Raw genomic sequence first — 86,378 nt, forward strand, 5'->3', positions numbered from 1 at the left:
CGGCGCGGGTGGCGAATAATACGCTTTCCCGCTGTGAAGTCAACTGTTTATTTTCAGAAGTCTTCACCTGACAGGCCTGTGTGTTTGCCGTTGTGCCGTGTCAGTGGAGGCGCATTATAGGGAGTTAATTTCCGCTGACAAGTATAAATTTAAAAAAAGTTTTCGTTCGCTTAATTTTCAGTCGCAACGGCCGCTAATCGGTCGATTTGCATTTTAATTGAGCGATTTCGCGGGCAAAACTCGCTACATGCTGCCAGTCGGTATAGACAACTTCTCGGGTGGGATCGGTTTCGCCGCCGGTCATCTTCATAATCAGTTGAATCATCAAGCGGTCATACCAACGATAATGTGGGTAACGCAGTGCACCGGCAAATACCGCGCACTGATCTGGCTGCCACGGTGAAGAGAGTAAAAATTTGCGCGTGTAGCTATTGGTTTGCGGAGAACTTTTCTCAGGCTTACGCGCAACAAGGTTAACGGAGTAGAACGCGCTCGGTAGCGCATTCAACTGCTGCAGGTGCTTTTTCACAAAGCTCGCCAGCGCCGGATGGAAATGGCCGTAACGGATAGACGCACCAATCACCACACGCTCATAGTTATCCCATTCTATATCTGGCGTACGGTTCAGGTTCACCACATCGGCATAGACACCAAGCTCTTTCAGCTCGGACGCCAGGTAAGCGGCGATTTCCCGAGTTTGCCCATCTCTGGTTGAAAATAGAATCAATGTTTTCACGTCACGCTCCCTTATTCGCGCCAGAAGGTTGGGGTAAACAGAACCAACAATGTGAAGACTTCAAGACGACCAAACAGCATATTCGCGATGAGGATCCACTTCGCCACCGGATTCATACTCGCGAAGTTATCAGCAACCACGCCCAGCCCTGGCCCCAGGTTATTCAGCGTGGCGACAACCGAAGCGAAAGCAGAAAAGTCATCCACGCCCGTGGCGATAATCGCCAGCATGCTGACAATAAACACCAGCGCATAGGCAGAGAAGAACCCCCACACCGCTTCAAGAATACGTTCCGGCAATGCGCGATTCCCAAGCTTAATGCTGTAAACCGCGTTCGGGTGCACCAGACGTTTCAGCTCGCGGTTCCCCTGTTTGAACAGCAGCAATATGCGGATCACTTTCAAACCACCACCGGTAGAACCCGCACAGCCACCAATAAACGCCGAGCACAATAGCAACACCGGCAAGAACAGCGGCCAGCGCGCAATACTGTCAGTGGTAAACCCGGCAGTTGTCGCCATCGACACCACCTGAAAGAAAGCCTGGTTCACCGTCGTCACCGCGGAGCTGTAAACATCGTGGAACCACAGCACCACGGTGCAGATCATCACCAGCGTCAGTTGCACACCGATAAACATTCTGAATTCAGGATCGCGCCAGTAAACTTTCAGGCTGCGCCCGCTCAGTAAAGAGAAATGCAGGCCGTAGTTACAACCAGAGATCAATAAGAAGATAGCAATGATAGTGTTGATGGTTGGGCTATTGAAGTAACCCACGCTGGCATCATGTGTCGAAAAGCCGCCAATGGCGATGGTCGAGAAGCTATGGCCGATAGCGTCAAAAACGGGCATCCCGGCAAACCACAGCGCCAACGCACAAGCCACGGTCAGCAGCACATAAATAAGCCACAGCGTTTTCGCCGTTTCGGCAATACGCGGGCGCATTTTGTTATCTTTCAGCGGCCCGGGCATCTCCGCGCGGTAAAGCTGCATCCCACCCACGCCCAGAATCGGCAGTATCGCAACCGCCAACACGATGATCCCCATCCCGCCAAACCATTGCAGCATCTGGCGGTAGAAAAGGATGGCATGCGGCAACGAGTCCAACCCTACCAGCGTAGTCGCCCCTGTTGTCGTCAGGCCAGAGAACGATTCAAAAAAAGCGTCAGTCACCGTCAGGTTCGGGCTTTCCGAGAAAATAAACGGCAGCGCACCCACACTCCCCAGCACGGTCCAGAACAGCACGACGATCAAAAAGCCTTCGCGGGATTTCAGTTCCTTTTTCTCCCGACGGTTCGGCCACCACAGCATGGAGCCAATCACCAGCGCAGCGAAAAAGGTCTGGGTAAATGCACGACCCGCACCATCGCGGTAAATAAGGGCAACCAGTCCGGGTAAGATCATCGTTCCGGAAAAGAGGATAACCAGCAGTCCAACGATTCGGGTTATGGCGCGAAATTGCATCTCTGCCGCTTCCTTAGGTGTTCAGAAAATCAGGTGGGGGATTATTCTTCAGTTTTTAACAATTGCAATGCGCCACGACTAAAATCAGCAAGCCTTGCTGAAAATGCGTCCAGTCTGCTGTGAGGAAGCGCCACTCGCAGATGCACGGAAGCCTGATACTCGCTTGCGACAATTTTCCCCTCAAATTGCCCAAGCAACGTTTCAACTCCGGCGAGCTGTGCGTAATCGCACCACAAAGTATATTCGGTTAATGGCATCTTGCGGACGGTGGTTAAAAGGCTTAACGCCTGCTGCACACCGCCACCGTAAGCTTTCACCAGCCCACCGGTTCCCAGCAGCACGCCGCCATAATATCGCACCACGACGGCGGTAATTTCTCCGATACCGCTGCCCATCAACTGCGCGAGTATCGGTTTACCCGCCGTGCCCGCCGGTTCACCATCGTCAGAAAAGCCTAACTGCTGCGAATCATCCGGCGCGCCTGCGACCCACGCCATACAGTGGTGACGCGCGTCCGGGTGTTCTGCCCGAACGGCGTCGACAAACGCTTTTGCTGCGTCGACACCATCCGTATGCGCCAGCAGGGTAATAAAACGGCTCTTCTTGATCTCCTCACTAAAGGTGACCGGTGCCGCCGGGATCAGCCAGCTCTCCATTACGCCAGCTTCTGGTCCCGCGTCATGTTTTCAATGCTGTTTTCGTGGATAACCACGTTATCTTCAATACGAATGCCGCCAAACGGTTTCAGCGCATCAATCTTCTGCCAGTTGAAGTGCTTGCTGAACGGGCCATCGCGCCAAGGCACCAACAGCGACTCAATAAAGTAGATACCCGGCTCGATGGTCAGCACCATGCGCGGTTCCATCACGCGTGTGCAGCGCAGATACGGGTATTTCGATGGCGCAGCCAGATGCGTACCGCTGTCATCTTGCATAAAACCGGCGACATCATGCACCTGCAAACCAAGCGGGTGGCCAATACCGTGCGGCATAAACGGCCCGGTAATGTCCTCCTCAACCATGGCTTCTTCGCTGATATCCGTAATGATTTGGTGGCGACGCAGCAATTTCGCGATACGCTGATGGAACTGCACATGGTACTCCACGTAATTGACACCCGCTTTCATGGTGGCAATCAGCGCCAGTTGTTCATCGTTGACGTCTTTCACCAGTTGCGCGTAATCGGTGTCGCTGTTCGCCGCCCAGGTACGCGTCAGGTCAGCGGCATAGCCGTTGTACTCCGCACCAGCATCCAGCAAGAAACTGCGCATTTCCGCCGGTGCGCGGTGGTCGAGCTTCGTGTAATGCAGGACAGCGGCGTGTTCGTTCAGCGCCACAATGTTGCCATAAGGCACGTCAGTATCGCGATGGCCGGTGGCGGTCAGATAGGCGAGGTTGATGTCGAACTCGCTCATGCCAGACTGGAACGCTTCATGCGCTGCGCGATGACCAATCACCGCCGTCTTCTGCGCTTCACGCATGCACGCCAGTTCATAATCGGTTTTATACGCACGGTAATAATGCAGGTAATCGATCACCCCTTTCGGGTTGATATTGCTTGCGGCGATATCAAGATTTAAGGCGCGTTCTGCAACCGGCCCAATATAGGCAATGTTGCCGCGCGCGGCTGGCAGTTGGCTGCCAATACTGTCCGCTTTCGGCAGCGCAATAACGTCAATTTCTTCGGTCCAGAAACTGGTCGGCAACGGTTCCACGTTGTGCCAGTAATCCACCGGCAAGTAAAACCACAGCTTCGGTTTATTCACACCATCAACCAGCAGCCAGCAATTCGGTACCTGCGTTACCGGCACCCAGGCTTTAAATTGCGGGTTCACTTTAAACGGGTAAGGGTGGTCATCAAGAAAGACATTAAACAACTCGCCGGAGTGAATAAGTAACGCGTCGAGTTTAAACCGCGCCAGCACATCACGTGTGCGTTCCTGCAAAGTAACAATATGATTTTTATAAAGTTCAGCCAGTGAGTCCATCGTTTTTCCTTCTGTTTCTTGTGACCTCAAGTTTTCGCATCTTAGCACACCTGTCCACAACTGAGTGATTTCCGCCGAGCGTGATCGGCGCTGCATTTTTTTAATGAGTTGTTTGCATTTTATTAACATAAAAACCACACTCCGCTTCATCTGGTACGACCAGATCACCGCTGGATTCAGGAGACTGACATGCTCTACAAAGGCAACAACCTGTACCTCGACTGGCTGGAAGATGGCATCGCCGAACTGGTGTTTGATGCGCCTGGCTCAGTTAACAAGCTTGATACCGCCACCGTCGCCAGCCTTGGCGAAGCGTTGGGCGTGCTGGAAAAGCAATCAGATTTAAAAGGGCTGCTGCTGCGCTCAGAAAAAGCGGCCTTTATTGTCGGTGCCGATATCACCGAATTCCTCTCCCTGTTCCTGGTCCCGGAAGAACAGTTGAGCCAATGGCTGCACTTTGCTAACAGCGTCTTTAATCGCCTGGAAGATCTGCCCGTTCCGACAATCTCCGCCGTGAATGGCTATGCCCTCGGCGGTGGCTGCGAATGTGTACTGGCAACAGACTACCGCTTAGCCACACCGGATCTGCGCATTGGCCTGCCGGAAACCAAACTCGGCATCATGCCAGGCTTTGGCGGATCGGTGCGTATGCCGCGTCTGTTGGGTGCCGATAGTGCACTGGAGATCATCGCCGCCGGGAAAGATGTCGGCGCGGAACAAGCACTGAAAATCGGCCTGGTTGATGGCATCGTCAAACCGGAGAAATTACGTGATGGCGCGGTGGCAATTCTGCGTCAGGCGATTAATGGCGATCTCGACTGGAAAGCCAAACGCCAGCCGAAGCTGGAGCCATTGAAGCTGAGTAAAATTGAAGCCGCCATGAGCTTTACCATCGCCAAAGGCATGGTGATGCAAACAGCCGGGAAACACTACCCGGCACCGATCACTGCGGTTAAAACCATTGAAGCCGCCGCCAGATTTGGCCGCGAAGAAGCACTGAAACTGGAAAACCAGAGCTTTGTTCCACTCGCGCATACCAATGAAGCCCGCGCGCTGGTCGGCATTTTTCTCAATGACCAGTATGTGAAAGGCAAAGCGAAAAAACTCACCAAAGATATTGAAACCCCCAAACATGCTGCGGTGCTTGGCGCAGGCATCATGGGCGGCGGTATCGCTTACCAGTCGGCCTGGAAAGGCGTGCCGGTATTGATGAAGGATATCAACGAGAAATCCCTCGCGCTTGGCATCAATGAGGCGGGCAAGCTGCTGAATAAGCAGCTTGAACGCGGCAAGATCGATGGCCTGAAGCTGGCCAACGTGATTGCCACTATTCAGCCGACGCTGGAATACGCCGGTTTTGAGCGTGTCGATGTGGTGGTGGAAGCGGTGGTAGAAAACCCGAAAGTGAAAAAAGCGGTGCTGGCGGAAACAGAAGACAAGGTTCGCCCGGATACCGTTTTGGCCTCCAACACCTCGACCATTCCGATCGGCGAACTGGCGAGCGTACTGAAGCGGCCGGAAAATTTCTGCGGCATGCACTTCTTCAACCCGGTGCACCGTATGCCGCTGGTTGAGGTCATTCGCGGCGAGAAAACTTCTGATGACACCATCGCGAAAGTGGTGGCCTGGGCGAGCAAGATGGGCAAAACGCCGATTGTGGTCAACGATTGCCCTGGCTTCTTTGTTAACCGCGTGCTGTTCCCCTACTTTGCCGGGTTCAGCCAGTTGCTGCGCGACGGCGCGGATTTCCGCAAAATCGACAAAGTGATGGAAAAACAGTTCGGCTGGCCGATGGGCCCGGCTTATCTGCTGGATGTCGTCGGCATTGACACCGCGCATCACGCGCAGGCAGTGATGGCGGCTGGGTTCCCACAACGGATGCAGAAAGATTATCGCGATGCGATTGACGCGCTGTTCGACGCCAACCGTTTTGGGCAGAAAAATGGCCTCGGTTTCTGGCGCTATAAAGAAGACAGCAAAGGCAAACCGAAGAAAGAAGAAGACAGCGCCGTGGACAGCATGCTGGCGGAAATCAGCAAAGGCAAACACGATTTCAGCGATGACGAAATTATCGCGCGCATGATGATCCCAATGATCAACGAAGTGGTGCGCTGCCTTGAAGAAGGCATTATCGCCAGCCCCGCAGAAGCAGATATGGCGCTGGTTTACGGCCTGGGCTTCCCTCCGTTCCACGGCGGCGCGTTCCGCTGGCTGGATACGCTCGGCAGCGCGAAATACCTCGATATGACGCAGCATTATCAGCACCTTGGCCCGCTGTATGAAGTTCCGGCGGGGCTGCGTGAAAAAGCGCGTCACAACGAACCTTACTATCCTGCGGTTGAACCTGCGCGCCCGGTGGGCGATTTGAAAACGGCTTAAGGAGTCACAATGGAACACGTTGTCATTGTCGATGCGATTCGCACCCCGATGGGCCGTTCAAAAGGCGGCGCATTTCGCAATGTCCGGGCGGAAGACCTTTCCGCTCACCTGATGCGTAGTTTGCTGGCGCGGAACCCGGCGCTAGACGCAACTGCTATCGACGATATTTACTGGGGTTGCGTACAGCAGACGCTGGAACAGGGCTTCAACATTGCCCGTAACGCCGCGCTGCTGGCTGAAATTCCACATTCTGTACCCGCCGTAACAGTTAACCGTCTGTGCGGCTCCTCAATGCAGGCATTACACGACGCTGCACGCATGATCATGACCGGTGATGCGCAGGTTTGTATGGTCGGCGGCGTGGAACATATGGGCCATGTGCCGATGAGTCACGGCGTTGATTTTCATCCGGGCATGAGCCGTAACGTCGCAAAAGCGGCGGGGATGATGGGGCTGACCGCTGAAATGTTATCGCGCATGCACGGTATCAGCCGCGAAATGCAGGATGCCTTTGCCGCTCGCTCCCATGCTCGCGCCTGGGCCGCGACGCAATCCGGTGCGTTCAAAAATGAATTGATCCCGACCGGCGGCCACGATGCAGACGGTGTACTGAAACAGTTTACCTATGACGAAGTGATCCGCCCGGAAACCACGGTCGAAGCACTGTCGACTCTGCGACCAGCCTTTGATCCGGTAAGCGGCACCGTTACCGCTGGCACCTCTTCGGCGCTGTCAGACGGTGCATCAGCAATGCTGGTGATGAGCGAGAGCCGCGCTCGTGAGCTGGGTTTGAAGCCGCGCGCGCGTATTCGCTCAATGGCGGTTGTTGGCTGCGATCCGTCGATCATGGGCTATGGCCCGGTTCCGGCTTCTCAACTGGCGCTGAAAAAAGCCGGATTGAACGCCAGCGATATCGACCTGTTTGAGATGAATGAAGCGTTTGCCGCACAGATCCTGCCGTGTATTAAAGATCTGGGCCTTATGGAGCAGATCGATGAAAAGATCAACCTCAACGGTGGCGCGATTGCGCTTGGTCACCCGCTGGGCTGCTCCGGAACACGTATCAGCACCACACTGCTGAACCTGATGGAACGTAAAGACGCACAATTTGGTCTGGCGACCATGTGCATCGGTTTAGGCCAGGGGATCGCCACGGTGTTTGAACGCGTTTAACGCTTCAGGCAGGAAAAGGATCTGTCTCGAAACCATTGATGCCAGAGCAAGGCGGCAACGGAGTGAATCCCAGGGAACATAGACAACTATGTGACCAGGGTGAGCGAAGGCAGCCACAACAAGGGTAAAGAGAAAGGTCAATCAAGCCATTGGCACCAGAGCAAAGCAGCAACTGAGTGAATCCCCGGGAGCATCCTGAATTGTGTGACCGGGGTGAGCGAAAGTAGCCAACACCGCGATGGTGACAAGGGTAGAGAGAAGGTTTAGTTGCCGTTCTTCCCGCCTGTCAGGGGCGGGTTTTTTATTTCTGTTATCCGGCAGTCAACCACCGCAGCGATGGTGAAGAGAAAAGCGATATCGAAGCCGTTGGTACCAGAACAAGGTGGCAAAGAATCAATCCCCGGCAGCATCGTGAACTATGTGACCGGGGAGAACGACAGCAGCCAACGCGGCTAGAGTGACAAAGGCGAAGACAGGCTTAGATAAACGCAAACGCATCGCCAAACAGACGATCTTCACGCGCACCGCGCTCATTACAGAACAGATCGCGGGCGATTTTCGCCATCTCGAAACGACCTGCAATATAAATATCGTGCTCGGCCAGCGAACCGAAATCCTGCAACACCGCAGCCAGTACGGTGCCAGAGCGGCCACGCCAGCCTGCTTCCGGCTGCTCAACGACAGGCACAACACGCAGATTCGGATGATCCACCGACAACGCTTCCAGCTCGCTTAAATCGTAGAGATGTTTCTCTTCGCGCCCGCCCCAGTAAATGGTGATTTCACGATTCGGGTTTTGCGCCAGCGAGGTCAGCAAAATAGAGCGGACATACGAGAAACCGGTACCACCGGCAATCAGCACCATCGGACGCTCTTCATCGTCACGCAGCCAGGCATCGCCGTGCGGAATATCGATAACGATTTCCCGGTCTTTCAGAATGCGATCCATCACCGCCATGGCGTAGAGATTCAGCTCAGACGCGCCAATATGCAGCTCGATAAAATCATGCTGATCCGGCGTTGAGGCCATAGAGAACGGGCGTTTGTCTCGCTCATCCATCACCACCATCAGATACTGGCCCGCGCGGAACGAAAAAGCCGCCTCCGGCACTAAACGGACACGATATACGGTATCAGTGATGGCCTCTACCGAGGTCACTTTACAGCTTAAGGTTGTCATGCGCTCTCTCTGTCGGGTCTATTTTCGTCGTTCAGTATGGCCAACTCATCCCAGATAGCGTCGATTCTTGCCGTTACTTCCGGGTCTTTCTTGATGGGGCGGCCCCATTCGCGCTGGGTCTCGCCCGGCCATTTATTGGTGGCATCCAGTCCCATTTTGGAGCCCAGGCCGGAAACCGGTGAGGCAAAATCCAGATAATCAATCGGCGTGTTTTCCACCAGAACCGTATCCCTTGCAGGATCCATTCGGGTGGTAATCGCCCAAATAACATCATTCCAGTCGCGGGCGTTCACATCGTCATCGCACACGATCACAAACTTGGTGTACATAAACTGACGCAGGAAAGACCAGACGCCCATCATTACGCGCTTGGCGTGACCGGGATACTGTTTCTTCATGGTGACTACCGCCAGGCGATAGGAGCACCCTTCCGGCGGCAGGTAAAAATCAACGATTTCCGGGAACTGCTTTTGCAGAATCGGCACGAACACTTCGTTTAGCGCCACGCCCAGCACTGCCGGCTCATCTGGCGGACGGCCAGTATAAGTAGAGTGGTAAATCGCATCTTCGCGCTGCGTAATATGGGTAACCGTAAATACCGGGAAATTATCGACTTCATTGTAATAACCGGTGTGATCGCCATACGGCCCTTCCGGCGCCATCTCACCCGGCTCAATATAGCCTTCCAGCACAATTTCTGCACTGGCGGGAACTTCAAGATCGTTTGATACGCACTTCACCACTTCGGTTTTTGTGCCGCGCAGTAAGCCAGCGAAGGCATATTCAGAGAGTGTGTCCGGCACCGGCGTCACCGCGCCAAGGATGGTGGCCGGGTCAGCACCCAGCGCCACCGCAACCGGGAAACGCTCGCCAGGATGCGCTGCCTGCCACTCCTGGAAATCGAGCGCACCACCGCGATGGGAAAGCCAGCGCATGATTAATTTGTTTTTACCGATCAACTGTTGGCGATAAATACCCAGATTCTGCCGTTCTTTGTGTGGGCCACGCGTCACGGTTAGCCCCCAAGTGATCAGCGGCGCGGCATCTTCCGGCCAGCACTGCATAATCGGGATGTTGCGCAGATCAACGTCATCGCCCTGCACCACTTTTTGCTGACAAGGGGCACCGCGCAGACGTTTTGTCGGCATATTCAGCACTTGCTTAAACTGCGGCAGTTTATCAAAGAGATCGCGAAAACCTTTTGGCGGCTCCGGTTCTTTGAGAAACGCCAGCAGTTTGCCCACTTCCCGCAAAGCACCGACATCCTCTTGCCCCATGCCTAACGCCACGCGGCGCGGCGTGCCAAATAAGTTGCACAGCACCGGCATGGTGTAGCCTTTGGGATTTTCAAATAACAACGCCGGGCCACCCGCACGCAGTGTGCGATCGGCTATTTCCGTCATTTCCAGATAAGGGTCAACCGGAAGAGTGATGCGTTTCAGCTCGCCCTGCTGCTCAAGCAGCGTCAGGAAGTCACGTAGGTCGTTGTATTTCATGCGGTCTATTATCGCCTCCAGGTAAGGGGCTTATTATACGGTGTTCGCCCGGCGGTTGCTGTATTTTTGTTAAATCTGCGTGAATTACAACGACACCTTTAGGCGCAGGTTATAATCAACTTAGCCATCATGCCGCGGTTTTGATATTCTTGCGCCCGAACTTACGGAAAAGAGTCATTATGCGATCCTGGTATCTACTTTACTGCAAACGTGGCCAGCTCCAGCGCGCCCAGGAACATTTAGAACGCCAGGCGGTCAGCTGTCTGACGCCTATGATTGCACTGGAAAAAATGGTGCGCGGCAAACGCACAACAGTAAACGAACCTCTTTTCCCGAACTATTTGTTTGTGGAATTTGATCCTGAAGTGATTCATACCACCACGATTAACGCTACGCGCGGCGTCAGCCATTTCGTCCGCTTTGGTATGCATCCGGCAACCGTTCCGCAATCCGTTATTCAGCAGCTTTCGCTCTATCAACCAGAAGGGATTACCGATCCTGACACGCCTTATCCAGGCGATGATGTGGTGATCACAGAGGGCGCTCTTGAAGGGTTACAGGCGATCTTTAAAGAACCGGATGGCGAAGCGCGCTCCATGCTCTTACTCCACCTGCTTAACAAGCAGGTACTGCAAAGCGTCAAGAATACCGATTTTCGCAAGGTGTGAGAGTCGCGTTAAAAATCCACGCCAAATAACCGCCGCACATTCTGATCCGTTACCGAACTCAACTGCTGAGCATCTTCACCGCGCAGCTCAGAAATAACGGCAAGAATATGCCCTAAAAGAGCCGGTTCATTACGCCGCGACGCAGGCTTTGGTTTGAGATCGCGCGGCAGCAAGTATGGCGCATCGGTTTCAATCAATAGCCGCCCGGCGGGGATCAGCGGAACCACTTCACGTAATTCCAGCCCGCGGCGCTCATCGCACACCCAGCCGGTAATGCCTAAGTAGATACCGCGATCGAGACAATCTCGCGCTTCCTGCGCCGAACCGGTGAAACAATGCAGCACCGCACCAGGCAACTTATCCAGCCACGGATCCAGCAACGCCAGAAAGCGCTCATGCGCATCTCGGCAGTGCAGAAACACCGGCATTTTTAGCTCGACGGCCAGTGACAGTTGCGCGTCGAAAGCGTACTCCTGCTCCTGCGGCGTCGAAAAATTACGGTCGAAATCCAGCCCACATTCACCCACGGCAATGACTTCCGCTGTAGCCGCCAGCGTGCGGATCGCCTCTGCGGTTTCATCGGTCCAGCAACTGCTGTCATGGGGATGCACGCCAGCAGTGGACCAGCAATGACGATAGCGTTGAGCGAGTTGTTGTGCCTGCTGGCTTTCATGCAAGTTGGTTCCTGTAATGAGCATACCCGTCACACCTGCCGCTTGCGCCCGCGCCACGGTGCCATCCCGATCTTTGGCAAACTGACTACTGGTTAAATTCACACCGATATCAAACATGCTTTTTCCCATACAACAACCGCCCTGACGGGCGGCTGGTAATTACTCTTCGCTGGATTCTGTTTCGTTCTCTTCATCCGGAATGCGGCGCTTGCCGACGTAGAAGCGAGCAAAAAAGACGCCGACTTCGAACAGGCAATACATCGGTATTGCCAGTAACGTCTGCGAGAAGACATCCGGTGGCGTCAGCAACATACCGACAACGAACGCGCCAACCAAAACGTACGGACGTTTTTGCCGCAGATCGGCAGGTGTGGTCACGCCCATCCAGCACAGCAGCACAATGGCAACCGGCACTTCAAATGAAACGCCGAAGGCCATAAACAGCGCCATCACAAAGCTAAGATAACTGGCGATATCGGTGGAAACCTGTACGCCTTCCGGCGCGGTGTGTGTCAGGAAACCGAAAGCCAGCGGGAACACCACGAAATAGGCAAACGCCATACCGATGTAAAACAGCAGCGAACTGGAAACCAGCAGCGGCACCACCAGGCGACGTTCATGCTTGTATAACGCCGGAGCAACAAACGCCCAGACCTGATACAAAATGACCGGCGCGGAAAGGATCAGTGACACCATAAAGGTCAGCTTGATCGGCGTAAAAAATGGTGAGGCCACGTCGGTAGCGATCATCGTCGCGCCCAATGGCATCTGCTTGATGAGCGGTGCGGAAACCAGTTGGTAGATATCATTCGCGAAGTAAACCAGCGCGAGGAAAATCACGATAACGGCGATAATGCAGTTCAGCAGACGCTTACGCAGCTCAATAAGGTGCGCGATCAGCGGTTGGGTATCGTCTACAGCCATGTTCAGGATTTATCACTTGAAGAAGGTATGGAGTCGGAAACCGACACGGCCTCTTTCACCACAGGAGTAACCTGCGGCGCTTTTTTCGTCTCTGCAGCGTCAGGGACCTGCTGTGGCGAACTGGCCTGGTTTTCAGCGGCAGCAGGCGTAACGCCTTCATGCTGCGCTTCGTTATCTTTCACCACCGGATTATGGATGGTATGTGCCTCATCGCTCGCTTTTTCGGCATCGTTAGCGCTATAGGAGCGTTTCATCGATTCCGCCGCCTGGCGCAGTTCATCCATCGACTGCTTTAACTCTGGCGTCAGGTTTTCCAGGCTCGCTTTTTCCACCTTTTTCAGGCTGTCCTGGAACTCCTGCAGCTTCAGTTCCTGCGTCAGTTCATTCTGCACCGTCGTCGCCAGCGAGCGCAGCGCGCGAACCCAGCCCGCGACCGTGCGCACAGCCACAGGCAGCCGTTGCGGCCCTAATACCACGAGGCCAATGATGAAAACGAGTAACAGTTCGCCAAAACCTATATCGAACACGAATTACACCTGCTCTTTGTCGTGACGTTTTTCGTCTTTTTTAGCGTCGTCGGATGTCTTGCTGTCGGAGAGAGACTTTGCCGTAAAATCCGCATCTTGTGCCGATTTATCCTGCTTTTCCTCTTTATCGTCATCGCCCATGGCCTTTTTGAAGCCTTTAATGGATGCGCCAAGGTCGGAACCAATAGAACCGAGCTTTTTAGTGCCAAACAGCAGCACAACGATGACCGCAATAATCAACAACTGCCAAATGCTGATACCACCCATACATAGTCCTCTGTAACAGATGATGTTAAAAACAGGCCCCAGTATACACTTTATCCATTAAGCTGCCTCTTTGTTGGCAGCTTCTGTGCACCAGACCCACCCTGGCGGCGTTTCGCTTAACGTGTTTTATACCAACCCACAAACCAGGCCAGAACACCGCCTACCATTAACCATGCAGGTGTTAAACCCCACTCTGGTCGATTAATCAGTAACAATGTGCCGCTCAATAATAAGGTCGCGCCGATACCAAACAGATAACGAGATTGCCCCTGCCGAACATGGTTTACCTGTAATTCGCTGGCAATCTTATCCACGCTTTGCTGCAAGTGCTTGCCTTGCTGCAACCCGTTGTAGATCAGTTCAGGAATTTCCGGCATTTTCTCGATCCAGAATGGGCCTTTCTCTTTCAGCGCTCTGACCAGCGCTGGAATACCCACCTGATCTTTGATCCACGTTTCAAGGAAAGGTTTCGCGGTTTTCCATAAATCCAGTTGCGGATAGAGCTGGCGGCCTACGCCTTCGATATAGAGCAACGTTTTCTGCAACAGCACTAACTGCGGCTGCACTTCCATATTAAAGCGACGCGCCGTATTAAAGAGGTTGAGCAGCACATGACCAAAGGAGATTTCCGCCAGCGGCTTTTCAAAAATCGGCTCACAAACGGTGCGAATGGCAAACTCGAACTCTTCAACATTGGTATCCGGCGGAACCCAGCCTGAATCCACATGCAGCTCCGCCACTTTGCGATAGTCGCGGTTAAAGAAGGCAATAAAGTTCTCTGCCAGGTAGCGCTTATCTTCTTTGTTCAGCGAACCGACAATACCGCAGTCAATACCGATATATTGCGGATCTTCCGGATGATCGTAGCTAACAAAAATATTACCCGGGTGCATATCTGCATGAAAAAAGCTGTCGCGGAAAACCTGGGTGAAAAAGACCTGAACACCACGTTCAGCAAGCAGTTTCATATTGGTGCCGTTCTTCTCCAGCGCCGTAATATCGGAAACCGGAATACCGTAAATACGCTCCATTACCAGCATGTCTTGGCTGCAATAATCCGAGTAGATCTCTGGCACATAAAGCATCGGGCTGTTTTCGAAATTGCGACGCAGTTGGATCGCGTTAGCGGCTTCGCGCAGCAGATCCAGTTCATCAATCAGCGTCTTCTCATACTCGCGCACCACTTCACGCGGGCGCAGGCGGCGACCATCTGGCAACAAACGGGGAACCCAGCCCGCCAGGCGGTAGATCAGTTTCAGATCCGCTTTGATCACTGGCAGGATGTCCGGGCGGATGACCTTAATCACCACCTCTTTGCCACTCTCTTTCAACCGGGCTGTATGCACCTGCGCAATGGACGCAGAGGCCAGCGGTTCAATGGCGAAGTCATCAAACCAGGCTTCCACCGGAAGATCACCCATCGCTTTTTCAATCTGCTTTTTGGCGAGACGGCCATCGAAAGGCGCAACGCGGTCCTGCAACATCGCCAGTTGATCGGCAATCAGCGGTGGGAACAAATCACGGCGAGTAGACAACATTTGCCCAAATTTAATCCACACCGGACCCAGCTCCTGCAAAGCAAGACGCAGGCGTTCTCCAAGCAATTTTTCTTTGTGCCGGTTTGGCATCCAGAACAGCATCCGCCGCCATATCCGCAACGGCAGGGTGATGCGCATTTTGGGAATGAGCTCATCAAGCCCGTAACTTAAAAAGGTTTGGATGATGAAATAGAGGCGCCGTAATTCTCCAGGCGTCATTTGCCCTCCAGTTTATCCAGGCGTTTGGCTAAGGCATCCGCTGCCCTTTCCACGGCAGCCGTTTCTTCGGCAAACCAGGCAACTTCTAGTGCACCCGGCGCAAGGCGCCACTCTTCCGTTAACACTTCAGCGACATAGCGTTGCTGGCGTTGAAAACCGTGTTGCAGAAAGCGTGCACCGCCGCGCAGGAATTTACTGATCCCCTCGGCGGCGATATCCCCTGTCCAGGGGGCGAGAATCTCGGCAGGATCGAATTCCGCTAAATCCATCAGCGAGACCAGGTTTTGCACCACCTGGATATCGCCCTGCACCTCAAGCTCTCCGCTGCGAATAAGCGCAGTCAGCTGCTGGCGGTCACGCAGCTTCGGCAGTACCCGCAGTTGGGTAATTACGGAACAGTCTGCCTCCCCTTCCCACTCACCTAATACATCAATCTGGCGCTCACTGAACACCAGCACAAAGGGGGAAGAGAACTCTTGCAGCACCACGCGCAACACCTTGCCGTGCAAACGCTGGCGCGCAGGTTTCAGCGCGCCTTCACGGTATAAGAACGTATTCAATACGCGTTCAATTCCGGCGGCAACCATCGGCTTAAAAGGCATACGCACTCCTGTCAGAATTTGTAGCCACGGTGCAGAGCAACGATACCTGCCGTCATGTTGTAGTAATCGACGTTTTCGAAACCGGCGTCCTGCATCATCGCTTTCAGGGTGTCCTGATCGGGGTGCATACGGATGGATTCAGCAAGATAGCGATAGCTTTCCGCGTCGTTTGCCACCAGTTGACCAATACGCGGCAGGACATGGAAAGAGTAAGCATCATAAGCTTTGCTCAGCGGTTCAATAATTGGCTTGGAAAATTCGAGCACCAGCAGGCGGCCGCCCGGTTTCAAAACGCGGAACATGGAGCGCAGCGCTTTCTCTTTTTCCGTCACGTTACGCAGACCAAACGAAATGGTAATGCAGTCGAAGGTATTGTCCGGGAACGGCAGGGCTTCAGCATTCGCCTGCACATACTCTACGTTACCGATCACACCGAGGTTGCGCAGTTTTTCGCGCCCCATTTTCAGCATCGAATCGTTAATATCTGCCAGCACGACCTGGCCGGTTTCACCCACCAGACGGGAGAACTTCGCCGTCAGATCGCCCGTACCACCGGCCAGATCGAGAACTTTCTGCCCGCGACGCACGCCGCTGCAATCAATGGTAAAGCGCTTCCATAAACGGTGAATGCCCATCGACATCAGATCGTTCATCACGTCATATTTTGACGCGACTGAATGGAAGACATGCGCCACCATGTCGGCTTTGTTTTCTTTGGCGACGGTCTGAAAACCAAAGTGTGTTGTCTCTTTTGAATCTTCCGCCATCTTAGTGCCTGCTATTCAAGAATTTGTTTGTGAAGTGTATCAGATTGGAGGCGATTGCCCTACGATTCAACCACCCGAAGAAGCCTTCGATTCAGGCTCATCGCCCGCTGCCATGCTATCTAACGCGTTGTCTTCAAAGCAATCAAGGGAATCGTTTTGCCCGGAACGCAAACGGAACTCTTCGTCCTGTTCCTGTGCTTGCGCCGCCAATTCCGGATTAATCTCGCGTTTGATTTCGACGCCGAGCCCGCGAAACGCTTCCGCTTGGGCCAGCAAATTGCCGCGCCCGGAACTCAGTTTTTTCATCGCCTGACGGTAATTTTCCTGCGCTTTATCCAGACCCAGTCCAATGGACGACATGTCGTCAACGAACAGGCGCATTTTGTCATACAGGCGGCTCGCCCGCTCCGCGATCTGCTGCGCATTACGGCTTTGATGTTCATAACGCCACAGATTGGCGATGGTGCGTAGCGCCACCAGCAGTGTCGTCGGGCTGACCAGCATTATGTTATTTTTCAGCGCTTCGGTGATCAGTTCGGGCTGCCTGTCCAGTGCAATCAAAAAGGCGGGTTCCACCGGAATAAACATCAACACATAATCCAGACTACGCAGCCCCGGTAGTTGCTGATAATCCTTACGACCAAGCAGGCGAATATGATTACGTACAGAAGCGATATGCTCCTGTAAGGCGCTTTCACGAATAAAATCGTCATCGGCATTGAAGTAACGTTCGTAGGCCACCAGCGTCATTTTGGCGTCGATCACCACATCTTTGCCCTGCGGCAGACGCACGATCACATCCGGCTGCATCCGCGCACGGTGGTCATTTTCAATACTGACCTGGGTTTCGTATTCATAGCCTTCACGTAAACCAGAGGCTTCCAGCACACGGGTCAGCACCACTTCGCCCCAGTTACCCTGGGTTTTGTTATCGCCTTTCAGCGCACGCGTCAGGTTTATCGCTTCCTGCGCCATCTGGGCATTCAGCTGTTGCAGGTTGCGAATTTCATGTGCCAGCGTGTGGCGTTCACGTGCTTCCTGACCAAAGCTCTCCTGCACCTGACGGCGAAAACCATCAAGCTGCTCGCGCAGCGGCGTTAGCAGCCCGTTCAGACTTTGCCGGTTTTGCTCATCAACGCGGCGATTGCTTTGCTCAAAGATACGATTAGCAAGGTTTTCAAACTGTTCACTCAGCCGCTGCTCGCTGCTGTGCATCTGTCGCAGCTTCTCTTCGGCATGTAACTGGGTAGATTCCAGCCGGGTGGTGACTTCACGCAGATCCGCTTCCAGCGAACTATTGATATGTTGCAGGCTACGCAGCTCGTTATTGAGCAACTCGCACTCTTCACGCCAGTGTTCGTTTTGGGTTATCTGTTGCCGGGCTGCGCTCAGTTCGCTAAAGACATCTCGCTGCTCAGCGAGCAGTTCCGCCTGCTGCTGCGCCCCGCGCCAGCTTGCTGCCAGCCAGCCGACCAGTAAACCCGCCAGCGCAACGGCTGCCATGACGATGATTGAAGTGTCCACCACGTCCCCTTAGTGATAACCCATATAGCGGAGGATTGTGCTGTATAAACGTCCAGTTTGGAAGGGGTTTTCCTGCGAAGCAGTACGCAAAAAGAAAAGGCCGAACGCGTCGGCCTTTGCAAACGGGAAGGCGAATTACAGAAGACGACGCGCAGCTTCCACCACGATTTTCACCGCGTGGCTTTCGGTCTGCTTCATGGTTTCCGCATTCGGGATCTCTTGCTGGGTGCGGTTTACAATCACACCAGCAACCATGCCGGCACGCAGTCCCTGGCTTGCACACATGGTCAGCAGCGTGGCGGATTCCATTTCATAGTTCATCACGCCCATGGACTGCCACTCTTCCATGGAACCTTTAAAGCGGCTCACCACGCGACCAGAGAAGGTGTCGTAACGCTCCTGGCCTGGATAGAAGGTGTCAGAAGAGGCGGTAACGCCGATGTGTTTCGTCGCGCCAATCGCATCCGCTGCGGCAACCAGCGCGGTAGTGCACTCAAAATCCGCCACCGCCGGGTACTCCATCGGTGCAAAGTGCAGGCTCGCGCCGTCAAGGCGCACGGACGCAGTGGTGATCAGCACGTCGCCAACATTAATGTGCGGCTGAATCGCACCGGTGGTGCCCACGCGCAGGAAAGTGCGGATGCCAAGCTGCGCCAGTTCTTCTACGGCGATAGAGGTTGACGGGCCGCCGATGCCGGTGGAACAAACGATAACCGGTTTGCCATCCAGCTCTGCGCGCCAGCTGGTAAATTCGCGGTGGGAGGCCAGTTTGACCGGCTTATCCATCAGCGCGGCGATCTTTTCCACACGCTCCGGATCGCCAGGGACGATGGCCAGCGTAGCCCCTTGTAAATCGTTTTTGGTGAGGCCGAGATGAAAAACATCAGACTTGGACATAACAGACTCCTCTGTGGTCGGTTTTATCAGTAGAGGCAAAAAGATACTTTACAGAAGGCACGGACATAATTTCGTGACTGACATCACCATGAATGAAACTGATTGCATTTCATTTCCATAAATTAGTGACTTACATCACACTAACACGACGCATCCCACAACTCAGCAGCAAAGATAGTCTACGGCACGGTGATTTGCGCGCGCGGCAACTCTTCCCGACTATAGTTATTGAAGCGCTAAAAAAGGTATGGAGAATGCCATGACAACCAACAACACACCAGGCTTTGCACCTGCGGCTTCACCTCTTGCTTCAACTATTGTTCACACGCCGGAAGACGCCTTAATCGCGGGCGAAACGTCTATTCCAACGCAGGGCGAGAACATGCCCGCTTTTCACGCCCGACCGAAAAATGCCGAAGGCCCACTGCCGATTGTCATTGTGATACAAGAAATTTTCGGCGTGCATGAGCATATTCGCGATCTGTGCCGCCGGCTGGCACTGGAAGGCTATCTCGCCATCGCACCGGAGCTCTATTTTCGCCAGGGCGATCCCAATGATTTCGCCGACATTCAAACTCTGCTGAGCGGCCTGGTAAGCAAAGTACCGGATGCGCAAGTGCTTGCCGATTTGGATCACGTCGCCAGTTGGGCGGCGCGTAACGGCGGGAACGCGCATCAGTTATTGGTGACCGGTTTTTGCTGGGGCGGGCGCATCGCCTGGCTGTATGCTGCGCACAATCCGCAGTTGAAAGCCGCTGTCGCCTGGTATGGCAAACTGGTCGGGGAGAAATCGCTCAATTCTCCGCATCACCCGGTGGATATTGCCACTGAACTTACCGCGCCGGTGCTTGGTTTATATGGCGCTCAGGATACCGGCATTCCGCTGGAGAGTGTGGAAACCATGCGCCAGGCGCTCAGAGCCGCCAACGCCAAAGCGGAAATCATCGTCTACCCCGAAGCAGGTCACGCGTTTAATGCGGACTATCGTCCAAGCTATCACGCAGAATCCGCCGCCGATGGCTGGCAACGGATGCTGGCATGGTTTGCGCAGTACAGTAAAAAGTGACGTTTTGCGCCGGGGTAAATGCCCGGCGCACTTCACGCTGCGCCCAGACGCCAGCCCTGCATCAAACGTACCGCAACTGCCTGTTTGCGTTGCAGCGGTGCATGATGAAACGCACTCAGCGTTTGCCCATCACGCAGGCGTAAATCAAGCAAATAGCGCTCGCCCTGATAAATGCAGCTTTGCACCTCAGCGCTCAGACCATCACGCGTTACCTGCACATGCTCGGGGCGAACCAGCACCGGCTGGTGGGAAGCTGCGCCAGTATGCGCCAACCCAGCATGCATTTGCGCGCCATCCAGTTGCTGTACCCCGGCGGGCGTCGCCAGCATCAGCACACTCCCCTTACCAATAAAACGCGCCACCCAACCATTCTTCGGCTGCTGATACAGCGCTTGCGGTGCGCCCCACTGCATCAGTTCACCCTGGTGCATTACCGCGATATGGCTGGCGAGCGCCATCGCTTCCGCCTGGTCATGGGTGACATAGACAAACGTCGCGCCAGTGCGGCGGTGAAAATCACGGAATGTCTGTTCCATGGTGGCGCGCAGATGGCGGTCGAGGTTTGCCAGCGGTTCATCGAGCAGCACCACTTGTGGTTCTGCGACCAGACAGCGCGCCAGCGCCACGCGCTGCCGCTGACCGCCGCTTAATGCTTGCGGCGAACGTGCGGCGTAAGCACCCAGTTCGACCACCTCCAGCGCGTCCATCACTTGTTTATGACGGGCCGCGCCGTTCACGTTGCGCAGCTTTAACGGGTAGCCAACGTTCTCGGCAACCGTCATATGCGGCCACAGCGCGTAAGACTGAAAGACCATCCCCATATCGCGCTGCTCCGGCGGCGTATGCAACGTGTTATCTGCAAGAAGGCGGTTACCCAGCCATAAGCGCCCTTCGCTCAATGTCTCAAGCCCGGCAAGAATTCGCAGCGTGGTGGTTTTGCCGCAGCCACTTGGCCCCAACAGGGCGGTAAACGCCCCCTGCGGAATGGTCAGATTGAGATCCCGCACCACCATCTGATCGGCAAACGCTTTGCTTAGATGTTCCAGTCTCAGCTCTGCCAAGGGATCACTCCTTTCGGTAAATAGCGGCCAAGCGCGCTGAGCAGCAGCATCACCAGCGCCACCAGTGCGACAACCAGCACGGAAAGCGCCGAAGCCAGCACCTTGTCACCGCTCTCATCAAGGTTAAAAATCACCACGCCCAGCGTCTCTTTGCCGGCGCTCCACAGCAGCGCCGAGACGGTCAGTTCATTCACCGCCGTAAGAAATACCAGCAACGCCCCGGCAAACGCCGCAGGTGCCAGTAATGGCAGCACAATATGACGCAGCCGCTGGGAAAAATTCGCCCCGGCCAGGCTGGCGGCTTCTTCCATTGCGGGATCCAGTTGCAGCATGCTGCTGTGCACTGGCTTCAGGCAAACCGTGAGAAAACGAGCGAGGTAGGCGAAAAAGATAATGCTCAGCGTGCCGCTAAAGCTGACATCTATCAGCGGCAATGGTCGGGCAAACAGCAGAATGCAGGCAATCGCCAGTACCACGCCGGGCAAGGTATAGGGAATGTCGATAATTAAATACAGCCAGCGCAACGGCCGACTCGGGTAACGCACCAGCAGCCACGCCAGCGGCAGGCTCAGCAACATCAACACCACGGCCGCTGAGATCGATAAAAACAGGCTGTTACTGAGCGCGCGTAATGTCGCGCTTTGTGCATCAAAGATGCCGTGCCAGGCGGCAAAAGTAAGGGTTTCACTGTTCAGCGATACGCCAAGCGTCGGCACCAACGAGGTGGTAATCAGCGCCAGCAGCGGCGCAAGCAGGATGGCACACAGCACCGCCCCCAATAACAACTCTACCGCCAGCCGCCATTTACCGAGCGTAAAACCCAGCGCGCGCCCCGCCATTCCAATCAGTGGTAGCGCATAACGCCGCTGCATGTGGCCTTGCAGCGTGACAATACCAATCGCCAGCATCCCCATCAGCACCGACAGCGCGGCCACGTCGTTCAGCATCGCCGGGCCAAAGCTGGAAAGCGTCTGATAGATATACACAGGCAGTACAAAATAGGAAATCGGGATGCCCAACATCGCCGGAATACCGAAGTTTCCCAGCGCCGAAACAAACGCGATCGCCGCACCAGCCCACAGCGCGGTGCGACACAGCGGCAGCACAATATCGAAGAACACTCGCCACAGCGATGCGCCGTGCAGCCGGGCGGCTTCAATATGCTCTTTTGGCAAACACTGTAGCTGCGTGCGCAGCGCCAGAAACACCAGCGGTGCATGCTGAATACCGAGTAACAACGCAATGCCTTCCGCCGAATAGAGCGGGTTGCTACTGCCAAACCCTGGCGCAAGGCCAATGCTATTGAGCAGAATGCTGCCTGGCCCGAAAAGTTGCAGCCAGCTTAGCGCGGTAACCTGCGGCGGGATCATCATCGGCAGCATGAACAGAAACACCCAAACCTGTTTGAGGCGGATGTTGGTCAGCGCCAGGCAAAAAGCAAACAGGCTGCCCAGCAGCAGTGGCAATAACGTGCCCAGCCCACTGGTATACAGGCTGTGCCACAGCGCAAGCCAGGTGGAAGGGTTGCTCATCACGCGCCACAAACTGCTGTCGCTGCCGTGGCGCCCATCCACCAGCGCAGAGAACAGCAACCGCAGGCTGGGCAGCAGGCTCAGTAGCGCAACGAGAAACAATAACAGCCAGAGCAGCCCTTTTGCCGGGCCGCCGCTGGCGTGCTGGCGCAGCGTCATACTGCTCATCGGTTAGCGGTTTCCGAACAGGTCAGCAAAGCGCTTTTTATTGGCTTCCGTCTCGGCCAACGCTTTTGCTGCATCAAACGGCATCAGCTTGATACTGTCACGCGGCGGGAATCCGGCCGGAACCGGCAAACTGGCATCGGCGGGCAGATAGCCCTGCTGGAGCACCAGTTTTTGCCCCTCATCCGAGAGCACAAAGTCGATAAACACTTTCGCCGCCTGCGGGTTCTTCGCGTTCTTCATCATCGCTACCGGTTCGGTAACAATGCTGACGCCCTCTTTCGGAAACACAAACTCAATCGGTGCGCCTTTGGCTTTTTCACGAATCGCCATGTAATCCACCAGCACGCCGTAGGCTTTGCTGCCAGAGGCAATCGCGCTCATCACCGCGCCGTTACCGCTTTGCGGCATCGCACCATTCTCTTTCAATTTCTCGTAATAGTGCCAGCCGAGCGCCGGATCGTTCATCAGCGTCGCCTGGTGGATCTGTGCGGCACCGGAGTAGAGCGGGCTGGGCAGCGTGGTCATGTTTTTCAGCTCCGGTTTGAGCAGATCCTGCCAGGAGGTCGGTTTGACCGGGGCTTTGCTGTGATAAGCAATACCGGTGGTGATCAGTTTGGTGCCGTAGTAGTAGCCGTCTTTGTCATATAACTGTGCATCGAAGCGCGCGGCTTGCGGTGATTTATACGGTGCCAGCAAATTTTGCTGTTTCAGGGATTCCATAGTCACGCTGTCGGCAATCAGCAGCACGTCCGGGGCAGCACCACCGGCGGCTAACTCTGCCTGCAAGCGCGCGGTCAGCTTGGTGGTTCCGTCGCGGATCCATTTCACTTCAATGTCCGGGTGCGCTTTTTCAAAGGCGCTAACGGTCATCTGCGCATCGTCATTGGGCTGGCTGGTATAGAGCGTCAGTGTGGATTTGGCGAAAGCCGACGTACTGATGATGGTCAGCAATACTGCCGCCAGCGCACTTTTTTTACTCATGGTTCAGTCCCCTGTATTTTCGTTGCGACGATTAAAACAAGGGAGTTTGACAAAAATGTTACCGAAGCGATGTTGGCTTGTTACAGAGGGATGATGCGCCGCCGGTTTCACACCGGGCGGCGCGGTAAGATTTACTGTTGGCGCAGGTTCTGCGCGGCTTTCACCATGTTCGCCAGCGCGCTACGGGTTTCCGGCCAGCCGCGGGTTTTCAGGCCGCAGTCCGGGTTCACCCACAGGCGTTGCGCCGGGATACGCTGCGCCGCTTTCTGCAACAGCGCTTCAATCCACTCAACACTCGGGACATTCGGCGAGTGAATGTCGTACACGCCAGGGCCAATTTCGTTCGGGTACTCAAACTCTTCGAATGACTCCAGCAGTTCCATATCCGAACGCGAGGTTTCAATGGTGATCACATCGGCATCCAGCGCAGCGATAGAATCCATGATGTCGTTGAACTCGCAGTAACACATATGGGTGTGGATCTGCGTGTCATCTTTCGCCACCGCCGCGTTGATGCGGAACGCTTCCACGCCCCATGCAAGATAAGCATCCCAGTCGCTGCGACGCAGCGGTAAGCCTTCGCGCAGTGCCGGTTCATCAATCTGGATAATGCCAATCCCTGCCGCTTCCAGATCCGCCACTTCATCACGCAATGCCAGCGCAATTTGTTTGGCGATGGTTTCGCGGCTCACATCTTCGCGCGGGAAAGACCAGCAAAGAATAGTGACCGGGCCGGTCAACATGCCTTTCACTGGTTTATCGGTCAGCGACTGCGCGTACTTCGCCCACTCCACGGTAATCGCTTCCGGGCGGCTGACGTCGCCGATAACTACCGGCGGTTTCACGCAGCGGGAACCATAACTCTGCACCCAGCCATTTTGTGTAAAGACGAAGCCGTCGAGGTTTTCACCGAAATACTCCACCATGTCATTACGCTCGGCTTCGCCATGCACCAGCACGTCCAGACCCAGCCGCTCCTGCTCGACAATCGCCTGTTTGATATGTTCGGCGATACCGGTGCGGTAGTTGCTCGCGTCGAGATTGCCTTTTTTGAAGTCCAGGCGCAGGCCACGGATTTCAGTGGTCTGCGGGAATGACCCAATGGTGGTGGTTGGCCAGGCGGGCAGGTTAAAACGCGCACGCTGGGCTTTCGCTCGCTCGGCGTACGGGCTGTTGCGCTGGCTGTCCTGGGCGGTGATCGCCGCCAAACGCTGCGCCACCGCCGTGTTGTGGACGCGAGTAGAGTGGCGACGTGCCTGAATCGGCGCGCTCCATTCCACCAGTTTTTCCGTTTTACCGCTGTTCAGCGCATCGCGCAGCAGCGCCAGCTCCTGGCATTTTTGCAGGGCGAAGGCGAACCAGCTTTTCACTTCCGCATCCAGACGCGTTTCAACACTCAGATCGATCGGGCTGTGCAGCAAAGAACAAGAAGAGGCGACCCACAGCGGACGTTTACCGACCACTTCGTTGATTTGCGCATATTTCTCGGTCAGATCGGCACGCCAGACGTTACGACCATTCACCAGACCGGCAGAAAGCAGCCAGTCAGCAGGCAGACGCGAGTGCAGTTCGGCAACGTTATCCTTGCCGTGTACGAAATCAACATGCAGCCCTTGAACCGGCAGCGCGGCAATTACATCAAGGTTCGGCGTCACGCCTTCAAAATAGGTGGTCAGCAGCAGTTTCACCTGGCCGGAAAGCGCGTCGTAAGCCGGTTTAAACGCATCCCGCCAGGCTTGCGGCAGTTCCAGCACCAGCGCCGGTTCGTCGATTTGTACCCATTCGATATCGCGTTTTGCCAGCTCAGCGAGCACCTGCTGATAAACCGGCAGGATGTCATTCAGCAGGCTTAAACGATCGAACTGTTCGCCTTTCACTTTGCCCAGCCACAGGTAAGTGACCGGTCCGAGCAGGACAGGTTTCACCTTGTGGCCCAGCGCCAGCGCTTCGTCCACTTCGTCAAGCAGTTGCGTCCAGGTAAGTTTGAATTGCTGGCCTTTGCTGAACTCCGGCACCATGTAGTGGTAGTTGGTGTTGAACCATTTGGTCATTTCCGCCGCTGCCGCGGGTTCGCCGGTTGGCGCACGACCGCGACCAATGCGGAACAGGGTGTCGATATCCACCGAGCCGTCTTTGTTCTGATGACGAGCCGGCACATTGCCCAGCAGCAGGCTGGTGGTCAGAACATGGTCGTACCAGGCGAAATCGCCCACCGGCAGCAGATCAATACCGGCCTCTTTTTGCTGCTCCCAGTGACGGGCGCGCAGCTCGCGCCCCACCGCCAGCAACTCTTCACGGGTGGAATTGCCCGCCCAGTAACTCTCTTGCGCTTTTTTCAACTCGCGACGCAGGCCAACGCGAGGGAAACCGAGGGTGTGGTTAAGAATTGTCATTTTTAGCCTCTTCAATTGGGTTAATCCAAAGGATTTCGGATTAAGGGAAGGCGGCAAGTTCATGAATCCCCAGGAGCTTACTGAAGTAAGTGACTGGGGTGCATGAGCGCAGCCAACGCACCATTAATTCGAAAGACGCAGGATTTTTAGACGTCCAGATGTTTACACATCTATAATTCGCAAGTACTGTATATTCCTCAAGCGCAAAATGTTCATGCCGGAGTGAAGGACTTTCATGATCGAAATTAAACACCTGAAAACGCTGCAAGCGTTACGAAACAGCGGGTCGCTGGCGGCAGCGGCGGCAACGCTGCATCAAACGCAGTCCGCGCTTTCCCACCAGTTCAGCGATCTGGAACAGCGCCTTGGCTTTCGTCTGTTTGTGCGTAAAAGCCAACCGCTGCGCTTTACGCCGCAGGGTGAGATTTTGCTGCAACTGGCGAATCAGGTGCTGCCGCAGATTAGCCGCGCATTGCAGGCCTGCAATGAGCCGCAGCAAGCCACGCTGCGCATCGCCATTGAATGCCATAGCTGTATTCAGTGGCTGACACCCGCGCTGGAGAACTTTCGCCAAAATTGGCCGCAAGTGGAGATGGATTTCAAATCCGGCGTCACGTTTGATCCGCAACCCGCGCTGCAACAGGGCGAGCTGGATCTGGTGATGACTTCCGACATTCTGCCGCGCAGCGGCCTGCACTATTCGCCGATGTTTGATTTTGAGGTGCGGCTGGTGCTGGCGCCTGATCATCCGCTGGCGGCGAAAGCGCGCATCACGCCGGACGATATCGCCAGCGAAACGCTGCTGATCTACCCGGTGCAGCGCAGCCGCCTGGATATCTGGCGTCACTTCCTGCAACCGGCGGGCGTGAGCCCGTCGCTGAAAAGCGTCGATAACACGCTGCTGCTGATTCAGATGGTTGCCGCGCGTATGGGCATTGCGGCGCTGCCGCACTGGGTGGTGGAGAGTTTTGAACGCCAGGGTCTGGTCGTGACCAAAACCCTGGGCGAAGGATTGTGGAGCCGGCTGTATGCCGCCGTGCGCGACGGCGAGCAGCGTCAGCCAGTAACGGAAGCGTTTATTCGCTCAGCGCGGAACCACGCTTGCGACCATCTGCCGTTTGTGCGGAGCGCGGAGCGACCCAACGGCGATGTACCCACAACGAGGCCATTATCACCGAACCACCAATAATAAAGCTCGGCCAGTGCGGTTGTTCCTGCCAGATAGCGAGGTTAACCAGTAACCCGGCGGGAACATGCACATTGTTCATGATACCGAGTGTTCCGGCGTCCACCTGTGTTGCGCCGTAGTTCCACATAAAGTAACCCAGCCCGGATGCCACCACGCCAAGCCATACCAGCACGCTCCATTGCAGCGTTGTGGTCGGCAGTTTCTGCGGGTTGCCCATCACAAACCACGCCACCATGGCGACCACGAATGCGCCAAGATAAAACCAGGCAAACGCGTTGTGCTGCGGCATTGGCCGCGTCTCCATCAGGCGTTTATAGCCAACCATACCGATGGCAAAGCTAATATTCGCCAGCTGTACCAGAATCAGGCCAATCCAGAAGTGATCGCTCACTTTGTCGTAGCGAATAATCGCCGCACCAATCACCGCCAGCCCGGCGCTCAGCGCATAGCTCCAGCGCAGCCCGCGCTTGCTGAGCAGATCGTAAATCAGGGTGACATACAGCGGTGTGAAGACAGTAAATAGCAGGAATTCAGACACCGTCAGATAGAGATAAGCCTGGAAGCTGAACAGGTACATAATGCCCAATTGCAGCGCACCCACCAGCATGTACAGGCCAATGGTTTTCAGGTTATGCCCGCGCGTGCGCAGGAACGGTAAAAAGACCAGCGCCGCCAGCCCCACGCGCATCAGCACGGAGAAGTAGCTGTCGACATGGCCAGCAAGGTATTCGCCAATCAGGCTAAAAGAGAAAGCCCACAAAATAGTGGTGATGATGAGTAACGCCACAATGATTGTCTCTCCGATGAGTGGACAGGCATTGTAGCGAACTCAGTTGCGCAAAGTTTGAGTATTTAGTTGACGAGTGGTTATTTTAAAGCCACTTGTCAATCTTATTCGAGAAACAGCTTACGCAGGTAATTCGGCACCGCGTTCTCGGCATTGGTACCGATCACTTCCAGTTCCGGGTGCAGCTCTTTCAGGCGCTGGTGGGCGTTGCCCATAATGCAACCTTTGCCCGCCATCGACAGCATTTCCGCATCGTTCATACCGTCACCAAAGGCAATGCACTCTTTCAGGCTATAGCCCAGCGCGCCCGCGACCGCTTCCAGCGCATGGCCTTTCGACACGCCGCCCGCCATCACTTCCAGGCAAGTTAAGGTAGAGAAACTGACGTTCACGCGATCGCCCCAGCGAGCGTTAATGGCCTGCTCCAGCGGCAGCAGTTTCTCATGGCTTTCGCAGGAGAAAAAAACTTTGCTGATCCCTTCTGGCTCAAGCAAACCCGGCTCATACAGCGAATACTGGAACACTGCTTCCTTGAAGAAACGCATCTCGTCCGGGCGGTGGCGGTTCATAAACCACTCATCATTGCGGTAGACGTTGGTAATGATATCCGGCTCGTTATGCACCACACCGAAAAGATCGGTAGCGATATCGCGATCGAGGTTGTGGGTGAACACCAGATTGCCGTCGGTGTCGTGTACCCGCGCACCGTTGGAGGTGATCATGTAGGCTTTGATGCCCAGATTGTCGCGGATTTGCCCGACATCAACATGGTGACGGCCGGTGGCGAAGACGAAATTGACGCCGCGCGCGGTAAGCAGTTTTAACGTTTCTTTGGCGAAAGGCGACAGAGTGTGATCGGGGGAGAGCAATGTGCCATCTAAATCAGACGCAACAACCTGGTACATAAGAAAATTTAACCTCAATAATTCATCAGTTATGCCGGTCGAAGAATTCGACGATGGCGTTGAGCGCGACCGAGCGCATGGCGTCCTTTTCAAAAAGGATCTCATGGTACGCGCCTTGTATAACCAGCGGTTTCCCCCCTTCACAAGGGTGGCCCGCTGCGGCGCGACGTTCACAGAAGCGTTGGTGCATGCGGTTATCCACCACGTGCTCCTCTTCTGCCTGAATAATCAATGTCGGCGTGGCATCTTTTTCCGCCCCCGCCAGCGCGTGTTCACCGGCAAGGATCCCTTCGCGTACCCAGTGCCAGGTGGGTCCGCCAACGCGAAGCTGGGGTTCATCGGCATAAAAACGCAAATTACGGCGATAGCGCTCGCGGCTATGAGTTAACACGTTGATCGCGAACGGCAGCGGACGCCAGCTTCCGGTCCCAATGGCGTAACCTTCGCGAAGGCTCGGATAGCTTTCGGCCCAGTTCAGTAACGGGCGCACCATCCAATCCGGCAGGCGAATGATAATGCCGAACATGGGCGCGCACAGAGCAATCGCGTCGCAAGCATGCGGATGACGCTGCAAGAATAAGGTGGAAATTGCGCCACCCATCGAATGAGCAAGAATATAGCGTTTGCGCCACGGCCCGCAGGCCACTTCCTGATCCCAGAACGCCGCCAGGTCGTCGACATAATCACTGAAATTCACCACATGACCGCGATGCGTATCCGGCAACATGCGCCCGGAACGCCCCTGACCGCGATGATCGATAATCAACACGTCATAACCGAGGTGGAACAGGTCATACGCAAGCTCTGCGTATTTTACGTAGCTTTCGATACGGCCGGGACAAATTACAATGACGCGATCGTTACTTTGCGCGCGAAAACGGACAAAGCTAACCGGCACATTGTCCACGCCGGTAAATACCGCTTCTTCCCGCGAACGCCAGAAATCCATCAGAGGTCCCATGGTAAAAGCCGCGAACGCTTTTTCTCTGGTTTCCCATGCCGTTTTTTGCCGAAACATTGGGATTTAGCCCCTTTTAGCCATGTAAAATCGTTTTTTTGTGACCAATAGCAAATTCCACTGACAATAGCGTATTGTGGCATAAAAACAGACATCCAGGGAGTTTCTCATGACCTACGAATGGTGGTTCGCTTACCTGCTGACATCCTTAATTCTGAGCCTTTCCCCCGGTTCTGGCGCAATTAACACCATGACCACTTCCATCAGCCACGGTTATCGCGGCGCGGCGGCATCGATTGCCGGGCTACAGGCTGGTTTAGGCATTCATATCGTGCTGGTCGGTGTCGGTTTGGGGACGTTATTTTCGCGCTCGGTACTGGCCTTTGAAGTGCTGAAATGGGCGGGTGCTGCTTACCTGATTTGGCTTGGCATCCAGCAGTGGCGCTCCGCTGGCGCTATCGATCTCAACACACTGGCGAAGACCCAATCACGCGGGCGTTTGTTTAAGCGCGCCGTATTCGTGAATCTGACCAACCCGAAGAGCATTGTTTTTCTCGCCGCCCTGTTCCCACAGTTTATTGTCCCGCATCAACCGCAAGTGATGCAGTACGTAGTACTCGGCGTGACCACCATTGTGGTGGATATCATTGTGATGATTGGCTACGCAACGCTTGCGCAGCGTATTGCGGCATGGATTAAAGGCCCGCATCAGATGAAAGCGCTGAACAAGGTGTTCGGTTCATTGTTTATGCTGGTTGGCGCGCTGCTGGCATCGGCAAGGCATGCCTGAGAAGAGAGCCGGATAACTGCTATCCGGCTTGTGCTGCTTAGCGGGAAATAATCAGGTGGATACCAAAACCGGCAAACAGTGCACCCGCAAAACCATCAATCCACTTCGCCAGACGCTGATAACCCCGACGAATTTTCGGTAAGGCGAACAAGCTGGCCACCACGGTAAACCAGGCGAACGTTTCCACCGCAATCAGCATAAAAATACCCCAGCGCGCGCCAGCGCCCACGCTATCACCGACGAACAGTGAAAACACCGAGCCAAAGTAAATGATCGCTTTCGGGTTGGCGAGATTGGTCAGTAACCCTTTGATAAAGCTGCGCCCGCTGGCGGCCAGCTCAACCTGAGGCGCGTCGCTGCTTTGCGGATCTTTTTTCAACGCGCCGCGCAACATCTGGTAGCCCATCCAGCATAAATACAGGCCACCGCCGACCATAATGATGTTATGCAGCCACGCCATTTTTGCGAGGATCAAATTCAGGCCGAGCAGCGCCACGCCCGCCCAAATCATCACACCGGCGGTAATGCCAAGCACGCCCATCATCGCTTCTTTGCGCGAGCGGCTCACGGCGGTTTGTGACACGAAGAAGAAGTCGGGGCCGGGGCTCATCAGCGCAACAATATGCACCAGCGCCACGGTGAGAAATAGCATCAACATAGATAACTCGCGGGAAATAGTTCAGTGGGTCACTATCCTCCCACTTTTTTCGCAGACTGACTACTCTTCTTCGCCGTCCACATGGGCGCGGATCAATGCCATAAACTCCTGGCCGAAACGCTCGAGTTTGCGCGTTCCCACACCGTTGACGCTGAGCATTTCACCCGGCGATAGCGGCATCTGTTCGGCCATTTCAATCAGCGTCGCATCGTTAAATACCACGTAAGGCGGAATGTTCTCTTCATCGGCAATCGCTTTACGCAACTTGCGCAGCTTGGCGAACAGCTTGCGGTCATAGTTGCCGACCGCCGCTTTCTGCATCACTTTCGGTTTCAGCGCCACCATACGCGGTACCGCCAGCATCAGCGGCACTTCACCACGCAGCAGCGGGCGCGCCGCTTCAGTAAGCTGCAACGCAGAATGCTGGGCAATGTTTTGCGTGGCGAAGCCCAGGTGAATGAGCTGGCGGATCACGCTCACCCAATGTTCGTGGCTTTGCTCACGGCCGATACCGTAGACCGGTAATTTGTCATGACCAAACTCGCGGATGCGCTGGTTATTCGCCCCGCGCAGCACTTCCACCACATAACCCATGCCGAAACGCTGATTCACGCGGTAAATAGCCGACAGCGCTTTTTGCGCGTCCTGTAAGCCGTCGTACTGGCGCGGCGGATCGAGGCAAATATCGCAGTTACCGCAGGGTTCCTGGCGACCCTCACCAAAGTAATTAAGCAGCACCAGACGGCGGCAGGTTTGCGCTTCGGCAAATGCGCCCATCGCATTGAGCTTGTGCCGCTCGATATCCTGCAACGGCCCGGCGGGTTTCTCTTCCAGGCAGCGGCGCAGCCACGCCATATCCGCCGGATCGTAAAACAGCATCGCTTCCGCAGGCAGGCCATCACGCCCGGCGCGACCGGTTTCCTGATAATAGGATTCGATATTGCGCGGAATGTCGAAATGCACCACGAAACGCACGTTAGGCTTGTTGATGCCCATCCCAAACGCGACTGTCGCCACGACAATCTGCAAATCGTCGCGCTGGAACTGTTCCTGCACGCGCGCCCGCACCTCATTTTCCAGCCCGGCATGATAGGCCGCTGCGCTAAAACCGCGACTTTGCAAACGGGCGGCGGTGTCTTCAACTTTCGCCCGGCTGTTGCAATAAACGATGCCGCACTTGCCGCGCTGCTCCTGCACATAACGCAGCAGCTGATCGAGCGGCTTAAATTTTTCCATCAGCATATAGCGAATGTTCGGGCGGTCGAAGCTACTGACCTGAATCAGCGGATCGTTAAGCCCCAGCAAACGCTCAATGTCGCGGCGGGTTGTGTCATCGGCGGTGGCGGTCAGCGCCATAAACGGCACAGAAGGCAGCATCTGGCGCAACTGGCCCAGCGCGGCGTATTCCGGGCGGAAATCGTGCCCCCACTGGGAAATACAGTGCGCTTCGTCAACGGCCAACAGCACCGGGTTCCACTGGCGCAGTTGATCGAGGAAGTTGTCGAGCATCAGGCGCTCGGGGGCGATATAGAGCAGGCGAATCTGGCCGTTGCGACAGCCGTTGATAACGTCAAATTGCTGTTCACGGCTCTGGGAAGAGTTCAGGCACGCCGCCGCAACACCGTTTGCCAGCAGCTGATCGACCTGATCTTTCATCAGCGAGATGAGCGGTGAAACCACTACCGTCAGGCCATTTAGCACCAGCGCCGGGATTTGGTAGCACAGGGACTTCCCACCGCCGGTTGGCATCACCACGAGGCAGTCGCGGCCGCTCAGTACGGTGTCGATAATATCCTGCTGGCCCGGGCGGAATTGCTGGTAGCCGAAGGTCTCTTGCAAAACCTGTTTCGCCAGCGACTCCTGATTCAATACTTCCGCCTGTGCCACTCTGACCCCGTTTACCTGAAATAAAAACAGGCGCTATTTTCAGCGCCTGAGAGAGAAACTGCAATGCTTAAAACAGATCGTTAAGCATCACGCCCACGCCGACACGTGTCTGATTGAAATTGTAGTCAATCAACGATTCGCCGTACCCGCTGTAGACCTGCGTATAAAGGCGCACGTGTTTGGTAACAGGATAGCTTAGCCCGATTTCCGCGCCGCCGTAGCCGGTATTCCAGTTATATTGGCCTTTTGCGCTGAGGATCGCATCGCCCAGTTGATAACCAATTTTCAGTTGGTAATAGCCCATATATTTGGTGATATCCGGGTTGTCATCAACCGATCCCACCACATACCAGGGTTTCACTTCCACCAGCCAGTTGCCGCTTTGCGCCATCAAGCGCGTATAGACGCGGTTCCAGCTGCGTGAAGTCGGGTCGGAACGCCCGTTCGAATCGTGGTTAAAGCCAAACTCCACGTCGCGCAGCGTCCAGCCAGCAAACTCGTAATCCGTAGCGAAACCGAGAAACAGTTGCGGTTCGTAGTTGGTTTCACGGAATGGAGAAGACTCTCCGCTGTTTGACAACTGCCACCAGGATTTTTGCGTGTAGGAACCACCGAACACCGAGTTTGGCCCCAAAATCCCGCGCCAGAGAGGGAACGCCAGGCTGAGCTGGAACTTCACTTCATCTTTGCGCGCATTATCTGCCCAGTTATAGGAGCGAATCGCTTCTTTGTTTATATCGCTGGTATCGGTGTAGATAACGTAGTTGGATTCATAAGGATAGAGCGTGAACGGATTGTCGTGCTCCTGTAATAAATTGGCGATGATGCTACCGCGCACGGCTGGTGCATCATGAACTTCTTTTACCGTCGCTTCTTGTGCGTAAGCCATAAACGGCAGTGCAAGCACTGCGAAAAACCAACCCAGAGAGGTCCGCATCGGTTTGCTGCTCCAAATCATATTGTTGAATTGACGAATTTCCCCGCAAGTATTCTACATATTTATTGAGTCACTGCTCATGTATCGGTTCCGAAAGTGGAAATCAACAAACGATAAGCATAATATCAACATTTCATTAACTCATCGGATCAGATAGCCATGTCAGTTGTTCTCACAGCGGAAGAAGTCCTGAAAACGGTCGGCGACATATTCGTTTATCACATGCCATTTAATCGTGCGTTAGGGCTGGAGCTGGAGCGCTATGAAAAAGAGTATGCGCAGTTGAGTTTCAATAACCAACCTATGATGGTCGGCAACTGGGCGCAAAGCATTTTACACGGCGGCGTGATTGCCTCCGCGCTGGATGTTGCTGCTGGTCTGGTTTGCGTGGGCAGCACGTTAACCCGCCATGAAACCATTAGCGAAGAGGAGCTGCGTCAGCGTTTAGCACGGATGGGTACGATCGATTTACGCGTCGATTATCTGCGACCAGGTCGCGGCACGCGCTTTACCGCCAGCAGCAGCTTGCTGCGCGCGGGTAATAAAGTTGCCGTCGCGCGCGTAGAGTTGCACAACGAAGAGCAGCTCTATATCGCCAGCGCGACCGCCACCTACATGGTGGGGTGAGCCCGCCATCAAAATCGGGTACCATGAGAATTCATTTCAGCTAAGAGTTATCCCGATGGATGCAAAACAGACGCGGCTGGGCGTGCTTCTCGCCCTGGCCGCTTATTTTATTTGGGGCATTGCCCCGGCTTATTTCAAAGTGATCTGGTTCGTTCCGGCCGACGAAATTCTTACGCATCGCGTGATCTGGTCTTTCTTCTTTATGCTGGCGTTGATTAGCGTGAGCCGTCAGTGGCGCAGCGTGAAAGCCCTGCTGCAAACGCCGAAAAAGATCCTGCTGCTGGCGCTCTCTGCCGTGCTGGTGGGGGGAAACTGGTTACTGTTTATCTGGGCGGTAAACCATAACCATATGCTGGAAGCCAGCCTGGGCTACTTTATTAACCCGCTGGTGAATATTCTGCTGGGGATGCTGTTTTTGGGCGAGCGTTTCCGTCGCATGCAGTGGCTGGCGGTGCTGCTGGCAGCTATCGGTGTGCTGGTTCAACTGTGGACATTTGGCTCGCTGCCGGTCATCGCACTTGGCCTGGCCTTTAGCTTTGCTTTTTACGGCCTGCTGCGCAAAAAAATTGCGGTGGAAGCACAAACCGGCATGTTGATAGAAACGTTATGGCTACTGCCGGTGGCGGCGATTTGGTTGTTCGGCATTACCGACAGCCCGACCAGCCATATGGGGCAAAACAGCCTGTCGCTTAATCTGCTCTTAATGGCTGCGGGTATCGTAACCACGGTGCCGCTGCTTTGCTTTACCGGTGCGGCAACGCGTCTGCGCCTGTCAACGCTCGGCTTCTTCCAGTACATTGGCCCGACGTTGATGTTCGTGCTGGCGGTGCTTTTTTACGGCGAACATCCCGGCGCGGATAAAATGGTGACCTTCGGCTTTATCTGGGTTGCGCTGGCTATCTTTGTACTCGACGCGGTTTATACGCAGCGCGGTTTACGCAAAAAAGTCTGATGACACTTATGGGCGGAATATCCGCCCCAATACCTACAAAAATTTAGAGGTAAGGTTTTACTCAATCGCGTAATGGGCAATGGAATGCTATGTTTGCCCCTTCGTCATTATGTTATTCAGGATGAATCAACAATGATCCGCAGGATTTTTTTGCCGTCGGGCAAAACGTGCCTCGCGCGTGGGCCATATATCCTTATCTTTTTACTTCTGCATATTCTCTTTTTAATTGTCGCCTTTAATGTGGCCGAACTGCCTATTCTGCCGCTGGTGTGCTTCCTGCTTTACACCTATTTAAAGCTAAATATTAACGCGCAACGCTGCCGAGATAGCGGCGCAAAAGGCCGCTATGTGGTCATTCTTTCACTGCTGGTCTACCTGGCATCGCTGGCGGTTGCCGCCACCGGTGTTGTCAGTGATGTAGAGTGCGTGAGCTTAGGTATCAGAATCTATTTCGGCTACGACGTGCTGGTCTTTTTCGTCTTTATGCTCGCACCGACGCAGCTAAAACAAATTCATTCGACGGACCAAGTGTCTATTTCAGGAGGGGAAAATGAGTAACATCAACACTTATGATTATAAAAGCGACCCGTCATTAAGCGACAAATGGAAGTATCGTTTCGCATTCTATGAGAAGAATGGCTACCCCTCTTTTTGGGGGATGAGCCCGGCATGGAAAAACGCCTATAAAGAAATGACCTTTGGGCAGAAGATAAAAGTCTCTTTCAATTTCTTCGCCTGGTTTTTTTCTATTATCTATTTGCTGATCCTTGGCTTGTGGAAGAAAGCCCTGTTAGTTTTAGTTATCAACGTTGTCGTTATCGTGGTTGCGCTTATTTTTAACCTTGGCTTCCTGGGTTATATGGTCAACGCTGTCATCGCCTGTCGTGCCAATATTTGGTATTACGATCTAAAAGTGAAGGGCAAACAGGACTGGAGCCTGTAATAAAAAAGGTTCAGCGCAATGCTGAACCTTTTTGTTTTATAGCCAGTTACGTCGCTTGAAGTAGAGATAAGGCGCGAGCCCCGCGAGGATCATAAAGATGATTGCGCCAGGGTAGCCAAAGCTCCAGTGCAGTTCGGGCATAAACTCAAAGTTCATGCCGTAGCTGGAAGCCACCAGCGTCGGCGGCAGAAACACGACCGATACCACCGAGAAGATCTTGATGATGCGGTTCTGCTCGATATTGATAAAACCCATCGCCGCCTGCATCAGAAAGTTCACTTTCTGGAACAGGGATTCGTTGTGCGGCAACAGGGATTCGATATCGCGCAGGATCTCGCGCGCCTGCTCAAGCTGGCCCGCAGGTAAACGTGCCTTACGCACCAGGAAGTTCAACGCGCGCTGGGTATCCATCAGACACAGGCGCACCTTCCAGCCGATATCTTCCTGTTCCGCCAGCGTCGAAAGCGCGTCGTCGTACTCGTCGCCCTGCTGGCCTTCCATAATGACGCGGCTCAGCTTTTCCAGATCGCTGTAAATGTTTTCGATTTCATCCGCCAACTGCTCAATTTTGGTTTCGAACAGATCCAGCAGCAGTTCATAAGCGTTGCCGTCGACCATCTCCTGGCTACGGGCGCGCATACGATACAGGCGAAACGCCGGCAGTTCGCGTTCACGCAGGGTGAACAGGCGACCTTCGCGGATGGTGAATGCTACGGTTGAGTTTCCTGCGTGATCCTCTGCATCTTCAAAAAAGAAGAAGGAGTGAATGTGCAGGCCGTCTTCGTCTTCAAAAAAACGCGCCGACGCTTCGATGTCTTCCAGTTCAGGTCGGGTGGCCAGGTTCTGGCCCAATTCCGTTTGCACGCGGGTACGTTCTTCATCGTCCGGCTCGACCAAATCAACCCAAACAGAGCTGGCGAGGTGCTTGATTTCGTCAGCCTCAAGGCGGGTTAAACGATTGTTTTCCAGTTGAAATGCGCTCAGCATAGCCGGGACTCCCAATGCAAAAAATATCGGACAGTTCGGTGGGCACACAAAGAAACAAATTGGGTTTCAGACCATTAAACAGCCTGACTCAGCGCGACGGGGATACAGCGGGTCGCTGACAACCTCTAAGGCCATCAGCATGAGGAGATAGCCTTAGGAGTTGTTCCTGAAAACCAGGAAATTGAGCCAGTATCTACTGGGTGTGTCCAAGGCGAATGTCCTCTTAGCGTGATCGTGCGCGCATGTTACGCCAGCACTCAGAAGGCGTCAACACGCAACGAAACGCTAAAGAGCAATATTTGCCCTTCAGCGTATAAGGCTAGCAGAATATTACAAAATAATGATACTTTTCTGAAAGTTACACAGTTTCGAGCTTGGCGTAAGCCGCCACCAACCATTTAATACCCTGCCCCTGGAAAGCTACCTGTAAACGGCTGTGCTCGCCGCTGCCCTCCATATTTACCACCGTGCCTTCGCCAAATTTGGCGTGGCGGACGCGCTGACCAAGTTTAAAGCCAGTGTCGCTCTGCGCAACCGGCGTACCCATGCGCTGATGACTAACCGGTCGGCTGATGCTGGCACGCAGACGCACCTCTTCCACACACTCTTCCGGCAGCTCGCCAATAAAGCGCGACGGGCGGTGATACACCTCTTTGCCATACAGGCGGCGCGTTTCCGCATAGGTTAAGGTCAGTTTTTGCATGGCGCGCGTCACACCGACATATGCCAGACGGCGCTCCTCTTCCAGCCGCCCGCCTTCATCCAGTGACATTTGGCTGGGGAACATGCCCTCTTCCATGCCGACAATAAACACCTGCGGGAACTCCAGACCTTTCGCCGAGTGCAGCGTCATTAACTGCACGGCATCTTGCCAGGTATCTGCTTGCCCTTCACCCGCTTCGAGTGCGGCGTGGGAGAGAAATGCCTGCAGCGGCATCAAATCTTCGTCTTCTTCGTTGTAGCTGAACTGGCGCGTGGCGGTAACCAGTTCCTCTAAGTTCTCAATACGCGTCTGGCCCTTTTCGCCTTTTTCCTGCTCGTACATCATGCGCAGGCCGGAATCGCTGATCACCCGGTCGGTTTGCACATGCAGCGGCATATCCGCCGTTTCCTGTGCCAGCGCGTCAATCAGTTCGAGGAAACGTTGCAGCGCGCTCGCCGCACGGCCCGCCAGCGCTTTCTCTTGTAATAACTCGCGCGTCGCTTGCCATAACGTCAACTGGCGATCGCGCGAGGTTTGGCGCACCACGTCCAGCGTACGGTCGCCGATGCCGCGCGTTGGCGTATTGACCACGCGCTCAAAGGCGGCGTCATCATTGCGGTTGGCGATCAGGCGCAGGTAGGAGAGCGCATCTTTAATTTCCTGACGTTCGAAGAAGCGCATACCGCCATAAATCCGGTACGGCATGCTGGCTTGCAGCAGCGCCTCTTCCAGCACGCGCGACTGGGCGTTGCTGCGATAAAGAATGGCGCATTGCGTCAGTTGCCCGCCGTTATCCTGCCAGGCTTTAATGCGATTGACGACATAACGCGCTTCATCCAGCTCGTTAAAGGCGCAGTAGAGTGAAATCAACTCACCGTCGACGCCATCGGTCCACAGCTTTTTACCCAGACGCCCGTTGTTGTTCTCAATCAGGGCGTTCGCCGCGCTCAGGATATTGCTGGTCGAACGGTAGTTCTGTTCCAGACGAATCGTCTGCGCGCCGGGAAAGTCCTTCAGGAAGCGCTGGATATTTTCCACCTGCGCACCGCGCCAGCCGTAAATGGACTGGTCATCGTCACCAACGATCATCACTTTGCCGGTATCGCCCGCCAGCAGGCGGATCCACGCGTATTGAATGTTGTTGGTATCCTGGAATTCGTCCACCAGGATATTGGTAAAACGTTCGCGGTAGTGCTGCAAAATATGCGGCTTGTTGAGCCACAACTCATGGGCGCGCAGCAGCAGCTCGGCGAAATCCACCAGCCCGGCGCGATCGCAGGCTTCCTGGTAGGCCTGGTAAACCTTCTGCCAGGTTTGTTCCACCGGGTTACCGAAACTTTGAATATGGTGCGGACGAATGCCTTCGTCTTTCTGGCCGTTGATGTACCACATCGCCTGGCGAGGCGGCCATTGCTTCTCGTCAAGGTTCATCGCTTTGATCAGGCGTTTGAGCAAACGCAGCTGATCTTCACTATCCAGAATCTGGAAATCCTGCGGAAGATTGGCGTCCATATGGTGCGCGCGCAGCAAACGGTGCGCGAGGCCGTGGAACGTGCCAACCCACATCCCGCCCTGCGAAGTGCCCATCAACTGGCCGATGCGATGACGCATTTCCGCCGCCGCTTTGTTGGTGAAAGTCACCGCCATAATCGAGTATGGCGAGCAGTTTTCCACGGTCATCAGCCAGGCGATACGGTGTACCAGAACGCGCGTCTTACCGCTCCCCGCCCCTGCCAGCACCAGCATATTGCTGCGCTCGGCGGCTACGGCGTCGCGCTGTTTGTCATTGAGGCTGTCGAGCAGATAAGAAACGTCCATTGGCACCGCCGCGAAATATTACTGGGAATTTATACAGAACAGCTGGTGATTATATCAGCGTAGTGAGGGATGCCAACCGCGAAATTTCCACATGCGGCAGTAACCGGCTGTCGCTGGCTTGCAGCAGATCTGCGCCTTCCGGCTTGATCCAACAGGCCTGCATGCCGCAGCGAACCGCCCCGGCAACGTCAGTGGTCAGATCATCGCCCACATGCAAGATATCGCCAATCGCCACGCCGAGACGCTCAGCCGCCAGGTGATACATATCGCTAAACGGTTTTGAGCGACCATCCGGCCCGGCACGCAACACGAATTCAAAGTAGTCGCCCAGGCCGAACAACTCCGGCTGCGCGTTACCGTTGGTGATCGCCACCAGCGGCCATTTTTTGGCGAGCTTCGTCAGTGTGTCGTGGGTTTCCTCCGGCACATCAATGCGGCTGCGCCATTTGGCAAAATTGACCATCGCGGCATTCGCACCGGCAGCCGCTTCTTCTGCTGTCAGACCAGCATCCAGCATCGCGCGTTCAACGGCGCGCCGCCGCCACTCGGTGACATCGTGGTAAATATCTGGTTCGGTTTCCCGCAGCGACTGGCGCAGACGATGGAATTCTTTGTTTTCCAGGTTGTTTAACGCCGGGTGATAACGCTGCACAAACGCCAGCGCTTCCTGTTCTGTTCGCTGGATAACCAGCCGGTTGTCGTAAAGGGTGTCGTCCAGGTCGAAGGTGATCGCGGAGATCTGACCTAATGGGCGGTAAAAACGCATTATTTCCCCCGTTTGGCGCGCGGGTGCGCCGCATCGTATACCGAAGCAAGATGTTGAAAATCAAGATGAGTATATATCTGAGTGGTGGACAAATTGGCATGACCGAGCAGTTCCTGTACGCCGCGCAGATCGCCGCTCGACTCGAGCATATGGGTGGCGAAAGAGTGGCGCAGCTTATGTGGATGCACGTGGCTGTTCAACCCTTGCTTAATACCCCATTCAGCGAAGCGCTTTTGCACATTGCGCGCCGAGATGCGTTTGCCAAGCTTCGACAGAAACAGCGCATCGTCTTGTGCGCCAAACAAACCGCGTAAATCAAGCCAGTGCTCAATCCAGGCAACCGCGTTGCGGCCAATCGGCAAACGGCGTTCTTTGCTGCCTTTACCCAGCACCCACACTTCGCCACTTTCCAGATCCAGATGCTTAATATCCAGATTCACCAGTTCAGACAAACGCAGACCCGCGCCATACATCACTTCAAGCATCGCGCGATCGCGCACGGCGAGCGGATCATTAAGATCGATATCCAGCAGCCGATTAACATCATCAACGTCGATGTTTTTCGGCAAATGTCGTGGCGCTTTTGGCGTGGAAATGCCTTTCGCCGGGTTAGCGGGCAACTCACCCTGGCTGACCATCCAGTCAAAGAAACTGCGCAGCGCCGAAAGCCGTAGCGCCAGACTCGCGGCGCCCAGCCCTTTGCGTCGGCTGCGCACGGCAATGGTACGCACCATCGCAGCGTCACATTGTTGCCAGCTTTTCAGACCGGTTTCTTCGGTCAAAGCAATAATGGCATCAAGCTGACGCTGATAATTTAAAAGTGTGATAGGGCTGAGCTGGCGTTCAACGCTAAGGTAGCGCAGAAAACGGGTGACGAACGAAAACAGCGGAGAATCGGTCATACGCGCTCAATCCAGCGCTCCAGCAGATCCGGCAACATCTGCGCGATCTCTTCCAGCAACTGGGTGCCTTGTCCCTGTTGATAATGATGAACATCACGGCTGCTGAATAACACAACGCCCAGTGAACCATCCTGCCCCATGAGCGACATCGCGACGGAACCTATCGCTTTTGCTTCTGGCAACAGCAGCAGCAACTCCGGCCCGTTGAGCGGCCCAAGATAGTGATGCTGCTGGCCAAGACGCTGAATGCGCAGCGGTTCAAACGCCTGCCGGGAGAGCGCCAGATGGGTAAACTTCGACGGCGCGCCAAGGCGCCAGCGATCGGGAAACAGGCGGATAGTGGCGCCAGCCAGCCCTAAGTCACGCGCCCAGCGATGGAAACGGTTGAGCAACTCGTCGAGGCTCGGCGCTGATGCGAGCCGCCCCTGCAAACGCAGCAGGCGATAGAACAGACCTTCGTTAACGCTGGCCTGCTCCATCAACAGCGTCATGTTCTCTTCCAGCGCATTGATGTGATTGCGCGAACGCGCCATGTGCCATTCCACCAGCGAAACCGTGTCGCGCACCGCATGCGGTACGCGCATCTGTTCCACCAGCCGCGCATTGCGGATAAAGAAATCAGGGTTACGCAGCAGATAATCAATGACCTCGCGGTCATCCAGCTGTGTAAATGTGTCCTGTAGTTCTTCCCCTGGCTGCTTCATAACTGAATAAACCCGTCGTAGACATGTGTCGCCGGGCCAGTCATATACAGTGGTTGGCCCGGGCCTTTCCATGCGATATCAAGTCGACCGCCTGGTAACTCCACGCGAACATTTTCCGCCAGCAGCCCCTGCGAAATACCAACAGCGACAGCCGCGCAAGCACCGCTGCCGCAGGCCTGGGTTTCCCCGGCACCGCGCTCATAAACGCGCAGGCGAATGTTGTCCGGTTTAACGACTTGCATAAAGCCGATGTTCGCACGTTCAGGAAAACGTTCGTGGCTTTCCAGAACCGGCCCCAGCGTTTCAACGGGGGCGGTATTAACGTCATCCACCTGAATCACGCAGTGCGGGTTGCCCATCGAGACAACGCCGCACAATATTGTTTGCTCTGCCACGCGCATAATATAGGTCTTTTCCGTTTTGTTCGCGCGAAACGGCACCTGCGATGGTTCGAAGTTCGGCTCGCCCATGTTCACGCGCACTAACTCATCTTCCGTTACGCTCAATACCATACGACCGTTCGCCGTACTGACGCGGATATCACGTTTATTGGTCAACCCTTTCAGGCGAACAAAACGGGCGAAGCAGCGCGCGCCATTGCCGCACTGCGACACTTCGCTGCCATCGGCGTTAAAGATCCGATAGTGAAAATCAAGTTCAGGATCGTAGGGAGGCTCAACCACCAGCAACTGGTCGAACCCTACGCCAAGATGGCGATCCGCCAGACGACGGATCAGCTCCGGGGAAAAAAAGACATTCTGCGTTACCGCGTCGACGACCATAAAATCGTTGCCAAGGCCATGCATTTTTGAGAACTGCATCATCTACTCCATTTGCGCGGATACAGAACGGTAACGTCAGTAATTCACCTGCGTCGGCGAGCCATCATCGCCACGATCGTTTTTATCCGGCGTGGTCGGCTGAATCGTGCTGGTTTGCGTTTTGGTTGGCGGCGGCGCGCTTTTATCTGCGGGCGGGAAATAGAGTGGGCCTTTCAGACCACAGCCCGTCAGGCTAAACAGAGTCAGCAGTACGGCCAGCGTGCGAAACACATCTTTCATTATAAGTTGCCTGTAAGTTCGTTCTTTCTGCTTTCTATCATCGCAGGAGAAGACACAAAAGCAAGAGTTTGCGCGTTTAGGGCATCGGGAAATGTTTCGCGTTATACTGCTGCCATCATAAAAAACGGGATAAGAGAATGAACGACAGTGAATTTCATCGCCTCGCCGACGGCCTGTGGCTGACCATCGAAGAACGCCTGGATGACTGGGACGGCGACAGTGATATCGACTGCGAAATCAACGGCGGCGTGCTGACCATCAGCTTTGAAAACGGCAGCAAAATCATTATTAACCGTCAGGAACCGCTACACCAGGTCTGGCTGGCAACCAAGCAAGGCGGCTACCATTTTGACCTGAAAGATGACGAATGGATATGCGATCGCAGCGGTGAAACGTTCTGGGATCTGCTGGAACAGGCGGCGAGCCATCAGGCGGGAGAAACAGTCAGTTTCCGCTGAAATTTATTGCCCGGAGAAACGCCGGGCAAACTGCTTAGGAGAAGTACTGCTGCAGCAACGGCGCGTCGTTATCCTGATTTGCCGGTGTCGCGGTGCTGATTGCCTGATTACGGAACGGAATCACCTGCGCACGCCCTTCAACATTCACAATCTGGTAGAACTGCGGCAAGTTAAAGTTGATAAAGCTCGAACCGTAAGTAAAGCGATCGTGAGATGAAGAATAGAAACGGCTGACATCGCGCACCAGCTCTTCTTTGCTGCCTTCGCAGTGGTGATAGACTTCCGCGCGATTGCTCTCATCCAGAATATAGATGTTAAAGCCCTCTTCGCCGGTCTCTTCAAAGAAGAATTGAATAATCCCTTCGCTGGCAAAACCATCCACTACAGCAGGTAATTCAACGTGATTGGTTTCCACCTGCACCGAAAGGCCATGCAGCTTGTTGTGAGAAATCGCGCCGTAAAACTCAATCGCGTTTTCCAGCTTCTGCACAGAGACATTCAGACGTTCAAAGAACAGCCCCCAGGTTTGACCGGCAACACGCAACGCTTTGAAACGCCCGGTTTCCTGGCGCGTACTGGAGAGGCGTAGTTCAATACATTCTGACACCAGCTGTTGTACACGCGTGCGAATAAGGCCGCGTAAATGCTGGCTATAGCAGAACACTTCGACGCTATCCGGCGGCGCGGCATCCTGATGCATTTTACCCAGGATGGTTTTCAGCGCTTCGATCATCGCCTGCTCGCCGTTGAAATGCAGAGTTCTGACTTCATTCCACGAGTTGCGATAGAGCAAATCTACGCTACCGACGAGGCAATTTTGCTGCTCGCCAAAGCTGAACACATCGAGTTTGCGGAAATCAAAATGCACCACCTGGTTACGGAACGCCGCAGTTGGGTCGTACTCCAGGTTAACGATGATCGCCAGGTGACGGATTTCGCAAGGACTGTAGAGCGCTTTTGGCGTCGGCGCAGGCAGCCGCAGCGGGAAGTGATGGGAAACATCCGCCACCATCTCCTGCAACTTCGGCAGATCAACAATGCCGTTACCTTTAATAAACAGGTGCGTACGCGACGTCAGCAGACCGTTAAACCACGCCCAGGCAACCAGCTTATTAAGGTAGCGGTTATATTCCAGCGGCTGGTGGCTAACGATCGAATCCATATTTGGCGCGCGGTTGTAAAGATACCAGCCCGTACGGTTGGCGCGGCCCGGCGGCACATGGATAAAGGTTAAATTCGGTTCGGAGAGATCCGGTGAAATTTGCGGGTTCACCAGCGTCACTTTACCCGGCAGCGCTTCAAACGCCGCGTACAGCTTACGGGTTAATACGCCGATATCTTGCGGGCTGGCAGAAACGCTCAGATTGTTACGGCGCGCAAAGCGAATCAGGTTGCGGTAACTCTGCATCATCGCGTCGAGCAGTTCGTTGTGCGCTTCGCGAACCTGATCGATTTTCCAGTTCGCGCGGTTATCCAGCATTGCTACACGCGCATCATCCCAGCCCCACTCTTTCACCAGTTGCGAAATCACTTCACGACGCCAGCCAACGCAGGCGCGCTCGCGACTCAGTTTCTCGCACACTTTTAAATAGAAACATCGACGAGCAAGATCGAGACGCGCGGTGTCTTCAATCGCAACCAGATACTCCGTTACACGTTCCAGCATCATGCAGTAGTGATCGAGACCAAACGAGACAATTTCGCCATCGTGCAGACGCTGTTTGATATCTTTCGCCAACAGACGCGTGTTGGGATACTCCCAGGAATAGGCTTCCAGTAGCAGCGTTTTCAACACCGCTTTGTACGGGGAGTCGATGCTTTTATATAGCTGCCACAGACTGGCACCGAAATACTCTTCCGCCGAAAGGGAGCTTAGGCCTCCCAGATCCAGCCATTCGTTTGGCGTTAAAACACCTTGTGCATAGAGCGTCATGACGTAATCGTCGTAATGCTCTTCTTCGTCTCCCGGCACCATATTCCATAGAATACGTTTACCGGCCAGGCGTACGGCGGTGCGGTAAAATTCGTCAAGCAACAGGATATGCTGCGTAGAACCGCAGTCTTCACCGCCGAGGCTGCCACTTTCATTGTGGCGGAAACGGTTTTCATCAATCAGGAAGAAGCTCACTTCAACGCCGAGCGAGGCCGCCCAACTTTCCAGCAGGCTGCATTTACGCTGCAACAGCTGGCGCTCTTCATTATCAAGCCAGGATTGATGACAGACCCAAATATCGAGATCCGAGGAACAGCTTTGCCCAACCGATGAGGTACTGCCCATAGAATAGACGCCGGTGATCGGCAGCTCGCCTTTTGGCGAAACCTGCGACGGCATGCCACGGTGCAGTTCGAGTTCGTTCAGGTAGTGAAGTTGGTTTTCATCAGGCGTGTAAAAGCAAATGCCCTGGGGAACGTTACCTTCAAGGTAGCCCGGCATCAGCGGATGGTGGTAATGCAACAATGTAGGCAGCAGACTGTAAACCTGCTGGAAAGCAGGCCCCATGGCAGCAAGCGCGCGATCCACACGCAATTGATTGATGGCATCCAGTCTCTGTTTCAGAGTCTCAATATAGAGGTACAAGACATATCGCCTGATGTTTACAGAAAATCCAAAATAGCCGTCACCTTTTTCCGTCCTTATCTTTATAGGGGTAGCGACGAAAAAATGGTCTAAAACGTGATCAATTTAACACCTTGCTCATTGACCGTAAAGAAAGATGCGCTACAAACCAGTGTAGCAGCAAACACTCTCTGTAAAGTCCGAATTACAGCCCGATTGCGCCTGCATTGCAGAGGTATTGCCTTCTCGCACCCATGCAATCTACCGCGAGCACTGACACCCTAATGCAACAATGTTAGGATGGTCAACGGACGATAACGACGGTAACAAGCATGTTAGACAATGTTTTAAGAATTGCCACACGGCAAAGCCCTCTTGCGCTCTGGCAGGCACAATACGTTAAGGAACGCCTTGAAGCGAGCCACCCGGGGCTTACGGTTGAACTGGTGCCGATGGTCACTCGCGGAGATGTGATCCTCGATACACCATTGGCAAAAGTGGGCGGTAAAGGCCTGTTTGTCAAAGAACTCGAACTGGCTCTGCTTGAAAACCGTGCCGACATCGCCGTGCATTCAATGAAGGATGTACCGGTCGATTTCCCACAAGGGCTTGGTCTGGTGACCATCTGTGAGCGCGACGATCCACGCGACGCTTTTGTATCAAATCGCTATAACTCGCTCGACGAATTGCCCGCTGGCAGCATTGTCGGCACATCCAGCTTGCGCCGCCAGTGTCAGTTGGCTGAGCATCGCCCGGACCTGGTTATCCGCTCCCTGCGCGGGAACGTCGGTACACGTCTTAGCAAGCTGGATAACGGTGAATATGACGCGATTATTCTCGCCGTTGCCGGTCTTAACCGCCTTGGACTAGGTTCTCGTGTGCGCACCGCGCTACCGCCGGAAACCTCGCTACCTGCTGTTGGCCAAGGTGCGGTGGGTGTCGAATGTCGCCTGGACGATACGCGTACTCGCGCCCTGCTCGCGCCGCTAAACCACAACGACACCGCCGTTCGCGTGAAAGCTGAACGCGCCATGAATACGCGTCTTGAAGGCGGCTGCCAGGTGCCAATTGGCAGCTATGCTGAACTGATTGATGGCGGAATCTGGCTGCGTGGGTTGGTTGGCGCGCCAGACGGTTCCATTATGGTTCGCGGCGAACGTCGTGGCCGCCTGGAGGATGCCGAGCAGCTTGGTATCTCGCTGGCGGAAGAGTTACTGGATAATGGCGCACGCGCCATTCTGGCCGAAATTTATAACGGAGACGCCCCCGCATGAGCATTCTGGTCACCCGCCCGTCCCCCGCAGGGGAAGAATTAGTGAGCCGACTGCGCACACTGGGGCTGGAGGCCTGGAGCTTTCCGTTGATCGAATTTACACCGGGCCGTGAGTTGAGTTCGCTCCCCGCCCGGCTTGCCGCCTTAACCGCAGACGACATGGTGTTTGCGCTGTCGCAACATGCCGTTTCATTCGCTCACGCGCACCTGCAACAACACGGCCTGGGCTTTCCGAACGAACCACATTATTTCGCGATTGGTCGCACCACCGCGCTGGCACTGCACACCGTCAGCGGGATTGACGTGCGCTATCCCTTTGATCGGGAAATCAGTGAAGTGTTGCTACAATTACCTGAATTGCAAAGTGTTCAGGGCAAGCATGCACTAATCTTACGGGGTAACGGCGGGCGAGAAGTGCTGGCGGAAACGCTGGCGGCGCGCGGTGCTGAAGTGGAGTTTTGCGAGTGCTATCAACGCAGCGCGAAATTTTATGATGGCGCGGAAGAGGCGATGCGCTGGCATACACGCGGTGTGACCACGCTTGTGGTCACCAGCGGCGAAATGATGCAACAACTGTATTCACTTATTCCTCCCTGGTATCGGGAGAACTGGTTACTTCGCTGCCACCTGGTCGTGGTAAGCGAACGTCTGGCGCACCTCGCCCGGGATCTGGGCTGGCAGGATATTCAGGTCGCTGACAATGCCGACAACGATGCGCTGCTTCGCGCATTACAATAACTCTCATAATGGGAAGCCATAATGACGGAACAACAACACTCCTCCGCCGAGGTTGAAGAGACCAAAGCGGCTGACGGCGCAACGCCGCCGCCGGAGAAAGCAGAGAAAAACGCACGCGCTAACAGGACCAGCCTTGCACTCAGCGCGATCGCCATCGCGATTGCACTGGCATCTGGCGCAGGGCTTTATGGCTGGGTAAAACAGCAGACGGCAACCCTAAACACCAACAATGGCGAACTCGCCGACCAGATTATTGCGTTACAACAGTCGCAGGATAAGCACCGTGCGGAGCTGGAAGGCGTAATCAAGCAGCAATCCAGCGAGCTTGCAGCGGCCAAACACCAGAACGACGTGCTGGCAAAAGAACTGAATGAAGTGCAGCAGAAAGTGGCAACCATTTCCGGTTCTGACGCCAAAACCTGGCAACTGGCTCAGGCTGATTTTCTTGTGAAACTGGCCGGTCGCAAACTGTGGAGCGATCAGGACGTCACCACCGCGGCGGCACTGCTGAAAAGCGCCGATGCCAGCCTGGCGGATATGAACGATCCGAGTCTTATTACCGCCCGCCGCGCGATTACTGACGATATCGCCAGCCTTTCCGCTATCACCCAGGTGGACTACGACGGCGCCATTCTGAAGTTAAATCAGCTTTCCAACCAGATTGATAACCTGCGTCTGGCGGATAATAACGATGATGATACCCCGATGGATGCGGACAGCAGCGAGCTGTCCGGCTCCATCAGCGAATGGCGGGTAAACCTGCAAAAAAGCTGGCAGAACTTTATGGACAGCTTTATTACCATTCGTCGCCGTGATGAAACAGCCGTGCCGCTGCTCGCGCCGAATCAGGATATCTATCTGCGTGAGAATATCCGTTCGCGCCTGCTGGTTGCCGCGCAAGCCGTTCCGCGTCACCAGGAAGAGACGTACAAACAAGCGCTGGATAACGTCTCCACTTGGGTGCGGGCCTACTACGATACCGATGATGCCGCGACCAAAGCGTTTCTCGAGGAAGTGGACAAGCTGAGCCAGCAAACCATTGCCATGGATTTGCCGGAATCACTGCAAAGCCAGCCAATTCTTGAAAAGCTGATGCAGACACGTGTACGCAATCTGATGGCCCAGCCAGCCGTAGCGTCTGAACAGGCACCTGCCGCCGCCGACGCAGCACAAGGAGAGTAACCATGTTAAAAGTGTTATTGCTCTTTGCACTGCTGATCGCCGGGATCGTGCTTGGCCCTATGCTCGCCGGGCATCAGGGATACGTGCTGATCCAGACCGATAACTACAACGTTGAAACCAGCGTCACCGGGCTGGTCATTATTCTGGTGCTGGCGTTAGTGGTTATCTTCGCTCTTGAATGGGTGCTGCGCCGCATTTTCCGTACCGGTTCGCATACCCGCGGCTGGTTCGTTGGCCGCAAACGCCGTCGCGCCCGTAAACAGACAGAGCAGGCGCTACTGAAACTGGCGGAAGGCGATTATCAGCAGGTTGAAAAGCTGATGTCGAAGAATGCCGACCACGCGGAGCAACCCGTAGTTAACTATCTGCTGGCGGCGGAAGCGGCGCAGCAACGTGGCGATGAAGTCCGCGCGAATCAGCATCTGGAACGCGCCGCAGAGTTGGCGGAAAAAGATCCGATTCCGGTGGAAATCACGCGCGTACGTCTGCAACTGGCGCGAAACGAAAACCACGCCGCACGTCATGGCGTGGACAAGTTACTGGAAATCACGCCTCGCCATCCTGAGGTATTGCGTCTGGCAGAGCAGGCTTATATCCGTACCGGCGCGTGGACGTCGCTGGTAGATATCATCCCGTCGATGGCGAAAGCCAACGTTGGCGACGATGAACATCGCGATCTTCTGCAGCAACAGGCGTGGATCGGCATGATGGATCAAGCGCGTGCCGATCAAGGCAGCGAGGGGCTGAAAACCTGGTGGAAAAACCAGAGCCGCAAAACCCGCCAGCAAGTGGTATTGCAGGTGGCCATGGCCGAACACTTAATTGAGTGCGACGATCACGATACCGCACAGGAGATCGTTCTTGATGGCCTGAAGCGCCAATACGACGATCGCCTGGTATTGGTCATCCCTCGTCTGAAAACCAATAATCCGGAGCAGATCGAAAAAGTCCTGCGCCAGCAAATCAAAACGCAGGGCGATCGCCCACTGCTATGGAGTACGCTGGGGCAATCGTTGATGAAGCACGGTGAATGGCAGGAAGCTTGCCTTGCGTTTCGTGCGGCGTTGAAACAGCGCGCCGACGCGTTTGACTATGCCTGGCTCGCCGACTGTCTCGATCGCCTGCATCAACCGGATGAAGCCGCCACCATGCGCCGTGACGGTTTGTTATTGACGCTGCAAAATAACCCGCCTCACTAACACACTTGATTCGAGTTGCAGGAAAGCTAAAGCACCTGCAACTCGAAGCATAGAGTGTTACGACATAAAAAAACGCCTGCCAGAATATTCAGGCAGGCGTTAAAACAGGTCTTTGACAACTAAATGGGTGCTTCACTCAACGTTATGTCCATGGTGTTTGATGAGGCCGAAGCGACATCTGTCTGTGGACGATAAGCACCGTAAACGGCTCTGCATCATTCCTGAGTTTATGAGGCCTGTAGGCGAACATAAGAGATGGAATGAGCATCTACGCGTGGATTATTGCACATATCGTGCCATAACTGCATTAACTAATGTTACAGAGCGCAACCTTTTAAAATATCAGCAAATTCAGCATTTCTTGCCCCGACACCACGCCTTAGCTGCCTTTCCCAAAATCCAATGTGTCGCCGCATAGCGACAAATAGCAGGCTAATTACTATAGTCATTTAAAATCAGCAAGTTGCATGTCACCGTTAAACGACACAGCAGATGCATATTGTCGTTCAGGAGCAACACAGGCAAAAAAGAGAATGGAAAGGCGCGAAATGTAGAAGAAGTGGCAGGAAAGACAAAAACAAAAAACCCCGCTTACGCGGGGTTCAAAATTGGTCGGCGAGAGAGGATTCGAACCTCCGACCCACTGGTCCCAAACCAGTTGCGCTACCAAGCTGCGCTACTCGCCGTTTTACTGCTTTTTGAATTTTTCGTTCAATCTAAGTTGTGGTGCGAGGGGGGGGACTCGAACCCCCACATCCTAAGGACACTAACACCTGAAGCTAGCGCGTCTACCAATTCCGCCACCTTCGCATTCCACGAAACTTGTACTGCAAAATAATGGGGTGGCTAATGGGACTCGAACCCACGACAACTGGAATCACAATCCAGGGCTCTACCAACTGAGCTATAGCCACCACTGTAAATCTGTTCACGCGGTATCGTGGTATTTCACGAACCACCGCAGCTCAAGCGCCGGGTTTAAATGGCGCGCCCGACAGGATTCGAACCTGAGACCTCTGCCTCCGGAGGGCAGCGCTCTATCCAGCTGAGCTACGGGCGCGTAGCGCCGTTGCGGGGGTGGATAGTACGGACTTCGGGCGCGGCTGTCTAGTGCTTTTTTGAAGAAAATGCGCGTTTGGTTATGCTTTGCGCATTTTGCCTCTTATTCACCCACCCGTTGCGTAACAGCCTGCCGATGGAAGCCAAATACCTTATATGCCACCGTGACCGCAGCAAGGAAGATAATGCCGACAAACAGCGACATACGCGTGTCGTCGTTGAAGCCCATGCCTACCAGCACACAAATAAGAAATGCCATGGTTAACCAGTTTGCCCACGGAAACAGCATCGAGCGGAACGGATGGCTGGCAATCGCCTCTTTATGTGCCTTACGGAAACGCAACTGGCTAATCAAAATCACGAACCACGGCACCATGCCTGGCAATACGCTGGCGCTATAGACGTAAACAAACACCCGCTGAGGGTTCGGAATAACATAGTTCAGGCAGGAGCCGACCAGCAGAATAATGATGGAAATTGTCACACCCATTGCCGGAACGCCGCTTTTGGACACTTTAGCCACCGCCGCCGGCAGTTGGCGGTTCTTCGCCAACGCGTAAAGCATACGCCCGCAGCTGTACATCCCGCTGTTACAGCCGGACAGCGCCGCCGTAAGCACGACAAAGTTAATGATGCCTGCCGCCGCCGTGATACCGATTTTGGCAAAGGTCAGTACAAACGGGCTGCCGTTGGTGCCAATTTCATTCCACGGGAAAATAGTGACGATGACAAAAATGGCGCCCACATAGAAAATCAGAATGCGCCACAGCACCTTGCTGACCGCGCTACGCAGCGTCACTTGCGGGTTTTTCGCTTCACCTGCGGTGATACCAATTAACTCGACACCCTGGTAAGAGGCCACAACGATACAGAGCGCTGTTAAGAAGCCTTTCCAGCCGCCAGCAAAAAAACCGCCATGCTCGGTCAGGTTGCCAAAACCAATCGAGTGACCGCCGTTACCAAAGCCGAAGAAAATTACGCCCAGGCCGACGACAATCATCACAATAATGGTGGTGACTTTGATCATCGCAAACCAGAATTCAATTTCACCATACAAACGTACCGCTGCCAGGTTGGCCAATGCGACCAGCCCCACCGCGATCAGCGCGGGTATCCACTGTGCAAGATCCGGGAACCAGAACTGGACATACACGCCAATCGCGGTGATTTCCGAGATGCCGACCGCCATCCACATAAACCAGTAGGACCAGGCCGTGAGATAGCCAAAGAACGGGCTCATATAGCGATGCGCATAAACCGCAAAGGAACCAGCAACCGGCTCCAGAAACAGCATCTCGCCCATGGAACGCATAATAAAGAAGACGAAAACACCGGCGATAATATACGCCAGCAATACCGACGGACCTGCCCATTTCAGCGTACTGGCGGCCCCCATAAACAGGCCTACGCCTATGGTGCCCCCGAGGGCAATTAATTCGATGTGACGAGACTCCAGACCACGCTGAAGCTCTGGTTTGTTTTCGGCCATAAATCCTCTGTTGTGTTTGCTTCTTTCTTTGCCCGCTCTGCGGGTTATTGTTATGAGTATTTCCTCAGCTCATAACAGGCCATGCTGCACCGACCCGGAGATGGCTGGCGCAAAAAACACCACGGCACTGCAATGAGTGAGCGAATGGTTTCTTAAAATGAGGGAAATGGCAAACGATGTATAAAAAAAACAGGCGTAATGCACAATAAAACAACAAACGGAAGGGAAAAGGCAGCGCATTACGCCGCCGGGAGAGTGTTAGAGTTTTCCGCTGTAGTGCCAGCGCAGATAACGCAGCAAGCGTAACTGGCGTTTCAGCCGCGTCGGTTGCGACAATAAGCGATACAGCCACTCCAGCCCTAATTTCTGCCAGAGTTTCGGCGCGCGCTTCACGTGTCCGGTAAAAACATCGTAAGTACCGCCCACGCCCATATACAGCGCATCAGGCCAGACAGCACGGCAGTCGCGCATAAAAATCTCCTGTTTCGGCGAGCCCATTGCGACGGTGACGATTTTCGCGCCGCTATCGCGGATCCGCTCAAACAGTGCTTGTCGCTGCGCCGGGCTAAAGTAGCCATCCTGGCTTCCCACCACATTCACCTGCCATTGCGTGCGCAGTTTCTGCTCTGTTTGCGCCAGCACTTCGGGTTTTCCACCCACCAGAAACACCGGTGTGCCCGTTTTCCCTGCCCGCGCCATCAGTTTTTCCCAGAGATCGGCCCCCGCAACGCGAGAAACCTGCGCCTGCGGGAATTTCTTGCGCAACGATCGTACGACGCTGATGCCATCGGCGTACTTATATTCCGCCGCCTCGATCAACGCGCGCACTTGCGCGTCATCTTCCAGCGTCAGGATTTTCTCTGCGTTAATCGCTACCAGCGTACCCTGTTTAATTTTCCCGTCGGCACAGAGAAAATCCAGCGCGTGTTGCATATCGCGCCAGCCAACCAGTTTCAGACCGCGCAGGTCATACAGCGGCGCTGCCGTCTTATCCGTCATGTTAAATCCTTTTCACACCTGGGAGAGGGGTTTCACCACACGCGTGTCGCGATGATGTATGAGCCCTGCACTGTCAAACAGCCAGTACAACAGTTTCGCCATCAACAGGCAGAAGCCGAAAATGGCAAGGAAGAACACAACCCGCGAGGCAAACGCATCCAGCCCTTCGCGCGTCAGCACAATCATGTTGAAAATAGCGCCAAAGCAGAAGCTATGAAGAATCGCGGCTTTATAACGGTTCGTTTCCCGGTTTCCTAAAGTATATAACCAGTCGAACCATTTAATGATCAGGCCCACGACCACCGCGCCTGGCGGGATAAACCACGCGCCGCCCATCACCACTAACGAACCAATCAGCGTGGGTGAAATCGCCAGCCCGGAGTGGTTGTTGAGCACTTCCCAGGTAAAGTAGTTCGCCGTGTTGAGCACAATGCCCGGCCGGGAAGGCCATAGCCAGGAAGGGATAAACACGTAGAAGTCGCGCACAACCGGCGCCAACCCCTGAAAATCAATCTTGTCGTAGTTTTGCAACAGCAGTGACAAGTTTTCCCACGGCGAGAAGGTATCGCGCGTCAGGTATAAAAAGGTATAAAACGCCTCGTCGCCGCTGACATTTAAGCCATAGCGTTTCAGCGCCAGCCAGAACATACCGACAATCCCCAGCACGCCCGCCGCAGCCAGCATCCAGAGCGAAATCCAGCCGCGAATAATACCGATAAACAGGAAAATCGCGAACGCGATAATAATATTGGCGCGCGTACCGCCAACAATCATGTAGGTCAGCAGGCCAAACGCCACGGTACTGACCAGAAAGAACAGCCACGCCTGTGCGCTCTGACGCAGGAAGTAGACCACCAGCATCGCCGGAATAAAGAAGTAGAAGAAACGCTTTAACGCGACGCCGGAAACTTCGCTGGAGAAGATTTGGCTATAGGAGTGCAAGCGGAATAACAAAAAACCGTTGTGCATGAAGAAGATCCCTACGCTCACCAGCGCAATGATCATCAGCATCACCCATGTCAGATGCGCTTCCACCCGGTTAATGGTGAACAACGGGCGACGTGTCGCCTGTTCGGCTTTTGCCCGCAGCCGCGTTTTGTATGTGACGTAATAGATGCCATAGAAACACGCAGCCGCCAGCAATGACTGCATCATAATTCCCGGCGGTGCCACGGCGACGTTAAAGCGGAACACCAGTACACACGTCAGCGGAAAACCGAAGAAAAAGGTCAGCAGAAACAGCAGCGAAAAGAAAACGTTAAAGTTAAATCGCACACGGCGGAATTCAAACCAGGTCAGCGTGGCAATAAAGAGTGTCGCCAGCAGCCAGATGATAAACAGTCCGCAAAACTCAAGTGGGCTCATCCGGCGATCCCCGCAGCCATACGCAGCGTTTTATGCCAAAGCGTAATGTAATTTGGACTAAAGAACGTAATGGCATTTTTATCCACCGCCACCAGTTGCCGTCGGGCTTCGCGGATCACCGATTCGTTTAGCGCATCGCTGGTAAACAACACCGGGATATCTTCTGCCACCATATCGCGCCAGAACGGGTTCTCCCGGTTCAGTACGCAAGGAACGCCAGCCTGAATCAGTAAGCAAAGCGTGCCGATTCCCTGCTGACGGGCGAAAATAAAGTAGCCTAAATCGCATTGCGCCAGCAGTGCCAGATAAGCATCAAAGTCCATTTTTTCACTCAAAATACGCAAATTATCTGCGCTAAATAGCGCCAGACCGGCGTTGCGTACCGCTGTGATATAGCTGTCGTTATTTGCCGGGTAACCCATCGGCACAATGATATTGACCGTATCGCCAAACTGGCGGTGAATCGCCTGCAATGCAGCAATGTGCTCGTTGCTCGGGTCGCCGGAGTTACCCACCAGAATCGTCAGTTTGCCTTCCCGTTGCAGCTCATGCGCCATGGTATTCAGCGCCGGATCCATACGCGTAGGGAAATAGAGCAGCTCGCCGCGCACTGCGGGGTTACGTTGCCCAAACCAGGCCAGATCGCCACGTGTCGCAAAAATGCAGCCCACACGGCGTTGTGCTAAACGGCGCAGCGGATAAAAGAGACGGAATTTTAGGCTGCGCGACACTTCATACAGATCGGCACCCCAGGCATGCCAGTAGAACTGTTCGCGCTTGATGGCACCACGTAATAATGCCAGCCACAGGCCGAAGTTGAACTGGCCGTGAAAGAAGAAGCGTTGCTGACGATCGGCTTTTGCGCGCGCGATGACCGCTTTTGCCAGCGCTTTTTTATCGGCATAAAAGTGCAGCGCCAATTCCGGATACGCCGCGCTTTGCCCTTCGTCGCGCCCGACAACCATAAATTCGCGGGCATACGCGCCCAAGGCCGCAAGGTTTTCGTTAAAAAACCGCAGAACAGTCTGGTTATGGTGTGGGATATTCGATCCCAATACGTGAATCAGTGCAGTCATGCCTTCTTACGCCAAATCAAAAAAGCGCCGCAACACGCGGCAAAATAGATAATGTAGGTCGCCATATAGGCCTGCGCTGCGCCGATAGCGCCATGCGCCGGGATAAGCACGCGCGAAAAGAGCGTTAACAGCGCGAACTGGCTCACTTCCGCCAGAATATAAAAGCGCAGTGAGGCTTTGGCGATAACCAAATAACCAAATACGTAAGCGCCCACTTTCAATACATCCCCGACCAGCTGCCAGGCGAACAGATCGCGCATCGCAGCGAACTTGTCGGAAAACAGCAACCAAATCGCCACATCGCGCAGCAACCAGACGCAAAGGCTCACTGCCGCCACCGCCGGTAACACAAAACGCAGCGATTTAACGATTTCGCGCGAGATCTCTGCTTTTGTCGTCAGTCTGGACAATGTGGGTAACAGATAAACGCTAAACGAGGCGGTGATAAATTGCAGATAAGCATCGGAGATACTGCTGACCCCTTGCCAGATCCCCACATCATCCCAGCTGTAGTGCGCAGCCAGTTGGTTTCGCATCATCACGTAGGCCAGTGGCAGGGTCGCCGAGGTGATCAGCGCCATTAACGTAAATTTGCTTAACTGCCCCGCTAATCCGTTGTCCCATCGCGGCGCAAAGTACGCCAGCGGAACACTGCCACGCCGCATCAGCATGATCATTGCCGGGATAACCACCAGCGCCGGTACCAGCGCCATTCCCAGCAGTGCGCCCTGATAGCCGCCCAGTTTGAAACAGAGAAACCATGCCAGCACGCCGATCACGCTGCCGATAATCAGCGACAGCGCGTTACTTGCTGCATCGCGGAAACCTTTCATCACAGCCAGCAGCAGGTTCGCCCAAGCAATCCCCATCTGCACCAGCGCCACCAGCCGCACCAGTCCCTGATAATCTTTATGACCGAATAATCCCTGGCTAATCGGTGCAGCCGCCAGCAGGAAAATCAGCGCCAGCAGCGTCGAAAAGCCCAGCACCATCGCGGACGACGTGCCAATAGCAATGCGCAAGCGAGCCGGATCGTCATGGTATTGCGCGACAAATTTCGTTACGCCGTTAAAAATCCCGGCACCTGCCAGCACGCCCAGCACGGTAATAAGCTGGCGGAAATTGCCCGCCTGCCCGACGCCTGACGGCCCAAACGCCACCGCAAGCAATTTGACCACCAGCAAGCCCGCGCCAATCTTGACCAGCGTGCTGGCGGCCGTCCATATCGATGCTTTTGCCAGCGACATGTCAGTTGAAGTAGCTCAATAGCGTGCTGATAACCGTGCGCTGATTAACCGGTGCCAGGTTGTAGAACAGCGGCAGACGCAACAAACGCTCACTTTCTTGTGTGGTGTAGCGATCTTCGCCGTGGAATTCGCCGAATTTTTCACCGGCCGGTGAGGCATGCAGCGGGATATAGTGGAACACCGCGAGGATTTCCGCTTCTTTCAGGAAAGCAATCAGCGCACTACGGTCGGCTTCATCGCGTAGCTTGATATAAAACATATGCGCATTGTGGCTACACTCCGCAGGGATCGAGGGCAGCTCAATGCGACCCGCGCGTGCCAGCGGCTTTAATGCGTCGTAATAGGTTTGCCACAACGCCAGACGCTGCTGGTTAATGCGTTCTGCCGCTTCCAGTTGCGCCCATAAATAGGCAGCCTGGAGATCCGCCATCAGATAGCTGGAACCGATATCCCGCCAGGTGTATTTATCCACCTGGCCACGGAAGAACTGGCTGCGGTTAGTGCCTTTCTCACGAATGATCTCTGCTCGTTCCACCAGCGCACGATCGTTAATCAGCGTCGCGCCGCCTTCGCCGCCAGCGGTGTAGTTTTTGGTTTCATGGAAACTAAAGCAACCAATATGACCGATCGTGCCCAGCGCTCGTCCTTTATAGGTCGACATCACACCCTGTGCAGCATCCTCCACCACATACAGATTATGGTGTTTGGCAATCGCCATGATGGTATCCATTTCGCAGGCAACACCCGCGTAATGCACCGGCACAATGGCACGAGTATTTTCGGTGATGGCAGCTTCGATCAGCGTTTCATCAATGTTCATGGTATCCGGGCGGATATCAACAAAGACGATTTTCGCACCGCGCAGCACAAACGCATTGGCAGTCGAAACGAAGGTGTAGCTCGGCATGATCACTTCATCGCCGGGCTGGATATCCAGCAGCAGCGCGGCCATCTCCAGCGATGCAGTACAGGAAGGCGTCAGCAAGACTTTCGCGCTGTGAAAACGCTGCTCCATCCACTGCTGGCAGCGGCGGGTAAAACCGCCATCGCCGCATAACTTACCGCTGCCCATCGCCGACTGCATGTAGTCGAGTTCCGTTCCCACCACCGGTGGGGCGTTAAAGGGGATCATAGAGTCACCTGTATAGCCACAAGGCGGTGCTTTCAATATTCGCCCCGCTCTGAATATAGCGTTTAAGTGCGGCAGTGTTCCCAAGCTGAGTCGCCACCCGCACACGTTTTAGCTCGCGCTGGCGCGCCCAGTGGCACGCCGCCTGCATTAATTTTTCGCCCATGCCGCGCCCGGCCAACAGGCCAATGCGCGCTTCCTGTTCGTTGAGCTGGCGCAACGAGACAAAGCCCGTGATATCGCCCTGCGCGTTACGAAATACCAGGCACTGATGGTCAAACTCGCCTTTTACCGCGTTTTCAATCCATTGTGCATAAAAACGCCCGCTCGCCTCTGCTGGATACCAGGGGGCGCGAAACCGGCTCTGCACAAAAATGTCGGCTGCCATCTGGCGTAGCACAGGGATGTCCGCAAGTGTCGCCACATCAGCCGCCGGATCGATGCCCTGTTCCTCTACCGCCAGTGAGAGGTCAATCTCGCCTTCGACCAGTTGAAAACCAAGTTGCTGCAACGCATCTAACTGGTGGGGCTGCGATGCCGGCAGTTTCACCTGCACACGCGCCCAATTAGCAAAATCCGCGCTGGTCAACGCTGGAGCCGAGGGTTGCAGGCGAACAATCGCGCTACGCAAGCTAAAAAAGCGGCTTTCCCAAGCCAGTTCTTCTACCGTGCCGTGAATAACCATGCTGTTCCCTTTATACTCACTCGCTTAGCGCCAGACACCTTTGGTATCGACAACGAACGGCTGATGAATGCTGGTGCTCTCCACCGCTTTAAACTCGTTATGATCAACCAGCATCACCAGCACATCGGCCTGCGCCAGCGCATCATGGGTATTTACCAGCGTGCCGTGTCCAGCGAACTTAGCCGGAAGCTGGTGAATATTCGGTTCCACCACCAGCGTTTCACCGCTGTGCCACTGCGCGATGTCGAGGGCAATTTCCATTGCCGGGCTTTCACGCAAATCATCGATATTGGGCTTAAAGGCCAGCCCGAAACAGGCGATTTTGATTTCACTGGCGCGCTTGCCGCTGGCCGTCAGGCAATCTGCAACCGTCGCTTTGACCTGATTCAACACCCAGTGCGGTTTAAAGTCGTTAACTTCACGCGCGGTGCGGATAAGCCGCGACTGCTGCGGGTTCTGCGCGACAATAAACCACGGATCAACGGCAATACAGTGCCCGCCGACGCCAGGACCAGGCTGGAGAATATTGACACGCGGATGGCGGTTCGCCAGGCGAATCAACTCCCAAACATTGATCCCCTGATCGGCGCAAATCAGCGACAGTTCGTTGGCAAATGCAATGTTGACATCGCGGAAGCTGTTTTCGGTAAGTTTGCACATTTCAGCGGTGCGCGAGTTAGTCACCACGCATTCGCCTTCGAGGAAAATTTTGTACAGCTCGCTGGCACGCGCCGAACAAACCGGCGTCATCCCGCCAATAACGCGATCATTTTTAATCAGCTCAACCATGACTTGCCCCGGCAGCACGCGCTCCGGGCAGTAGGCGATATTGATGTCAGCGCTTTCACCCGCCTGCTGCGGGAAAGTGAGATCCGGGCGCGCTTCGGCAAGCCACTGTGCCATCTGCTCTGTTGCCCCTACCGGCGAGGTCGATTCAAGGATCACTAACGCGCCTTTGCCGAGCACTGGCGCGATGGATTTAGCCGCCGCCTCAACATAGGCCATATCTGGCTCATGCTCGCCTTTAAACGGTGTTGGCACGGCGATCAAGTAAGCATCTGCGGCGACAGGTGTGGTGCTCGCTCGAAGATAACCGCCATTTACTGCCGATTTCACCACACTTCCCAGTTCCGGCTCGACGATATGGATTTCGCCACGGTTAATGGTTTCTACCGCATTGGCGTTGATATCGACGCCAACAACCTGCTTCTGCCGTGACGCAAACGCCGCTGCGGTAGGCAGACCAATATAGCCCAGGCCAATAACGGAAATGGTTTTAAAGCTCATAGTGTTACCCGATTATTTTTAAGTGCGTGCAAAATGCGACCACAGGCCAGCCCGTCACCATAAGGGTTGTGCGCGCGGCTCATTGCCTGCCATGCATCGTTGTCATGAAGCAGGTGCGAGACCTCTTCAACAATGCGCTGGCGATCCGTGCCAACCAGTTTAACCGTACCCGCATCAACGGCTTCCGGGCGTTCGGTGGTATCACGCATCACCAGCACCGGCTTGCCGAGCGAAGGGGCCTCTTCCTGTATGCCACCCGAATCCGTCAGGATCAGCCAGGCATGATTCATCAACCACAAAAACGGCAGGTAATCCTGGGGCTCTATTAGCGTAATGTTCTCAACGTGACCGAGAATACGGCTAGCTGGCTCTCTGACATTGGGATTCAGATGAACCGGATAGACAATTTGCACATCATCATGCTGCGCGGCGATATCTGCTAACGCATGGCAAATTTGTTCAAAACCACGGCCAAAACTCTCGCGGCGATGCCCGGTGACAAGAATGAGTTTTTTATCTCTGTCGAGGAACGGATAACGCGCTGCCAGCTCCTCATAGCGCGAAGGGGTGTTCATCACGCTGTCGCGAACCCAGAAAAGCGCATCAATAACAGTATTGCCAGTGACAAAAATCCGGTTATCCGCAACATTTTCACGGCGTAAATTGAGGCGGGAGTTCTCCGTCGGCGCAAAGTGATACATCGCCAGGTGACCAGTCAACGTGCGGTTTGCCTCTTCTGGCCAGGGGGAAGAGAGATCGCCAGTACGCAGACCCGCTTCAACATGCCCGACAGGAATACGCTGATAAAACGCGGCAAGGCTGGCCGCCATCGTCGTTGTCGTGTCGCCATGCACCAGCACCACATCGGGGCGGAAGGATTCAAGGATGGGCTTTAACCCTTCAAGAATGCCGCAGGTAATCTCCGTAAGCCCTTGTCCTGGCCGCATAATGTTTAGATCGTAATCCGGAACAATAGAGAAGAGAGTTAACACCTGATCAAGCATCTCCCGATGCTGCGCAGTGACGCAAACTCTTGCTTCAAAGTCTGGATCCTTTGCCAGCGCATGTACCAGCGGAGCCATTTTGATGGCTTCTGGCCTTGTGCCAAATACGGTAAGTACTTTCACAACGATTCTCTTCGATTAGAGGATGAAGGCGCGGAGCCTTCATCTCAGACGGCGTTTAATTCGAACGGCGGCGTGTTAATGCAATTCCGGAGCCGATTAACGCACCAACAATTCCCCACATGATCATCAGGAAAGCACGACGCGGGCTGTCGCGTTTTACCGGTTCTTCCGGCGTACGCAAATAACGATATGTCTGAAAACGGGGATCAAGTGTCGGACCAACGTTAAGCGTATTCAGCATTGCCCGATTTTGATCATAGTCCAGATCAAACTGTGGCCCCACTGCCCGCAGGTTTTCCAGCCTCGCTTGTAGCATTGGACGGCCCAGCATAAACAGTTCTGAATCTGGCAGTTCATCTGGTGGAACTTCTGTCTCAGTGTGGGAAATGTTGTGCTGTTGAGCGATTTGAAGTGCTTGCTCAACGCTGTGTTGACGGCGGTTAAAAATCGCTTTTGCCACTTCTTCCTGGCGTTTAACCTGTGCTTTCATCTGGATGGTACGCGCGGCCCAGGCTCCTTTCAGCTCATCGTTAAGATGGCTGGCGGCCCGCTGGCTGGCAAAAGCGACATACTGACGCAGCAGGTTGTTGGCATCTGGCGCGGTTTCAGCAATCAACTTCACGTTGTCATTAAGGTTGCGGACAACATCTCCAGGCGTGTACTGGATGTTATTGATTAGCTCGTCGAGCGTCGCCGCATCCGCCTTGCTGTTACCGACAAGGCGCTGTTTGTAGTAATCCGTCTGCGACCAGAAATCGCGGCGCGTATCCCACGAGGCGAGTTGCATAATGAACTCTTTGTACGCCTCATCCATTACTGACATTTGCTCGACCAGCGGCTGGTTCGCTTTAACGTCCAGATTGCGCAGGAACTGCTGCTGGGAATAATAACCTCCCAGCATATTAACGGTGGGTCGGTCAGTAACTGCGGTCGCACCCCACTCCTGGGTAGCAAAAAAGGTCCAGATTAATGCGAGTAAAGCAAACAGTGCAGCTATCCCCGCGATCCATAATTTCCCTACCCACAAAGTACGGAATAAGCCCCGGATATCCAGTTCGTTTTCCGTACCCATCGAAGGTTTTTCTGACGCTGGTTGAATCATCGCTTTCCCGGATTTACTTGGTTAGTGTCGATTTAGAATCGCTATTACGGCGCATTCTGCGTTTAATTCGCTTGATAAAGCGCGCCACTTTCCATGCGCGCTTAATACAGTAGCCATATAGAAAGAACGCTAGCAAAAACAGTACCAACATCACCCATTCTGGGGTGAGGCGGAGATATTCTGCGGCGACACCAATACTGGCCAGCAAAGCGGCTGCAAGGGTAATCAGCACAAAGGCCTGACGGGAAGTAAACCCTGCGCGCATGATCAGATGATGAATATGCTGGCGATCCGGCGAAAAAGGACTCATCCCTTTGCGTAAACGACGATACATGATGGCCACCATATCCATTAAAGGAATGGCAATGATCCATAAAGCCGTAACCGGGCTGATCGGGTGCGTTTGCCCCTGCGTCGTTTCCAGTAAAATCCAAATGACGGTAAAACCGATAAGCGTACTTCCGGCGTCGCCCATAAAGACTTTGTAGCGACGTCCCAGAATACCTAGATTCAACAAGATGTAAGGAATTATCGCGGCGATCATGGCGAAGCACCACAGCGCAAGGCTGAATTGCCCATCAAACCATAAAATGAAGCCGATCGCAGCAAACGAAACGCAGGAAAGCCCGCCCAGCAGACCATCAATGCCATCAACCATATTGAACGCGTTGATTGCCGCCCATATAGCAAACAATGTCAGTATGTAGCCGAAAGGACCTAACACCATTTCCCATGAGCCAAAAATATAGCCCAGGCTGCTGAGATAAAGTTTTCCGACGACCATCATGATAATGGCAATCAATGCCTGGACAGCAGCACGGATTTTTACACTAATATCAAAGCGGTCGTCCAGCGCACCGACAAAGACCAAAACACCGGCGCAGCAGAGATAGAGGGCAGCATGGGGAATGTAATAATCCGTGATACCAAACGTAAAGCAGACCCCTGCAAATACTGAGATTCCCCCAACAAGAGGGATCAATCCCTGATGCCGTTTACGATAGTTGGGTTTGTCCACCAATCCGATATATCTTGCTATTTTACGAGCAAAAAACAAAAAGACGGTTGTGAACAAGAAAATACTGAATAATTCAGTACACGCAGTGAGTAAATTCACAATGGATGCTCTCAGCGAATGTTAATCCTGGCAGTATAACGACGTTGCCATGCCCTATAAAATGAGAAAGCAGGTCGTTTACAAGCTTTATTGTCTTTTTTCAACCGAACGAGATATTCAACAGATTTATCTATCACTCTTGAGCGGCCAGCCTCGGACAGTGCTTGTCCCGGTGCATATAGCGTATAGCTCGTAAATAAAAAACGCCACGTAAAAACGTGGCGTTTCCGAGGTTTATTTATATTAAGAGCGCTTCATCATGTCAAAGAACTCATCATTGGTCTTCGTCATTGCCAGCTTGTTAATGAGGAACTCCATGGCGTCGATCTCACCCATCGGGTGAATGATTTTGCGCAGGATCCACATTTTCTGCAGCTCTTCCTGAGTGGTGAGCAGCTCTTCTTTACGCGTACCGGAACGATTGTAATCAATCGCCGGGAAGACACGTTTTTCAGCGATTTTACGCGAGAGGTGCAGTTCCATGTTACCGGTGCCTTTAAACTCTTCGTAAATCACTTCGTCCATTTTCGAACCGGTATCAATCAGCGCGGTCGCGATAATGGTCAGGCTGCCGCCCTCTTCCACGTTACGCGCGGCACCGAAGAAGCGTTTCGGGCGATGCAGGGCGTTCGCGTCGACACCACCGGTCAACACCTTGCCGGAAGCCGGAACAACGGTGTTGTAAGCGCGCGCCAGGCGGGTAATGGAGTCCAGCAGAATGATAACGTCTTTCTTGTGCTCGACCAGACGTTTGGCCTTCTCGATAACCATTTCTGCAACCTGCACGTGGCGGGAAGCTGGTTCGTCAAAGGTGGAAGCAACCACTTCACCTTTAACCAGACGTTGCATCTCGGTCACTTCTTCCGGACGTTCGTCAATCAGCAGCACCATCAGTACGCAGTCTGGATGGTTGTAAGCAATGCTCTGCGCGATGTTCTGCAGCAGCATGGTTTTACCGGCTTTTGGCGGTGCAACAATCAGACCACGCTGACCACGACCGATCGGCGACGCCAGATCCAGTACGCGTGCGGTTAAGTCTTCCGTCGAGCCATTACCACGTTCCATACGCAGACGAGAGTTCGCGTGCAGCGGTGTTAAGTTTTCGAACAGAATCTTATTGCGCGCATTTTCCGGCTTATCGAAGTTCACCTCGTTAACTTTCAGCAATGCAAAGTAACGTTCACCTTCTTTAGGCGGGCGAATCTTACCTGAAATGGTGTCACCAGTACGGAGGTTGAAACGGCGGATTTGGCTGGGGGATACGTAGATGTCGTCAGGGCCGGCGAGGTAGGAGCTGTCTGCGGAGCGGAGGAAACCAAATCCATCCTGCAGAATCTCCAGCACGCCATCGCCAAAGATATCTTCGCCACTCTTCGCGTGCTGCTTCAGGATGGCGAAAATGATGTCCTGTTTGCGCATACGGGCCAGGTTTTCCAGCCCCATATTTTCGCCGAGAGTGATCAGCTCAGAAACCGGCGTATTCTTTAATTCGGTAAGATTCATAATGGTGTGGGTTCTTAAACTCGGGGTAAATCTCGAACTTAATGTTGTGAATGGTATGGCAGGGTCATCCATGCCTGTTAACGGCCATCAACTTATGTCTGATCGGTGCCTGGTCACAGGAAAGTACGCAGAACTGAAACGATAAGACGGAATAAGTGATAAGCCCGGAATCTGTCGACTTCTCTCGCGATGGTATTGCTCTGCGGGAAGTATCGGGGTAATGCTAGATTCAAACAACTAAAGGTATGTTCAAAACGAAGTCAAAACTAAATTAGCACGGCTGAAGCCGGGCGTCCAGCGATCCCCAAAAATTAGGACTGCTGGCGCGCCGGCGGAGCCTGGATTACGCCAGGTTGGCGTCCAGGAACTCTTTCAGTTGGCCTTTAGACAGGGCGCCAACTTTGGTTGCTGCAACTTCGCCGTTTTTAAACAGCAGCAGGGTCGGGATACCGCGAATGCCATATTTCGGCGCGGTGCCCGGATTCTGGTCGATGTTCAGCTTCGCAATGGTCAGCTTGCCTTCATACTCATCAGCGACTTCATCCAGAATCGGGGCGATCATTTTACACGGTCCACACCACTCTGCCCAGAAATCAACGAGCACAAGCCCGTCCGCTTTGAGTACATCCGTGTCAAAACTATCGTCAGTCAGGTGAATAATTTTATCGCTCATATATAACTCCACAGGAATAAGCCTGGCATGTTGGTGTAGCATAAAACAGCAGCGTGTTGATGCCACAATAACCAACTAAAGGTTGACTTTATTTCACCGGATACGCTTTCGTAAAGCAATAGTAAGCTGATATTCTACCACACTATGAGCAAAACACATTTAACAGAACAGAAGTTTACCGACTTCGCCCTGCACCCAAAGGTGATCGAAGCCCTTGAAAAAAAAGGGTTTCATAATTGCACGCCTATTCAGGCTCTGGCTCTTCCGCTGACGCTGGCGGGCCGTGATGTTGCAGGTCAGGCGCAAACCGGTACCGGCAAAACGATGGCGTTTTTAACGTCAACGTTTCATTATCTACTCTCTCACCCGGCAATCGAAGACCGTAAAGTGAACCAGCCGCGCGCGATTATCATGGCGCCGACACGTGAACTCGCGGTACAAATTCATGCCGATGCAGAACCGCTGGCGCAAACAACTGGCCTGAAGCTGGGTCTGGCTTACGGCGGTGACGGCTATGACAAACAGCTGAAAGTGCTGGAAAGCGGCGTCGATATTTTAATCGGCACCACGGGCCGAATGATCGATTACACCAAACAGAACCATATTAACCTGGGCGCGATCCAGGTCGTGGTGCTGGACGAAGCAGATCGTATGTACGATCTGGGCTTTATCAAAGATATCCGCTGGCTGTTCCGCCGTATGCCACCAGTGACTTCACGTTTGAACATGCTCTTCTCCGCCACGCTGTCCTATCGGGTGCGTGAGCTGGCGTTTGAGCAGATGAATAACGCCGAATATGTCGAAGTGGAGCCGGAACAAAAAACGGGCCACCGTATTAAAGAAGAGCTTTTCTACCCGTCTAACGACGAGAAAATGCGCTTGCTGCAAACGCTGATCGAAGAAGAATGGCCAGATCGCGCCATTATCTTCGCCAATACCAAACACCGCTGTGAAGATATCTGGGGCAGCCTGGCCGCAGATGGTCATCGTGTTGGTTTGCTGACCGGCGATGTCGCGCAGAAAAAACGCCTGCGTATTCTTGATGAGTTCACGCGTGGCGATCTCGACATTCTGGTCGCGACTGACGTTGCTGCACGTGGTCTGCATATTCCTGCAGTCACGCACGTTTTTAACTACGATCTGCCGGACGATTGTGAAGATTACGTTCACCGTATCGGTCGTACCGGTCGCGCTGGTGCCAGCGGCAACTCAATCAGCCTTGCCTGTGAAGAGTACGCATTGAACCTGCCGGCGATTGAGACCTATATCGGGCACTCGATTCCGGTCAGCAAATACGATCCGGATGCCCTGCTCAGCGAGCTGCCACCGCCAAAACGTTTGACGCGAGCACGCTCTGGCAACGGCCCGCGCCGCAGCGGTGGCGCTCCACGTAATCGCCGTCGTTCAGGTTAAAAATATGCTCGGTTCCGCCTCGCTCTATGCCGCTATTGATCTTGGATCCAACAGTTTTCATATGCTGGTTGTGCGCGAGGTGGCGGGAAGCATTCAGACGCTTTCGCGCATCAAACGCAAAGTTCGCCTGGCTGCAGGGTTAAGCCCCGACAATCGTCTTTCTCAGGAAGCGATGGAGCGAGGGTGGCAGTGCCTGCGGCTGTTTTCCGAACGTCTGCAGGATATTCCCCAGGAGCAAATCCGCGTCGTAGCAACAGCCACGTTGCGCCTGGCGGTTAACGCGCAGGAATTTATCGACAAAGCGCAAGAAATCCTGGGCTGCCCAGTGCAGGTTATTAGCGGCGAGGAAGAAGCGCGGCTGATCTATCAGGGCGTTGCGCACACTACGGGTGGTGCGGATCAGCGTCTGGTGGTTGATATTGGCGGTGCCAGTACAGAGTTGGTCACTGGCACCGGTGCACAAACAACCTCCCTTTTCAGCCTGTCGATGGGCTGCGTCACCTGGCTTGAGCGCTTTTTTACCGACCGCAACCTCGGGCAGGAAAATTTTGCCGCCGCCGAACAAGCCGCTTGTGAGGTGTTGCGCCCGGTGGCCGATGAGCTTCGCCACCATGGCTGGAAAGTTTGTGTCGGGGCCTCGGGTACGGTTCAGGCACTGCAAGAAATTATGATGGCGCAGGGCATGGATGAGCGCATCACCCTCGCTAAATTGCAGCAGCTTAAGCAGCGCGCCATACAGTGCGGACGGCTTGAAGAGCTGGAAATCGAAGGCCTGACACTCGAACGCGCGTTGGTGTTCCCGAGCGGTCTGGCCATCCTTATCGCTATCTTCACCGAAATGAATATTGAAAGCATGACGCTGGCCGGTGGCGCATTACGCGAAGGTCTGGTCTACGGCATGTTGCACCTGGCGGTAGATGAAGACATTCGTAGCCGCACGCTGCGCAATATTCAACGCCGTTTTATTATCGATACCGATCAATCCCGCCGCGTGACAACGCTGGCCGGGCGTTTTGCGCAGAGCGTCGCTAAAGTGTGGGAATTAGATGCGTACAGCATCGAAATTCTGAAAGTTGCCTGCGAACTGCATGAAATTGGTTTGAGCATTGAGTTTAAGCAAGCACCGCTACACGCGGCATGGCTGGTACGTAATCTCGACCTGCCAGGTTTTACCCCCGCGCAAAAGAAACTGCTCGCGACATTGCTGCTTAACCAGACGAACGCTGTGGATCTCTCGTCGCTCCATCAGCAAAACGCCGTGCCGCCGCGCGTGGCAGAGCACCTTTGTCGTCTGCTTCGTCTGGCCATTATTTTCGCCAGCCGTCGTCGCGATGATCTGCTGCCGGATATTGCGGTTACCGCGCAGGGAGAGAAGCTGGTGCTGACGCTACCGCAAGGGTGGCTGGCAAGTCACCCGCTTGGCGCAGAACTGATTGATCAGGAAAGCCAGTGGCAGAGTTACGTGCACTGGTCGCTGGAAATCCAGTAACCCTCACACAGAAACAGAAGATGGCCCGCCCGCTGCGGGCTTTTTTATTACTCACTAAATCACTTGGCAGCAACGGGTTTTGGCTCTGTCGGGTTTAATCTAACGGAGCGGGCAGACGCTTCTTTTTAACTTTTTCAGCCCGCTCTTCGAGGGCGCAATCCACACTGCCTTCAATGAAGGTGAGTTTTTATTTGTCCTTCGCTTTCGCCAGCATCGCGCGAATATTCGCCACGTTGGCCTGGCCTTTATGCATGCGCTCTTCGGCGCTGACCACTTTCCGTTCCTGCTCCCAAATCAAATCATCCTGCGGCAGTTCCAGCAGGAATCGGCTCGGTTCCGGGCGGACTAACTCACCGTACTGGCGGCGTTCTTTACAGAGGGTGAAAATCAGCTCTTTCTGCGCACGGGTGATGCCCACATAAGCCAGCCGCCGCTCTTCATCGACGTTATCTTCATCGATACTGCTCTGGTGCGGTAATAATCCCTCTTCCATACCAACCAGGAAAACATACGGGAATTCAAGGCCCTTAGAAGCGTGCAGCGTCATCAACTGTACCTGATCGGATTCGTCGTCACTCTCGCCGCGCTCCATCATATCGCGCAGGGTAAAGCGCGTGACGACTTCCGCCAGCGTCATCGGCTCATCCAGTTCGCTGCCTTCCAGCATCTCTGTCATCCAGCCGAATAGCGTGTTGACGTTTTTCATGCGCATCTCCGCTGCTTTCGGGCTGGCGGATGTTTCAAACAACCAGGATTCGTAATCAATGCCGTGAATTAAATCGCGTACCGCCGCGATAGGCTCGCGCTCCGACAAGCGCTGAACCTCGCCCAGCCAGTGAGTAAAACGCGTCAGCGCGTCATAGCCGCGCCCGGTCAGCGTCTGGTTCAGACCAACGTCAAAGCTGGCGGCAAACAGGCTCTTATTTCGCAACATCGCCCATTCGCCCAGCTTTTGCAGCGTTGCCGAGCCAATTTCACGCTTTGGCGTATTCACAATTCGCAAAAACGCACTGTCATCATCCGTATTGGTCAGTACCCGCAAATAGGCCAGCAGATCTTTGATTTCCGGGCGCGAAAAGAACGAGGTGCCGCCGGAAATCTTGTACGGGATGCGGTTCTGCATCAGGAATTTTTCGAACACGCGCGACTGGTGGTTGCCGCGATAGAGGATCGCATAATCCTTGTATTCGGTTTTGTTCACGAAGTGGTGAGCAATCAGCTCACCGGTCACGCGCTCGGCTTCATGCTCTTCATGGTTGGCGCTGAGCACTTTTAGCTCCGCACCGTAACCCAGTTCAGAAAAGAGCCGCTTTTCAAAAACGTGTGGGTTGTTGGCGATGAGGATATTCGCCGCTTTCAGGATGCGCCCGGAAGAGCGGTAGTTCTGTTCCAGCTTAATCACCTGCAATGCCGGGAAATCCTGGCTCAGCAGCACCAGGTTTTGTGGCCGCGCGCCGCGCCATGAATAAATAGACTGGTCATCGTCACCCACGACGGTGAAGCGCGCGCGCTGGCCCACTAACAGCTTTACCAGCTCATACTGGCTGGTGTTGGTGTCCTGATATTCATCCACCAGCAGGTAACGAATTTTATTCTGCCAGCGTTCGCGCACCTCTTGATTGCGCTGCAATAGCAGCGTCGGCAGCAGGATCAGGTCGTCAAAATCGAGTACGTTACACGCCTTCATATGGGCGTCGTACAGACCGTAGCAATGAGCAAAAATACGATCGCGTTCACCGTTTGCGCGCGCAGCGGCCTGTTGTGGTGTCATCAGATCGTTTTTCCAGTTTGAGATCGTCGAGATCAGCTGTTGCAGCACCAATTTGTCGTCTTCGATCAGCCCTTCGGTCAGATCTTTCAGCAACGCGACCTGATCGGTGTCGTCAAACAGGGAAAAGTTAGATTTCATCCCCAACGCGGCAAACTCACGTTTGATGATATTCAGCCCCAGCGTGTGGAAAGTGGAGATCATCAGCCCGCGCGCCTCTTTGCGCCCCAGCGTCTGCGCAACACGTTCTTTCATCTCACGCGCAGCTTTATTGGTAAAGGTTACCGCCGCAATATGTTTCGCCTGATAGCCACAGCCGCGGATCAAATGGGCGATTTTATTGGTGATCACGCGTGTTTTACCGGATCCCGCTCCCGCCAGCACCAGGCATGGTCCGGTGACGAATTCGACGGCTTGTTGTTGTCCGGGGTTTAAACGCATAAAAAATCACTCAATGAAAAGTCTGGAGGGAAAATATACACAAAGTCATTCAGGCCGCGAATCTCCAGCCGCTTACTCATGTAAGTGACGGGGGACAAATCTGCCGGGGACAGATTTTAACGCAGCTTACTGCAACACCAAAGGCGCGAGTCCCACGCATGGGCGGAGTCGCAGGTGCAACCAACAGCGGGGCAGATTGCAGGCTGAAGTGTATAAACGCGTGGTAGTATAGCCAGCCAAATCCATACCACTCAAGGCACGATCATGGCAAAAACCGCAGCAGCACTGCATATCCTTGTTAAAGAAGAGAAACTGGCACTGGATCTTCTAGAACAGATCAAAAACGGCGGCGATTTCGAGAAGCTGGCAAAGAAACACTCTATCTGCCCGTCAGGCAAAAAAGGCGGACATTTGGGCGAATTCCGCCAGGGCCAGATGGTTCCCGCATTTGATAAAGTGGTGTTCTCCTGCCCGGTGCTGGAGCCAACCGGCCCGCTGCACACCCAGTTCGGTTACCACATCATCAAAGTGCTGTACCGCAACTAATGACCGAGCCTCTCATCACAGAGAGGCTGTTTTTTTATTTGTGCGATTGCAGCCTCTGCTGCGCTTCATGCTTCATCACATGCATATTAATCGCCGCCTGGAACACTTTAAACATCAGGCCATTAATCAACGTCGCCAGGGTAATGGTAATAAACGCCGTCATCACCCAGTCGATCACTGCAATACCGCTGTGCAGCAGAGCAGGACGGTACACCAGCATGCCGCCAAACACCGCCCAGTGGCTCAGACAATAGAAACACTGAAACAAGTGCCCTATCATCGCGTTCTTTTTCACCGTCCATTCACGAAAAGCCGCAAATAGCGCCGTTTGCGTCACCGTGATTGAAATGCTGCTGGCTGCCAGCGCAATCATCAGGCAGGTTGTTAAATCTGCAATCATCAGTGGTGCCCCTTTTCATTGAGATAACTGATAAATTCCGCGCCGATATCTTGTAGCGTCAGGTTTTTAAATCGTTCAAGAATCAGCGATTGTGCGTCGGCAAGTGTCGATGACATCACCCGATTCACCCCTTGTTCAACCAGACATTCGGGGTTCTCGTTACGATTGCCCAACGCGAATAACGCAGGCGATCCCAGTGCAATGTAGATGTCGTAGAGTGTGACGAGGCTGGCGGAGCGACAGAGTCGCCAGCCGCCGTGGTGCCCTTTAGTCGCGCAGACAATCTGCTGTTCCCGTAACCCGGCAAGCAGTTTGCGAATAAACGCCGGATTACCGTCGATGTATTCAGCCATCTGTTCCGATGTCATCGGTTTATCCGCCTGTTCCATATGGAGCAGGATGTGCAGCGTCGCGGAGAATGAGTTATTTATTTTCATGTAACTTACCATATTACATAAAGACACATTCAACAAGACAGATGTGCAAAAAAGATCGCCGCCATTTTTGCTCGTAAAAAAGCCCGGAAGCGCTAGCGCCTCCGGGCTTAAACTTTGCTATGAAATTCGGCTTACCACGACCGAAAGACGACGGGGAATTAACTCGCGACGGCGATACGTTTCATATCCGTCATATAACCTCGCAGTTTCTGGCCCACTTTTTCGATGTCGTGGCTGCGAATCGCATCATTCACATCGCGTAACTGCGCGTTATCTACCGCACCTTCGGCAATCGCGGTGCCCAGATCGCCCGTTTGCAGCGTGGTCATAAACTCTTTCAGCAGCGGTACGCAAGCGTAAGAGAACAGGTAGTTGCCGTACTCTGCGGTATCGGAGATAACCACGTTCATCTCATACAGACGTTTACGCGCGATGGTGTTGGCAATCAGCGGCAGTTCGTGCAGCGATTCATAGTAAGCGGACTCTTCGATAATGCCGGACGCCACCATGGTTTCGAACGCCAGTTCAACGCCCGCTTTTACCATCGCAATCATCAGCACGCCTTTATCAAAGTACTCTTGCTCGCCGATTTTGCCTTCAAACTGCGGTGCGGTTTCAAACGCGGTTTTACCGGTTTCTTCACGCCAGGTCAGCAGTTTCTTATCGTCGTTGGCCCAGTCAGCCATCATGCCGGAAGAGAACTCGCCGGAGATGATGTCGTCCATATGTTTTTGGAACAGCGGTGCCATAATGCCTTTCAGCTGTTCAGACAGCGCGTAAGCACGCAGCTTCGCCGGGTTGGACAGGCGATCCATCATCAGCGTAATACCGCCTTGTTTCAGCGCTTCGGTGATGGTTTCCCAACCGAACTGAATCAGTTTTTCTGCGTAAGCCGGGTCGGTACCTTCCGCCACCAGCTTGTCGAAGCACAGCAGGGAACCTGCCTGCAACATGCCGCAAAGGATAGTCTGCTCGCCCATCAGGTCAGATTTTACTTCCGCAACAAAAGAGGACTCCAGAACGCCCGCACGGTGACCACCGGTTGCCGCAGCCCAGGCTTTAGCAATCGCCATCCCTTCGCCTTTCGGGTCGTTTTCCGGGTGGACAGCGATCAGGGTCGGAACACCGAAACCGCGTTTATACTCTTCACGCACTTCAGTACCCGGGCACTTCGGCGCCACCATCACAACGGTGATGTCTTTACGGATCTGCTCACCCACTTCCACGATATTGAAACCGTGAGAGTAGCCCAAAGCTGCGCCGTCTTTCATCAGCGGCTGTACGGAACGTACGACGTCAGAGTGCTGTTTGTCCGGCGTCAGGTTTACGACCAGATCCGCCTGCGGGATCAGCTCTTCATAAGTACCGACTTTAAAACCGTTTTCGGTCGCTTTGCGCCAGGACGCGCGTTTTTCCGCAATGGCTTCTTTACGCAGCGCGTAAGAGATATCCAGGCCGGAGTCGCGCATGTTCAGGCCCTGGTTCAGCCCCTGGGCGCCGCAGCCGACGATGACCACTTTTTTACCCTGAAGGTAGCTTGCGCCATCGGCAAATTCGTCACGCGCCATAAATCGGCATTTGCCCAGCTGCGCCAGCTGCTGGCGCAGGTTCAGGGTATTAAAGTAGTTAGCCATTTGAGACCTCGTCGTGTGATGTTGTGTTGTGCCGTTCTTCTTTTGCGCTAACGTTTTGGATTTTCTGTTGCGCAAATTATTCAGGGCAATATTTATTGTTCAGTTCGCTGATGAGCGAGATTGAACCCACTATATGACAGGAAATGCGTTGCTTAAATTGATATATTAACAATGTCACATTGCAATTTTTGCAATGTAAATTTGTGGAGCCTGTCTCATGGATTTACGCGATCTGAAAACGTTCCTGCATCTGGCCGAAAGCCGCCATTTTGGCCGCAGCGCGCGCGCCATGCATGTCAGCCCTTCCACGCTTTCGCGACAAATCCAGCGGCTGGAAGAAGATCTCGGGCAACCGTTGTTTGTACGTGATAACCGTACCGTCACGCTGACAGAAGCGGGCGAAGAGCTGCGCGTTTTCGCTCAACAAACGTTATTGCAGTATCAGCAACTGCGCCACACCATCGACCAGCAAGGTCCGTCGCTCTCCGGTGAGCTGCATCTTTTCTGTTCCGTTACCGCGGCTTACAGCCATTTGCCGCCAATTCTCGATCGCTTTCGCGCAGAGCATCCGTCGGTAGAGATCAAACTCACCACCGGCGATGCCGCCGATGCGATGGAAAAAGTGGCCACCGGCGAAGCGGATCTGGCCATTGCCGGGAAACCGGAAACGCTGCCCGGCGCGGTAGCGTTTTCGATGCTGGAAAATCTGGCCGTGGTACTGATAGCGCCTGCGCTGCCGTGCCCGGTGCGAAACCAGGTTTCGCAGCCCGAACCGGACTGGTCAACCGTGCCGTTTATCATGGCGGATCAAGGCCCGGTGCGCCGCCGTATCGAGCTGTGGTTCCGCCGTCATAAAATCAGCAACCCGTCGATTTACGCCACGGTCGGTGGTCACGAAGCGATGGTGTCGATGGTCGCGCTCGGTTGCGGCGTGGCGCTAATCCCGGAAGTGGTGCTGGAAAACAGCCCGGAGCCGGTGCGCAACCGCGTGATGATCCTTGAACGCAGCGATGAGAAAACGCCGTTTGAGCTTGGCGTGTGTGTACAAAAAAAGCGGCTTTATGAGCCGCTTATTGATGCGTTCTGGAAAATCCTGCCAAACAACTAACCGGCAAGGAAAAAGCGGAACGCCGGGTTATTTGTTTCGTCGTGGCACTCGTAGCCCAGCTCGTTGAGCCGGGTTTCGAAATCCGGCTCATGCTCGCCCAGTTCAAATGCGGCCAGAACGCGCCCATAATCGGTACCGTGGCTACGGTAATGGAACAATGAAATATTCCAGTGCGTACCGAGCGTATGCAGGAATTTCAGCAGCGCGCCGGGCGATTCCGGAAACTCAAAACTGTACAGGCGTTCACGCAGCGGTTTCGACGGACGTCCGCCGACCATGTAACGCACGTGCAGTTTCGCCATCTCATCATCGGAAAGATCCACCACGCTATAACCGCCTTCGTGCAGCAGATCGAGGATCTCTTTACGCTCCTCCAGCCCCCGGCTTAACCGCACGCCGACAAAAATGCAGGCGTCTTTGGCATCAGCAAAACGGTAATTAAACTCTGTAACGGAACGCCCGCCCAACAACTGGCAAAACTTCAGGAAGCTACCTTTCTCTTCCGGAATAGTCACTGCCAGCAGCGCTTCACGCTGCTCACCCAATTCACAACGTTCAGAAACATAACGTAAGCCGTGGAAATTGACGTTCGCACCGGAAAGCACATGCGCCAGTCGTTCACCGTGAATATTGTGTTTAGCAATGTATTTTTTCATCCCCGCCAGCGCCAGCGCACCGGACGGTTCCGCCACCGCGCGGACATCTTCGAACAGATCTTTCATCGCCGCGCAAATCGCATCGCTATCCACGGTGATGATGTCGTCGAGATACTCCTGACACAGGCGGAAGGTTTCGTTGCCAATGCGTTTTACCGCTACACCTTCAGCAAACAGCCCAACGCGGGGTAAATCTACCGGATGGCCCGCCTCCAGCGCCGCTTTCAGGCATGCGGAATCTTCCGCTTCAACAGCAATCACTTTGATTTGCGGCATCAACTGTTTAATTAACACCGCGACGCCCGCCGCTAAACCGCCGCCGCCGACCGGCACAAAAACCCGATCGATATGCGCGTCCTGTTGCAATAATTCCAATGCCAGCGTGCCCTGCCCGGCGATCACCATAGGGTGATCAAACGGCGGCACAAAGGTGAAACCTTGTTGCTCGGCAAGTTCGATGGCTTTCCCTTTCGCTTCGTCGAAGTTGGCACCGTACAGCAGCACTTCGCCACCAAAGCCGCGCACCGCATCCACTTTGATATCCGCAGTGGCGACAGGCATCACAATCAGCGATTTGATCCCCAGGCGCGTCGAGGACATCGCCACGCCCTGCGCGTGGTTGCCCGCAGAAGCAGTAATCACGCCATGCGCTTTCTGCTCGGTGGTCAACCCGGCAATCATCGCGTACGCGCCACGCAACTTAAAGCTGTGTACCGGCTGGCGGTCTTCACGCTTCACCAGGATCACGTTGTCGAGACGCGAAGAGAGCTTCTCCATTTTTTGCAGCGGCGTTACCTGCGCCGCTTCGTAAACCGGCGCACGCAGCACCGCTCTCAGATATTCCGCCCCTTCGGGAGCGGCTGAGAGAGGTTGGGATTCAGCCATCATTAACCCCCAAGTTTGGATTTATCGCGAACCGCGCCTTTATCCGCACTGGTCGCGAGGCTGGCATAAGCGCGCAGCGCGAAGGAAACCTGACGTTCACGGTCAACCGGCGTCCAGGCTTTATCGCCACGGGCTTCCTGTGCTTCACGACGCGCCGCCAGTTCACGGTCACTCAGTTGCAGTTGAATACTACGGCTCGGAATATCAATAGCGATGATGTCACCATCTTCGATCAGGCCGATATTGCCACCGCTTGCTGCTTCCGGGGAGACGTGGCCGATAGACAAGCCCGATGTTCCGCCGGAGAAACGCCCGTCAGTGATCAGCGCGCAAGCTTTGCCAAGACCCATCGATTTCAGGAAGCTGGTTGGGTAGAGCATTTCCTGCATCCCTGGCCCACCTTTTGGTCCTTCGTAGCGAATCACCACCACATCACCTGCGACAACTTTACCGCCGAGAATGGCTTCCACTGCCGCATCCTGGCTTTCATACACTTTCGCCGGGCCGGTGAATTTCAGGTTGCTGTCATCAACGCCTGCGGTTTTTACGATACAGCCGTTTTCCGCAAAGTTGCCGTACAGCACGGCCAAACCGCCGTCCTGGCTATAAGCATGCTCCAGCGAACGGATGCAGCCTTCAGCACGATCATCATCCAGCGTGTCCCAACGGCAGTTCTGCGAGAACGCCTGCGTGGTGCGGATGCCCGCCGGACCTGCGCGGAACATGGTTTTCACCGCGTCGTCTTTGGTCAGCATCACGTCGTACTGCTCAAGGGTTTGTGGCAGCGTCAGACCGAGCACGTTTTTCACGTCACGATTCAACAAGTTAGCGCGATCCAGCTCACCCAGGATGCCCAACACGCCACCGGCGCGGTGCACATCTTCCATATGATATTTCTGCGTACTCGGCGCGACTTTACACAGCTGCGGAACTTTGCGGGACAGCTTATCGATATCACTCATGGTGAAATCAATTTCTGCTTCCTGCGCGGCGGCCAGCAGGTGCAGAACGGTGTTAGTCGAGCCGCCCATGGCGATATCCAGCGTCATGGCGTTCTCAAACGCCGCTTTATTGGCGATAGCACGCGGCAGTGCGCTGGCGTCATCTTGCTCGTAATAGCGTTTGGTCAGCTCAACAATGCGTTTACCCGCGTTGATAAACAGATCTTTGCGATCGGCGTGGGTTGCCAGCAGCGAGCCGTTACCCGGCTGCGACAGCCCCAGCGCTTCGGTCAGACAGTTCATTGAGTTGGCGGTGAACATACCGGAGCAGGAACCGCAAGTTGGGCAGGCGGAGCGTTCCACCTGATCGCTCTGATCATCAGAGACTTTCGGATCTGCGCCCTGAATCATGGCATCCACCAGATCGAGTTTGATTATCTGGTTGGAGAGTTTTGTTTTCCCGGCTTCCATCGGGCCGCCGGAGACGAAAATCACCGGAATGTTCAACCGCAGAGAGGCCATCAGCATCCCTGGGGTGATTTTGTCGCAGTTGGAAATACACACCATCGCGTCAGCGCAGTGGGCATTGACCATATATTCAACGGAATCGGCAATCAGCTCGCGGGAAGGCAGTGAGTAAAGCATGCCGCCGTGGCCCATGGCGATGCCATCATCAACGGCGATGGTGTTGAACTCTTTCGCCACGCCGCCTGCGGCTTCGATTTGCTCCGCAACCAGCTTACCCAGATCGCGCAGGTGAACGTGGCCTGGCACGAACTGGGTAAACGAGTTCACGACGGCAATAATTGGCTTGCCGAAATCGGCGTCGGTCATCCCGGTTGCGCGCCACAGCGCGCGGGCACCCGCCATATTGCGCCCGTGGGTGGTGGTGGCGGAACGGTACTTAGGCATGCTTTAACTCCCAGTGTCTGTCAGTTAAACGGGACGGTGCGTGCCGTCCCGTTTTTATTTGCTATACCCTAAATAATCCGGGTTGTAGGAAGGCGGCAAGCGAGCGAATCCCCAGTCACTTACATAAGTAAGTGACTGGGGTGAACGAGTGCGGCCAACACACCTACAACCTGAAGTATGAGGGGTATTTATGGATTAACTTGATCCAACCAGCCCCACTTATCTTCCGTTTCACCGGTAAAGAGGCCAAAGAATGCTTGCTGAATACGTTTGGTTACCGGGCCGCAACGACCTTCGCCAACCTGAATGCCGTCGACGCTGCGCACCGGCGTGATTTCCGCTGCGGTACCGGACATAAACACTTCATCCGCCAGATACAGCGATTCACGGGACAACACCTGCTCGCGAACTTCAATGTTCAACTCTTTTGCCAGCTTAATGATCGCATCACGCGTAATACCCGGCAGTGCAGAAGAGGTAAACGGCGGCGTGAACAGAATGCCGTCTTTCACTTCAAACAGGTTTTCGCCCGCGCCTTCAGAGATGTAGCCGTTAACGTCCAGCGCGATCCCTTCCTGGTAACCGTGACGGCGCGCTTCGCTACCCACAAGCAGGGAAGAAAGATAGTTACCGCCTGCTTTTGCAGCTGTTGGGATAGTGTTCGGCGCAACGCGGTTCCAGGAAGAAACCATCGCGTCGATCCCCTGCTCCAGTGCTTCCGCACCGAGGTAAGCGCCCCACGGGAACGCGGCGATGATCACATCAGTGGTGTAGCCCGCCGGAGGGTTAACGCCCATGCCAACATCGCCCACAAACACCAGCGGGCGAATATAGGCGCTGGTCAGATTGTTTTTGCGGATCACTTGGCGGCAGGCTTCCATCAGCTCATCAACACTCTGAGATACCGGGAAACGATAGATTTTGGCGGAATCGCGCAGACGCTGCATATGTTCACGATGGCGGAAGACTACCGGACCTTTGTGCGAGTCATAGCAACGGATACCTTCAAACACGGAGGTGCCGTAATGCAGCGCGTGGGACATCACGTGGACTTTTGCATCTTCCCAACGAACCATCTCGCCATTAGACCAAATGTAGTCTGCTTTTTTCGTCGTCATTATTCTTCCTTTTGCGCTTACGCGCGGATTTGTTGTGATTGTGATGATGTGGCACGCTGGCGGATATCAACCCGGGCAACGTCAACAAGTTTGCTTAACTGGCTAAACAGTAATTCGACAGGCCGCGGGCTGGCAACGGTCAATTCGATATTTATGTTTCGCGTATCACTGGCGGTTTCCATATTCATGGCACACACCTGAAAGCCACGGTGACGCACCACACGCAGTACGCGTTCTAATGTTTCCGGATTGAAGCGAGCCTCAACGGCGACCTGATGTTGCATCATGATAATTTCTCCAGCATTTGTGAGTTACTGGCGCCGGGCGGCACCAACGGCCAGACATTCTCAAGTTCATCGATTGAGACATGAAGCAGGTATGGCCCTGGGCTCGTGAGCATCGTGTCGAGTGCCGCTTCAACCTGGTCTTTTCGGGTGATGTGCTGGCCGGGGATGCCAAAAGCGCTGGCCAGCATGAGGAAATCGGGGTTATCAGTCAGGGTGGTTTCGCTATAACGTTCATTGAAGAATAACTGCTGCCACTGACGAACCATCCCTAAACGCTGGTTGTCCAGTAAGACAATCTTTAGCGGTAACTGCTTACGTTTAACGGTGCCGAGCTCCTGAACATTCATCATGAAGGAGCCGTCACCGGAGATACAGATTACCGTATCGTCCGGGCGAGCAACCTGCGCGCCAACGGCGGCCGGCAAACCGAAGCCCATCGTGCCTAACCCACTGGACGTAATGAAATTTTCCGGGCGGCTGAAACGCAAATGCTGCGCAGCCCACATCTGATGTTGACCAACATCGGTAGTGACTACGCTGTTTTCCGGTTTGCGATCGGAGAGTTGTTTTAACAACAACGGCGCGTAGATTGCGTCACCGGGATGGTCGTAACGCCAGGCGTGCTCGCGACACAGATCTGCGCTGTATTGACGCCAGGCATCAATCGCCAGCGGCTGTTGCAGTGCAGGCAGCAACGCATTTAAATCGCCCTGCAGCGCAACGTGCGCCTGGCGCAGTTTGCTCATTTCCGCCGGATCGATATCCATATGGATCACTTTGGCGTTCGGCGCGAAGGTATTCAGCTTGCCGGTTACACGATCGTCAAAACGGGCACCCACGGCGATCAGCAAGTCACACTCCTGCACGGCAAAGTTCGCGGCTTTCGTGCCGTGCATCCCCAGCATGCCAAGATAGTAAGCATAATCAGCTTCCACCGCGCCTAGCCCTTTCAGCGTACAAGTGACCGGCATTTGCGTCATGCTCAGAAACTCACGCAGTGCCGGAACCGCCTGCGCCATACCCACACCGCCACCAACGTACAGCATCGGTTTTGTCGCCCGCGAGAGCATCTCCACCGCCTGTTCAACGTCAGCCTGCGGGAAATAATGCTCATCGTCGACGGTTGCGAACCAGGGATCCAAGTCGCCGACAGCCAGCTGGATGTCTTTTGGAATATCAACCAGTACCGGGCCAGGGCGGCCGGAATTCGCCACGTAGAAAGCCTCAGCCATGACACGCGGTAATTCTTCCAGCGACTCAACCAGAAAGCTGTGCTTTGTGCAGGCCAGGGATAAACCCAGAACATCCACTTCCTGAAACGCATCGGTACCCATAAGCGGAGCCGCGACCTGGCCGGTGATGGCCACCACCGGCACCGAATCTAATAACGCATCAGCAAGGCCGGTGATCAGGTTCGTAGCACCAGGACCGGAAGTCGCGATGCAAACGCCGGTTTTACCGGTGGCGCGAGCATAGCCAATAGCGGCCATCGCCGCGCCCTGCTCGTGCCGGCAAAGTAGGTGTTCCACGCCGCCGTCATACAATGCATCATAAACCGGCATAATTGCGCCGCCCGGATAGCCGAAGACGATATCGACTTTCTGCGCTCGCAACGCATGTACTACCCACTGTGCCCCATTCATAGTCAGTTCCCCGCCGGATATCGGGAGAAACAGAATTTTGTGCTAAAACTCATTCTCTGCTCCTCGTTTATATTTTTAGGTCATAAAAAAACCCCCGGACCTTTCGGTGCGGGGGTCTTAGTTCGTTAAGGCTTGTTTTTTAAGCCTTTCCTCGTCCAAGTGCAGCCCCGCACGGTGGGATAATAATCACCACCACGCTAATCACGACCAGGCTAATCACTCGTAGAAGGGCTTTCATTTGTGTTTGTTCTTGCTTCATGTTCGAAGGAATGCCTAAAGAGGTAACACAGATTTAAGTCAAGAAACAAGAAAAATTTATGACGCCGTTTGCGGCGGCATCGACAAATTGACAAAAAATCTTTGTTTTATATAGAGAATATTCTTAGTGAAAATTTCTCACGCCTTGCCATAGCAATACAACGCTGAGATCATCATTCCAACAAGGTGAAAAAAGTAACCAATTACAGTGAAATTCAGGAAACGTGCGCGCAAAAGCAGCCTTCCGATAATGAAAAGCGATAACCAAAACAGATAATGTCTGCGAAAAGGAGAGCCTATGGCATTGTCTGTAATTTTTACGCGAGCGGCGTTAGGCGTGACGGCCCCGCTGGTCACCGTTGAGGTACATATCAGCAACGGGCTGCCGGGACTGACTATTGTTGGGCTACCGGAAACCACCGTTAAAGAAGCGCGCGATCGGGTGCGTAGCGCCATTATCAACAGCGGGTATGAATTTCCGGCGAAACGGATCACGATTAACCTGGCACCTGCGGATCTACCCAAAGAAGGTGGACGATACGATTTACCTATCGCTATCGCGCTTCTTTCCGCCTCTGAGCAGCTAACGGCCCCTGAATTAAGTCGCTATGAGTTTGTCGGTGAACTCGCCCTTACAGGCGCATTACGTGGGGTTCCCGGTGCCATCTCTTCTGTCATTGAAGCGGTAAAAGCCAACAGACGCATCGTTATTGCCAGAGAAAACGAAGCGGAAGCCAGCCTCACGGAAACGCAGGAGTGTCTGGTCGCCGACCATTTACAGGAGGTGTGCGCGTTTCTGGAAGGAAAACAGGCATTACCTTCACCTGTCCCCTTTTGTAGCAGCCAGGAGGCCTACAGTGAGGATTTAAGCGATGTTATTGGACAGGAACAAGGGAAGCGCGCACTGGAAATCACTGCGGCAGGTGGACATAACCTATTGTTAATAGGGCCACCGGGCACGGGAAAGACCATGCTGGCCAGTCGACTGGGGGGACTATTGCCGCCGTTGAATAACCAGGAAGCACTGGAAAGCGCAACAATTATGAGTGTTGTAAATTCAGCTTCACTCTCGCGCCACTGGCGCAGACGCCCATTCAGAGCCCCGCATCACAGTGCTTCACTGGCGGCGCTTGTCGGCGGTGGATCCATACCTGGCCCAGGGGAAATTTCGCTGGCACATAATGGCGTTCTGTTTCTGGATGAATTACCGGAATTTGAACGCCGCGTGCTGGATGCACTCCGTGAACCTATTGAATCCGGGCAAATCCATCTCTCGCGGGCAAGGGCGAAAGTTACCTATCCCGCACGCTTCCAGTTAATCGCCGCCATGAACCCCAGCCCGACTGGCCATTACCAGGGAAACCATAACCGCTCAACACCGGAGCAAACACTGCGCTATTTGGGAAAACTATCAGGCCCTTTTCTTGATCGCTTCGATCTCTCGCTTGAGATCCCTCTGCTTGCACCGGGGTTGATGAGCCAGCCACAACATAAAGGTGAAAGTAGTGAAACGGTGCGCTTGCGGGTTATTCAGGCCCGGACACGGCAGTATCAGCGTCAGAATAAACTCAATGCACGTCTGGACAGCAGCGAAACGAAACAGCTTTGTATACTTACCAGGGAAGACGGGAGTTGGCTGGAAGAGACGTTAACACGTCTGGGGTTGTCGGTACGCGCCTGGCAACGTCTGTTGAGGGTTGCACGTACGATAGCCGATCTTGAAGACGAGCCTGCAATTCTGCGAGCACACCTGCAGGAAGCGTTAAGTTATCGCGCAATTGACAGACTGCTGATTCACTTGCAAAAAATGCTGATGTAAAAAAAAGGGGCCTTAGCCCCTTCTCTCTTAATCTTCGGAATCCGTATAGTCTTCCGCGCCTTCCATCTGTGGTTTCCCACCTGACAGGGTGTGAAAGCGCTTCGGACGCTTAATGCGCGCCATATACTTGATCCAAACACGTTCTGCTTCGGTGTCTGGATCACGCTCTCCACGGCACACTGCAACGAATTGCGTTTCTTCTTCAGTTACCGGTTCACGCTTACCGAGTTCCAGCTCGTTAAAAGCATAACCATGACGCTCAAGCAGTTGCGCCTCTTTGATGGTGAAATCACCGTGGCGAGAGAACCCGCGTGGATAATTTTTATTGTCGAAAAAACGATTCGTCGTCGTAAAGCTTTCCGCCATCCTGCACGCTCCTAATTCTTTGGCCGAGCTATTTATGGCGCGGAGTATTAGTTACGCTTGACAGAGTGTAAAACAAAACATTTAAATCATTACGACAAATTTTTTTGTGGAGAAAACTGTGGATACGGAATTATTAAAAACTTTCCTGGAAGTTAGCAGGACTCGTCACTTCGGTCGTGCAGCCGAAGCACTCTATCTGACCCAGTCCGCGGTGAGTTTTCGTATTCGCCAGTTAGAAAACCAGCTTGGGGTTAATCTCTTTACACGCCATCGCAACAATATCCGCCTGACAGCAGCAGGCGAGAAGCTGCTGCCGTATGCGGAAACATTGATGAGCACGTGGCAAGCAGCAAGGAAGGAAGTGGCGCATACATCGCGGCACCACCAATTTTCTATTGGTGCCAGCGCATCACTATGGGAATGCATGCTTAGCAATTGGTTAACCAGGCTGTATAACCTGCAAGGAAACCTTCAATTCGAAGCACGAATTGCACAGCGACAATCATTGGTTAAACAGCTACATGAGCGGCAACTGGATCTTTTGATTACAACTGAAACACCAAAGATGGATGAATTTAGCAGCCAGTTGCTCGGCCATTTCACACTTGCGCTTTACTGCGCAGCTCCGGAAAAGAGCAAGTCGGAATTGAATTACCTGCGCCTCGAATGGGGGCCCGATTTTCAGCAGCATGAGTTGGAGTTAATCGCCAGTGATGATGTGCCAACATTGACGACCAGCTCTGCAGAAGTAGCACATCAGCAATTACCGCAACTCAATGGCTGCACCTGGCTGCCTGTCTCATGGGCAGAGCAAAAAGAGAAGCTGCACCCGGTTGCTGACACAACGATACTTTCTCGCCCACTTTATGCAATTTGGCTACAGAATAGCGACAAACAGAATCAGATCCGCGATCTTTTGAAAATCAAAGTAATTGATTAAATATTTCCGGCAAGGATGCCATGCGAGAGATTATTTGTAGCGTGGGTACTAAAAAAGAAGCAAAAAAAATCCTTAGCAGATGCTAAGGATTGTTTCTGGCAGGGGCGGAGGGACTCGAACCCCCAACACCCGGTTTTGGAGACCGGTGCTCTACCAATTGAACTACGCCCCTAATTAGGGTGGCGGAACGGACGGGACTCGAACCCGCGACCCCCTGCGTGACAGGCAGGTATTCTAACCGACTGAACTACCGCTC

79 protein-coding genes and 5 tRNA genes are annotated in these 86,378 nt (G+C 54.2%); 21 read left to right on the forward strand and 63 right to left on the reverse strand.

The features are described from left to right. Nucleotides 1-193: 193 nt before the first annotated feature. Genes hemG through pepQ form a run of 4 tightly spaced genes read right to left on the reverse strand, consistent with a single transcriptional unit; the run spans nt 194 to nt 4,186 of the window. The gene (hemG, locus tag ACFX4O_RS22315; RefSeq protein WP_131412557.1) at nt 194-736 is read right to left on the reverse strand and encodes a menaquinone-dependent protoporphyrinogen IX dehydrogenase; all 543 of its coding nucleotides are present in this window, start codon (nt 734-736) and stop codon (nt 194-196) included. An 11-nt stretch (nt 737-747) separates the two neighbouring features. Then, nucleotides 748-2,199, reverse strand: a complete 1,452-nt coding sequence (trkH, locus tag ACFX4O_RS22320; RefSeq protein ID WP_380211326.1) for a Trk system potassium transporter TrkH — start codon at nt 2,197-2,199, stop codon at nt 748-750. A gap of 41 nt (nt 2,200-2,240) precedes the next feature. Then, nucleotides 2,241-2,855, reverse strand: coding sequence for an IMPACT family protein (locus tag ACFX4O_RS22325; protein ID WP_380211328.1), 615 nt, complete (start codon nt 2,853-2,855; stop codon nt 2,241-2,243). Next, on the reverse strand, nt 2,855-4,186 hold the full coding sequence (gene pepQ, locus ACFX4O_RS22330; RefSeq protein ID WP_380211329.1) for a Xaa-Pro dipeptidase: 1,332 nt from the start codon (nt 4,184-4,186) through the stop codon (nt 2,855-2,857). Before pepQ ends, ACFX4O_RS22325 begins: the two co-directional genes overlap by 1 nt. Before the next feature lie 189 nt (nt 4,187-4,375). Between pepQ and fadB the strand changes: the two genes are divergently transcribed. Continuing rightward, nucleotides 4,376-6,565, forward strand: coding sequence for a fatty acid oxidation complex subunit alpha FadB (gene fadB / locus ACFX4O_RS22335; RefSeq protein WP_380211331.1), 2,190 nt, complete (start codon nt 4,376-4,378; stop codon nt 6,563-6,565). A gap of 9 nt (nt 6,566-6,574) precedes the next feature. Beyond that, on the forward strand, nt 6,575-7,738 hold the full coding sequence (gene fadA / locus ACFX4O_RS22340; RefSeq protein ID WP_322555103.1) for an acetyl-CoA C-acyltransferase FadA: 1,164 nt from the start codon (nt 6,575-6,577) through the stop codon (nt 7,736-7,738). Nucleotides 7,739-8,216: 478 nt separating this feature from the next. Here the strand turns inward: fadA and fre are convergent, their stop codons facing one another. Further along, entirely contained in the window at nt 8,217-8,918 is a 702-nt protein-coding gene (gene fre / locus ACFX4O_RS22345) for an NAD(P)H-flavin reductase (RefSeq protein ID WP_380211333.1), read from the reverse strand. Then, nucleotides 8,915-10,423, reverse strand: coding sequence for a 4-hydroxy-3-polyprenylbenzoate decarboxylase (gene ubiD / locus ACFX4O_RS22350; RefSeq protein ID WP_380211397.1), 1,509 nt, complete (start codon nt 10,421-10,423; stop codon nt 8,915-8,917). The genes fre and ubiD overlap by 4 nt, the downstream gene beginning before the upstream one ends. 170 nt (nt 10,424-10,593) lie before the next feature. Between ubiD and rfaH the strand changes: the two genes are divergently transcribed. Next, nucleotides 10,594-11,082 carry a transcription/translation regulatory transformer protein RfaH gene (gene rfaH, locus ACFX4O_RS22355; protein ID WP_131412573.1) on the forward strand — a complete coding sequence of 163 codons (489 nt, stop codon included), beginning with the start codon at nt 10,594-10,596 and terminating at the stop codon, nt 11,080-11,082. An 8-nt stretch (nt 11,083-11,090) separates the two neighbouring features. On the opposite strand, the gene tatD is transcribed toward rfaH, so the two are convergent. The 9 genes from tatD to udp form a co-directional block, all read right to left on the reverse strand. Continuing rightward, nucleotides 11,091-11,873 (reverse strand): 3'-5' ssDNA/RNA exonuclease TatD, encoded by a 783-nt coding sequence (gene tatD / locus ACFX4O_RS22360; protein ID WP_380211336.1) that lies wholly within the window; start codon nt 11,871-11,873, stop codon nt 11,091-11,093. A gap of 42 nt (nt 11,874-11,915) precedes the next feature. After that, nucleotides 11,916-12,680, reverse strand: a complete 765-nt coding sequence (gene tatC, locus ACFX4O_RS22365; RefSeq protein ID WP_131412577.1) for a Sec-independent protein translocase subunit TatC — start codon at nt 12,678-12,680, stop codon at nt 11,916-11,918. Between the two features lie 2 nt (nt 12,681-12,682). After that, nucleotides 12,683-13,207: a Sec-independent protein translocase protein TatB gene (gene tatB, locus ACFX4O_RS22370; RefSeq protein ID WP_380211338.1), complete on the reverse strand. Its 525-nt coding sequence runs from the start codon at nt 13,205-13,207 to the stop codon at nt 12,683-12,685. Nucleotides 13,208-13,210: 3 nt separating this feature from the next. Next, nucleotides 13,211-13,474: a Sec-independent protein translocase subunit TatA gene (gene tatA, locus ACFX4O_RS22375; protein WP_200553485.1), complete on the reverse strand. Its 264-nt coding sequence runs from the start codon at nt 13,472-13,474 to the stop codon at nt 13,211-13,213. 116 nt (nt 13,475-13,590) lie between these two features. Continuing rightward, on the reverse strand, nt 13,591-15,231 hold the full coding sequence (gene ubiB, locus ACFX4O_RS22380) for a ubiquinone biosynthesis regulatory protein kinase UbiB (protein ID WP_131412583.1): 1,641 nt from the start codon (nt 15,229-15,231) through the stop codon (nt 13,591-13,593). After that, entirely contained in the window at nt 15,228-15,833 is a 606-nt protein-coding gene (locus ACFX4O_RS22385; protein WP_020456039.1) for an SCP2 domain-containing protein, read from the reverse strand. Before ACFX4O_RS22385 ends, ubiB begins: the two co-directional genes overlap by 4 nt. An 11-nt stretch (nt 15,834-15,844) precedes the next feature. Then, a complete protein-coding gene (ubiE, locus tag ACFX4O_RS22390) occupies nt 15,845-16,600 on the reverse strand; it encodes a bifunctional demethylmenaquinone methyltransferase/2-methoxy-6-polyprenyl-1,4-benzoquinol methylase UbiE (protein WP_020456038.1) in 756 nt (251 codons plus the stop codon). 66 nt (nt 16,601-16,666) lie between these two features. Next, entirely contained in the window at nt 16,667-18,124 is a 1,458-nt protein-coding gene (rmuC, locus tag ACFX4O_RS22395; protein WP_380211340.1) for a DNA recombination protein RmuC, read from the reverse strand. 135 nt (nt 18,125-18,259) lie between these two features. Continuing rightward, nucleotides 18,260-19,021 carry a uridine phosphorylase gene (gene udp, locus ACFX4O_RS22400; RefSeq protein ID WP_020456036.1) on the reverse strand — a complete coding sequence of 254 codons (762 nt, stop codon included), beginning with the start codon at nt 19,019-19,021 and terminating at the stop codon, nt 18,260-18,262. Nucleotides 19,022-19,280: 259 nt separating this feature from the next. Here udp and ACFX4O_RS22405 point away from each other — a divergent pair, with 259 nt between their 5' ends. After that, on the forward strand, nt 19,281-20,087 hold the full coding sequence (locus ACFX4O_RS22405; RefSeq protein WP_131412589.1) for a dienelactone hydrolase family protein: 807 nt from the start codon (nt 19,281-19,283) through the stop codon (nt 20,085-20,087). A 32-nt stretch (nt 20,088-20,119) separates the two neighbouring features. Here the strand turns inward: ACFX4O_RS22405 and ACFX4O_RS22410 are convergent, their stop codons facing one another. The 4 genes from ACFX4O_RS22410 to metE all read right to left on the reverse strand — a co-directional run bounded on the left by ACFX4O_RS22410 (nt 20,120) and on the right by metE (nt 26,222). Further along, nucleotides 20,120-21,148: an ABC transporter ATP-binding protein gene (locus ACFX4O_RS22410; RefSeq protein WP_380211342.1), complete on the reverse strand. Its 1,029-nt coding sequence runs from the start codon at nt 21,146-21,148 to the stop codon at nt 20,120-20,122. After that, nucleotides 21,136-22,848, reverse strand: coding sequence for an ABC transporter permease (locus ACFX4O_RS22415; protein ID WP_380211344.1), 1,713 nt, complete (start codon nt 22,846-22,848; stop codon nt 21,136-21,138). The genes ACFX4O_RS22410 and ACFX4O_RS22415 overlap by 13 nt, the downstream gene beginning before the upstream one ends. A 3-nt stretch (nt 22,849-22,851) precedes the next feature. After that, nucleotides 22,852-23,829, reverse strand: coding sequence for an ABC transporter substrate-binding protein (locus ACFX4O_RS22420; protein WP_380211345.1), 978 nt, complete (start codon nt 23,827-23,829; stop codon nt 22,852-22,854). Nucleotides 23,830-23,960: 131 nt separating this feature from the next. Beyond that, nucleotides 23,961-26,222 carry a 5-methyltetrahydropteroyltriglutamate--homocysteine S-methyltransferase gene (gene metE / locus ACFX4O_RS22425; protein WP_380211347.1) on the reverse strand — a complete coding sequence of 754 codons (2,262 nt, stop codon included), beginning with the start codon at nt 26,220-26,222 and terminating at the stop codon, nt 23,961-23,963. Nucleotides 26,223-26,457: 235 nt separating this feature from the next. On the opposite strand from metE, the gene metR reads away from it, so the two are divergent. After that, complete coding sequence (metR, locus tag ACFX4O_RS22430) at nt 26,458-27,411, forward strand: HTH-type transcriptional regulator MetR (RefSeq protein WP_131412599.1); 954 nt, start codon at nt 26,458-26,460, stop codon at nt 27,409-27,411. Here the strand turns inward: metR and ACFX4O_RS22435 are convergent. From ACFX4O_RS22435 to pldB, 3 genes are all read right to left on the reverse strand, one after another. After that, nucleotides 27,299-28,198: a carboxylate/amino acid/amine transporter gene (locus ACFX4O_RS22435; RefSeq protein WP_380211349.1), complete on the reverse strand. Its 900-nt coding sequence runs from the start codon at nt 28,196-28,198 to the stop codon at nt 27,299-27,301. The two genes, metR and ACFX4O_RS22435, sit on opposite strands and share 113 nt — an antisense overlap. Nucleotides 28,199-28,302: 104 nt before the next feature. Continuing rightward, a complete protein-coding gene (yigL, locus tag ACFX4O_RS22440) occupies nt 28,303-29,103 on the reverse strand; it encodes a sugar/pyridoxal phosphate phosphatase YigL (protein WP_131412603.1) in 801 nt (266 codons plus the stop codon). A 25-nt stretch (nt 29,104-29,128) separates the two neighbouring features. Then, the gene (gene pldB / locus ACFX4O_RS22445; protein WP_131412605.1) at nt 29,129-30,121 is read right to left on the reverse strand and encodes a lysophospholipase L2; all 993 of its coding nucleotides are present in this window, start codon (nt 30,119-30,121) and stop codon (nt 29,129-29,131) included. A 109-nt stretch (nt 30,122-30,230) separates the two neighbouring features. Between pldB and rhtB the strand changes: the two genes are divergently transcribed. Continuing rightward, nucleotides 30,231-30,851 carry a homoserine/homoserine lactone efflux protein gene (rhtB, locus tag ACFX4O_RS22450; protein ID WP_131412607.1) on the forward strand — a complete coding sequence of 207 codons (621 nt, stop codon included), beginning with the start codon at nt 30,231-30,233 and terminating at the stop codon, nt 30,849-30,851. A 37-nt stretch (nt 30,852-30,888) separates the two neighbouring features. Here rhtB and rhtC read toward each other — a convergent pair whose 3' ends face one another. The 3 genes from rhtC to pldA form a co-directional block, all read right to left on the reverse strand. Beyond that, entirely contained in the window at nt 30,889-31,509 is a 621-nt protein-coding gene (gene rhtC, locus ACFX4O_RS22455; protein ID WP_131412609.1) for a threonine export protein RhtC, read from the reverse strand. A gap of 60 nt (nt 31,510-31,569) precedes the next feature. Next, nucleotides 31,570-33,396, reverse strand: a complete 1,827-nt coding sequence (recQ, locus tag ACFX4O_RS22460) for an ATP-dependent DNA helicase RecQ (RefSeq protein WP_380211352.1) — start codon at nt 33,394-33,396, stop codon at nt 31,570-31,572. A gap of 67 nt (nt 33,397-33,463) precedes the next feature. Next, nucleotides 33,464-34,333, reverse strand: a complete 870-nt coding sequence (gene pldA, locus ACFX4O_RS22465) for a phospholipase A (protein ID WP_131412613.1) — start codon at nt 34,331-34,333, stop codon at nt 33,464-33,466. A 159-nt stretch (nt 34,334-34,492) separates the two neighbouring features. Between pldA and yigI the strand changes: the two genes are divergently transcribed. The 4 genes from yigI to ACFX4O_RS22485 all read left to right on the forward strand — a co-directional run bounded on the left by yigI (nt 34,493) and on the right by ACFX4O_RS22485 (nt 36,855). Beyond that, on the forward strand, nt 34,493-34,960 hold the full coding sequence (yigI, locus tag ACFX4O_RS22470) for an acyl-CoA thioesterase YigI (RefSeq protein ID WP_380211354.1): 468 nt from the start codon (nt 34,493-34,495) through the stop codon (nt 34,958-34,960). A 55-nt stretch (nt 34,961-35,015) separates the two neighbouring features. After that, nucleotides 35,016-35,912, forward strand: a complete 897-nt coding sequence (rarD, locus tag ACFX4O_RS22475) for an EamA family transporter RarD (protein ID WP_131412615.1) — start codon at nt 35,016-35,018, stop codon at nt 35,910-35,912. 132 nt (nt 35,913-36,044) lie between these two features. After that, nucleotides 36,045-36,470 (forward strand): hypothetical protein, encoded by a 426-nt coding sequence (locus tag ACFX4O_RS22480; RefSeq protein ID WP_380211356.1) that lies wholly within the window; start codon nt 36,045-36,047, stop codon nt 36,468-36,470. Further along, entirely contained in the window at nt 36,463-36,855 is a 393-nt protein-coding gene (locus ACFX4O_RS22485; RefSeq protein WP_380211358.1) for a DUF2628 domain-containing protein, read from the forward strand. The genes ACFX4O_RS22480 and ACFX4O_RS22485 overlap by 8 nt, the downstream gene beginning before the upstream one ends. Nucleotides 36,856-36,891: 36 nt before the next feature. Here the strand turns inward: ACFX4O_RS22485 and corA are convergent, their stop codons facing one another. The 8 genes from corA to ACFX4O_RS22525 all read right to left on the reverse strand — a co-directional run bounded on the left by corA (nt 36,892) and on the right by ACFX4O_RS22525 (nt 43,796). Next, complete coding sequence (gene corA, locus ACFX4O_RS22490; RefSeq protein ID WP_017459737.1) at nt 36,892-37,842, reverse strand: magnesium/cobalt transporter CorA; 951 nt, start codon at nt 37,840-37,842, stop codon at nt 36,892-36,894. 153 nt (nt 37,843-37,995) lie between these two features. Next, nucleotides 37,996-38,052 (reverse strand): YsgD/CorL family protein, encoded by a 57-nt coding sequence (gene ysgD, locus ACFX4O_RS22495; protein WP_353609977.1) that lies wholly within the window; start codon nt 38,050-38,052, stop codon nt 37,996-37,998. Between the two features lie 148 nt (nt 38,053-38,200). Beyond that, nucleotides 38,201-40,363, reverse strand: coding sequence for a DNA helicase II (gene uvrD, locus ACFX4O_RS22500; RefSeq protein WP_380211360.1), 2,163 nt, complete (start codon nt 40,361-40,363; stop codon nt 38,201-38,203). Nucleotides 40,364-40,412: 49 nt separating this feature from the next. Next, nucleotides 40,413-41,129 carry a 5-amino-6-(5-phospho-D-ribitylamino)uracil phosphatase YigB gene (gene yigB, locus ACFX4O_RS22505; RefSeq protein WP_131412623.1) on the reverse strand — a complete coding sequence of 239 codons (717 nt, stop codon included), beginning with the start codon at nt 41,127-41,129 and terminating at the stop codon, nt 40,413-40,415. Continuing rightward, on the reverse strand, nt 41,129-42,031 hold the full coding sequence (xerC, locus tag ACFX4O_RS22510) for a tyrosine recombinase XerC (RefSeq protein WP_380211362.1): 903 nt from the start codon (nt 42,029-42,031) through the stop codon (nt 41,129-41,131). Before xerC ends, yigB begins: the two co-directional genes overlap by 1 nt. Beyond that, a complete protein-coding gene (locus ACFX4O_RS22515; protein WP_131412627.1) occupies nt 42,028-42,735 on the reverse strand; it encodes a DUF484 domain-containing protein in 708 nt (235 codons plus the stop codon). Before ACFX4O_RS22515 ends, xerC begins: the two co-directional genes overlap by 4 nt. Next, nucleotides 42,732-43,556 (reverse strand): diaminopimelate epimerase, encoded by an 825-nt coding sequence (dapF, locus tag ACFX4O_RS22520; RefSeq protein WP_380211399.1) that lies wholly within the window; start codon nt 43,554-43,556, stop codon nt 42,732-42,734. Before dapF ends, ACFX4O_RS22515 begins: the two co-directional genes overlap by 4 nt. Before the next feature lie 36 nt (nt 43,557-43,592). Beyond that, nucleotides 43,593-43,796 (reverse strand): lipoprotein, encoded by a 204-nt coding sequence (locus ACFX4O_RS22525; protein WP_131412630.1) that lies wholly within the window; start codon nt 43,794-43,796, stop codon nt 43,593-43,595. Between the two features lie 137 nt (nt 43,797-43,933). Between ACFX4O_RS22525 and cyaY the strand changes: the two genes are divergently transcribed. Beyond that, a complete protein-coding gene (gene cyaY, locus ACFX4O_RS22530) occupies nt 43,934-44,254 on the forward strand; it encodes an iron donor protein CyaY (RefSeq protein WP_131412632.1) in 321 nt (106 codons plus the stop codon). A 34-nt stretch (nt 44,255-44,288) separates the two neighbouring features. Here cyaY and cyaA read toward each other — a convergent pair whose 3' ends face one another. Beyond that, the gene (cyaA, locus tag ACFX4O_RS22535) at nt 44,289-46,832 is read right to left on the reverse strand and encodes a class I adenylate cyclase (protein ID WP_380211365.1); all 2,544 of its coding nucleotides are present in this window, start codon (nt 46,830-46,832) and stop codon (nt 44,289-44,291) included. 311 nt (nt 46,833-47,143) lie between these two features. On the opposite strand from cyaA, the gene hemC reads away from it, so the two are divergent. Genes hemC through hemY form a run of 4 tightly spaced genes read left to right on the forward strand, consistent with a single transcriptional unit; the run spans nt 47,144 to nt 51,203 of the window. Then, complete coding sequence (gene hemC / locus ACFX4O_RS22540; RefSeq protein WP_380211367.1) at nt 47,144-48,085, forward strand: hydroxymethylbilane synthase; 942 nt, start codon at nt 47,144-47,146, stop codon at nt 48,083-48,085. Beyond that, entirely contained in the window at nt 48,082-48,822 is a 741-nt protein-coding gene (hemD, locus tag ACFX4O_RS22545) for a uroporphyrinogen-III synthase (protein WP_380211369.1), read from the forward strand. Before hemC ends, hemD begins: the two co-directional genes overlap by 4 nt. A 21-nt stretch (nt 48,823-48,843) precedes the next feature. Beyond that, complete coding sequence (hemX, locus tag ACFX4O_RS22550; RefSeq protein WP_380211370.1) at nt 48,844-50,004, forward strand: uroporphyrinogen-III C-methyltransferase; 1,161 nt, start codon at nt 48,844-48,846, stop codon at nt 50,002-50,004. Nucleotides 50,005-50,006: 2 nt separating this feature from the next. Further along, entirely contained in the window at nt 50,007-51,203 is a 1,197-nt protein-coding gene (hemY, locus tag ACFX4O_RS22555) for a protoheme IX biogenesis protein HemY (protein ID WP_131412642.1), read from the forward strand. Nucleotides 51,204-51,812: 609 nt separating this feature from the next. Here the strand turns inward: hemY and ACFX4O_RS22560 are convergent. The 17 genes from ACFX4O_RS22560 to trxA form a co-directional block, all read right to left on the reverse strand. Then, nucleotides 51,813-51,889: transfer RNA gene (locus tag ACFX4O_RS22560), tRNA-Pro, on the reverse strand. A gap of 38 nt (nt 51,890-51,927) precedes the next feature. Next, nucleotides 51,928-52,013: transfer RNA gene (locus ACFX4O_RS22565), tRNA-Leu, on the reverse strand. A 28-nt stretch (nt 52,014-52,041) separates the two neighbouring features. Then, a tRNA-His gene (locus tag ACFX4O_RS22570) sits at nt 52,042-52,117 on the reverse strand. A 69-nt stretch (nt 52,118-52,186) separates the two neighbouring features. Further along, nucleotides 52,187-52,263 (reverse strand) — tRNA-Arg (locus ACFX4O_RS22575). A 102-nt stretch (nt 52,264-52,365) separates the two neighbouring features. Continuing rightward, nucleotides 52,366-53,751 carry an amino acid permease gene (locus ACFX4O_RS22580; RefSeq protein WP_131412644.1) on the reverse strand — a complete coding sequence of 462 codons (1,386 nt, stop codon included), beginning with the start codon at nt 53,749-53,751 and terminating at the stop codon, nt 52,366-52,368. Between the two features lie 258 nt (nt 53,752-54,009). Next, on the reverse strand, nt 54,010-54,750 hold the full coding sequence (wecG, locus tag ACFX4O_RS22585) for a lipopolysaccharide N-acetylmannosaminouronosyltransferase (RefSeq protein ID WP_131412646.1): 741 nt from the start codon (nt 54,748-54,750) through the stop codon (nt 54,010-54,012). Nucleotides 54,751-54,762: 12 nt separating this feature from the next. Next, nucleotides 54,763-56,115, reverse strand: a complete 1,353-nt coding sequence (gene wzyE, locus ACFX4O_RS22590) for an ECA oligosaccharide polymerase (protein ID WP_131412648.1) — start codon at nt 56,113-56,115, stop codon at nt 54,763-54,765. Further along, a complete protein-coding gene (locus tag ACFX4O_RS22595) occupies nt 56,112-57,191 on the reverse strand; it encodes a TDP-N-acetylfucosamine:lipid II N-acetylfucosaminyltransferase (RefSeq protein WP_131412650.1) in 1,080 nt (359 codons plus the stop codon). Before ACFX4O_RS22595 ends, wzyE begins: the two co-directional genes overlap by 4 nt. Continuing rightward, nucleotides 57,188-58,438: a lipid III flippase WzxE gene (wzxE, locus tag ACFX4O_RS22600; RefSeq protein WP_380211374.1), complete on the reverse strand. Its 1,251-nt coding sequence runs from the start codon at nt 58,436-58,438 to the stop codon at nt 57,188-57,190. Before wzxE ends, ACFX4O_RS22595 begins: the two co-directional genes overlap by 4 nt. A 1-nt stretch (nt 58,439) precedes the next feature. Next, nucleotides 58,440-59,570: a dTDP-4-amino-4,6-dideoxygalactose transaminase gene (rffA, locus tag ACFX4O_RS22605; protein WP_380211376.1), complete on the reverse strand. Its 1,131-nt coding sequence runs from the start codon at nt 59,568-59,570 to the stop codon at nt 58,440-58,442. Between the two features lie 4 nt (nt 59,571-59,574). Further along, complete coding sequence (gene rffC, locus ACFX4O_RS22610) at nt 59,575-60,252, reverse strand: dTDP-4-amino-4,6-dideoxy-D-galactose acyltransferase (RefSeq protein WP_131412656.1); 678 nt, start codon at nt 60,250-60,252, stop codon at nt 59,575-59,577. A gap of 24 nt (nt 60,253-60,276) precedes the next feature. Next, nucleotides 60,277-61,539: a UDP-N-acetyl-D-mannosamine dehydrogenase gene (gene wecC / locus ACFX4O_RS22615; protein WP_131412658.1), complete on the reverse strand. Its 1,263-nt coding sequence runs from the start codon at nt 61,537-61,539 to the stop codon at nt 60,277-60,279. Further along, nucleotides 61,536-62,666 carry a non-hydrolyzing UDP-N-acetylglucosamine 2-epimerase gene (gene wecB / locus ACFX4O_RS22620; protein WP_380211378.1) on the reverse strand — a complete coding sequence of 377 codons (1,131 nt, stop codon included), beginning with the start codon at nt 62,664-62,666 and terminating at the stop codon, nt 61,536-61,538. Before wecB ends, wecC begins: the two co-directional genes overlap by 4 nt. A gap of 55 nt (nt 62,667-62,721) precedes the next feature. After that, entirely contained in the window at nt 62,722-63,768 is a 1,047-nt protein-coding gene (wzzE, locus tag ACFX4O_RS22625) for an ECA polysaccharide chain length modulation protein (protein ID WP_380211380.1), read from the reverse strand. Between the two features lie 13 nt (nt 63,769-63,781). Then, nucleotides 63,782-64,885 (reverse strand): UDP-N-acetylglucosamine--undecaprenyl-phosphate N-acetylglucosaminephosphotransferase, encoded by a 1,104-nt coding sequence (gene wecA / locus ACFX4O_RS22630; RefSeq protein ID WP_380211382.1) that lies wholly within the window; start codon nt 64,883-64,885, stop codon nt 63,782-63,784. Between the two features lie 243 nt (nt 64,886-65,128). Continuing rightward, complete coding sequence (gene rho, locus ACFX4O_RS22635; protein WP_004386383.1) at nt 65,129-66,388, reverse strand: transcription termination factor Rho; 1,260 nt, start codon at nt 66,386-66,388, stop codon at nt 65,129-65,131. Between the two features lie 343 nt (nt 66,389-66,731). Next, entirely contained in the window at nt 66,732-67,061 is a 330-nt protein-coding gene (trxA, locus tag ACFX4O_RS22640) for a thioredoxin TrxA (RefSeq protein WP_017459713.1), read from the reverse strand. A 144-nt stretch (nt 67,062-67,205) separates the two neighbouring features. Between trxA and rhlB the strand changes: the two genes are divergently transcribed. Beyond that, nucleotides 67,206-68,474: an ATP-dependent RNA helicase RhlB gene (rhlB, locus tag ACFX4O_RS22645; RefSeq protein WP_131412666.1), complete on the forward strand. Its 1,269-nt coding sequence runs from the start codon at nt 67,206-67,208 to the stop codon at nt 68,472-68,474. A 4-nt stretch (nt 68,475-68,478) separates the two neighbouring features. Beyond that, nucleotides 68,479-69,963 (forward strand): guanosine-5'-triphosphate,3'-diphosphate diphosphatase, encoded by a 1,485-nt coding sequence (gene gppA / locus ACFX4O_RS22650; protein WP_131412668.1) that lies wholly within the window; start codon nt 68,479-68,481, stop codon nt 69,961-69,963. Between the two features lie 187 nt (nt 69,964-70,150). Here gppA and rep read toward each other — a convergent pair whose 3' ends face one another. Next, a complete protein-coding gene (rep, locus tag ACFX4O_RS22655) occupies nt 70,151-72,172 on the reverse strand; it encodes a DNA helicase Rep (RefSeq protein WP_131412670.1) in 2,022 nt (673 codons plus the stop codon). Between the two features lie 264 nt (nt 72,173-72,436). On the opposite strand from rep, the gene ppiC reads away from it, so the two are divergent. Then, complete coding sequence (gene ppiC / locus ACFX4O_RS22660; protein WP_001140255.1) at nt 72,437-72,718, forward strand: peptidylprolyl isomerase PpiC; 282 nt, start codon at nt 72,437-72,439, stop codon at nt 72,716-72,718. Between the two features lie 34 nt (nt 72,719-72,752). On the opposite strand, the gene ACFX4O_RS22665 is transcribed toward ppiC, so the two are convergent. The 3 genes from ACFX4O_RS22665 to ilvC form a co-directional block, all read right to left on the reverse strand. Further along, nucleotides 72,753-73,118: a DUF1360 domain-containing protein gene (locus ACFX4O_RS22665; protein WP_380211385.1), complete on the reverse strand. Its 366-nt coding sequence runs from the start codon at nt 73,116-73,118 to the stop codon at nt 72,753-72,755. Further along, the gene (locus ACFX4O_RS22670) at nt 73,118-73,555 is read right to left on the reverse strand and encodes an RrF2 family transcriptional regulator (RefSeq protein ID WP_380211387.1); all 438 of its coding nucleotides are present in this window, start codon (nt 73,553-73,555) and stop codon (nt 73,118-73,120) included. Before ACFX4O_RS22670 ends, ACFX4O_RS22665 begins: the two co-directional genes overlap by 1 nt. A 158-nt stretch (nt 73,556-73,713) precedes the next feature. Further along, a complete protein-coding gene (ilvC, locus tag ACFX4O_RS22675; protein ID WP_380211389.1) occupies nt 73,714-75,189 on the reverse strand; it encodes a ketol-acid reductoisomerase in 1,476 nt (491 codons plus the stop codon). A 217-nt stretch (nt 75,190-75,406) separates the two neighbouring features. On the opposite strand from ilvC, the gene ilvY reads away from it, so the two are divergent. Continuing rightward, a complete protein-coding gene (ilvY, locus tag ACFX4O_RS22680) occupies nt 75,407-76,297 on the forward strand; it encodes an HTH-type transcriptional activator IlvY (RefSeq protein ID WP_305737465.1) in 891 nt (296 codons plus the stop codon). On the opposite strand, the gene ilvA is transcribed toward ilvY, so the two are convergent. From ilvA to ilvL, 6 genes are all read right to left on the reverse strand, one after another. Continuing rightward, nucleotides 76,294-77,838 (reverse strand): threonine ammonia-lyase, biosynthetic, encoded by a 1,545-nt coding sequence (gene ilvA / locus ACFX4O_RS22685; protein WP_380211401.1) that lies wholly within the window; start codon nt 77,836-77,838, stop codon nt 76,294-76,296. The genes ilvY and ilvA overlap by 4 nt on opposite strands. Before the next feature lie 2 nt (nt 77,839-77,840). Beyond that, nucleotides 77,841-79,691 (reverse strand): dihydroxy-acid dehydratase, encoded by a 1,851-nt coding sequence (gene ilvD, locus ACFX4O_RS22690; protein WP_131412680.1) that lies wholly within the window; start codon nt 79,689-79,691, stop codon nt 77,841-77,843. A gap of 188 nt (nt 79,692-79,879) precedes the next feature. Beyond that, the gene (locus ACFX4O_RS22695) at nt 79,880-80,809 is read right to left on the reverse strand and encodes a branched-chain amino acid transaminase (RefSeq protein WP_131412682.1); all 930 of its coding nucleotides are present in this window, start codon (nt 80,807-80,809) and stop codon (nt 79,880-79,882) included. Nucleotides 80,810-80,826: 17 nt separating this feature from the next. Next, nucleotides 80,827-81,096, reverse strand: a complete 270-nt coding sequence (gene ilvM, locus ACFX4O_RS22700; RefSeq protein WP_131412684.1) for an acetolactate synthase 2 small subunit — start codon at nt 81,094-81,096, stop codon at nt 80,827-80,829. Further along, the gene (gene ilvG / locus ACFX4O_RS22705; protein WP_380211391.1) at nt 81,093-82,739 is read right to left on the reverse strand and encodes an acetolactate synthase 2 catalytic subunit; all 1,647 of its coding nucleotides are present in this window, start codon (nt 82,737-82,739) and stop codon (nt 81,093-81,095) included. The genes ilvM and ilvG overlap by 4 nt, the downstream gene beginning before the upstream one ends. A 139-nt stretch (nt 82,740-82,878) precedes the next feature. Then, nucleotides 82,879-82,977: an ilv operon leader peptide gene (gene ilvL / locus ACFX4O_RS22710; RefSeq protein WP_015966468.1), complete on the reverse strand. Its 99-nt coding sequence runs from the start codon at nt 82,975-82,977 to the stop codon at nt 82,879-82,881. A gap of 318 nt (nt 82,978-83,295) precedes the next feature. Here ilvL and ACFX4O_RS22715 point away from each other — a divergent pair, with 318 nt between their 5' ends. Further along, nucleotides 83,296-84,816 carry a YifB family Mg chelatase-like AAA ATPase gene (locus tag ACFX4O_RS22715; protein WP_380211393.1) on the forward strand — a complete coding sequence of 507 codons (1,521 nt, stop codon included), beginning with the start codon at nt 83,296-83,298 and terminating at the stop codon, nt 84,814-84,816. Nucleotides 84,817-84,843: 27 nt separating this feature from the next. On the opposite strand, the gene ACFX4O_RS22720 is transcribed toward ACFX4O_RS22715, so the two are convergent. Next, the gene (locus tag ACFX4O_RS22720) at nt 84,844-85,182 is read right to left on the reverse strand and encodes a DUF413 domain-containing protein (protein WP_131412690.1); all 339 of its coding nucleotides are present in this window, start codon (nt 85,180-85,182) and stop codon (nt 84,844-84,846) included. A gap of 106 nt (nt 85,183-85,288) precedes the next feature. Here ACFX4O_RS22720 and hdfR point away from each other — a divergent pair, with 106 nt between their 5' ends. Further along, entirely contained in the window at nt 85,289-86,122 is an 834-nt protein-coding gene (hdfR, locus tag ACFX4O_RS22725) for an HTH-type transcriptional regulator HdfR (RefSeq protein WP_380211395.1), read from the forward strand. Between the two features lie 96 nt (nt 86,123-86,218). Here hdfR and ACFX4O_RS22730 read toward each other — a convergent pair. Continuing rightward, a tRNA-Trp gene (locus ACFX4O_RS22730) sits at nt 86,219-86,294 on the reverse strand. Nucleotides 86,295-86,378 lie beyond the last annotated feature (84 nt).

The organism is Kosakonia sp. YIM B13571 (assembly GCF_042788095.1).
Lineage (GTDB): Bacteria > Pseudomonadota > Gammaproteobacteria > Enterobacterales > Enterobacteriaceae > Kosakonia > Kosakonia quasisacchari.

Bases quoted from the DNA above. Each gene is read 5' to 3' on its own strand.
- wzyE (WP_131412648.1), bottom strand. From the start codon at position 56,115: ATGAGCCCACTTGAGTTTTGCGGACTGTTTATCATCTGGCTGCTGGCG.
- fadB (WP_380211331.1), top strand. From the start codon at position 4,376: ATGCTCTACAAAGGCAACAACCTGTACCTCGACTGGCTGGAAGATGGC.
- ilvC (WP_380211389.1), bottom strand. From the start codon at position 75,189: ATGGCTAACTACTTTAATACCCTGAACCTGCGCCAGCAGCTGGCGCAG.
- cyaY (WP_131412632.1), top strand. From the start codon at position 43,934: ATGAACGACAGTGAATTTCATCGCCTCGCCGACGGCCTGTGGCTGACC.
- ilvD (WP_131412680.1), bottom strand. From the start codon at position 79,691: ATGCCTAAGTACCGTTCCGCCACCACCACCCACGGGCGCAATATGGCG.
- ACFX4O_RS22525 (WP_131412630.1), bottom strand. From the start codon at position 43,796: ATGAAAGATGTGTTTCGCACGCTGGCCGTACTGCTGACTCTGTTTAGC.
- ACFX4O_RS22415 (WP_380211344.1), bottom strand. From the start codon at position 22,848: ATGAGCAGTATGACGCTGCGCCAGCACGCCAGCGGCGGCCCGGCAAAA.
- rhtC (WP_131412609.1), bottom strand. From the start codon at position 31,509: ATGTTGATGCTATTTCTCACCGTGGCGCTGGTGCATATTGTTGCGCTG.
- rfaH (WP_131412573.1), top strand. From the start codon at position 10,594: ATGCGATCCTGGTATCTACTTTACTGCAAACGTGGCCAGCTCCAGCGC.
- ACFX4O_RS22385 (WP_020456039.1), bottom strand. From the start codon at position 15,833: ATGCCTTTTAAGCCGATGGTTGCCGCCGGAATTGAACGCGTATTGAAT.
- rarD (WP_131412615.1), top strand. From the start codon at position 35,016: ATGGATGCAAAACAGACGCGGCTGGGCGTGCTTCTCGCCCTGGCCGCT.
- metE (WP_380211347.1), bottom strand. From the start codon at position 26,222: ATGACAATTCTTAACCACACCCTCGGTTTCCCTCGCGTTGGCCTGCGT.
- dapF (WP_380211399.1), bottom strand. From the start codon at position 43,556: ATGCAGTTCTCAAAAATGCATGGCCTTGGCAACGATTTTATGGTCGTC.
- ACFX4O_RS22515 (WP_131412627.1), bottom strand. From the start codon at position 42,735: ATGAAGCAGCCAGGGGAAGAACTACAGGACACATTTACACAGCTGGAT.
- tatC (WP_131412577.1), bottom strand. From the start codon at position 12,680: ATGGCTGTAGACGATACCCAACCGCTGATCGCGCACCTTATTGAGCTG.
- rffA (WP_380211376.1), bottom strand. From the start codon at position 59,570: ATGATCCCCTTTAACGCCCCACCGGTGGTGGGAACGGAACTCGACTAC.
- metR (WP_131412599.1), top strand. From the start codon at position 26,458: ATGATCGAAATTAAACACCTGAAAACGCTGCAAGCGTTACGAAACAGC.
- xerC (WP_380211362.1), bottom strand. From the start codon at position 42,031: ATGACCGATTCTCCGCTGTTTTCGTTCGTCACCCGTTTTCTGCGCTAC.
- ilvY (WP_305737465.1), top strand. From the start codon at position 75,407: ATGGATTTACGCGATCTGAAAACGTTCCTGCATCTGGCCGAAAGCCGC.
- trxA (WP_017459713.1), bottom strand. From the start codon at position 67,061: ATGAGCGATAAAATTATTCACCTGACTGACGATAGTTTTGACACGGAT.
- ACFX4O_RS22665 (WP_380211385.1), bottom strand. From the start codon at position 73,118: ATGATTGCAGATTTAACAACCTGCCTGATGATTGCGCTGGCAGCCAGC.
- yigL (WP_131412603.1), bottom strand. From the start codon at position 29,103: ATGTACCAGGTTGTTGCGTCTGATTTAGATGGCACATTGCTCTCCCCC.
- fre (WP_380211333.1), bottom strand. From the start codon at position 8,918: ATGACAACCTTAAGCTGTAAAGTGACCTCGGTAGAGGCCATCACTGAT.
- udp (WP_020456036.1), bottom strand. From the start codon at position 19,021: ATGTCCAAGTCTGATGTTTTTCATCTCGGCCTCACCAAAAACGATTTA.
- ACFX4O_RS22325 (WP_380211328.1), bottom strand. From the start codon at position 2,855: ATGGAGAGCTGGCTGATCCCGGCGGCACCGGTCACCTTTAGTGAGGAG.
- ilvA (WP_380211401.1), bottom strand. From the start codon at position 77,838: ATGGCTGAATCCCAACCTCTCTCAGCCGCTCCCGAAGGGGCGGAATAT.
- hemD (WP_380211369.1), top strand. From the start codon at position 48,082: ATGAGCATTCTGGTCACCCGCCCGTCCCCCGCAGGGGAAGAATTAGTG.
- pldA (WP_131412613.1), bottom strand. From the start codon at position 34,333: ATGCGGACCTCTCTGGGTTGGTTTTTCGCAGTGCTTGCACTGCCGTTT.
- corA (WP_017459737.1), bottom strand. From the start codon at position 37,842: ATGCTGAGCGCATTTCAACTGGAAAACAATCGTTTAACCCGCCTTGAG.
- tatD (WP_380211336.1), bottom strand. From the start codon at position 11,873: ATGTTTGATATCGGTGTGAATTTAACCAGTAGTCAGTTTGCCAAAGAT.
- rffC (WP_131412656.1), bottom strand. From the start codon at position 60,252: ATGGTTATTCACGGCACGGTAGAAGAACTGGCTTGGGAAAGCCGCTTT.
- ACFX4O_RS22595 (WP_131412650.1), bottom strand. From the start codon at position 57,191: ATGACTGCACTGATTCACGTATTGGGATCGAATATCCCACACCATAAC.
- ACFX4O_RS22480 (WP_380211356.1), top strand. From the start codon at position 36,045: ATGATCCGCAGGATTTTTTTGCCGTCGGGCAAAACGTGCCTCGCGCGT.
- ilvG (WP_380211391.1), bottom strand. From the start codon at position 82,739: ATGAATGGGGCACAGTGGGTAGTACATGCGTTGCGAGCGCAGAAAGTC.
- pldB (WP_131412605.1), bottom strand. From the start codon at position 30,121: ATGTTTCGGCAAAAAACGGCATGGGAAACCAGAGAAAAAGCGTTCGCG.
- tatA (WP_200553485.1), bottom strand. From the start codon at position 13,474: ATGGGTGGTATCAGCATTTGGCAGTTGTTGATTATTGCGGTCATCGTT.
- wzxE (WP_380211374.1), bottom strand. From the start codon at position 58,438: ATGTCGCTGGCAAAAGCATCGATATGGACGGCCGCCAGCACGCTGGTC.
- yigB (WP_131412623.1), bottom strand. From the start codon at position 41,129: ATGCGTTTTTACCGCCCATTAGGTCAGATCTCCGCGATCACCTTCGAC.
- trkH (WP_380211326.1), bottom strand. From the start codon at position 2,199: ATGCAATTTCGCGCCATAACCCGAATCGTTGGACTGCTGGTTATCCTC.
- rhlB (WP_131412666.1), top strand. From the start codon at position 67,206: ATGAGCAAAACACATTTAACAGAACAGAAGTTTACCGACTTCGCCCTG.
- rep (WP_131412670.1), bottom strand. From the start codon at position 72,172: ATGCGTTTAAACCCCGGACAACAACAAGCCGTCGAATTCGTCACCGGA.
- pepQ (WP_380211329.1), bottom strand. From the start codon at position 4,186: ATGGACTCACTGGCTGAACTTTATAAAAATCATATTGTTACTTTGCAG.
- uvrD (WP_380211360.1), bottom strand. From the start codon at position 40,363: ATGGACGTTTCTTATCTGCTCGACAGCCTCAATGACAAACAGCGCGAC.
- ACFX4O_RS22580 (WP_131412644.1), bottom strand. From the start codon at position 53,751: ATGGCCGAAAACAAACCAGAGCTTCAGCGTGGTCTGGAGTCTCGTCAC.
- rho (WP_004386383.1), bottom strand. From the start codon at position 66,388: ATGAATCTTACCGAATTAAAGAATACGCCGGTTTCTGAGCTGATCACT.
- ubiB (WP_131412583.1), bottom strand. From the start codon at position 15,231: ATGACGCCTGGAGAATTACGGCGCCTCTATTTCATCATCCAAACCTTT.
- ACFX4O_RS22405 (WP_131412589.1), top strand. From the start codon at position 19,281: ATGACAACCAACAACACACCAGGCTTTGCACCTGCGGCTTCACCTCTT.
- ilvM (WP_131412684.1), bottom strand. From the start codon at position 81,096: ATGATGCAACATCAGGTCGCCGTTGAGGCTCGCTTCAATCCGGAAACA.
- yigI (WP_380211354.1), top strand. From the start codon at position 34,493: ATGTCAGTTGTTCTCACAGCGGAAGAAGTCCTGAAAACGGTCGGCGAC.
- ACFX4O_RS22485 (WP_380211358.1), top strand. From the start codon at position 36,463: ATGAGTAACATCAACACTTATGATTATAAAAGCGACCCGTCATTAAGC.
- ACFX4O_RS22715 (WP_380211393.1), top strand. From the start codon at position 83,296: ATGGCATTGTCTGTAATTTTTACGCGAGCGGCGTTAGGCGTGACGGCC.
- ACFX4O_RS22695 (WP_131412682.1), bottom strand. From the start codon at position 80,809: ATGACGACGAAAAAAGCAGACTACATTTGGTCTAATGGCGAGATGGTT.
- wecC (WP_131412658.1), bottom strand. From the start codon at position 61,539: ATGAGCTTTAAAACCATTTCCGTTATTGGCCTGGGCTATATTGGTCTG.
- hemX (WP_380211370.1), top strand. From the start codon at position 48,844: ATGACGGAACAACAACACTCCTCCGCCGAGGTTGAAGAGACCAAAGCG.
- fadA (WP_322555103.1), top strand. From the start codon at position 6,575: ATGGAACACGTTGTCATTGTCGATGCGATTCGCACCCCGATGGGCCGT.
- ACFX4O_RS22720 (WP_131412690.1), bottom strand. From the start codon at position 85,182: ATGGCGGAAAGCTTTACGACGACGAATCGTTTTTTCGACAATAAAAAT.
- gppA (WP_131412668.1), top strand. From the start codon at position 68,479: ATGCTCGGTTCCGCCTCGCTCTATGCCGCTATTGATCTTGGATCCAAC.
- ACFX4O_RS22420 (WP_380211345.1), bottom strand. From the start codon at position 23,829: ATGAGTAAAAAAAGTGCGCTGGCGGCAGTATTGCTGACCATCATCAGT.
- ubiE (WP_020456038.1), bottom strand. From the start codon at position 16,600: ATGGCGGAAGATTCAAAAGAGACAACACACTTTGGTTTTCAGACCGTC.
- rhtB (WP_131412607.1), top strand. From the start codon at position 30,231: ATGACCTACGAATGGTGGTTCGCTTACCTGCTGACATCCTTAATTCTG.
- hemY (WP_131412642.1), top strand. From the start codon at position 50,007: ATGTTAAAAGTGTTATTGCTCTTTGCACTGCTGATCGCCGGGATCGTG.
- wzzE (WP_380211380.1), bottom strand. From the start codon at position 63,768: ATGATTCAACCAGCGTCAGAAAAACCTTCGATGGGTACGGAAAACGAA.
- ilvL (WP_015966468.1), bottom strand. From the start codon at position 82,977: ATGAAAGCCCTTCTACGAGTGATTAGCCTGGTCGTGATTAGCGTGGTG.
- ppiC (WP_001140255.1), top strand. From the start codon at position 72,437: ATGGCAAAAACCGCAGCAGCACTGCATATCCTTGTTAAAGAAGAGAAA.
- ACFX4O_RS22670 (WP_380211387.1), bottom strand. From the start codon at position 73,555: ATGAAAATAAATAACTCATTCTCCGCGACGCTGCACATCCTGCTCCAT.
- wecG (WP_131412646.1), bottom strand. From the start codon at position 54,750: ATGACGGATAAGACGGCAGCGCCGCTGTATGACCTGCGCGGTCTGAAA.
- hemC (WP_380211367.1), top strand. From the start codon at position 47,144: ATGTTAGACAATGTTTTAAGAATTGCCACACGGCAAAGCCCTCTTGCG.